Source organism: Xanthomonas sacchari (genome assembly GCF_040529065.1).
Taxonomy (GTDB): domain Bacteria; phylum Pseudomonadota; class Gammaproteobacteria; order Xanthomonadales; family Xanthomonadaceae; genus Xanthomonas_A; species Xanthomonas_A sacchari.
The window spans coordinates 4226483-4341825 of sequence record NZ_CP132343.1 but is presented as its reverse complement, the minus strand read 5'-3'; the positions used below and the strand labels follow the sequence as shown (position 1 = coordinate 4341825).

Sequence of the window (115343 nt, the reverse complement as noted above, 5' to 3'; positions counted from 1 at the left end):
GGTCGGCGAGGGGCCGGACAATTTCGGCGTGCGCTACCGGATCGAGGCCGCCGGCCTCGAACAGGCGATGGCGCAGGCGCTGGCGCTGTCGCCGATGCAGTGCGACGCCCTGGGCACCGCCGCGCGCGGCTTCTTCGAGACGCGCCGGCGCGAGTTCGGCGAGCGCCTGCGCGCGGCCGTGTCCGATCTGCTCGGGGAGGCGCCGCCGCCCGCCGCACCGGCCAGCCGCGGCGCCGATCGCGAACAGGTCAGGCCGGGTTAGGGAAGCGCCCCGGATCATCGCCGACCACCCCCACCCCGACGGCTTCCCTCCTTGATGTCCCAGCCCATCGCGCCACGCCATGCCGTTTCCGCGTTCTCGCGCCAGTCCCTGGCCGAGCGAGGCGCGGCGCTCGCGCTGCTGTGCCTGCCGGCGCTGGTGATCAGCATGCCCAGCGGCCTGCTGCCGTTCGGCCTGCTGCTGCTGGCGACCAGCCTGCTGGCATTGCCGCAGCTGCGCCAGGCGGTGGCGCCGATGCAGCCGTCGCTGCGCTGGCTGTGGATCCTGGCGCTGCTGGTGATCGGGCTGTCGCTGTGCTCGGTGCTGTACTTCGGCCAGCCGCTGAAGGACATCGACAACCGCACCCGCTTCCTGGTGCTGCCGTGGGCGGCACTGTGGACCTATGCGCTGCGGCCGCCGCAGCGCCTGCTGTGGTGGGGCGCGCTGCTCGGCATCCTCGCCGCCCTGGTGCTGGCCAGCGTGCAGGTACTGCAGGGCCAGCCGCGTGCCGAGGGCTGGACCAACGCCATCGTGCTGGCCGACGTAGTGCTGATGCTGATGGTGCTGGCGGTATTCTGCCGGCCGCGCGGCCAGTGGCCGTGGGCCGCCGCCGCGGTGGTGGCCGGCGGCATCGTCATCCTGCTCAGCGGTAGCCGCGGCGTGTGGCTGGGCGTGTTGCTGCTGCTGGTGGTCAGCGCGCTGTGCCTGCGCTGGCGCGACGGCGCGACCCGGCTGATGATCCTGGGCGCGTGCACCGGGCTGGCGGCGGTGCTGGTGCTGAGCGTGCCGGCGCTGACCAAGCAGACCCGCCTGGCCGAACTGCACCACGACGTGCAGCGCTACGAACGCGGCGACAGCGATTCCTCGGCCGGCGCGCGCATCGAACGCCTGCAGGTGGCGGCGGCGACCTTCGTCGAACACCCCGTGGTCGGGGTCGGCGTGGGCCGTTTCGACAACGCCATGCTGCGCCTGCCCGACTGCCGCAAGGGCTTTGTCGAACGCTGCCACCTGGGCCATGCGCACAACGACCTGGCCGAGTGGAGCGCGACCCAGGGCCTGCCCGGTACCGTGCTGATCCTGATGGTGTACGGGGTGCCGCTGTGGCTGCTGCTGCGCCTGTACCGGCGCCGGCCGCAGCCGCATTTCCACGGCGCGGCGGCGGCCGGGATCATGGTGGTGGTGGCCTACGTCCTGTGCGGCATGACCCAGTCGATGTTCGCGCACCAGGTGAGCACCGGTTTCTACGTCGCCCTGGTGGGCGTGCTGATCGGGCTGGCCGCGCGCGAGGCGGAGCCGGCATCGGGCGCTGAAGGCGCCACGCGAAGCCGGTAGACTGCCGATCCCGCATCGCCGGGCGGCACGGCGCCCGGCGCCGACCGCCGGCACCGCGCCTGACTTCCGGATACCGCGCGCCATGGCCGACGCTGCCGCCGCCACCCTGCCGCTGAGCCTGGTGGTGATGACCTACAACGAGGCCGCCAACATCGCGCGCTGCCTGGACAGCGTGCCGTTCGCCGCCGACAAGCTGGTGGTGGACTGCGGCAGCACCGACGACACCGTGGCGATCGCCCGCGCGCACGGCGCGCGCGTGGTCGAGCAGGCCTGGCTGGGCTTCGGCCCGCAGCGCAACTTCGCCTCCACCCAGGCCGCGCACGACTGGATCCTGGTACTGGATGCGGACGAGTTCCTGTCCGACGCGCTGCGCGCCGAATGCCAGGCGCGGCTGCCGCAACTGCTCGCCGAGGACCGCGTGGACGCGGTGTGGCTGCGCCGCAGCACCTGGTACATGGGCGCGCCGATGCGCTGGTACAAACCGATGGTCGGCGAGCGCCTGGCGCGGCTGTACCACCGCGGCCGCGCGCGCTGGAGCGATGCGCGGGTGCACGAATCGCTGCGCTTCGACGGCGCCAGCGCCGCGTTCGCACCGCCGTTCAACCATCTGCACAACCCGACCCTGGTGCACAAGCAACTCAAGGTGCTGCGCTACGCCGAACTCAAGGCGCTCGGCTGGCGCGACAAGCGCAAGCCGGTGAGAATGTGGCAGAGCCCGTTCGTGTTCGCCGGCGCCTTCCTCAAGGACTATCTGCTGCGGCTGGCCTTCCTCGACGGCTGGCGCGGCTTCGTGGTGGCGCAGACCGCGGCCAGCTACGCGCTGTACAAGCGCATGCGCTACTACGAGATGCAGATCAACCCGGCCTCGGTGGAGCAGGCGCGGGCGCAACTGCAACGGCACGATCTGGAGCACTGATGAGCAAGCACTATCTGCTATACGGGTCCGAGCGCTACGCGCTGGCGATCCTGCGCCCGCTGCAGGCGGCGATCCGCGCACGCGGCGACCAGGCGGCATGGTTCTTCGACGGTCCCGGCGCCGAGGATCTGAGCGCCGACGAGCGCCACCTGGCGACGGTGGAGGAGGTGCTGGCGTGGGATCCGTACGCGGTGATCACCTCCAGCAACGCGGTGCCGCATTTCTTCCCCGGGGTGAAGGTCGAGACCTTCCACGGCTTCGACGCCGGCAAGCCGCGGCACATCTACGTACGCGGCTTCTTCGACCTGTACTGCACCACCGGCCCGCGCGACACCGCCGCGTTCGGCGCGCTGGCACGCAAGCTCGGCCACTTCGCGGTCAAGGAGACCGGCTTCCCCAAGATCGATCCGTTCATGCGCGAGATCGGCGCGGAACTGGCGCCGGTCCGGCAGCCGCCAGTGATCCTGTACCACTCCACGTTCTCACCGTCGTGGAGCGCGGCCGGCATCCTCTACGACGAGGTCGCGCGGCTTTCGCGCAGCGGCGAATGGCGCTGGATCGTCACCTTCCATCCGAAGATGGACCCGGCGATGGTCGCGCGCTACCGCGCGCTGGAGAGCGAGTACCTGCGTTTCGCCGACAACGACAACATCCTGGAGCTGTTCCCGCAGGTGGACATGATGTGCTCGGACACCTCGTCCGCGCTCAACGAGTTCCTGCTCACCTACAAGCCGGTGGTGACCTTCAAGAACCGGCGTCCGGGGCCGCAGCTGATCGACATCGACGATCCGGCGCAGTTCGAACCGGCGATCCGCCGCGCGCTGCAGCGGCCGCCGGAACTGATGGCGGCGATCCGCGAATTCGCCGATGGCCTGCATCCCTACCGCGACGGCCAGTCCAGCGAGCGCGTGCTGCGCGCGATCGACGAGTTCGTCGCCGAGGGCGCGCGCAACCCGCGTCGCAAGCCGCTGAACCTGTGGCGCAAGCTGAAGATCCGCCGCCGCATCGGCTACTGGGGCCGAGGCGCGCGTCGCTGACGCGTATCGCTGCTGCACCCGTTCACCAGCGCAGCCGCCGCTGCGCCAGGGCTGCGCCCAGTTGCCGGTACAGCGCCCGTGCCTGCGCGTCCGGCAGCAGCCGCACGCGCAGCGGCGGTTCGCCGTGGCGGGCGCCGGCGGTGTCCAACCACAGCGTCGCGGTGCCGCACCAGCGGTCCAGCGGCGAACGGCTCAGGTGCAGCGTCTGCAACTTGTCCAGTTCGGCCAGCCGCCACCAGCGCCGCCACCAGCCACCGCGCACCGCCACGTAGCGCGCGTCCAGCGCATAGCCCATGCGCTGCGCCTGGCGCCAGGACTTGAACGCCGACCACGGCAGCCACAGCAGGCCCAATGCGGCCCAGGCGCCGAGCGTGGGCCACAGCCCGGCGCACAGCAGCGGCACCAGCAGCAGCGCCGGCAGCGACAGGCGCCACCAGTGGCGCGTGGCGATCCCGTGCCACTGTGCCGGCGGCCAGGCGACCTGCGGCAGCAGCCGCTGCAGCAGCGCATCGCAGGCGGCCGGGGTGGCCAGCGGCGCCAGTTCCGTCAGTGCGTGGTCGTGGCCGTGCCCATGGTGCGACTGGATCACCGCGGTGTCGATGTGCAGGCTGCGCCGCCGCAGCAACCGCTGCAGCACGCTCTCGTGCAGGGTCCAGGCCTGGATCCGGCGCCGCGCCACGCTGCTGCGCAAGCGCGTCAGCAGGCCGCGCTCCACGGTCAGCCGGCGTTCGCTCTCGCTCAGCCGGAAGCCGTGGTACTGCACGATGGCCAGCCCCATCGACAAGGCGCGCATCAGCAGCAACAGCGTCGCCAGCATCAGCGCGAAGGTCACCGCGCCGGCCATCCAGCCCAACTGCAGGTGCGTGGCGTAGCCGAACAGTTGCCGCCCGTAGTGCTCGATCGCGTTGGAGATCATGCGCTCGGGGAACAGGTGGTAGGTGGCACCGAACGCGGTGAGCAGCACCACCATGCCGCGGTTGGAGATCAGGCCCTGGCGCAGCACCTCGCTGGTGGGCAGGGACAGCAGCAGTTCGCTGTCCGGCACGGCGGGCGCGGCGCCCGCGTCGTCGCCGGCCTCGGCGCGCTCGCCGGCGGGCGCACGGTGGCGGATCTGCTGTTCCAGCGCCAGCGCCTGGTCCAGCCGCAGCACCCGCATCTGCGCCTCGGGCTTGGTGCCGCCGGCCGATTCCAGGCGCACCTCGGCCACGCCGAACAGCCGGTGCAGCAGCGACTGGTGCACCACCACGTTGTGGATGCGCGCGAACGGGATCTCGCGCAGGCTGCGTTCCAGCCAGCCGCTGCGGATGCTCAGGCTGTCGTGGCCGATGCGGTACTGATAGGTGAGATAGCGCAGCAGCGACACCGCCACCAGCCCGCTGCACACCGCCAGCATCACCAGGTGATCGGCGTGATCGCGATGGCCGTCGCGGCTGCCGAACACCAGCAGCGCCAGCAACGGCAGCAGGAAGTGCCTGAGGTGCTGCAGCAGCACGAACAGCCACGACCACGGATGCAGGCGCCGGACCGGCGTGGCGTGCTCGGTGTCGGCGAGGTCGCTCACAGCGCGTCGTCGTCGTGGTCGAGCTGGTGCGCCAGGCGTTCTCGCAGGCGCTGCGCGTCGGCCTGGTCCAGGCCGGGCACGGCGACCGCGGTGTGCCGGGTGCCGGCGGTGTGCACGACCAGGGTGGACAGGCGCAGCGCGCGTTCCAGCGGGCCGCGGCGCAGGTCCAGGTGCTGCACGCGCGAGATCGGCACGTGCGTCTCACTCTGCCACAGGCGTCCGCGGAACACGTCCAGGCCCTGGGCATTCAGCCGCCAGCGGATGCGCCGGTGGCGGACGAAGCCGACCCAGGCGCCGCACAGGCTGCCCACCGCCGCCGCCACGGCGCCCAGGGCCAGCGCATGCAGGCTGTGCAGGCTGAGGCCGACGATGCCGGCGGCAACCACCAGGCTCAGCCCGAGCATGCAGCCGCCGCCGAGCGCGGCCAGCCAGGCGCCGCGCAACGGCACCGGTTGCCAGTCGGCCGGCGGCCAGTCTGCGGGAGCCGGGGTGGCGGCGAAAGCGCTCGGCGCGGGCGCGGCGGGGGAGTCGTCCATGGGCGGCGGTGCGATCACGTCGGGGTCTCGGGGCGCGGGCGCGCGGCGTGGCCTGCGATCCTAACGCGGCGCTGGCGGGCGTGCGCTGTCCGCGGCGCGGTTTCCGTCCCGATCCGCGCAGGCGGTGGAAGGTGCCGAGCCGCGGCGGTGGGTTCAGCGCGCCGCGCGCAGCAGCGCGTCCACGTCCAGCGCGTGGCCGGCGCGGGCGGCCTTGGTGCGCAGGTAGCCTTCGTTCTCGGCGGTGATGGTGCCGGTGACCGGGATGCGCTCGGTCACCTCGATGCCGGCCGCGCGCAGGCGCTCGGCCTTGTTCGGGTTGTTGGTGAGCAGGCGCACGCGGCCGATGCCCAGTCCGCGCAGCATCGCCACGGCGCTGCCGTAGCGGCGCTCGTCGGCGCCGAAGCCCAGTTGCGCGTCGGCATCGATGGTGTCCAGGCCGTCGTGCTGGTAGCCGTAGGCGCGCATCTTGGTGGCGATGCCGGTGCCGCGGCCTTCCTGGTCCAGGTACAGCAGCACGCCGCCGCCCAGCGCCTTGAGCTTGGCCAAGCCGTGCCGCAGCTGGTCGCCGCAGTCGCACTTGAGCGAGCCGAACAGGTCGCCGGTGAGGCAGGAGGAATGCACGCGCAACGGGACCGGCGCGCTCAGGTCGGGCTGGCCGATCACGATCGCGACCTGGTCGCGCTGCGCCACGCCGCCGCGGAACACCACGAATTCGCCAGGGCCCAGGTCGCGCAGCGGCACCTGGGTGCGGGTGACCAGGGTGTAGCTGTCGGAGGCGGCGAGGGCGCAACCGTGCTCCAGGTCGTCCAGGCGCAGCGACTGGCAGCCCTGGAAGGCGCTGCTGTCCGCGCCCAGGTCGGCCGCGACCATCGCCGGCAGCAGCAGGCCCAGGCGCGCGATCTCGGCGGCGCCGGCATCCAGCGCGTCGCCGGGCTGCCACTGCGCCGGCACCGGGCCGTCGCGCAGGTAGGCCAGCGCCGCCAGCGCGTCGTAGGAGTGCCCGGCCAGGGCGATGCGCGCGCCCTGCGGCGCATCGAGGCCCAACACCTGCGCGCGCGGCGGCGTCACGAACAGGTAGTGCCGCTGCCCGGTGGCCTCGGCGAAGCCGAGGTAGGACGGTTCGGTGCTGCTGTCCAGCGCCATCACCGCACGGGTGCGGCCGTTGCCGTCGTCGAGCAGGACCGGGCGCCCGGCACGCAACTCCGATGCCGCGCGTTCGCTGCGGATCGCGGCAGGATCGCCGAAGGCGTGCGCGGAAGGGGCGGTGGGGCTGGTCATGCACGACTCCAGATGGGGGATCGGCGGCGCCGCTTCAAGGCTGCCGCATCCGGTCGCGGCGGCACCGGCGCGGCGCCGGCAGGCGCATGGCGCCCGGCGCCATTGTCGCGCGCTTTGCCTGTACCGCCAGCCCGCGGGCGATGGAACGCACTGTGCCCGCTCGTACTCCGCCGCCGATGCAACCGGATGCAGCGTTTCCGGCAATGCCGCCGGCGTTGGGCGGGTGTGCACACGCCGCCGGTTGCTTGCTACTGTGCGGCATCGCGTCCCTCCGGCCCCACGCCCGCATGCAACTCGTCGATTGCACCGAACCGCGCCACGCGATGGCGATCCTGGAGATCTTCAACGACGCCATCGTCAACTCCACCGCGCTGTACGACTACCGGCCGCGCCCGCCGGAGAGCATGGCGGCCTGGTTCGCGACCAAGCGCGCCGGCAACTTCCCGGTGCTGGGCCTGGAGGACGCCGACGGCACGCTGGTCGGCTTCGCCAGCTACGGCACCTTCCGCGCCTGGCCGGCGTTCAAGTACAGCGTCGAGCACTCGGTCTACGTGCACCGCGACCATCGCGGCCGCGGCGCGGGGCGGCGTTTGTTGCAGGCGCTGATCGAGACTGCGGAGGCGCGCGGCGTGCACGTGCTGGTCGGCGGCATCGACGCCAGCAATGCCGGCAGCATCGCCCTGCACGAGCAACTGGGCTTCGTGCACGCCGGAACGGTGCGCGAGGCCGGCTTCAAGTTCGGCCGCTGGCTGGACCTGGCGTTCTACCAGCGCATCCTCGCCGGGCCGGCGCAGCCGCACGACGATTAGTGCCGGCTCGGCACGGGTCGAGTGCCCTAGTGCGGATGGCGCTCGGTGGCGTAGGGATTGGGCTCGGCCGGGTCCGGGCGCAGGGTGTAGCGCTTGTAGGTCCACTGATACTGCGCCGGGTCGCGCCGCGCCACCCGCTCCACGCCCGCGTTGAGCGCGGTGGCCGCGCGCAGCGGGTCGGCATCGGCGATGTCCGGCGGCGCCGGCTGCACGTGCAGGGCGAACTCCAGGTCGTTGCCGACGCGCTCGCACCAGGCGAACAGCACGGTCGCGCCGGTGCGCTCGGCCAGGCGGTTGACCAGGGTCATGGTCAGCGCCGGCACGCCGAAGAACGGCGCGAACACGCCATCGCCGGCCTTGGGCTGCTGGTCGGGCAGGATGCCGACCGCGCCGCCGTCCTTGAGCGTCTTGAACAACTGCCGCACCGCTGGGCCCTCGGCGCGCACCTGGCGCACCCGTTCGCCGCTGCGCACCATTTGCAGGAAGGCATCGCCGACCGCCGACTCCGGCGCCTTGTAGACGATGGCGATGTCGCCGCGCGAGGCCAGCCACTGGTTGAGCAGCTCCCAATTGCCGAAATGCGGCGCGGCCACGATCACCCCGCGGCCGGTGGCCAGCGCCGCGTCGTACAGCTCCTGGCCGTGGCGCAGGCGCAGCCGCGCCAGGTTCTGTTCCGGCGGCCGGGTCCACAGCGTCAGGGTCTCGAACGCCTGCCGTGCGGTCGAGCGCAGCACGTCGCGCTGCAGGGCGACGCGCTCACTGGGCAGCAACTCCGGATAGGCCAGCTCCAGGTTGCGCCGGACCACCCGGCTCTCGCGCGCGTCCAGGCGCAGCCACAGCCCGGCCAGGCCGTCGGCCAGGCGGCGCAGCCACGGCCACGGCAGGCGCGCCACGGCGGCGGCGCAGCGATACAGCAGGGAAGCGAGCGTGGCGGGTTTCATCGGCCCAGTTTATCCGCTCGGCGCATCTGGCCTGCCCGACGGGTGTCGCGGATCGCGCCGCCTGCGTGCCTTATCGCTTTCTCAATCTCGCTCATTCGGCGATGATGCCGCACGATCGCAACCGTTCGTCGCGGCGCGGCCAATAACGAATCCCCAATCCCCAATCCCCGCCCTATGCTCTCGTTGATCCAACGCGTAACCCAGGCCTCGGTCAGCGTCGATGGCGAGGTCGTGGGCCAGATCGGGCCCGGCTTGCTGGCGCTGGTGGCGGTGGAGCCGGGCGACGACGAGGCCAGGATCCGGCGCATGGCCGAGCGCCTGCTCGGCTACCGGGTGTTCTCCGACGACAGCGGACGCATGAACCGGTCGCTGCGCGACACCGGCGGCGGCCTGCTGCTGGTCAGCCAGTTCACCCTGGCTGCCGATACCGGCTCGGGCATGCGGCCCAGTTTCACCACAGCGGCGCCGCCGGCCGAGGCTGAACGCGGCTTCAACCGATTGCTGGAGGTGTGCCGCGCGCAGCACCCGCCAGGGGTGGAAACCGGCCGCTTCGGTGCCCATATGATCGTCAGCCTGGTCAACGACGGCCCGGTCACTTTCCTGCTCCGGCCGTAGACGCCGGCGCGTTCCTGGCGGAGCCGTTCAGGCTCCTCGTCCGGCAAGCGGCGGTCCGGGCTGTTATAATGCTAGGTTCACTCATTCACCTACCTGCCGGTGGCGCGAGCACTCATGGCCAACGAACGTCCTGCCCAGCAATCCGACATCAAGCAACTGATCAGCAAGGGCCTGGAACAGGGCTATCTGACCTACGCGGAAGTCAACGACCATCTTCCCGACGATCTGGTCGACCCCGAACAGATCGAAGACATCATCGGCATGATCAACGGCATGGGCATCGATGTCCATGAAGTTGCGCCCGATGCCGAAACCCTGCTGCTCAACGACGGCAACACCGGCAACCGCGAAGTCGACGACACTGCGGCCGAAGAAGCCGCCGCGGCGCTGACCGCGCTCGACACCGAAGGCGGCCGTACCACCGACCCGGTGCGCATGTACATGCGCGAGATGGGCACAGTAGAACTGCTGACCCGTGAAGGCGAGATCGCCATCGCCAAGCGCATCGAGGAAGGCCTCGGCCAGGTGCAGGCCGCGCTGGGCGCGTTCCCGCTGGCGGTGGAGACCCTGCTCGAGGACTACGAACAGCACAAGGAAGGCAAGAAGCGACTGGCTGAGATCGTGGTCGGCTTCAACGACCTGATCGAGGAAGAGCCGGCCCCGCCGGTCGCGGTGTCCGACGACGACAGCGCCACCGATGCCGATGCCGACGAGGATGACGACGAGGACGTCGACACCGCCGAAGAGGACGCCGGCCCGACCGGTCCGGACCCGGCCGAGGTCGCGCGGCGCATGGAAGTGCTGGCCACCGAGTACGCCAAGTTCAAGAAGGCCCACGCCAAGAACGGCGCCGAGCACAAGCTGGTCACCAAGCTGCGCAACGACATCGCCGAGGTGTTCGTCACCCTGAAGCTGCCGCTGCCGCTGACCGACGTGCTGGTGCGCAAGCTGCGCGACACCATGGCCCAGGTCAAGGACCACGAGCGCCGCGTGCTGCACCTGGCCACCCACGTGGCACGCATGCCGCGCAAGGACTTCATCCGTTCCTGGGAAGGCAACCAGACCAACGTGGCCTGGGTCGACGACGCGCTCAAGCGCAAGCAGAAGTGGTCGTCGGCGCTGCGCGACGTCAAGGACCAGATCATTGCCGAGCAGGAAGCCACCGTGGCGGTCGAGCAGGCCACCTACCTGAGCCTGGCCGAGCTGAAGGAAATCAGCCGCGCCATGGCCTATGGCGAAGCCAAGGCGCGCAAGGCCAAGAAGGAAATGGTCGAGGCCAACCTGCGCCTGGTGATTTCCATCGCCAAGAAGTACACCAACCGCGGCCTGCAGTTCCTCGACCTGATCCAGGAAGGCAACATCGGCCTGATGAAGGCGGTGGACAAGTTCGAGTACCGCCGCGGCTACAAGTTCTCGACCTACGCCACCTGGTGGATCCGCCAGGCGATCACCCGCTCGATCGCCGACCAGGCGCGCACCATCCGCATCCCGGTGCACATGATCGAGACGATCAACAAGTTGAACCGCATTTCCCGGCAGATGCTCCAGCAGTACGGCCGCGAGGCCACCCCGGAGGAACTGGCCAAGGAAATGGACATGCCCGAGGACAAGATCCGCAAGGTGATGAAGATCGCCAAGGAGCCGATCTCGATGGAAACCCCGATCGGCGACGACGAGGATTCGCATCTGGGCGACTTCATCGAGGACACCAACGTGGAGTCCCCGATCGAGAACACCACCAACATCAACCTGTCGGAGACCGTGCGCGACGTGCTGGCCGGGCTGACCCCGCGGGAAGCCAAGGTGCTGCGCATGCGCTTCGGCATCGACATGAACACCGACCACACCCTCGAGGAAGTCGGCAAGCAGTTCGACGTGACCCGCGAGCGCATCCGCCAGATAGAGGCCAAGGCGCTGCGCAAGCTGCGTCACCCGAGCCGCTCGGAACAGCTGCGCAGCTTCCTCGATATCGACTGATCGAGCGCGGTTCGCGGCAACAAAAAAGCCCCGCCAGGTGCGGGGCTTTTTTGTGGGTGCAGATGCCGGATCGAACGGTGCGCCGCATCCTTGTAGGAGCGGCCTCAGCCGCGACCGGGCTTTACCGGGAACGCCTGGTCGCGGCTGAAGCCGCTCCTACAACGGGCAACAGGGGCGCAGGATCGCTGCGCCTCTGTGCCGGTCGCATCCGCTTACGCGAACGCCTGGCTGCCGCGCATCACCGCCAGCACGTCGTGGCAGGCGCCCATGGTGTGGTAGTCGGTCTTGCCGGCCGGACTCTTCTCGTCGCTGTAGCTGCGGTTGTCGCGGCTGAGGATGCGGAACCAGGCGCCGTAGCGGTGGTCGACCAGGTGCTCCCAGGAATATGCCCACAGCTTGTCGTAGGCGTTGCGATACGCGGCATCGCCGGTGGCGGCCAGCAGCCGCGAGGCCGCGGCGATGGCTTCGGCCTGCACCCAGAAGTACTTGTCGTCGTCGCAGAAGTAGGTCGGCGCCGCGGCCACGTCGGGCACGCCGACCACCGGCGCCTCTTCGGTGCCGGAGGCGAAGCCGTAGACGATGCCGCCATGCTGCGTGTCCCAGCCGTGCGCCAGGGCGGTGTCGAACAGGTGCCGCGCGGTCGGCAGCAGCCACGCCGGTGCGGTGCCGGTGGACGCCTGCAGGTGCCCGTGCAGCAGCACCAGCAGCTTGGACCACTCGACCTGGTGGCCGGGCTGGAAGCCCCACGGTCGGAACAGGTGCTTGGGGTTGTCGCGGTTGTAGTCCCAGTCCACCTGCCAGTCGGCGTCGTAGTGCTCCCACACCAGGCCGCCGGCCAGTGCCGCCTGGCGGCGGGTGATGTGGTCGGCCAGCAGCAGCGCGCGCTGCAGGTAGCGCGGCTCGGCGCTGGCCTCGTAGGCGGCGATCAGCGCTTCGCACAGGTGCATGTTGGCGTTCTGGCCGCGGTAGCTGGAGAACGTCCACTCCGGCGTGGCCTCGTCGCGGTACAGGCCGGCGGCGGCATCCCAGTAGCGGGTTTCCAGCAACTGCCAGGTCTCGTCCATCCACGCGTCGGTGTCCAGGCCGGCCTTCTTCGCGGTGGCGTAGGCCAGCAGCACGAAGGCGGCGCCGTAGGCGTGCTGGGTGCGGTCCTCGGCCACGCCGTCGCGCAGGGTCCACACGTAGCCGCCGCTGGCGGTATCGCGGTGCAGCTCGCGCAGGTAGCGCAGGCCGTGACGCGCGGCGTCCAGGTACTCGGCGGCCAGCGGCGAGTCGGCGAACTCGATCGCCGCCATCGCGTAGTTGAAGACGAAGCGGGTGCTGCTGACCAGGTGGCGATGGCCGGCGTCGTACACGCTGCCGTCGTCGCGGAAATAGTGGAAGAAACCGCCCGCCGGGTCGATCGCGCGCGGGTGGTAGAAGGCCATGGTGTCGGCGATGTGCGCGCGCAGGACGGCGGCGTCGGCGAAGTCGGGCAGGGGCGTGGCGGGCAGGTTCATGCGGTTGGCTGGCGAGCTGGGTGAGGGAAGGGAAGACAACGGCGCACGGCGGCAGCGTGTGCGCCGCCGTGCCGGGAACGGATCAGTGGATCAGTGCATCACGCGCGCGGTCGGCGCGGTGGTCGGCGCGGTCGCCGCCAGCTCCGCCGACAGGCGCGAACCGCGCAGGCCGTACCAGACGATGTAGGCGTAGCACAGCAGCGGGACCACGAAGGCATGCTGGATGCCGATCGCATCGGCCAGCAGGCCCTGCACCAGCGGCACGATGGCGCCGCCAACGATCGCCATGATCAGCAGGCTCGATGCCTTGCTGGTGAGCACGCCCAGGCGTTCGATGGCCACGGTGAAGATGGTCGGGAACATGACCGAATTGAACAGGCCGATCGCGATCACGCTCCACATCGCCACGTGGCCGGTGCTGACCATGGTCACGACCAGCAACAGTGCGGCGATGCCGGCAAACACCGCCAGCAGCTTGCGCGCGGGGATGAACTGCAGCAGCGCGGCGCCAGCGAAGCGGCCGACCATCGCGCCGAACCAGTAGTACGACAGATGGTGCGTGGCGTCGGCTTCGTTGAGGCCGCCGGTGGTGGGGCCGGAGATGTAGTTGATCAGGAAGCTGCCGATCGCCACTTCCGCGCCCACGTACATGAAGATCGCCACCACGCCCCACAACAGGTGCGGGTGGCGCAGCGCGTCGGCGAAGCGGTGATGCGACTCGGCGCCGCTATCCTTGTCCTCCCGCAGCGACGGCACCCGCATGACCAGCATGAACACCGCCAGCAGCAGCAGGCCGCCTGCCAGCATCAGGTAGGGGATTTCCACCGTACGCGCCTGTTCGATGCGGTAGGCGGACAACTGCGCGGGATTCATCGCCGCGATCTGGTCGGCGCCGAGCACCGCGCCGGCCAGGATCAGTGGGCCGATCAGCCACGGGAACACGGTGGTGCCCAGCGAGTTCAGCGCCTGGGCGAAGTTGAGTCGGCTCGGCGCCTTCTCCGGCGCGCCGATCAGGCTGATGTACGGATTGGCCGCCACCTGCAGCAGGGTGATGCCGCTGGCCAGCACGAATAGCGCGGTCAGGAACAGCGGGTAGGAGGGCAGGCGCGCGGCCGGGTAGAACATCGCCGCGCCGATCGCCGCCACCACCAGGCCGATGACGATGCTGGCCTTGTAGCCGGTCCGCGACACCACCGCGCCGGCCGGCACCGACATCAGGAAGTAGGCGCCGAAGAAAGTGAACTGGATCAGCATCGACTGCGCGTAGTTCATCTGGAACACGGCTTTCAGATGCGGGATCAACACGTCGTTGAGGCTGGTCAGGCCGCCCCAGGTGAAGAAGATCATGCTGACCACCGCGATGGCGGCGGTGTTGGACAGCGGGCGACGGCTCATGCAGCGACTCCGGGAACGGGCGAGAGGGCGATCCGGCTGCTGGCGCGCAGGCACAGCCGGGCGGGGGCGATGGTAAGCGCAGGCAGGGCCTGGCGGTGGCGCAGCGCGTCCAGCACCAGGCGCGCTGCCTGCATGCCGCGCTCGCGCGGGGCGACGGCGACGGTGGACAGCGGCGGGGTGGCGACGGCGGCCTCGGGAATGTCGTCGAAGCCGATCAGCGCGTAGTCGCGGCCGGCGATGCGACCACGTTCGGCCAGGCCGCTGGCCAGGCCCAGCGCGACCACGTCGTTGTAGCAGACCAGTGCGGTCGGCAGCGGGTCGCGCGCGCACAGCGCGCCGGCCTGGCGCGCCGCTTCCAGCCGGGTCGGCGCGCATTCGATCAGCCACGCCGGGTCGACCGCGATGCCGGCGGCGGCCAGCGCCTCGCGGTAGCCGGCGCGGCGCTCGGCGCAGGAACTGGACTGGCGGTGGCCGCCGAAGAAGGCGATGGCACGGTGGCCCTGCGCCAGCAGGTGTTCGGTGGCCAGGCGCGCGCCACGCCGGTTGTCCAGCGCCAGCAGCGGCCAGTCGCCGTCCAGCGCGCGGTTGAACAGCAGCACCGGCAGGCGCGGCCCCAGCAGCTGGCGCAGCCGCGCCGCGTCGGTGTTCTCGGTGGGCGAGAGGATCATCGCCGCGGGGTGGTGTTCGATCAGCGAGGCCAACACGGTCTGCTGGCGCTCCGGCGACTCGCCGGTGCTGCCCATCAGCATCACGTAGCCGGCCTCGGCCAGCGCCGCGTCCACGCCGCCGGCGAACTCGGCGAAGAACGGATTGGCCAGGTCGTTGACCACCAGCGCCACCGCATTGGACGCGCGGCCGCGCAGGCTGGCCGCGCCGCGGTGGTAGACGTAGCCCTGGCGGGCGATCTCCGCCGCCACCCGCGCGCGCGTGTCCGCATGCACCAGCGGGCTGTTGCGCAGCACCAGCGACACGGTCGCCCGCGACACGCCGCAGGCGGCGGCGATGTCGGACACGGTGACGCGTTTGTCGGCGAAAGACGGCGCCACGGCGCATTAGACCGGTTCAAAAGGTCGCTCATCCTGCGCTGTCGTCACCGGATCCGCATTTTGCAGTGCAGCAAGGCATTGCAGTGGCTTTGTGCTATCCGTTTGGATCGATTCGATACGGGGAGCCTGCCATGCGCAGCTCGAGGACGCTGGGCGGCGCTGCCGCGCTGCTGCTGGCCGCGCTGTGGCCGATCGCATCCGCCGTCGCAGCGGCGGGCGGTGACGCCGGCGAACGTGCGGTGGCCGCGGTGGACCCCTTCATCGGCACCGGCGGCGAGGGCCACACCTATCCCGGCGCCACGGTGCCGTTCGGCATGGTCCAGCTGAGCCCGGACACGCGCATCCAGCCGCGCAAGGACGCCTACGGCTGGGCGGCCGGCTACCGCTACGACGACCGCAGCCTGGTCGGCTTCTCGCATACGCACTTCTCCGGCACCGGCCATTCCGACCTGGGCGACGTGCTGTTGATGCCGATCAGCGGCGCGGTGCGGCTGGAGCGTGGCGACCCGGACACCCCCGGCAGCGGCTACAGCGCGCGCTTCCGCCACGACGACGAGCGCGCCGAACCGGGCTACTACGCGGTGACCCTGGACGATTACAAGGTGCACGCCGAACTCACCGCCAGCGCCCGCGTCGGCGTGCACCGCTACACCTATCCGGCCGGCCAGCCGGCGCACGTGCTGCTGGACCTGCGCACCAGCCTGTACGACTACCCGGGCAAGATCAGCTGGTCGCGGCTGCGCCTGCGCGCCGACGGCACCATCACCGGCTTCCGCGAGACCCGCGGCTGGGCGCCGGGGCGGCAGCTGTACTTCGCCCTGCGCTTCTCGCAGCCGCTGCGCGGCCATGCCTTCCACAACACCGAGCAGGACATCCCCTACAAGGGCTTCCCGCCGCCGGGCGACAACGACCCCACCCAGCGCGCGCAGATCGAAGGCCGGCAACTGGTGGGATCGTTCGACTTCGGCGACGCCCTGCGCGGGCCGCTGCTGGTCAAGGTGGCGATCTCGCCGGTCAGCGAGGACAGCGCCATCGCCAATCTCGACGCCGAAGTGCCGGGCTGGGATTTCGACGGCGTGCGCCGCGCGGCGCGTGCGCAATGGGCGCAGGCGCTGGGCGCGGTGGAGGTGGATGCGCCGCCCGCGCAGCGCACCCAGTTCTACACCGCGCTGTACCACACCCTGCTCGGCCCGACCATGTTCATGGACAGCGACGGCCGCTATCGCGGGCCGGACAACGCCGTGCACCAGGCGCAGGGCTACACCCACTATTCGACGTTCTCGCTGTGGGACACCTACCGCGCGCTGCATCCGCTGCTGACCATCGTGCAGCCGCCGCAACGCACCAACGACATCGTCAACTCGCTGCTCGCGCACCAGCGCGAAAGCCCCTACGGTGTGCTGCCGGTGTGGGCGTTCCACGGCCTGGAGACCTGGTGCATGATCGGCTACCACGCGGTGCCGGTGATCGCCGACGCGTACATGAAGGGCATCCGCGGCTACGACACCGACGCCGCGCTCAAGGCCATGGTGGCCAGCGCCAACTACGGCCCCTACGACGGCATCGCCCAATACCGCGAACTGGGCTACGTGCCGATCGACGAGGAAGGCGAGGCCGCTTCCAAGACCCTGGAATACGCCTTCGACGACTGGACCATCGCGCGCATGGCCAAGGAGATGGGCCGCAGTGAGATCGCCGCCGCCTTCGCCAAGCGCGCCGGCAACTGGCGTAACGCCTTCGACCCGGACACCGGCTTCATGCGCGCGCGCAAGCGCGACGGCAGCTTCCGCACTCCGTTCGATCCGGACGCCAGCGGCTACGGCACCGACTACACCGAAGGCAATGCCTGGCAGTACTCCTGGTACGTGCCGCAGGACGTGGCCGGCCTGGCGCGTGCGCACGGCGGCGACGACAAGCTGCTGGCGCGGCTGGACCAGGTGTTCGACGCCAAGGTCGATCCCAAGGTGTTCGCGCACATGGAGGACATCACCGGGCTGATCGGCTGGTATGCGCACGGCAACGAGCCCAGCCATCACGTCGCCTATCTGTATGCCTACGCCGGGCAGCCCTGGCGCACCCAGGCGCGGCTGCAGCAGATCATGCGCAGCCAGTACGCCGCGCGCCCGGACGGCCTGGCCGGCAACGACGACATGGGACAGATGTCGGCCTGGTACGTGTTCACCGCACTAGGCTTCTACCCGGTGGCGCCGGCCAGCAACCAGTACATCCTCGGCCGCCCGTTCCTGCCGCGCGCCACCCTCGCGCTGCCCAACGGCAAGCGCTTCACGGTGATCGCCGATGGTCTGGACGATGCGCATCCCTACGTCGGTGGCGTCACCCTCAACGGGCGTCCGTTGAACCGCGCGTTCCTGCGCCACGAGGAACTCATGGCCGGCGGCGAACTGCGCTTCACCCTGCAGGCCACGCCCGACACCGCGTGGGCGGCGGCTGGGGCCGAGCGCGCCTATTCGATGAGCGAGTGAAGGGCGCCTCTCATACCTGGGGTCTATGTCCTGTAGGAGCGGCTTCAGCCGCGATGCGGCGTTACCGGTAACGCCTGTCGCGGCTGAAGCCGCTCCTACGGGGCAAGCGGTATCCGGCGTGCTGGTGGCGCTCAGGTTCACGAAGGTTGAAACCGTATCGGTGCGCGGCTGAAGTCGGTTGTCTGCGACGCTCGCTGTAGACACGACACGCGCGCGCCAATCACGCGTGTCAGCGCCGCGTGAATGTTTGCTGCCTGTTGCGTCGCGCTTGGCGTCGCGCAGCGTGCGCCACTACGTCCCGCTACCCCGCGTCGCATCACATGCACGCGTATTTAATGTCATCCACACATTCCATTTGCGGCGTTCGTGGTCTTGTAGCGCGGCTGCATCGCATCGCGCGGACCGGGTGCGCCGGCACCGTCGCGATGACTGCAAGCGCGACCGCGTGCAGGCCTGTCCCATTCCGATGCCGTTGCCATGCGACGGCGCGATCGGCGCTGCCGGCAACGGCGCGCAGAGGCGACGTGTCCTTCTCATTCGTCGAACGGGATCTTCCGAATGCATGTCTGCCTGCTGTCCCCCTTTCCTCCTCACGATGCGGCCGTGCTGGACGCGGCCATGGCGGCGGCGCAGGCACAGGGCTGCGATCACATTGTCTTGCCCAATCCGTTCGCACAGGATGCGCAGGGCCGTCTTCACGACCCCGCAGCCGACGACGCGGTGGGCCAGACACAGTTGCGCCACTGGCTGCAGCGGGCCGAGCAGCATGGGCTGCGCGTGCTGCTGGACCTGCGCATCGACGAGATCGGCGGCGGCAGCCGCCTGCTGCAGGAACACCCACATTGGTTCCGCGCGCGCAGCTCGGCGCTGCCGGATCCGCGCGCCGAACGTGCCGCGCCGGATATTGCGGTGGGCCGCTTCGCCTCTGCGGAAGAAGGGGCGGGCCTGGCGCAGTGGTGGAGTGCGCGCCTGGTCGACTGGCTGCGCAGCGGCGTGGCCGGCTTCCGCGTGCTGCAGCCCGAGCGCATTCCGGCGCCGTTGTGGCGCACGCTGATCGACGGGGTCCACGCACAGGCGCCGCAGGCGCGGCTGCTGGCCTGGACGCCCGGGTTGGGCCTGGATGCCTTGCGTGGACTGGCCGGCGCCGGCTTCGATGCCGCGTTCTCCTCGCTGGCCTGGTGGGACGGCCGCGGCGACTGGTTCTTCGATGAGGACAGCGCCCTGCGTGCGCTGGCGCGTTGCGTGGTCGCCACCGTCGACGCCGAGACGGCCTCGGATACGCCACTGCCCTTGCCACGCGCGCAGCGGCAGCGCCTGGCCGCCGCGTTCGGTGGGGTCTGGGCGATCGCCGCGCAGGACACACCGACGGAACACGGGCAGCCAGCGTCTGCGCAGCACGGATCCTCCGAGAGCGATGCGTCCGCGCCGGCCGCATCGCTGCCCGACGCCACCGCGTCGCTGCGCCTGCGTCCGCTGCTGCGCGACGGCGCGCTCACCGCGGTGGCGGTGGAACCGCTGGACGCCGCGCCCTGGCTGGTGCTACTGAACAGCGACCGCGACCACCTGCTGCCGGTACCGGGGCCGGCGTTGCTGCGCCTGCTCGGCGACAGCGAAGGCCTGCTCAGCGACCATGGCGAGCCGATCCAGGGCGAGCAGGGCGGTACCCTGGAAGCGGGCGAGGTGCGCATCTACCGCAGCCTGCCGGCGCGCCCGGTGCTGACCGCCGCGCGCGCGCGCACACCGGCCGAGGTCGCCGCCGGCGAGGCGCGGGTGTGCATCGAGGCGGTGACGCCGTCGGTGGACGACGGGCGCTTCCCGGTCAAGCGCACCGTCGGCGACCGCGTGTGCGTGGAAGCCGATGCGTTCTGCGACGGCCACGATCGCATTGCCGTGGCGCTGTTGTGGCGCGCCGCCGATGCACGCACCTGGTCCAGCACGCCGATGCGCGCGCTCGGCAACGACCGCTGGCGCGGCGAGTTCCCGCTGCAACGCCTGGGCCGCTACGAGTTCCGCATCGAAGCCTGGCGCGATGTGTACGCCACCACCCACGCCGACCTGGAAAAGAAGCGTGCCGCCGGCACCCTGCTGCCGGTGGACGTGCAGGAAGCATTGGCCCAGGTCGAGGCCGCACGTGGCCGTAGCCGCGGCGCGCTGGCCACGCGGCTGAAGGCCATCGCCACCCGCATCGCCCGCACCGACGACCTGGCCGAGAAGGCGCAGTTGCTGCTCGAACCCGACACCGCCGACGCGATGGCGCGCGCCGACGCCAAGCCGTTCCGCACCGAATATCCGATGACCTTCCGGGTCGAGGCCGAACGCCGCGCCGCGCACTTCGCCAGCTGGTACGAACTGTTCCCGCGCTCGCAGAGCGGCGATCCGCAGCGCCACGGCACCTTCGACGACGTGATCGCGCGGCTGCCGCACATCCAGGCGATGGGCTTCGACGTGCTGTACATGCCGCCGATCCATCCTATCGGCGAGAAGAACCGCAAGGGCCGCAACAACGCGGTGACCGCCGAGCCGGGCGAACCCGGCAGCCCGTATGCGATCGGCTCGGCCGAAGGCGGGCATACCGAGGTGCATCCGGAGCTGGGCGGGCTCGACGGTTTTCGCCGCCTGCGCGCGGCCGCGGCCGAGCACGGCCTGGAGCTGGCCCTGGACTTCGCCATCCAGTGCGCGCCGGACCATCCGTGGCTGCGCGACCACCCGGACTGGTTCACCTGGCGCGCCGACGGTTCCATCCCGTACGCGGAGAACCCGCCGAAGAAATACCAGGACATCGTCAACGTCGACTTCTACGCCAGTGGCGCGGTGCCGGCGCTGTGGAACGCGCTGCGCGATGCGGTGCTGTTCTGGGTCAACGAAGGCGTCACCCTGTTCCGCGTCGACAACCCGCACACCAAGCCGTTCCCGTTCTGGGAATGGCTGATCGCCGAGGTGCGCGGGCGCCATCCGCAAGTGGTGTTCCTGTCCGAGGCCTTCACCCGGCCCAAGCCGATGTACCGGCTGGCCAAGGTCGGCTTTTCGCAGTCCTACACCTATTTCACCTGGCGCCAGCACAAGGCCGAACTGCAGGCCTACATCGAGGAACTCAACAGCGGCGCGCCCATCGAGTGCTTCCGCCCGCACTTCTTCGTCAATACGCCGGACATCAATCCGCTGTTCCTGCAGCACAGCGGGCGCAGCGGGCACCTGATCCGCGCCGCGCTGGCGACCACGCTGTCCGGGCTGTGGGGCATGTACCAGGGCTTCGAGCTGTGCGAGGCCACGCCGCTGCCGGGCAAGGAGGAATACCTCGACTCGGAGAAATACCAGTTGCGCGTGTGGCCCGAGCGCGCACCGGGCGACATCGTGGAGGAGATCACCCGCCTCAACCTGCTGCGCCGCCAGCATCCGGAACTGCAGTCGCACCTGGGCACGCGCTTCTACGTCGCGCACAACGAGCAGGTGCTGTACTTCGGTAAGTTCCTCGATGAAGCGCACTTGGCGCGCGGGCGCAGCCTGGTGCTGGTGGCGGTGAGCCTGGATCCGCATGCGGCGCAGAACGCGCAGATCGAAGTGCCGCTGTGGGAACTGGGCCTGCCCGACCACGCCAGCGTCGCCGTGCGCGACCTGTGGGACGGCCACGACTTCACCTGGTACGGCAAGACCCAACACATCCGCCTCGATCCGTCGCGGCCGTTCTCCCTGTGGCGCATCCGCGCCGGAGTTCCTGCATGAATGTCGCCGCGCCGTCGTCCCCCCAACTCGAGCCGCGCGCACCGGCCGGCGATGCGCGCTGGTACAAGGACGCGATCATCTACCAAGTGCACGTCAAGTCGTTCTTCGACTCCAACGACGACGGCATCGGCGACTTTCCCGGGCTGATCTCCAAGCTCGACTACATCGCCGACCTGGGCGTGGACACGATCTGGCTGCTGCCGTTCTACCCCAGCCCGCGCCGCGACGACGGCTACGACATCGCCGAGTACATGGCGGTGCATCCGGACTACGGCAGCATCGCCGACTTCCAGCGCTTCGTGGAGCAGGCGCACGCGCGCGGCATCCGCATCGTCACCGAGCTGGTGATCAACCACACCTCCGACCAGCATCCCTGGTTCCAGCGTGCGCGCATGGCCCCGGCCGGCTCGCCGGAGCGCGCGTTCTACGTGTGGTCTGACAGCGACCAGGACTACGCCGGCACCCGCATCATCTTCTGCGACACCGAGAAGTCCAACTGGACCTGGGACCCGGAAGCCGGCCAGTACTTCTGGCACCGCTTCTACTCGCACCAGCCGGACCTGAACTTCGACAACCCGGCCGTGCTGGAAGCGGTGCTGGAAGTGATGCGTTTCTGGCTGGACCTGGGCGTGGACGGCCTGCGCCTGGACGCGGTGCCTTACCTGATCGAACGCGAGGGCACCTCCAACGAGAACCTGCCCGAGACCCACGCCATCCTGCGCCGCATCCGCGCCACGCTCGATGCCGAATACCCCGACCGCATGCTGCTGGCCGAGGCCAACATGTGGCCGGAAGACACCCAGCAGTACTTCGGCGAGAACGCCGACGAATGCCACATGGCGTTCCACTTCCCGCTGATGCCGCGCATGTACATGGCGATCGCGCGCGAGGACCGCTTCCCGATCACCGACATCATGCGCCAGACCCCGGAGATCCCGGAGAGCTGCCAGTGGGCGATCTTCCTGCGCAACCACGACGAGCTGACCCTGGAGATGGTCACCGACTCCGAGCGCGACTACCTGTGGCAGACCTACGCCGCCGACCGCCGCGCGCGCATCAATCTCGGCATCCGCCGGCGCCTGGCGCCGCTGCTGGAGCGCGACCGCCGCCGCATCGAACTGATGACCTCGCTGCTGCTGACCATGCCCGGCACGCCGGTGCTGTACTACGGCGACGAGATCGGCATGGGCGACAACATCCATCTCGGCGACCGCGACGGCGTGCGCACGCCGATGCAATGGTCGATCGACCGCAACGGCGGCTTCTCGCGCGCCGATCCCGCGGCGCTGGTGCTGCCGCCGATCATGGACCCGCTGTACGGCTTCCAGGCGGTCAACGTGGAAGCACAGCAGCGCGACCAGTACTCGCTGCTGACCTGGACCCGCCGCGTGCTGTCGGTGCGCAAGCGCTACCGCGCCTTCGGCCGCGGCGCGCTGCGCTTCCTGTATCCGGGCAACCGCCGCCTGCTCGCCTACCTGCGCTGCCACGAGGACGAGACCGTGCTGTGCGTGGCCAACCTCTCGCACACGCTGCAGGCGGTGGAACTGGACCTGTCCGAGTTCGAGGGCCGGGTGCCGGTGGACATCCTCGGCGGCGGCAGCTTCCCGCCGATCGGGCGCCTGACCTATCTGCTCACCGTGCCGGCATTCGGGTTCTACGCCTTCCAACTGGTCGGCAACGCCACGCTGCCGGATTGGCACGTGCCGGCGCCGGTGCCGCTGCCGGACTACCAGACCCTGGTGCTGCGCAACGGAACCGACAGCGCCGGCCTGCAGGCGCATCTGCCGACGCTGGAGCGCGACATCCTGCCGGCCTGGCTATCCACGCGGCGCTGGTTCGCGGCCAAGGACCGCGCGCTGCGCAGCGTGCGCATCGCCCGGCGCACGCCGCTGTCCGGCGGCGACGGCCTGACCCTGCTGGAGATCGAGGCGGAGCTGGACGACGGCGCGCACGAGCGCTACATCCTGCCGCTGGGCATCGTCTGGGAGCGCGAGCAGCCCAGCGTACTGGCCGAACAGTTGGCGCTGGCACGCGTGCGTCATGGCCGCGAGGTCGGCTACCTGACCGATGCGTTCGCGCTGAAGCCTTTCACCCTGAGCATGCTCGCCGCGCTGCGCGACAAGGCGGAACTGCGCGTGGATGGCGAGGCCGGCACCGAGGCGACGGCGGAGCGCATCCGCTTCTGCCCGACACCGGCACTGCAGCGCGTGGACATCCCCGCCGATCCGGAAATCCGCTGGCTGTCGGCGGAGCAGAGCAACAGTTCGCTGATCGTCGGCGACGCGGCGGTGTTCAAGCTGCTGCGGCGCGTGTCGGCCGGCATCAATCCGGAGATCGAAATCGGCGAGCGCCTCACTGCGCTGGGCTATGCCAACGCCGCGCCGCTGCTGGGCCATGTCGCCCGCGTCGAGGCCGACGGCAGCGAGACCACGCTGGCGCTGCTGCAGGGCTTCGTGCGCAACCAGGGCGACGCCTGGCGCTGGACCCTGGATCATCTCGCACGCGGCGCCGAGGAATACGACGCCGCCCAGGACGATTCCGCGCGGCTGGAGAGCGTGGCCGGCTACGACGCCTTCGCCGCGCTGGTCGGCCGGCGCCTGGCCGAGCTGCACGCGGTGCTGGCGCAACCCACCGACGCGCCCGCCTTCGCGCCGCAGCCGGTGGACGCGGACGCCGCGCAGCAGGTGGTGGACGGCGTGGTGCACGAAGTGCAGGCCATGTGGGACACGTTGCTGGCGCACCGCGACGCCAACGACGACCCGGCCGAACACGCCGCGGTGGACAGCCTGCTGGCCGAGCGTGCGCGTTTGGATGCCTGGCTGCAGCAGGCGCCGTCGCTGTTGTCCGGTGCGCTGCTGACCCGCGTGCATGGCGATTTCCACCTCGGCCAGATCCTGGTCGCGTTCGACGACGTGGTGCTGATCGACTTCGAAGGCGAGCCGGCCAAGTCGCTGGACGAACGCCGCGCCAAGGCCAGCCCGCTGCACGACGTGGCCGGCTTCCTGCGCTCGCTGGACTACGCCAGCGAAGTGTCCGCACGCGGCGAGGAAGGCACCGCCGCACGTGTCGGCGCCGGCCTGGACACCGCGCAGGAGGCGTACCTGGCCGCGTTCCGCAGCCGCGCCAGCGCCGCGTTCCTGGCCGCCTACCGCGCCGTGCTCGATGCCAGCCCGCATCCGTGGGTGGCGCCGGCCGCGTTCGAGGCCACCACCTTGCTGTTCCTGATCGAGAAGGCCTGCTACGAAATTCGCTACGAGGCCGCCAACCGCCCGGCATGGATCATGGTGCCCATACAGGGACTGTTGCGCATACTCGACCGCTTTCCCGCGCCCCAGGAGTCGATTCGATGAGTGATGCCGTCCACGTCTGGGACGACGCGACGCAACGCGCCTTCGCCACCGCCCGCCACGGCGACCCGTTCGCCGTGCTGGGCGCGCATCGCCTCGGCGAGGCGCGGGTGCTGCGCAGCTACCAGCCGGGCGCCGATGCGGTGCTGGCGGTGCTGGAGGACGGCAGCGAAGTGCCGCTGCAGCAGGGGCCGGAAGGCTTCTTCCACGCCGAACTGCCGGGCGAGGGGCGCTACCGCCTGCGCATCCGCTGGCCCGGCGGCGAGCAGGACACCGCCGACGCCTACGCGTTCGGCCCGCAGCTCAGCGACTTCGACCTGCACCTGATTGCCGAAGGCCATCACCTGCACCTGGCCGACGCGCTGGGCGCGAACGTGGTCGAGGTCGACGGCGAACGCGGCACCCGCTTCGCGGTGTGGGCGCCCAACGCCTCGCGCGTGGCGGTGATCGGCGACTTCAACAGCTGGGACGCGCGCCGCCACCCGATGCGCCTGCGTCACCAGGCCGGCGTGTGGGAACTGTTCGTGCCGGGTGTCGGCCCCGGCGCGCGCTACAAGTTCGCCCTGCGCGGCCCGCGCGGCGAAGAACTACCGGCCAAGGCCGACCCGGTCGCGCGCCAGGCCGAACTGGCGCCCGGCACCGCCTCCATCGTCGCCGACCCCACGCCGTTCCAGTGGCGCGACGACGCCTGGATGGCCACGCGCGCGCGCCGCCACGCCCCGCAGGCGCCGATCAGCGTGTACGAAGTGCACGCCGGCTCGTGGATGCACGCCGCCAACGGCAGCATGCTCGACTGGGACGCACTGGCCGAGCGGCTGATTCCCTATGTGGCCGACATGGGCTTCACCCACATCGAACTGCTGCCGGTCACCGAGCATCCGTTCGGCGGCTCCTGGGGCTACCAGCCGCTGGGCCTGTTCGCGCCGACCGCGCGCTTCGGCAGTCCGGAAGGCTTCGCCCGCTTCGTCGATCGCTGCCACCGCGAGGACATCGGCGTCATCGTCGACTGGGTGCCGGCACATTTCCCCACCGACGCGCACGGCCTGGCCCATTTCGACGGCACTGCCCTGTACGAACACGCCGACCCGCGCGAAGGCTTCCACCGCGACTGGAACACGCTCATTTACAACCACGGCCGTCGCGAAGTTTCCGGCTTCCTGATCGCCAGCGCGCTGGAGTTCCTGCAGCGCTACCACGTCGACGGCCTGCGCGTGGACGCGGTCGCCTCCATGCTCTACCGCGACTACAGCCGCAACGCCGGCGAGTGGGTGCCCAACATCCACGGCGGCCGCGAGAACTACGAGAGCATCGCCTTCCTGCGCCGGCTCAACCAGGTGGTGGCCGAGCAGGCGCCCGGCGCCATGACCATCGCCGAAGAATCCACCGCCTGGCCCGGCGTCACCGCCGACCTCGCCCACGGTGGACTGGGTTTTAACTACAAGTGGAACATGGGCTGGATGCACGACAGCCTGCACTACATCGAACTGGACCCGATCTACCGCCGCTACCACCACGGCGAGATGACCTTCAGCATGGTCTACGCGTATTCCGAGCGTTTCATGCTGCCCATCTCCCACGACGAAGTGGTGCACGGCAAGCGGTCCCTGCTTGGCCGCATGCCCGGCGACGACTGGCAGCGCTTCGCCAACCTGCGCGCCTACCTCGGCTACATGTACACCCACCCCGGGCGCAAACTGCTGTTCATGGGCTGCGAGATCGCCCAGCCCACCGAGTGGAACCACGATGCCGCGCTGCCCTGGCACCTTCTCGACCAACCCAACCACCGGGGCATCCAGCGCCTGGTTCGCGACCTCAACCGCCTCTACGCCGAACACCCCGCACTGCACGCCCGCGACGACGAACCCGAAGGCTTCGCCTGGGTCATCGGCGACGACGCCGGCAACAGCCTGTTCGCCTACCTGCGCAAGGCCCGCAGCGGCGACACGCCGCTGCTGGTGGTGGCCAACCTCACCCCGCAGGTGCACCACGGCTACCGCATCGGCGTGCCCCGTGGCGGCCGCTGGCGCGAACTGCTCAACTCCGACAGCGAGATCTACGGCGGCAGCAACACGGGCAACGGCGGTAGCGTGCGTGCCGAGAACGTCGGGGCGCATGGGCATCCGGCGTCGCTGTCGCTGACCATCCCGCCGTTGGCGGTGTTGGTGCTGGGTGTGGAGGAGTAGGGCGAGAGACCAGAAGGGGCCGCGGCTAGAGGGAGCACGGCTAGAGGGCGGGAAGAGCCGGCTGTTCGGAGAGAAGCCGGCTGTTGTGGGAGGGACTTCAGTCCCGACGCTTTCCCGATTGACTGTCAGCCCCGAGCCGCAAGCACCCGAGATGCCAAGGATGCGCACCGATCACGTGCAGTCCTTGGCGCTCAGTTCGCTGAGGCCACAGGCCGAGAGCAATTCTCGGCCCCGTCTACCGCCCCGGGCAGACAGCCCACCACCCCGACCGGTAAACTCACGCCCGCCTCGGCGCCTTCCTCTGCACGCACGCCAGAGGCGCCAAGCCGGCGGCAACGCATCGCCCGCCCGCTCCGGACGCGTCCGGGCCTATAGCTCAACGGTTAGAGCAGAGGACTCATAATCCTTTGGTTCCAGGTTCGAATCCTGGTGGGCCCACCATCGTGCATGAAGGATCAGGTAAGCCTGTATTAGGCTGTAGTGTCGGTGGTGGCCGAGGCCAATACACGCTCGAACTCCCGCACCTCTTCGACGACAAACGCCAAGTGATGGCTGGTATCGTACGCGATCCACTTTCCGTGACCATTCTTCACAGGCAAGCCGTTGCTGCAATCGGCGATGGCCTGGTCGCCCCAGCTAAAGCCGGGCAGAAACTCTTGTGCGTTGGCGATTTCAGCCGCAACGGCCTGCATCTGCAATGCCCAACCTCCCGCAACCGAGTGGCCGCGCGAGACAAGGAACGCCTTGTCGCACGTGTATCGGATCTTTGCGTTGGCGTTAGGATTGCGAATGGCATCATTCGAGCCGGGACCGCGTACACCATAGTCCCCGAACACCAAGGGAGCACCGCTGAATTCAGTGCGGAGCGCCTGCCACAGCAGCATCTCCTTGCGGATTACCTTCGCAGTGCTGTCCTTCTTTTTGACCGCCAAGTCGACAGACTTGGGCATCGACGATCCTGCGGTGGCGATGTACCGGAATCCATACTCGCTGAGCAATTCCAGCACGCGCGCTGCATCGCTGGTGATTTCGATTAGCGGCTTACTCGTCAAGTCGCCAAGGTCAAGCAGTACGGCGCACTCCGCCGGACTCAGCTGCATGTCCTCCAGCATCTCCTGCATGCGCTCGTGGAAGATGTCCGGCTCTGCAGCATCCTCGACCGCACTGGCCTCGAGCCGGAGACAGACGTAGGGAGCGCCCGACAAATCAAGGCCGCGCATCGCAAGTTGATAGATCGGGTCGTCCCAACGGTCGTATCCCACCACCGGTGCCACCGTTACGCCCTGCCCCTTGAGGCTTGCATAGAGGTAGGAAAGCGCATGCTCGCCGGTTTCTACCGTGGCGTCAGGCGCCCAGTTGAAGGCATCGGCAAGCACCAAGTCGCCCTTCCAATATTTGGCAATGCTCTCAGCGACCTCGTCCAGGTAGTCCGCCTCCGGCGTGAAGCTGTTCTGGTACTTCTTAGCCTTCTGCCGGTTCTCACTGATGACGGGAACGTCGAAGAGTGGGTGGATGACCGCAGCGTGTGCTGCGTTGAGATGCTTTGATGCTTCGTACTCGCTCGTCAGAGACTTCAGAATCGGGAGATAAGTCGGAGCCATGTCACACCTCACTCGAAGAAGGAAAGAAAGACCGCACTTTCTGCTGACCAACCAAATCAGAGAATGCCGTGTAGTTACTGGATTCCTTTCGGAGTCTGCCGGCGACGATTGCTGGGTGTATCCGAAGCTCTCTTGCTAGCTTTTCGATCGTCTCCCTGCTTGGGGAAAGATACGCTTCGCTCCGGCGCCATATGACCCTCGGAATGAAAGCCTCGCGCGCTAGTCTGTTCGCCTCTGCCTCTCGCCTGTCTTCGGACGACGCATCCAAGTCGTCTAAGAAAGCCTCGTCGTTGCCAACGTGCTTCCAGACGTGCGCAACCTCGTGGACCAGTGTGAACCAGAAGTTGTCGAGTCTGTCATATCGCAGGGTCAACCCGACGATGGGAGTGCCGTCCACGTCCCTCAGCGCAGCGCCGTCGAGCTGAGTCCCCTTGAGGTGAGGTTCGATTACCACGGCGATGCCGTGACGTTCCAAGAACTCCACTGCCAGAAGTGGCCCTCGCTCCGACCAGCTCAGCTGGGCGAGCTCACGCAGGAAGCTCGCGGTCAGCTTCTCTGCCTCAAAGGGGCCTAACCTCGGCTTCAGGGCGCGCGCTCGCTGGATTACGCGAGCAAGCCACGCGTAGAGCGCATACCTAGTCGTGGGGGAGGCCGCTTCACCGACGATGCTACGGCGGAATGCGGCTGCCCCGAACTGGAGCCCAGCGTCCTCGATGAACCCCTTCACCATCTCTTCGATGCCGGTCTTCGCTTTCGCGGATAGGTCTGACAGCCACCCGCGACGTGCCATTTCCTTAAAGGGAAACTTTGACCAATCTATGTCCGCCTTGCCCGATGTAGCGTGATCTTCCGGAACCGACAGGCCAATCAGCGTCTCAGCCGAGATGCCGAGCCCAATGGAAAGCGCCCGGATCATCTGGACCGTAAGTGGACGCTTCCGACCCAGTACCTCGGATACACGGCTGCGCGTACCAAAATATGGAACGAGATCGGCTTGTTTAAGACCCTTTTCCTGCATCCGGAAGAGGATAGCGTCGACGGGGTCGGGGGCTTCAATCGGAAACTTGCTGTTCTCGTATGCCTCGATCAGAACGGTAAGGAGTTCAAGCCGGTCGCCATCCGTGGAACCAGCTGTGGGCTGGCGCGCCATGAGCTCCTGTACCTCCCTTAGGTAGGTGAGGTACTGCTCTTCGGTGCGGATAACCTTAGCAGTCATAGAGATTGTCGCTGTTATTCATCTCGAGGATCAGGGCTACGCCCTGTGCGAAAGCGACTTGGAGCCGCAGCCAATAACCGCTTGTTCCGATCGGGAAGAGGAAGTCGCCGCCGGGCCTCATTCGCGCGTTCGGAAACTGTTCGGTGAGGTCTTCTGGCCGCCGCCAGTGCGCGTGAGCTACCTCCGAGCACCAGCCGCGGAGCCAGCGATCGACATCTTTGGTCTCCCGTTTCAGCTTGTCGCGGCCAATAAGCTTCATATGAAATGTTCTCAATTTGGGAACATATTATCTGCAGCCATGGTGGGGGTCAAGTGTTCCCGTTATGGGAAATTACGACTTGGGCCGCCCTTTCCAGGCATCGGGGGGCGGGGTGACTTAATCTGCACAGAAAGCATGCGGGGCGGGCGGCAAGGTGCCAAACCTGGGCTTGTATGGCCTATGGCTGGAAGGCATCTGCTTCGCGATGGGTGGCAAGGTGCGGATCAATATGGCCAATGGCGCCCTGCTGATCACGGCCGCGGCGGTGTTGCCGCCTGCAGCGAAGAAGCGACGCAGGTGCGAGGTTGCACCGTAGCCGCTTGGTGTGGGGCATCGGCCGCCCGGGTGGGCAATGCGGACGTTGTGCGGCGATTGGCCGCCACAATCACCGCAGAAAGTGCGGTGATTGTGCCAAGGAGGGCGAGGCGCCCAGGCTTCGTTGCCGATGCGGTAGGCCGAGGACATCGCCTATAGGCTTCCAGCAAATTCCACCATTGGCAGGCGGGTCGTGCCACCGCGCCTGGCGCGTTCGCCAGCTCAGCCCGCCTCCGCGCCCACTGCGCCGCATCCCTATCGTGATGCATGTGCTCGACCTTCGGCATTGGGCGTCAGCGCAGGAGGGTCGCGCACACATCGGGCTGGCTTACCCAAATATCAGCTATTTGAACTCTATTTGTTTTTCAGGTATTTTGCTTTTAGCTGAATGACGGGTACCACCCCAATGCCGACACGCCACGTTCTGGTCACCGCGACGCAGCTTGGCGCGACGCTGCAGGCCGCACGCAAGGCCCAGGGACTGACCCAGGCTGCACTGGCCGGCCGGCTTGGCCTGAGCCAGTCGCGGGTGTCCCATCTGGAACTGAACGCCCACGCGTTGAGCGTCGAACAACTCTTGGCCTGGTGCGCGGCACTGGGGTTGGAGCTGACCATCGGCACCCGCGGCGATCCCGTCGCCGCCAGCGCGCAAGCGGAGTGGTGAGATGGGGCGTCGATCGCACAGCCGCAGCCTCTCTATCTGGACCAATGGTGTGCGCGTGGCGCGCTGGACGCTGCCTGCGCGCGGGGAGATGGAACTGCACTACGACGCGGACTGGGTTGGCGCCGACATCGGCCGGCCGCTGTCGCTGTCGCTTCCGTTCAACCTGCAGAACCAACCGCTCAAGGGCGAGAAGGTCTTCAACTACTTCGACAACCTGCTGCCGGACAGCGATGCGATCCGCCGGCGCGTGGCGCAGCGCTTCATGGTGCCATCCACCGATCCGTTCGATCTGCTGAGCGCGATCGGGCGCGACTGCGTGGGGGCGGTGCAGGTCCTGGGCGAGGACGAGGTGCCGCAGGATGTCGAACGTATTGACGGCGTCCCGCTGTCCGAAGAGGACATCGAACGGCACCTGATCGAAACCGTCTCGCCGCATGCCTTCGCCTCACACCGCGACGCGGATGCGGACTTCCGCATTTCCTTGGCTGGTGCGCAGGAGAAGACGGCCTTCCTGTGGTGGGAGGGGCAGTGGTACGCGCCGCGCGGCGCCACGCCGACCAGCCACATCTTCAAGCTGCCGATGGGCCTGGTGGGCGGGCGGCGGGCGGATTTCAGCAGCTCCGTCGACAACGAATGGCTGTGCCTGCGGCTGTTGAAGGCGTATGGCTTGAACGTGGCCGATGCGCGCATCGCCCGCTTCGGCCAGCAGCGGGTGCTGGTGGTGGAACGCTTCGACCGGCGCCTGGCGCCCAACGGGCAGTGGCTCATGCGCCTGCCGCAGGAAGACTTCTGCCAGGTCGAAGGCTGCTCGCCGCTGCGCAAGTACGAGAACGAAGGCGGTCCAGGGCTCAAGGCCTTGTTCGGCACGCTGCGCCAGTCGGTCGATGCCGAGGCCGACATGAAGACGGTGCTGGCGGCGCAGGTGCTGTTCTGGTTGCTGCGCGCGCCCGATGGTCATGCCAAGAATTTCAGTCTCCAGCTGCTGCCGCGTGGCCGCTTCCGGTTGACTCGGCTGTATGACGTGATGTCGGCCTATCCGGTATTGGGCGACGGCCCCCATCAATGGTCGCCCTACGACATCACATTGGCCATGGCCTTGCTCGGCAAGAACAAGCATTACGCGATGCACAGCATCCAGCGCCGACACTTCAGCAGTACGGCGCAGCGGGTCGGCTATGCGTCGACGGCCGAGCTGCTTATCGAGGAGATCCTGGCGCGCACGCCGGCCGCTATCGCCGAGGTGCGGGCGGACCTGCCGCAGGACATTTCGCCACGCGTTGTGGATGCGATCCTGGGTGGGCTCGAACAGGCGGCGCTCGTGCTTGAAGGGATGCCCGCTAGCTAACGCGGGGCCATCGCGATCCGCGCAGCAGTGTGGCGCAGGGGGGAAGCCGCGCCGCGAAGCGGCGTCGGCTTGAATGCACTGTTTGCCCGACTATCGGCAAGTTTCAGGGCCAAAGCTGATGGTGCTGCAGCGCGACGCGTTGCCCTTGTCGTCGCGACGCATCGTGCTGCCGAAGAAGTCCGTCGCGCCGCGAACCACATTGCCCTAGTCGCTACGGGTCGTGGTATTGCCGTAGGAGTCCGTGCTGCTGCGCGTCACGCTTCCGTCGTCGCCGCGGCAGGTCTTGTTGCCGTAGGAGTCCGTGGAGCAGCGAACTGTGTTGCCCCGGTCGTCACGGGTCGTGGTATTGCCGTAGGAGTCTGTGCTGCTGCGCGTCACGCTTCCGTCGTCGCCGCGGCAGGTTTTGTTGCCGTACGAATCCGAAGAGCAGCGAATCACGTTGCCCTGGTCGTCACGGGTTGTGGTATTGCCGTAGGAATCTTTGCTGGTGCGCGTCACGCTTCCGTCGTCGCCGCGGCACGTTGTGTTGCCGTACGAGTCCGTCGAGCAGCGTGTTGTGTCGGCAAGTGCGCTCGACGTTGCCAGAAGTCCAGCCAAAAGTGCGAGTGTGGTCATCTTCATTTGAAACCCCCTGAGTGTGTGAGCGATCCAGCGCTTGCCAGTGTAGCGGTTGAAGACGGTCAGGCAGATTGCTCTGCCGTCTCCCATCGCTCCTCGTCGCGGGACGGTTCAGCGTCAATCTTCTTCGCATTCAACGTGGCGCAGTGGCGCCAGAGCGCGTGTCCATCGCAGACGAACTGTTGCGCAGCAGCATGCAACCCCATAACAGGCGTGTTACATCTAGCCGTGTTGGATCGATCCAAAGCCGTTGATGCGCATCCTTGGGGGAGACGGTGGGTAGGGATCGCGTGCGACGAGTTTGTTGACGCCTGCTCTCCAGTCCGCATGCATCTGCGGTCGTGAAGCTGTGCTGGATGCCGACTCAAGCGGCAATCCCCCGGGTCGATCCGGTCCACGTTGCGCGCCTTCGCTGTGCGCCGTTGCCACCGGAAGTGCGTGACGCCACGCGTCGCGGCACAACCGACCGAGAGAGTTGGGAAGCCTGCCATGCCAATCCATCCGCGCTTTGCGCACCTGTCTGAATCGTCTTGCGGGTGGGTGGCGTCGCTCGTTGCCTCGGCGTTGCTGTGCGCGGGAACTGGCGCGGCACGCGCGGCCGATGCCGATTTTGCGTCTTCGTTCGAGCGGGGCGAACCTGCGCCAGCTTCGGCGGCGCAGTCCGGCACAGCAGGCGTGAGCGTCGCCATCGGCAACGGCCCCGAACAGCCCTACGCGGTTAAGGCCGGCATGGGTTACACCGGGCTGCATGCGCTGCACTATCGCGCCAATGCGGCCGGGCGCGCACAACTGTTTGCGGTGGATCTGCCGGTGGAGCCGGACACGGTGCTGTCGTGGATGGTGCTGCCGGAGATCGTCGACGGCGAGACGGTGGCGTCGACCGGCGTGGCGGTGGATCTGCTGTTCGACGATGGGCGCCGCTTATCCGACCTGGGCGTGGAGGATCAGCATGGTGCGTTGGTCAGTGCGGCGGGGCAGGCGGCGTCGAAGACGCTGTATCCGCAGCAGTGGGCGCTCAAACAGGTGCGGCTGGGCGAGGTTGCGGCGTTGCGCGGCAAGCGCATCCGCGCGATCGAGCTGCAGGTACAGCCGGGGTCCGGCAAGGTGGCGTCGGGCTGGATCGACGATGTCGCGGTGCGCCGTGAACCCGCGCCGCAGGCGGCGCGGCGTCCCAGCGACGAGGTGGTGACCACGCGCGGGACGCAGTCCAACGGCACGTTCTCGCGCGGCAACAACATCCCGGCCACGGCAATGCCGCATGGCTTCAACTTCTGGGTGCCGGCGACCGATGCGGGGACGCTGAGCTGGCTGTACCGCTGGAACGAGCAGAACGGCGACGACAACCGGCCGCGGCTGCAGGCCCTGTCGATCAGCCACGAGCCCAGCCCGTGGATGGGCGATCGCCAGACCTTCCAGGTGATGCCCTCGTCCACGCGCGGGGTGCCGGAGGCGGATCGCACCAAGCGCGCGTTGTCGTTCAGCCACGACCACGAGGAGGCGCGCCCGCATCTGTACCGGGTGGATTTCGACAACGGCATCCGCGCGGAGCTGGCGCCGAGCGAGCGGGCGGCGATCTTCCGCTTCCGCTTTCCCGAGGGTGGCGATGCCAACCTGCTGTTCGACAATGTCGACGCGCGCGGCGGGCTGACCCTGGACGCGGCGACGCAGACGCTGCGTGGCTACTCCGACACGCGCAGCGGCCTGTCCAACGGCGCCACGCGCCTGTTCGTGTATGCGCGCTTCGACCGTCCGTGGACCGCCAGCGGCAGGATCGCCACGGGGCGGCCGACCGGCTACGTGAAGTTCGCGCCGGGCGCGGATCGCACGGTGGTGATGCGCATCGCGACCTCGCTGATCTCGGTGGAGCAGGCGCAGCGCAATCTGCAGCAGGAGATCGGCGACGCCGGGTTCGAGGCGGTGCAGTCGCGTGCGCAGGATGCCTGGGACGCGCTGCTGGGCCGTGTGCAGGTGCAAGGCGCCAGCCATGACCAGCGGGTCACGGTGTACTCCAACCTGTACCGGCTGTTCCTGTACCCCAACATCGCCCACGAGAACGTCGGCGACGCGGCGCATCCGGATTGGCGGCATGCCGACCAGAACAGCTGGTCCAAGGACAACACGGGAGGCGATGCCGAGCGCACCGCGGCGCCGATCGTGCCGGGCAAGGTCTACGTCAACAACGGCTTCTGGGACACCTTCCGCACCAGTTGGCCGGCGTATGCCTTGTTCGCGCCGGAACAGGCCGGGGCGATGATCGATGGCTTCCTGCAGCAGTACCGCGACGGTGGCTGGGTGGCACGCTGGTCCTCGCCGGGCTATGCGGACCTGATGGTCGGCACCAGTTCCGACGTGGCCTTTGCCGATGCCTGGCTGAAGGGCGTGCGCGGGTTCGATCCGCACGAGGCCTACACTGCTGCGCTGCGCAATGCCACGGTGGTGCCGCCGGTGTCTAATGTCGGCCGCAAGGGCCTGGCCCGTTCGATGTACCGCGGCTACGCGGCCAACGACGTGCACGAGGGGCTGTCGTGGACGCTGGAGGGCGCGCTCAACGATTTCGGCCTGGCACAGATGGCGCAGGCGCTGGCGGAAGGGGAACAGGAACCGCAGCAGGCGCAGCGCTACCGCGAGGAAGCCGAGTATTTCCAGGCGCGCGCCACCGACTACGTGTATCTGTTCGATCCCGCTACGCGCTTCTTCCGTGGGCGCACGCCGGCCGGCCAGTGGAGCACCCCTGCGTCCAAGTTCGATCCGCGCGTGTGGGGCGGCGACTACACCGAGGCCAATGCCTGGACCTTCGCCTTCACCACGCCGCACGACGCCACCGGCCTGGCCACGCTGCTGGGCGGCGAGGACGCCATGGCCGCGCGCTTGGACGAGCTCTTCGCCAAGGCCGAGACCGCGGACAAGCGCTTTGCTGGCAGCTACCGCGGCGTCATCCACGAGATGACCGAGGCACGCGACGTGCGCATGGGCATGTACGCGCACAGCAACCAGCCCTCGCACCACCTGCCGTGGATGTACGTGCCGGCGGGGCAGCCGTGGAAGACCCAGCGCCTCACCCGCGAGGTGCTGCGTCGGCTGTACCTGGGCAGCGAGATCGGCCAGGGCTATCCGGGCGACGAGGACAACGGCGAGATGTCGGCGTGGTACCTGTTCGCCATGCTCGGGCTGTATCCGCTGCGGATGGGCGCGCCGGAGTACGTGATCGGCTCGCCGGCGTTCCCGCGCGCCGAGGTCGATCTCGGCAACGGTCGCAAGCTGGTGGTGATCGCGCGCAACAACAGTGCGCGCAACGTGTACGTGCAGTCGCTCACGCTCAACGGCAAGCCGTGGAAAAAGGCCTGGCTGCGCCACCAGGACATCGCCGACGGCGCCACCCTGGAGTTCGTGATGGGTGCGACGCCCTCGCGCTGGGGCAGTGGTGCCGACGCGCTGCCGCCGTCGCTGACGCCGCCGGGCAGTGCGCCGCGCGGGCTGGAGGATGTGGCGTCGCAGGCCGTGGCGGTGTCGTTGCAAGGACAACCCAAGGCCACGGTCTTGATCGACGACGATGCGACCACGGCGCTGTCGCTGCCGGCCGGGCGCAGTGTGGACCTGCGCTTCGACACGCCGATGCATGCCACGTACTACACGCTGACCAGCGGCGATGCCGCGGTGTCCGGCCTGGCGTGGACGCTGGAAGGGCGCAACGGCGATGGCGCGTGGACCACGCTGGACCAGCGGCGCACGCAAGCATTCACTTGGCCGCGACAGCTGCGGCCGTTCCGCATCGCCACGCCAGGTGCGTACAGCGCGTACCGCCTGCGCCTGGACGCGGGCGAAGGCGCGGCGCTGGGCGAGATCGAGCTGCTGCAGCCGGTGACACGGCAGGCCATGCCATGAACACGCGACAGCGCCGCGCCTGCGCACCACGTATCGCTCACTGCAGCACTCGTCGAATGCATTAGCGCTGTTGCGCGGCAGCATGCGCTGCGCGAGGCGCTGTGATACTTAGTTTTCCAACGGATTAGAACGATCCAATTAAACGGGGTCGTCGCGAGGGGAGGGGCCGCACGACCGGCATGCCGCGATGGCGCCGGATGTTTTCACTAAAACGACGCACGCATGTTCGCTCGGTCTGGATCGAGCGGGACCCATGCGTGCCGCAAGCCGATCAATCTTTGGGAGAGGATGATTGACATGAATTGCAAGCCACATGCACGCCACCGCAGCGCCTTGTCTGCGGGTATCGCCATCGCGCTGCTCGCCAGCGCTGCCTCCACCACCGCCTTCGCCCAGCAGGCCGACGGCACGCCGGCCCCCACGGGGCAGGCCGAGGTCAAGGCCACCGACCTGGACGCGGTGACGGTGACCGGCTACCGCTACGCGATCGAGAAGAGCCTGGAGCAGAAGCGCAACGCCAACGCCGTGGTCGATGTGATCACCGCCGAGGACGTGGGTAAGTTCCCCGACAAGAACGTGGCCGATGCGCTGCAGCGTGTGCCCGGCGTGGTCATCACCCGCGACGGTGGTGAGGGCAAGAACGTCAGCGTGCGCGGCCTGTCCTCGGAGCTGGTGCTGACCGAATTGAACGGCAACTACATCGCCACCGCCGAGTCCAACGGCGACCCGACGCGCTCGTTCAACTACACGCTGCTGCCGTCGAACCTGCTCGGCAGCGCCGAGCTGTACAAGACGCCGGAAGCGCGCATCGACGAAGGCGGCATCGGTGGCACCGTGATCCTGCAGACGCGGCGCCCGCTGGAGCTGGAGCCCAATTCGGGCTTCCTGTCTGCCGAAGGCGTGTGGTCGGACAGCAGCAAGAAGACCGACGGCCAGTTCTCCGGCTCGTACTCGTGGCACGACCAGGACAACCGCTTCGGCGTGTTCGTCGGCTACACGCAGCAGAAACGCACCGCGCGCACGCTTAACGCCAGCACCGAGAGCTGGCAGTGGTACGGCCGCGACGAAGGCGGTCCGGCGGTCGACGTCAACGGCAATCCGTCTGACTTCAACGCCAACTGGTGGGGCGGCACCGGCTTCTGGGACCAGAACGGCAAATACTACACCCGCTTCATGATGCCCACGGCCGTCAGCCTGGACGTCAAGCAGGAGGAGCGCGAGCGCAAGGGCGGCCAGCTGACCTTCCAGTTCAAGCCCACCGACGATCTCACCCTGACCGCGAACTACTTCCGCTTCGACCTGTCGCAGAACTCGCAGACCAATACGGTCAAGATTCCCGAGTGGAACATCGCCCGCTACTACGGCGACGGCAACTGGCGCGGCGGCCGCCTGCTCGACGGGCTGCAGTTCGACCCCAGCGGCACCATCGTCACCGGCGCCAACTACAGTCTGCATCCGGGCAAGGCCTACTACTGCAGCGAGGCGCAGGCCGCTGCCGCCGGCCTGCCGCCGGGCGGTTGGGGCTCGGACGACTGCACGGTGCCCACGCCGCAGATCACCGGCAGCTACAACATCGAGAAGTCGCTGTCGCAGACGGTGGACCTGGGCGGCGAGTGGCGCGGCGAGAAGGTGGACGTGTCGTTCAAGGCCGGCCGCACCTGGGCCAAGGGCGGGCCGGAACTGCAGTTCTCGCTGCCGATCAAGCCGCGCCGCCAGAACGCCGACGGCAGTTGGACCAACGGCAACTTCGCCAGCGCCTGGGACCTGACTGGAACGCCGACCATGACCTTCTCGCCGGAGCTGATGCAGAACCTGCGCGACGGCATCCTGCAGGTCGACCTGGGCTCGACCGGCTCGTCCTGGACCCGCAACACCAACCAGCAGCAATACGCGCAGATCGATACCACCTGGCATATCGACGGCGAGTTCTTCGACTCGCTGCAGTTCGGCCTCAAGCGCCGCGACGGCGGCATCCACCGCAATACCGGCAACAACTACTGGGTGTGCCCGGGCACCGACCCGAGCGACTACAACAACCGCTACTGGAACGGGCGCTGCAACGCCCTGGCCACGCAGTTCTCGCCGGACCTGCTGTTCTCGCTGGACAACCTGGCCGGCGGGGTCAACTCCAGTGCGTTCCCGGCGATCAACTTCCCCGGCTACATCGGCTACTTGAACCAGACTTACGGCGCGATGCAGACCCGCAACGAAGACAACTTCGTCTACAACGTCGACGAGAAGATCTACTCGACCTACCTGCAGCTCAACTTCCACACCGAGCGCCTGCGCGGCAACGTCGGCGTGCGGGTGGCGCGCACCGGTCAGCATGCCGATTCCACCGACAAGGTGACCGCCTACAACGACTACTTCTTCGATGGTGCCGACGGCAATCCGCTGGCCTGCCAGCAGGGCGCGGCCATGCCTGCGGGCGCGCCGGCCGATACCTACTGCGGTACCGAAGGCTACTGGCGGCTGTCCGACACCCAGCAGCGCACCGAGTCGTTCGTGGTCAGTGCGCTGGACCGCAAGTACACCGACGTGCTGCCGAGCTTCAACCTGGCCTACGACCTGACCGAGAACCTGCTGCTGCGCGCGGCGGCGTCGAAGGTGATCGCGCGGCCCAGCTACAACGCCATCGCCGCGCCCGGCAGCCTGGAGTACTACAGCCCCGAATACGTGGCCGACCGGCGCCTGACCGGCGGCGCCAGCGAGCAGGGCTGGTACGGCTCGGGCAGCAACAAGAAGCTGGAGCCGTACAAGGCCAACCAGTTCGACCTCGGGCTGGAGTGGTACTTCCAGCCGGGCTCGGTGGCGGGCGTGGGGCTGTTCCGCAAGAACGTGGAGAACTTCTCGGTCGATGTGATCAGCGACGTCAACATGCTGATCAACGGCCAGACGGTCACGGTGCAGAACTACAGCACCAAGGCCGGCGGCCAGGACGCGGTCTCGCAGGGCGTGGAACTGTACGCGCAGCACACGTTGCCGTCCGGCCTCGGCGTGCAGTTCAACTACACCTACAACGATGCCAGCAAGGCCGCGGTGCGGCTGGAGGACGGCACCGAGGTCGGCAAGACCTCGATGCCGGGCAGCGCCAAGAACCAGACCAACCTCACCGTGTTCTACGAGACCGACCGGCTGCTGCTGCGCGCCTCGTACAACCGTCGCGGCGAACTGGTGCAGGGCCTGGTCAACGGCTTGAACGTGTACGAGGAGCCGTACTACCAGATCGATCTCAACGCGGCGTACAACATCACCCCGGCGCTCAGCCTCACCGCGTCGGTGCTCAACCTGACCAAGCAGGAGTCGCGCCAGCATCTGGGTGACGACACCCGGGCGCGCTTCTACACCGGCGGCTACGCCGGGCGGCTGGCGTACCTGGGGCTGACCTACAAGTTCTAAGCTAGCGCGTGTCGTGCCCATGCCTGCCGCGCGGCGGACGGCATGGGCGCGACGGCCCGGCGATGGCCGGGCCACCGTTTTCGCCGTCCACGACCGCGCCGTCGCGCCGGTCGCGGTCGATCACCACAGGACCCATCGCATGACGCGTTCCCCGTTGCCTTCCCTGCTGCGCACGCTCGCCCTGTCCTTGCTGCTGGTGACGCCGGCACTGGCCGCCGCGCCGCGGCTCAGTGCCGAGGTCAACACCTTCATCGGCAGCAAGGACGACGGCAACACCTTCCCCGGTGCGTCCGCCCCGTTCGGGATGATCCAGGTCAGCCCGATCGGCGCGCACTACGCCGGCTGGCGCTACGACGATCCGCAGATCCGCGGCTTCGGCCATTCCTTCCTGTCCGGTGCTGGCTGCTGGGAGCAGGGCGGCCAGGTCTCGGTGCTGCCGGTGACCGGGCGTATCGGTCCCGGCGGCGCGTTCGATACGGGCGACCCGAAGGCGTTCGACCACACCCGCTATGGCGCGCACTACCAGCACGACGGCGAGCGCGGCCAGGCCGGCTACTACAAGGTGCGGCTGACCGATTACGGCGGCATCGATGCCGAAGCCACCGCGCTGACCCGCGCCGCGGCCGAGCGCTACACCTTCAGCACCTCGGGGGAGGGCCACGTGCTGGTCAATATCGGCCAGGCCAACGCCCGCCACACGGTCACGGGTAGCACCCTGACCGTGGTCGGCGACCGCGTCGTGGAAGGCAAGCTGGTGACGCAGAGTTTCTGCGGCGGCCACCAGTACACCACCTGGTTCCGCCTGGAGTTCGATCGCCCGTTCAAGGCGTTCGGCACCTGGGGCGAGGCCGGCGGCGTGCCGGGCTCGCGCCATGGCATGGAGGGCGAGGGCAAGCCCAGCGGCGCATGGCTCACCTTCGACCTGAGCAAGGGCCGCGCGGTGACCGCCATCTCGGCGATCTCGCACGTGGACGCCGAGGGCGCGCGCAACAACCTGCGCCGCGAAGGCATGGCCAATGGCCGCCTGCTCGGCTTCGATGCGATGCGCGCCCGCGCGCAGCAGGCCTGGGACAAGGAACTGGCCAGCGTGCGCGTGCAGGGCGCCAGCGGCGACGACCGCGTGGTGTTCTACACCGCGCTGTATCACGCGCTGCTGCAGCCGCTGACCGGCAGCGACGCCGATGGCCGTTACCGCGGCTACGACGACGGCATCCACCACGCCGACGGCTGGACCTATCACGAGTTCTTCTCGCTGTGGGACACCTATCGCGCGCAGAACCAGTTGCTGGCGTTGCTGCGGCCGCAGCGCGCCGCCGACATCGGCCGCTCGATCCTGGCGATCAATGCACAAGGTGGCTGGCTGCCGCGCTGGGGCTATGCCAACTTCGAGACCAACGTGATGACCGGCGATCCGGTCACGCCGTTCCTGGTCGATCTGTGGCGCTTCGGCGCGCTGCAGGGGCGCGAGGCCGAGGCCTATACCGCTCTGCGCCGCAATGCGTTCGAGATGCCGCCGTTGAATTCGCGCCACGCCGGGCGTTCCGGTAATGCCAACTACCTGGCGCAGGGCTTCGTGCAGTACGACCGCGCGTTCCCGTCCAAGGGCATGGATGTCGACCCGCACCACGGCGGCTCGGCCACGCTGGAGTACGCACTGGCCGATTGCGCGCTGTCGACCATGGCCGGTGCGCTGGGGCATGCCGAGGACGCGGCGGTGCTGAACCGCCGCGGGCGCAACTGGCGTTCGATCTGGGATCCGTCGGTGCGCGATACGCAGACCGGCTTCACCGGCTTCCCGCGGCCGCGCACCGAGGACGGGGCGTGGTACACGCCGCCGGACGGGCATTACGACCCGCGCTCGCAGCACGGCTTCCACGAGGGCACGGCCTGGCAGTACCAGTGGCTGGTGCAGCAGGACGTGCCGGGCCTGGTGGAGGCGATGCACGGGCCGGAGCAGACCGCGCGGCGCCTGGATACCTTCTTCGCCTACGACGCGCTGCTGGCCGACCCGGCCGGCGCGGCGCGCAAGGAATGGGTGATGGGGCCGTACAGCTACTACAGCCAGTTCCGCTACAACCCCAACAACGAGCCGGACCTGCATGCGCCGTGGATGTACACGCTGATCGGCCAGCCGTGGAAGACCAGCACCGTGCTGCATGCGGCGCAGACGCTGTTCACCAACGCGCCCAACGGCGTGACCGGCAATGACGACCTGGGCACGATGTCGGCGTGGTACCTCTTCAGCGTGATCGGCCTGTACCCGGCGGTGCCCGGCACCGGGCAGTTCCTGCTGCATGCGCCGCGCTTCTCGCGCATCGAACTGGACGTGGGGCCGGGCCGCACGCTGCGCATTGATGCGCCGCAGGCCGGTGATGGCAAGCTGCGCTACGTCGGTGGCGTGTCGCTGGATGGCCGCGCGCACGCGCCCGTGTGGCTGGACTGGGCGCAGTTGCGCCAGGGCGTGCGTCTGCGCTTCGACCTGCGCGACGCGCCGCAGCCGCAGGGCTGGGGCACGCAGCCGCAGGACCTGCCGGTGTCGCCGTGCGCGGCGCCGGCCACCCCCACCGCCAGCCTGGGCTGGCGCTGAGTCCATGCCGTCGCGCGGCAGCGACGCGCAGCCGATGGTTTAGGCTGCGCGTCTCGTCCGAAAGGAATCGATCCGATGCGCCAGAAGCGTCCATCCCGAACTGCATCCGCAGGCGGTGCCAAGGCCGCCAAGACCGTCTCGCGCAAGGCGGCACCGGGCGCGACGAAGCCGGCCGCAAAGGCCACGAAGAGCGCACCGGCCGCCGCCGCACGCGACCGCCAGCGGGTGGTGACCGTCACCGATATCGCCGATGCGGTCGGTGTCTCGCGCGCGACCGTGTCGCTGGTGCTGCGCGGCAGTCCGCTGGTGCATGCCGACACCCGTGCGCGCGTGGAAGCGGAGCTGAAGCGGCAACGCTACGTCTACAACCGCGGCGCCGCCAATCTGCGCCGGCGCACCTCGACCTGCGTGGCCTTGGTCATCAACGACCTGGCCAATCCGTTCTTCGCCGAGTTCGCCGCCGGCGTGGACGAGGCGCTGGGCGAGCAGGGCTACGTGACCCTGCTCGGCAGCACCGGCGAATCGCCCGCGCGGCAGCAGGCGGTGCTGGGCTCGCTGATGGAGCACACGCCCGCCGGCGTGATTCTGTCGCCGGCCGAGGGCAGTGACGCCGCCGAACTGCACACGGTGCTGGACGCACGCGCGAACGTGCTGCTGTTCAATCGCGAGCTTGCCGGCGCAGACGACTGGGGCTTCCTCGGCCTGGACAACCAGCGCGGCGCGCAACTGGCCACCGAGCACCTGATCGCGCTCGGCCACCGCCGCATCGCCTTCTACGGCGGCCATGCCGATTCCAGTTCTTGCCGGCAGCGTCGCGCCGGCCACGCGCAGGCGATGCGGCAGGCCAGGCTGCCGGTCGACCCGACCTGGCTGATCGAGTCCGCGCCCAATCGCCTGGACGCGGCGGCGCGCCACGGCGAACTGTTCGCCCACGACGCACCGCCCACGGCAGCGGTCTGCTACAACGACACCGTCGCGCTGGGCCTGATGCTGGGCCTGCTCGCGCGCGGCATCCGTCCGGGCAAGGACTTCGCGATCACCGGCTTCGACGACATCCCGGAGGCTGCGGTGAGCACGCCCGCGCTGACCACGCTCGCCGCGCAACCACGCGCCCGTGGCCGCCAGGCGGCGCAGCTGGTGCTGGAGCGGCTGGACGCGGCCGTACCGCCGCGCAGGACGATCGTGCCGGTGCACCTGTCGGTGCGCGAGAGCAGCGGCGCGCCGGTCGCGCGCACGCGCACCTAGCGCGGCGAACGCGGCGGCGCCCGCCGCGACGATGTGCGATGGCACTCGGCGCGCGCAGTGCCATCGCGACGCTCTCTAGACAGAGGCGGGCAGATAGTGGGTTGCACCCTCACAGCGGCGCGTCCCGCGGGTTCGTGCTGAGCGAGCGCTTCGCCCCCTTCTTCCTTTCGTCGAGAGCCGTCTCATGCATCTGCAGACTGCACCGCGCCGTTCCGTGGTGGCCAACGCCTTCTACGGCCTGCTCAATCCCATTCCGTTCGGCTGCTTCGTCGCCGCGCTGATCTTCGACATCGTCTATGCCCGCAGCGGCGTGATCCTGTGGACCAAGGCGGCGGCCTGGCTGATCGCGATCGGCCTGGTCATCGCCATCGTGCCGCGCCTGATCAACCTGGTGCAGGTCTGGATCACCGCGCGGCGCTCGGTGCTGCCGGTGGAACGGCTCGACTTCTGGCTGAACCTGCTCGCCATCGTCGCGGCCATCTTCAATTCCTTCGTGCATAGCCGCGACGCGTATGCGGTAGTCCCGACCGGGCTCTGGCTTTCGATCGTCACGGTCGCGCTGTTGGCGATCGGGCATGTGCTCATCGCCATCCACACCACGTCGCGCGAGGGTTACGTCCATGGCTAAGCGCCTGAGCCTGTCCGTTTTCGCGCTGAGTTGCGCCATGGCCCTGGCTGCCTGCGGCGGCAAGGCCGCGCTCGAGCCCACCCAGCAGGCGGGCAACGCGCCGCCGTTGCCGCAGCCGCGCAACTTCCTGCTGCCGCCGATGCAGGTTCCCGAGGGTGTGGGCTGGAAGGAGGGGCAGGCGCCCACCGTGGCAGCGGGCCTGAAGATCGAGAAGATCGCCGGCGGCCTGAAACATCCGCGCCAGCTGTACGTGCTGCCCAACGACGACGTGCTGGTGGTGGAGGCCAATTCGCCGGGGATGGAGCCCGTCACCACGCCCAAGCAACTGATCGCGGGGCTGGTGCAGAGCCGCTCCGGCAAGAGTGCCAAGGGCGGCAACCGCATCACCCTGCTGCGCAGGACCGCGGACGGTAGGTGGGAGCAGCATGCGTTCCTGAAGGGGCTGCATTCGCCGTTCGGGGTGCAGCTGATCGGCGATGCGCTGTATGTCGCCAACACCGACAACATCATGAAGTTCCCCTACGTCGCCGGCCAGACCGAGATCACCGCACCCGGCACGCTGTTCGCCGATCTCCCCGGCACGATCGAGCACCATTGGACCAAGGCGCTGCTGGCCAGCCCCGACGGGCGCAAGCTGTACGTCGGCGTCGGCTCCAACAGCAACATCGGCGAAAACGGGCTGGATGTGGAATACCGCCGCGCCGCCGTCCTGGAAGTGGACGTGGCCTCGGCCAGCAGCCGCATCTTCGCCTCGGGCATCCGCAATCCGACCGGGCTGCAGTGGGAGCCGCGCACCGGCAAGCTGTGGGCGATCGCCAACGAGCGCGACGAGATCGGCGCCGACCTGGTGCCCGACTACCTGACCTCGGTGCAGGACGGCGGCTTCTACGGCTGGCCGTACAGCTACTACGGGCAGAACGTGGATGTGCGGGTCAAGGATCAGCGCCCGGACCTGGTGGCCAAGGCGATCAAGCCGGATTACGCGCTGGGCTCGCATGTGGCCGCGCTCGGCCTGTGGTTCTCCCGCGGCGATACGCTGCCCGCGAAGTACCGCGAGGGTGCGTTCGTGGCCGAGCACGGCAGCTGGAACCGCTCGCCGCTCAGCGGCTACCAGGTGGTGTACGTGCCGTTCCAGCAGGGCCGGCCGGTCGGCCCGCCGCAGACCGTGGTCAGCGGCTTCCACTCGCAGGACGAGTCGCAGCTGTTCGGCGCCCCGGTCGGCCTGGCGCAGGACAAGGACGGCGCGCTGCTGATCGCCGACGATGTCGGCAACAGCGTCTGGCGCGTGCGCTTCTGACCGGTCGCACGACGCCAACCATCGGTATGTGGTGGCGTCGTCTGTACGCGATGCCGCCTCGCCGCGGTGCGGTATGTGGATCGCCCGGGGGCGCGGCTGGATGGCGGAACAGCACGGACATGGGGATTACAGCCGCACGTCCACCGGCTCGCTTTCCAGCGCCAGCACGCCGAACACGCATTCGTGCACGCGGTAGAGCGGTTCCTGCGCGACGAAACGCTGCAACGCTTCCAGGCCCAGCGCGAACTCGCGGATGGCGAGCGACTGCTTGGTGCGCAGACCACGCTGGCGTAGTCGATCGAGGTTCTGTGGTTCGGTGTATTCGGGCCCGTAGATGATGCGCAGATACTCGCGGCTGCGGCACTTGATCGCCGGTTGCACCAGTCCGCGCTTGCTGCGCGCCAGGCCTTCGACCGGCTTGATGACCATGCCTTCGCCGCCCTGTGCGGTCAGCGCCCCCCACCAAGCGATGGCGTCGGCCACGCTGGCCTCGTCGGCCAAGTCGACGAATACGTGCCGTGTCAGCCGCACCAGCGGTTCGACATCGGCCAGGCGACGGGCGATGTCCAGGTGCCAGCGGTGGTCGCGCTCCAGGCCGACCACGCCTTCGCAGGCCAGCACGTGGAACGGCGCGATCTTCAGATCCTCCAGGCCGTTCACTGCCCAGCAGTAGCGGCGGTAGGCGTCGACGAAGCGGCTGGCGTCGCCGTGGCGCGCCTGCGCCTGCTGCTGCCAGGACTGCACGTCGAGGCCACGCGCGGCGGCCGCGTCCAGCCAGGTGCGGGCGGTGGCAAGCGCCGCGGTGGCGGCGGCGCCGGTCGGTGCGTACTGCTCGCGCAGCAGTTCCTGGGCCTTGGCCGACCACGGCAGCAGTTCCGCATCGAGCACGATCCAGTCGGTATTCAGTTCCTCCCATAGGCCTGTGCGCTGCAGTGCCGCGTCGAGGCGGTCGAGCAGGGCGTTTTCCAGTTCGCGCTCGCCGAAGAAGCGGCGGCCGGTGCGGGTGTAGACGACGCCACGGCCGTCGTCGCCGATGCCGAAACGGCGCTGCGCGACACCGGCATCGCGGCACAGCACCACGACCGCACGCGAGCCCATGTGCTTCTCTTCGCACACCAGCGTGGCGATGCCTTCCTGGCGATAGAAGTCGAGCGCTTCCTGCGGGCGTTCGAGCAGGTCGCCGGACTTGGCGGTCTCCGGCGGCGCCATGGTCGGCGGCAGGTACACCAGCCAGCGCGGATCGATGGCGAAGCGGCTCATCACCTCCAGCGCGGCGATGCTGTTCTCCTCGCGGATGGTGACGCTGCGGAAGGCGCGGGTGTCGATCACACGCTTGCCGGCCACATCGTCCAGGTCGAGCAGCAAGGCCTCACGCGGCGTGGTGGCCGTGGCGATTGTGTCCTCTGCCGGAAGCAGTGGCTTGACCGGCGCGTAGTACTCGCGCGCGGCCGCGACCGATACCAGTTCCTTCTCCGGATAGCGCAACGCGGTGAGTTTGCCGCCGAACACGCAGCCGGTGTCGAGGCAGATGGTGCGGTTGACCCATTCCGGCTCCGGCGTCGGTGTGTGGCCGTACACCACCATCGCCGGGCCGCGGTAGTCGCGCGCCCAGTCGGAACGGACCGGCAGGCCGAACGCGTCGATCTCGCCGGTGGTCTCCCCGTACAGCGCGAACTCGCGCACGCGTTGCGAGGTACGGCCCTGCAGTTCCTGCTTGAGACCGGCGTGGGCGACCACCAGCTTGCCGTCGTCGAGCACGTAGTGGCTGACCAGCTTGTCGATGAAGGCGGCGACCTCGCGGCTGAACTCTTCCGGCTCGGCCTGCAGTTGCTCCAGCGTCTCGGCCAGGCCGTGGCTGATGCGCACGTCGCGTCCGGCGAGCTTGCGCTGCAGCTTCACGTCGTGATTGCCCGGTACGCACAACGCGGTGCCGTTGCCGACCATGTGCATGACCAGGCGCAGCACGCCGGGCGAATCCGGGCCGCGGTCGACCAGGTCGCCGACGAAGACCGCCTTGCGTCCTTCCGGCGCGGCGACCTCGGGTGCCTCGCGGGTGCCGCCGACGGTGTAGCCCAGGCGGCCGAGCAGGGCGACCAGTTCGTCGCGGCAACCGTGCACGTCGCCGATCAGGTCGAACGGCCCGTGCTCCTCGCGGCGGTCGTTCCAGACCTTGATGCGTTCGATCGCGGCTGCCGCCACGTCCTCCACCGAGCGCAGCACGCTGACGTGGCGGAAGCCCTCGCGCTCCAGACCGCGCAGGCCCTTGCGCAGCGCCTGCTGCTGGTTGCGGATGACGTGTGGGCCGAAGTTGCGGTCCGGGCGTGCGCTGTTGCGCTCCTGGCACACGCGCTCGGGCAGGTCGAACACGATGGCGCAGGGCAGGACATGGAACTCGCGCGCCAGTTCGACCAGGCGCTTGCGGTCTTCCGGACGCACGTTTGTCGCGTCGACGACGGTCAGGCGGCCGGCGGCCAGGCGCTTGCGCGCGATGAAGTAGAGCACCTCGAAGGCGTCGCCGGTGGCGGTCTGGTCGTTCTCATCGTCGGCGACCAGGCCGCGGCAGACGTCGGAAGAGATCACCTCGGTCGGCAGGAAGTGGGTGCGGGCGAAGGTGGACTTGCCGCTGCCTGACGGGCCAATCAGGGCAACCAGGCTGAGCTTGGGAATGCGTATCGTCATGAGGGTGCCGAAAGGGGTCAGGCCACGTCGCGGGTGAACACCGCCATCTGGGTCGGCGGGCCGACCTCCGGATCGTCCGGGCCGATGGGGGCATGGCGCACGCTGTAGCCATTGCGCTGCGCCACGCCGTCGGCCCAGGCGCGGAATTCCGCACGCGTCCACTCGAAGCGGTGGTCGGGGTGGCGGAAACGCCCGGCGGGCAGGGTCGGGAAGCGCACGTTGTACTCGCTGTTCGGCGTGGTGATCACCACCGCCGGCGGCCTGCCGAAACCGAACAGGGCGCGCTCGAACGCGGGCAGGCGCGGCGCGTCCATGTGTTCGATCACCTCGATCGCGCAGGCCGCATCGAAGCCCTCGATGCGCCGATCGCGGTATGTCAGCGCGCCGTGGGCCAGGGTGATGCGCTGACGCTGCAGCGGCGGCAGACGTTCCAGGTGCAGCCGATCGGCGGCATGATCCAGCGAGCGCAGCGACACGTCGATGCCGAGCAGGTGCTCGATCTGTGGCTCCTTGAGCAACAGGCCGAGCAGGCGGCCTTCGCCACAGCCCAGGTCGACCACCCGCCGCGCGCCGAGGGTGCGCAGCGCCTCGACCACGGCCTGCATGCGCTGGTCGTTGAGGCTGAGCGGACGTTCGATCGCGTCCTCGGCCGCTTCCTTGCGCTCTTCCTGCGCGTCGATCGCCTCCTCTTCATCGTCCAGCAGGCGCGCCAGCGCCGCACGCACCAACGGCTTGTGGCGGCGCAGGTAGCGGCCGACGATCGCCTCGCGTTGCGGGTGCGCGGACAGCCAGGTACCGCCCTTGTCGAGCAGCTTGTCGATTTCGTCGTGGCCGACGTAGTAGTGCTTGTCGCCGTCGACGGCCGGCAGCAGCACGTACAGGTGGGTCAGCAGGTCCTGCAGGCGTACGGTTCCGGCGAGCTGCAGGCGGACGTACGGGCTGTCGCCCCACTCGGGAAAGCGCGGATCCAGCGGCAGGCGCTCGACCGTCACCGTATAGCCAAGCGGCTCGAACCAGGCATGCAGCACCTGTTCGCTGCCGCGACACCGCAGCACCGGGATCTCTGCTTCCAGCGCAATGGCCGTGTCCGCCAGTGCCTGGCGGCTCTTGCTGGTGCCGGCCATGGCGGTGCCGAACACGCGCTTGAGCGCGACCGAGAGGAACGAACTGGCGACATACGGGCGGTCGTTGACGTACTGCGACAGGCTGCCTTCGGCCTCGCCGCGCCCGCGCACCAGCCCGACCGGGTCGATGTCGAGCATCAGCACCGCGGTGCAGCGCGTGTCGTCGGCCTGGGGGTAGAACACCCGGGCGGTACCGAACGGCAGGTCGACCTCGTGGGCACGCTCGGGATGCTTGATCAGCAGGTAACCGAGATCGGTGGCGGGCTGGGTGGTGGTGGAGAGGGACAGCAGCACGGTGATGGCTTCGTGAGAAAGGCCGTGAGTCTAACGTGGTGCCACTGCCGCTGTGCCGCGACTGTGCGCGGGTGGGCGGGCGACCGCTGGCGCGGCACGGCGCGTGTGATGGGGGGCATGGGGTGCGCCGCGGGCGCCCCGGCTGCGCCTGCAGGCCGAGCGCGGATGCGGGTGTCGGCACCCGTCGCCGCGCCGCGACGCTGCCTTGCTCCGAGCCGCGTTGAACCAGGCATGGCGATGCCTTGGCAGCGCGGCGCTCAGCCCAAGCGAATCCAGTCCAGTGCCAGCAGCATGTCGATCGCCGCTGCCGCCGCCTGTTGCGCGTGTTCCGATGGCTCGATTGCATGTGCGTCATTCAGACGGGCAAGAAGCTGCTCGGCCTCGCGCAACTGCCCGGGATGCGCCAGCTGGAGGCGGCGTGCGGCCTGGAACACCGTCATGATGTCCTCGGCGTGGTCGGTGTTCCTGATCCGCGCGAACAGCTCCACCGCCTTGCCGATCTCGGCATCGTAGGGCGCGTACGCCGCTGCGAACCGGGCGTGCTCCCGGAGGTACTGGGGCGACGCGCGCAGTGCCATCGTCCGCCCCTGCGGCTGCTCCTGCAGCCAGTTGCGGTTGGCCAGGTCGGTCAGGATGGACCGGACGTCGCCCTGGCGCGGCCCACGGCCGGCATTGCCGAACGCCAGCCCGGTCGGCACGTCCAGTTCGGTCATGGCCCAGCAGAGCGTCTGGAATAGCGTACGCCCGATCGGCCGCGCCTCCGATCGGGCCTGCAGCCGCCGCAGCACTTCCATGATCGCGATCCAGCCGGGCTGGGGCGCGACCCGCGCGCCTGTGCCCTCGGCCGACCCATGCGCAGGCTGCGACAGGAAGGCGGGCTCGAGCTGCGCCAGCGGCGTGCCGTACGGCGCATAGACCTCGATCTCGACCGGCAGGTGCGCGAGTCTGCGGTAGATCAGCGGACCCACCTCGCTCCAGGCCAGGCCGCCATTGCCGCAGCCCAGCGGCGGCAGGGCGAGGCTGCGCACGTCCCATTCGCGCAGATGCGCTACGAGGTAGTCGAGTCCCGCTGTGATGTCCTGCAGCCGCGATGGCGAGCGCCAATGGCGCTTGGTGGGGAAGTTGAGAATGCGCAGGCCGCTGGCATCCTGATAGAGATACGGTTCGCCGATACGCACGCGGCCTTCCCGGCAGCGCGCTGCGTAGTCTTCGAACATGGCCGGGTAGCGCCGCTTGAATTCCTGCGCGATGCCCTTGCCCATGATGCCGGCGCAATTGACCGCATTCGCGTAGACCTGGGCGTGGCTGGTGAACAGGTCGCCGATACGTGCCTTGAACATGCTGCGATCCATCGATGAAGGAATTCCCGCGGCGGTGCTGATCGGTCGCCCGCAATGGGCAGGTCGCACTGCATGTGCGGTGCGGCGACATGCATGGCCTGGCCCAGGACAGGCCGACGCGGCCGCGGTGATGACGCGTCAGCGCGTGTGCGCAAGCAGTGTCATGCAGCGAAAAGGCGGCCATGGCGGCAGCAGGAAGCGCGCGAGCATGCGGCGGCGGCGTCTCATGTCTTGAGATTGGCGAACTCGGAGACACGGCGCGGGTTGCATGCGCCGACGCAGGTCCTCCCATCGATGGCGGCGATCATCGACCGTAGGAGCGGCTTCAGCCGCGATGGTTTACCGGTGATGCCTCGTCGCGGCTGAAGCCGCTCCTACGGCTAAGTCTCTGCGCCGACTGTGCGATGGATGGCTTGTTCGCCATACATGAATCGTATACGATACATATATACTTCAAGCGGAAGCCACCATGGGCATCGTCAACATCGATGACGACCTGCACGACCAACTGCGCCGCGCCTGCACGGTGACCAGCCGGTCGATCAATGCGCAGGCCAATTTCTGGATCAAGGTCGGCATGCTGTGCGAGATGAACCCGGAGCTGTCGTTCCAGGACATCGTGGCGCGCGAACTGCGTGCGGCGGGGGTGCGGCCGCAGGCGGTGACACCGGGGCGGACGTGATCAAGCAGCCGGACGAGCTGGCGCGGCTGGCCGAGTCCGGGCGCCTGTTGGCGCAGGTGTTCGCGCGGCTGGACGGGATGTCGCTGCTGGGCCGAAGCACGCTGGAACTCAACGACCTCGTAGAGCGGATGATCGTGGACGAGCTGGGTGCGCGGCCGGCGAGCAAGGGCCAGTACGGGTTCCCGTTCGTGCTCAATGCCTCCATCGACGACGTGGTCTGCCACGGTGTGCCGTCGGCCGACGCGGTGCTGCGCAACGGGCAGATCGTCAATCTGGATATCACCCTGGAGAAGCACGGCTATATCGCCGACTCCAGTACCACTTACCTGGTGGGCGAGGTGGCCTATCCGGCACGGCGCCTGGTGCAGGCCGCGTACCAGGCGATGTGGAAAGGCATCGCTGCGGTGCGTCCCGGCGCGCGGCTGGGCGACATCGGCCACGCCATTGCGCGGCATGCGCGTGCGCACGGCTACACCGTGGTCAAGGAGTATTGCGGCCACGGCATCGGCCGCGCCATGCACGAGGAACCGCAGATCCTGCACTACGGGCATGCCGGCACCGGCCTGGAGTTGCGTGAGGGCATGGTGTTCACCATCGAGCCGATGCTCAACCAGGGGCGCGCGGCGATCCGCTCGCAGCCGGAGCAATGGCCGGTGCACACGCGCGACGGCAAGCTCTCGGCGCAGTTCGAGCACACCGTGGCGGTCACCGCCAGCGGCGTGCAGGTCCTGACATTGCGGCCGGGGGAAGTGCCGTTGTGCCGGGTGGGGTGAGGACGGCGATCGGTAGGGTGGTGCGGGTGCGCGCGATGCTGCGCAACGCTGGGGGACGATCTCCGTATCGTGCTTGGTCGCGTCGCGGCTGAAGCCGCTCCTACACGGGGCTGCGGCGAGCTGGTCGGGTGCACTGTGGGAGGGACTTCAGTCCCGACGCATTGCGCCATCGAAAAGCACGCCACTTCGCGCGTCGCGGCTGAGGCCGCTCCCACCATGCCAGCGACAGCGCCCGTCTAACTTTCGGCCTACGCACCGCCGCCGCGCCGCGCACGCCAGCGCGCCACGCGCTCCTGCAGCCCCACCACGCAGACGAAGAACGCCGGCACGAAGAAGATCGCAAGCACCGTGCCGCTGACCATGCCGCCGAACACGCCGGTGCCGATGGCGTGCTGGGTCTCGGCGCTGGCGCCGCTGGCCAGCATCAGCGGCACCACGCCCAGGGCGAAGGCCAGCGAGGTCATCAGGATCGGGCGCAGGCGCAGGCGTGCGGCGTTGGTCGCGGCCTCCACCAGGCCCTGGCCATCGCGGTGCAGCTGCCGGGCGAACTCGACGATGAGGATGGCGTTCTTCGCCGACAGGCCGATGATGGTGATCAGGCCGACCTTGAAGAACACGTCGTTTGGCAGGCCGCGCAGCATGACCGCGGCCACCGCGCCGAGCAGGCCCAGCGGCACCACCAGCATCACCGACAGCGGGATCGACCAGCTCTCGTACAGCGCCGCCAGCACCAGGAACACCACCAGCGCCGACAGCAGCATCAGCAGCGGCGCCTGCGCGGCCGATTGCCGCTCCTGCAGCGATTGCCCGGTCCAGGCCACGGCGAAACCCGGCGGCAGTTGCGCGGCCAGCCGTTCCATCTCGGCCATGGCCGCGCCGCTGGACACGCCGGGTGCGGCGCCGCCGGCGATGCGCACGGCCGGGAAGCCCTGGAAGCGCATCAACTGCTGCGGGGCGTCGGTCCAGCTGGCGCGCACCACTTCGCGCAGCGGCACCATGCCGCCGCTGTCGCTGCGCACGCGCAGGTCCAGCACGTCGTCCAACTGCATGCGCGACGCGGCGTCGGCCTGCAGGATCACCTGCTGCATGCGCCCGGTGTTGGGGAAATCGTTGACATACAGCGAGCCCATCGCCGCCGACAGCGTGTTGCTGACCGCGGCGAACGACAGGCCCATGGCCTCGGCCTGCTGGCGGTCGATGTCCAACTGGATGCTCTTGCCCGGCGGCAGGCCGTCGGCATAGACGTCGCTGACCACGTCGCTGCGCGCGGCCAGCTCCAGCAATTGCGCCTGTGCGGCCATCAGCGCCGCCTCGCCGCGGTTGCCGCGGTCCTGCAGGTACACGGTGAAGCCGGAGGAGGTGCCGAGTTCGTCGATGGCCGGCGGCAGCAGGCTCATCACTGTGCCTTCGGGCAGCGTCGCCATCGCCTGTTGCGCGCGCTCGGCTTCGTCGCGCGCGCTGGCGCCGTCGCGCTGGTCCCAATCCTTGAGCATGGTGAAGGCCATGGCCGCGTTGCTGCCCGAGCCGGAGAAGCTGAAACCCAGGATCACCAGGTTGGACGCCAACGCCGGGCGGGTGGCGACGTGCCGCTCGAACGCCTTGACCACGTCCAGGGTGCGCTCGCTGGTGGCGCCGGTGGGCAACTGGATCGATGTCATGAAGTAGCCCTGGTCCTCTTCGGGCAGGAACGCCGAGGGCAGCACGCGCATCGCCAGGACCAGCGCCACGCACAGCGCCGCGAACACCGCCATCACCCGCCCGCCGCGGCGCAGCAGCCAGGTCACGCGCGCGGCGTAGCCGCCAGCCAGGCGCTCGAAGCCACGGTTGAACGCGCCGAAGAAGCCGCGCCTGGTGTGATGGCCGGATACGACCGGACGCAACAGGGTGGCGCACAGCGCAGGCGTCAGGGTCAGTGCCAGGAACGCGGAGAACAGGATCGACACCGCCATCGCCAGGGTGAACTGCTGGTAGATCACGCCCACCGAACCGCTGGCGAAGGCCATGGGGATGAACACCGCGGTCAGCACCAGGGTGATACCGACCACCGCGCCGCTGATCTCGCGCATCGCCTTGGTGGTGGCCTGCCGCGGCGGCAGGCCTTCGCTGGCCATGATCCGCTCGACGTTCTCCACCACCACGATGGCGTCGTCGACGATGATGCCGATCGCCAGCACCATGCCGAACATGGTCAGCACGTTGATCGAGAAGCCAGCCAGCAGCATCACCGCGAAGGTGCCGAGCAGCGCGATCGGCGCGACGATCGCCGGGATCAGCGTGTAGCGCACGTTCTGCAGAAACACGTACATCACCAGGAACACCAGCACCATCGCCTCGAGCAGGGTCTTGAGCACCTGCTGGATGGACAGCTTGACGAATGGGGCGGTGTCGAACGGGATCGAGTAGGCCATGCCGGCCGGCATGCTCGCGGCCAGTTCCGCCAGCCGCGCCTTCACCGCCTGCGCGGTGCGCAGCGCATTGGCACCGGGCGAAAGCTGGATCGCCGCGCTGGTGGCGGCCGCGCCGTTCTCGCGGTTGGAGAAGCCGTAGGACTGCGCGCCCAGTTCCACCCGCGCCACGTCGCCCAGGGTCACCCGTGCGCCGCCGCTGTCGGCGCGCAGCACGATGGCGGCGAACTGCGCGGGCGTGGTCAGTTGCCCGGCCACGGTCAGCGGCACGGTCAGGCGTTGCCCGTGCACGGCCGGCTCGTCGCCGAGGCGGCCGGGGGCGATCTGCGCGTTCTGCTGCTCGATCGCCTGCGCCAGCTCGGTCATGGTCAGGCCGTAGGCGATCAGCTTGTCCGGATCCACCCACACGCGCATGGCCTGCTCGGCACCGAACAGCTGCACGCGGCCAACGCCGTCGATGCGCCGCAGCTCCTGCACGATGTTGCGGGCCAGGTAGTCGTTGAGCGCCACTTCGTCGTAGCGGCCGTCCGGCGAGGTCAGGCCGACCAGCATCAGGAAGCCGGAGGCGGCCGATTCCACCTGCAGGCCGTTCTGCCGCACCGCCTGCGGCAGCCGCGGCTCCACCGCCTTGAGGCGGTTCTGCACGTCCACCTGCGCCAGCTCCGGGTCGGTGCCGGGCTTGAAGGTGGCGGTGATCTGCGCGCTGCCGGCGCTGTCCACCGAGGACTCGAAGTACAGCAGGTTCTTGACCCCGGACAGTTCGCGCTCGATCAGGCTCACCACCGAGTCGTTGAGCGTCTGTGGCGTGGCGCCGGGGTAGACGGCCATCAGCGATACCGACGGCGGCGCCACCGACGGATAGCGGGCCACCGGCAACTGGCCGATGGCCAGCGTGCCGAACAGCACGATGAACAGCGCGATCACCCAGGCGAAGACCGGGCGTTCGATGAAGAACTGCGGCATGGCGGCGTCCCCGGCTCAGTCCGTGCCCGCGGTCGCGACCGCCGGCGGCTGCCATGCGCGTGCATGCACCCGTGCACCGGCGCTGAGCCGGTCGATGCCCTCGACCACCACCCGCTGCCCGGCCTGCAGGCCGGCGACGACGCGGTAGTGGCCCTGCACCAGCTCACCCAGTTGCACCGTTGCGCTGCGCACGCGCGCGTCGGCGTCCAGCACCCACACCTGCGCGCGCCTGCCGACATGGGTAACCGCCTGCTGCGGCACGCGCAGCGCCTGTGCGTAATGCGCACGCGGCACCCGCGCCCGCACGTACATGCCCGGCAACAGGCGCCGCTGCGGGTTGTCGACGAGGATGCGCAGCAGCACATCGCCGGTGCCGGCATCGACGTTGATGCCGGAGAACAGCACGCGCCCGCTCAGCCCCGAGGGCGTGCCGTTACGGTCGAGGATCTGCGCCGGCAGGCCGTCGCCGGCGGCGGCCTGCGCGCGCGCGGCCGGGTCCAGCGGATCCTGGTCGGCGGCGGACTGGCGCACGTCGACGTAGACCTGGTCGATCTGCTGGATCACCGCCATCGGCGCGCTGTCGCTGGGCGAGACCAGCGCGCCCTCGGTGAGCAGCGCCTGGTCGATGCGGCCGGCGATCGGCGCATCGACGGTGGCGAAGGCCAGGTCCAGGCGCCGCCGTGCCAGCGTCGCCTGCGCCTCGGCCACCGCCGCGGCGGCCTGCGCGCGCTGCGAGGCGGCATCGTCGTACATCTGCCGGCTGACCATGCTGGATTCCAGCAGCCGCTGCAGCCGGGCGTGCTGCACATCGGCCAGCACCTGTGCGGCCTGGGCGCGGTGCAGCGCGGCCGCCGCCGTGTCCATCTCGGCCTTGAACGGCGCCGGATTGATCTGGAACAGCGCATCGCCACGGCGCACGTCGGCGCCCTGCTCGAAGAAGCGGCGCTGCACGATGCCGCCGACCTGTGGGCGGATCTGCGCGCTGCGCACCGCGGCCACGCGTCCGGGCAGATCCACGCTCACCGTCATCGGCGCCGGTTGCAGGGTCACCGCGGTGACCTGCACCGGCGCGGCCACCACCTGCGGCTGTGCGCCGCCGCCGCAGCCCGCCAGGGCCAACGCCAGCGCTCCGCCGAGTCCCAGAGTCCGTCCCTGTTGCTGCATGCCCATACTTCGTGCCTCGCCGCTGCCGCCGCGGATGCGGCGGACGCCTAAGCCGCGCATGGTCGCGGCCGCGGGTTGCGCGGCGTTCGATGCGATGTGGAGATATGATGGAGATCCGCCCGTTCGGGCCGACGCGCCTTCGCTGCCACCATGTCCGTTTCCTCTCCGGGCGCCGCCGTGCCCGCGTCCGCGCCGCTGGTCCTGATCGCCGAAGACGAGAGCGAGATCGCCGAGATCCTCAGCGCCTACCTGGCGCGCAGCGGGTTGCGCAGCGCCCACGCCGCCGATGGCCGCGCCGCGCTGGACCTGCACCTGGCGCTGGACCCGGACCTGATCCTGCTCGACGTGCAACTGCCGGCGGCGGACGGCTGGAAGGTGCTGGCCGAACTGCGCCACCGCGGCGAGACCCCGGTGATCATGCTCACCGCGCTGGACCAGGACATCGACAAGCTGATGGGCCTGCGTCTGGGCGCCGACGACTACGTGGTCAAGCCGTTCAATCCGGCCGAGGTGGTGGCGCGGGTGCAGGCGGTGCTGCGGCGCATCCGCGGCAATGGCACCGAGGAGGCGCGCAGCCTGCGCGTGGGCGCCTTCCATGTCGATCTCGACCAGCACGCAGCCAGCGTGCGCGTGGGCGAGCAGCGGCACGCGCTGGACCTCACGCTCACCGAGTTCAAGCTGCTGGTGCGGCTGATGCGCGCGCCGAAGCGGGTGTTCAGCCGCGCCGAACTGCTCGACGCCTGCCTGCCGGAAGGCGACACACAAGAGCGCACCATCGACAGCCACATCAGCAAGCTGCGCAAGAAGCTGGAGGCGCTGGGCGTGCAGGGCACGCCGGCCAGTGTGCGCGGCGTCGGCTACCGGTTCGGAACCGGCGCGTGAGTCGCGCCCCCGGCCTGCGTCGCCAGGTGATCCTGTCGCTGGGTGCGCTGGCGCTGTGGATCATCCTGCTGTCGGTGGTCGGCTCCTACGTGTTCTATGCGCTGGCGGCGGCGTACAAGCCGGACAGCATCTCCGACACCTGGGTGCCCTCGCGCGTGGAGATGCTGTGGATCGGCGCCACCGCGGCGTTGGCCGTGGCGATCGCGGTGGCGGTGGCGGTGCGGCTCTCGCGGCGCATCCTCACGCCGTTGAATTCGGTGGCGCACAGCCTGCGCGAAGTGGCCCAGGGCAATTTGAGCGCGCGCGCGAGCATGGATGCGCATGCGCTGGGCGAGACCGCGCAGCTGGTGCGCGACTTCAACGCCATGGCCGATCGCCTGCAGGCGATGACCCGCGAACGCGCGTTCTGGAATGCCGCCGTCGCCCACGAACTGCGCACGCCGGTGACGATCCTGCGCGGGCGCCTGCAGGGCCTGGCCGAGGGCGTGTTCGCGCCGGACTTGGCGGCCTTCGAGAGCCTGCTGCGGCAGGTGGAAGGCCTGAACCGGCTGATCGAGGACCTGCGCGTGCTGAGCCTCACCGACAGCGGTCACCTGGAGTTGCAGCCGGCGCCGACCGATCTGGTCCAGGAAGTGGCGGCGGTACTGCATGCGTTCGACGCCAGCCTGGCCGCGCGCGGGCTTGTGCTGGAGCCAGCGCTGGCGCTGCGCACGCCGGTGCTGTGCGATGCGGTGCGCATCCGCCAGGCACTGATGGCCTTGCTGGAGAACGCGCAGCACTATGCCGAGCCGGGCCCGCTGCGGGTGGGCGTGCAGGCCGACGCGGGCCAGTGCGTGCTGTTCGTGGAAGACAGCGGCCCCGGCGTCGCGCCGGAGATCGCCGCGCGGGTGTTCGATGCCTTCCGCCGCGGCGATCCCTCGCGCTCGCGCAAGAGCGGCGGCAGCGGCCTGGGCCTGGCGGTGGTCAAGGCCATCGCCGTGGCGCATGGCGGCGATGCGCTGTGTCTGCCGGCCGGCAGCGGGACGCGGTTCGAGGTGCGCTGGCCGCTGGCGTCGGCGGAGGCCGCGCCGCGCTAGGCGCGTCGCTTCAAGTGGACGGCGCGTCGCCCGGCACGCGCGCCGCGCGCCCCGGCAACATGCGGGTCAGTACATCGTCGCGCCGTACCCAGTGATGGAACAGTGCGGCGGCCACGTGCAGCAGCACCACCACCCACGCGATCCATTTGCCGATGAAGTGGTGGACTACGTCGATCGGTGCTTCGAACGCCTCCCAGCTGAGGTGCCAGGTGCGGCTGATCCAGGCGAACAGCGCGGTCTCGTTGAAGCCGGGAATGCGGAACAGGCCGACATCGGTCGGCGCGCCGGTGCCGATATAGCCGGTCAGCGGCATCACGATCAGCAGCGCGTACAGGCCCCAGTGCGCCAGGTGCGCGAGCCGGTGTTCCAGCGCCCAACCCGGCGGATCGTCCGGCTGCACGTCCAGCCAGCGCCACAGCAGCCGCGGCAGCACCAGGAATCCCACCAGCAGGCCCAGCACCCAGTGGATGTTGAGCACCGGCAGCGAGGCGTCGGAGCTGTCGTCCATGAACCAGATGACGTAGTACACCACCGCATATGCGCCGATGAAGGCGGCCGCGGTGGTCCAGTGGAACAGCTTGGCGAGGGCGCCGAAGCGCTGTGCGGTGTTGCGCCAATGCATGTGCGTGGTCCGGTACGGGGGCGAGGTAGGGCGTTGCGCGCTCAGCGGGTACGCAGGCTGTCGAGCAGCCGGTCCAGCGCGTGGAGCGCGTCGGTCAGCCGTGCGTGCAGGTCGGCGTCAGGCTCGGCGATCCAGAACGCCGCCTCGGTGATCGCGCCGTAGAGCATGCGTGCCATCACCCCGGCATGCAGTGGTACCACCGTGCCGGCGGCGATCAACGCGTCCAGCGCGTCCTGCAGCGCGGCGATACCTACCGACTGCGCCGCAGGCGGCACGTCGCCGAACACGGCGCGCGCGTCCTGCAGGATGATCCGGCGGATCTCCGGTTCCAGCGCCAGTTCCAGGTAGGTGCGGCAGCGGCGGCGGAAGCCGTCCCACGGCGTCGGCGCGGCATCGGACACCGCCTGCAGGCGCAGTCCGACTTCGACCTCGATCTGCTCGATGACCGCGATGAGCAGGCCGTCCTTGCTGCCGAAGTGGTGATACAGCGCGCCGCGGGTGAAGCCGGCCTCGGCGGTCAACACGTCCATCGAGGTATGCGCGAAGCCGTGTGTGGCGAACGCCTGCCGGGCCGCGGCCAGCAGGCTGGCGCGGGTGGTCTCGATCATCTCGCGGCGGCTGCGGCGCTGGTGCATCGGGGAATCTCATTCACATACGAGGTGTACGTTATTTGCGTACACGGCGTATGTCAATGCGTTTGGTTGGGTTTGCGCTGGATGGCCGGGCGCTCTGGACGCTCGCCGCCGGCACCTGTTGCACCTTCAAGGCGTGTGGTGCGGGTGGCTTTGCCTATTCGCCGCCAACGCCGCCGAGAGGCATCCAGCCGTTACAGCGCAGACGCCGTGGCGTGTGAGTGCGATGGGGTGCAATGGGTGCTGTCGGCGGTGCCGCGAAGGCTGCAGTAAAGGGCGCCGATCGGATCGGTCAGGATCGACCGGCGCATCCAGTTGTCGTTCTCACGCGATGCGCGGGGAGTGGACGTCGCTCACGCACTACCCAAGGCCTTCACTGCGTCTGTGGTCTGGTGACCACTGCGCAACCGAATTGGAGTGTCGAATGGACACCACGCTGATGCCCTGGGTCGCCGGACTGTTCGTCCTGCTCATCGCCGCGATGCTGTATCTGGTAACCCGCGCCAAGAAGAACCGCAACCGTCCGGCGCAGGATCACGCCGCCACCAAGAGCGACGTGGACAGCGCATCCAAGCGTTAGCGCGTCGTGGCAGGCGTGGCGGCGGTCACCGCCTGCATTCCGGTCAGGCATCCATGTCGATCGGTGCGAAGCGCGGGCGGTGCACGCCGTCCACTTCCACCTGCCCAATAAACATCTGATACGGCCGCACCCACAACTCGCCTTCGCCGTACAGCGGCCGGTACAGCACCAGCGGTTCCAGCGTCTCGCTGCTGCGGACCACGCCCAGCACCTCGTATTTGCCGCCCTTGAAGTGGCGGTAGCGGCCCAGGGCAATGGAAGGCAGCGGGCTGAGGTCGCGCATGACGGAGTTCTGTTGGGCGGGGGAGCGCGAGTGTAGCTGGCTACGTCTGCGCGCTCTCGGCGTCGCGAGGGCGAATTGCGCGGACCGCGACGGTTCGCCGCTTCGTCTGGCCCACGGAAAGCATCTCTCGTAGGAGCGGCTTCAGCCGCGACGGGCGTTCCCGATCATGCCCGTCGCGGCTGAAGCCGCTCCTACAGGGTGGCTCCCAGACAATCAGACAACCGGCGCTCGGGAGACCCCGTCCATCGTCGCCAGTACGCTGCACGTCGGCGCGTGCGCAGCGCCCATGTTTCGCATCACCTGCAAGCAGATGATCGGCGCGTCGTTGTGCGCCCGGCCCGCGATGTCATTGCCAAGGATGTCGGGTGGACGATGTCCGCCGCTGTACGCCGTGTGCAGGTTGATCGAGCGCGCGCAAAGGTTATGGCGCCAAATCGGCGAAGTCGAACGCCTGCCCGGGCTCGGCCGCGACGAAATCCGCTGCGGCGATGCCTGCCAAGTGCAGTGCGGCGGCCAGCGCTTCGCGCGGCTCATCACGGCCCTCGTCGGTGAGCTGGAAGGTGCCCCAATGAATGCCGAGCGCGCGCCGCGCGCCGGTGTCGCGGAAGATCCGCACCGCTTCGGTGGGATCGATGTGCTGCGGCGCCATGAACCAGCGCGGCGCGTAGGCGCCGATCGGGATCAGCGCCACGTCGGGTGCGCCGTGACGGTCGCGGATCTCGCGGAAAATGGCGCCATCGCCATAGCCGGTGTCTCCCGCGAACCACACCGATCCCCGCGCCGTCTCGATGAAGAAGCCGGACCACAGCGCCATCCTGCGGTCGGCGATGCCGCGGCTGGACCAATGGTTGGCGCGGGTCAGCGTCGCCGTCGCGCCCCCGCCGATCGGCAGCCGGTCGTGCCAGTCGCCGGTGGCGATGCGCGCATCGGGCACGCGCTTGCGCAGCAGGACGTCGTTGCCCAGCGGCATCACGAACAGCGGCTGGTGCGCATCGTGCAGCTTGCGCAAGGTCGCCAGGTCGAAGTGGTCGTAGTGGTTGTGGCTCAGCAGCACCGCGTCGATGGGTGGCAGATCCGCGAAACGGATGCCCGGCTCCGTCACCCGCTTGGGGCCGGCGATCTGCGAAGGGCTGGCTCGCTGTGACCACACCGGGTCGGTGAGCAGGTTGAGGCCGCCGGCCTGGATCAGCAGCGTGGCGTGGCCGACCATGGTGATGCGCAGACCGTCGTGCCGCGGCGCAGGCACGGCGAGTGTCACCGCGACCTGCGCGGGCCAGCGCACCGCGCCCATGGCGGCCTTCCAGCGCAGGACCTTGCTCAGCGCGTTGTCGATGGTGGGCTGGCCGGGGTTGAAGAAGCGTACGCCATCGAAATGGTCGCTGACGGGGCCACGGTAATAAGGGTTGGCCATTGAGGCGCGATCCGGATGACGCAAGGGGAGGGAAGGTTACCCGTCAGCGGCGTAAGCGTGCGTGCGCGCCTGCCTCGGCTGCCGCGCTATGGTCCCGGCCGGTGCCACGTGCGGCTTCACTTCGGCGTGCCCAGCCCACCCATGTTGAGCATCACCCGCAACCCGATCACCAGCGCGTCGTCCGGCGCACGGCGCGCCGCGGGATTGCCAAGGATGTCGGGATGGACGATGTACTGCACGTTCGGCACCAGGAACAGCGGCGTCTGCGCGATGCGGTAGCTGTAGTTGAGTTCGAACATGAGTTCGTTGCGCGCGATGTCCGGGGCGGCGCCGCGCTTGCGCAGCACGTCGTTCATGTAGCCCTGCTGGTCCGCACTGAAGCGGTAGTAGTGCGCGATCGCGCCGATGCCGTCGCCGGGCCGCGCCGCGAACGGGCCGCTGTAGTACAGGCCGGCGGTGACCTGCAGGTCGTACACCTGGTGCTTGTCGAACGGTGCGGCGATGTTACCGAAGGCGACCAGCATGCGCTTGCTTGCCATGCCCTGCGGCCGGTACAGCGCGCGTTCGCCGAGCGCGTACGCGCCCCAGCGCCCACCGTCGTACAGGCGCGCAGGGCCGCCGACCAGCCCGCGCAGGCCGCCGGCCTGGTTGTAGCGCAGGTCGCTGTAGTCGGCCGAGTTGTACCAGAGGCCGGCGAGGTAGCGCGGTGCGCCCTTGCCCAGTGCGGGATCGGGTTCGTAGCCGACCTCGAGCGTGCCCAGCACGCCGGTGCTGTCGGCGGTGCTCCAGTCCAGGCCGTGGTTGTTCTTGCGCTGCGGGTTCAGTTCGAATGCGCCCACCGAGACATAGGTGGCCTCTGGCTTGTAGCGCAGCTTCGCGCCCCAGTTCACGTAGGGAAAACCGACGAAACCGCCATCGGCCTGGCTCAGCTGGAACGGGCAGTCCGAAGCGCTGACGAAGCGGCAGCCGTAGCGGCTGCGCGCGAATTGCCAGGTGGTGTTCATGCGCCCGGCGACCAGTTGCCAGCGCCCGTCGGCGAAGGTCTGTTCCCAGGTCAGTTGTGCCAGTTGCGCCTGCTGCTGCGGATACCAGTAGCCCTGCACCTTGACGCCGTTGCCGATCTGCCGCTGCGACAGGCTGTCGCCGTAGTACCAGGCGCCGGTGGCGTGCAGCGTGGCACCGGGAATGCCGAATAGGCGCTGCAGATCCAGGTCGGCACCGGCAACCACGCCGCCGGCATTGCGGTCGCCGCGCGACAGGCCGCCGTCGACGTTGCGCGCGTAGTCGTTGGACCAGACCAGGCGCGGGGCGATGCCGTGGTCGTCGAGCCATTGCGCGGTGTCGGCGGCAATGGCGGTGGCCGGCAGGGCGGCGGCAGCCGCCAGCAACGAGACGCAGGAAAGAGAACGGGACATGGGACGCTCCACGGACAAGACGAAGCACTCGCCGGACGGCGCGGTGGGTGCGCGGCGACGCGGCAGTGCGCGAAGGGAAGACACCTTCCGGTCGTGGAGCCGCAGCACGGCGTCGCGTCCGTCAGCGACGGGCACGCCTGTGTGCAGACCTGTGGGGGGACCGGCAAAGAAACGCGAGGGCAGACCGGAACGCGTTGCGCGGCGCCGAGGCGCACGCCATCGCCGCAGCCATGGGCCGCGCAACTGCGCGGCCCATCGAGCTGGAGGCAACCCGTGCGGGTCAGCCCACCTTGCCCAGGCCGGCGGCGGCCATCGCCGCGGCGATCTCCTTGTCGGCGCCCTCGGCCAGCGGCAGCAGCGGCGAACGCACCGTGGCGTGGTCGAGCAGGCCGCGCGCGACCAGCGCCCACTTCAGCGCCACCGAGCCTTCCATGTGCGAGCCGCGGTGATAGACGCTCTTGGTCACCGGCAGCAAACGGTCGTGCAGTGCGCGCGCCTTGGCGTAGTCCTTGGCCTTGCCGGCGGCGATCATCTCCAGCAGCGGCTCCGGGGCGATGCAGCCGTAGCCCACCAATGCGCCATCCACGTCGAACATGGTGTGCAGCAGATACTCATCGTGGCAGGTCAGCACCGGCACGTGCGGGCGCTCCTTGCGGAACACCGGGATCTCGGTGTCCCAGCGCTTCATGTTGCGCACGCCGTTCTTCATCGCGACCACGCCGGGCAGCGCGGCGATCTCCAGCAGCGTCTCCAGGTCGTAGGTGGCCTTGGTCGCGTCCGGGTACTGGAACAGGATCATCGGCAGTCCGCTGGCCTCGTGGATGGCCTTGTAGCGGTCCTGCGGCGCGCCCTTCTGATAGCCGAAGCGCAGCCAGCCGTGCGACGGATAGATCAGTCCCGCGGAGGCGCCGGCGGCGACCGCGCGCTTGGCTTCGTCGGCGGCGACGCGCGTGCCTTCCAGGGTGATGCCGGCGATGATCGGGATGCGGCCGTCGACCGCGTCGCGGAACGCGGTGATCACCTTGGCCTGTTCGTCGCGTTCCAGGAACGTGCCTTCGCCGGCGTGGCCAAGCACGGTCAGGCCCTTGACCCCGTCGATGCCGCCGAGCCAGGCGCCGATGCGCTTGATCGCGGGATAGTCGACGGCGCCGTCGCGGGTGAACGGGGTGACCGGGGCGGGGACAAGGCCTTTCAGGTCGAGAGTGCTCATGCGGATTTCCTCTTCTTCGGATCAACGGGGGATGGAATCGAACGCGGGGTTCGACGGGGGTGGGACGGAGGCGATGCGCGATGCGCCGGCGGCGGTGCCGGCGCTGCGCTCAGGGAGACAGCTGCTCCAGCGATTTGCCCTTGGTTTCCAGGGCGAAGCGCCAGGTCACGACGGCGCCGGCCAGCAGCACGGCGGCGAAGGCGGCGAACACGTAGCGGATGCCGAGCCCGGCGATCACTGCGCCGACCAGCAGCGGTCCGCAGGCCGAGCCCAGGCGCAGCCAGGCGCTGCCCAGTCCGGTGCCGATGGCGCGGATGCGGGTGGGGTAGAGCTCGGCCGAATACAGGTACAGCGAGAAGGTGATGGTCTGCACCGCGGCATAGCCCAGCGCCGCGAACACCAGCACCTGCGGCGCCGAGGTGCCGCCGAGTGCCGCCAGCGCCAGCAGCGGGATGCCGCCGGCCACGAACGCCAGCCCATACCAGCGCTTGCGTCCGACCTTGTCGATCGACAGCGCGCAGGCCACGGCGGCGGCGACGCCGGCCAGCGAGGTGAAGAAGCCATAGGCGATGCTCTGCTGCAGCGACAGCCCGAAGTGCGTGCGGTACAGCGTCGGCAGCCAGGTGATGATGCCGTTGGCCACCAGGTAGGAGCAGAACCACAGGCTCCAGATCACCAGCGTGCGCTTGCGATAGACGCTGCCGAACAGCTCGCGCCAGTCCGAGCGCTGCGCCTTGGGCAGCGCAGTGCGGTCGAACGCTGGCGCCGGCAACGGGCCATGCTGGCGCTCGGCGCTGCGCTCGAGTTCGGCCACGATCGCGTCGGCCTTGGTGTAGCGGCCCTTGGAGGCCAGCCAGCGCGGCGATTCGAACATGAAGAAGCGCAGCGGGATCATGATCGCCGCCGGGATCAGCCCGACCATGAACATCGCCTTCCAGCCATAGGCCGGCACCAGGAAGTAGCCGATACCGCCGGCGGCGACCAGGCCGAGCAGGAACATCACCTCGTACAGCAGGAAGAAGCGGCCGCGCTTCTTCGAACCGATCAGTTCGTTGATGTAGGCGCTGGCCACCGGCACCTCGCCGCCGGTGCCGATGCCCTGGACGAAGCGGAACGCGATCATCGCCGCGGCGCTGCCGGCGAACAGGCAGGCCACGTCCATCGACACGAACAGCAGGATGGTGAACAGCAGCACGTGCAGGCGGCCGATGCGCTCGGCCAGCCAGCCGAAGAACACCGAGCCCAGCAGTTGGCCCAGGTAGCCGGCCGACAGGATCGCGCCGATCTGCGCCGGCGACAGCTGCCACTCCTTGGTCAGCACCGGCATCGCGTAGGCGATGGCGATCACCGTGTAGCCGTCGAAGAACGTCGCGGCGCCGACGATGTTGCGCGCCCACCACACCTTGCGGGTGATCGGCAGGCGTTCGAGGCGTGCGCCGATCTCCGCCTGCGCCTCGGCGATGGACGGCGCGTGGGCGGTGGTCGTGGCGGTGGTGGCAGGGGCAGGGGTGGACATGAGCATCGTGGCTGCCTTTCGCAGGACAAGGGGCGCCTGGCGCGGGCGCCGAAGCGTCCACGAGGCGAGACGGACAGGGAGAGCCGGGCGGCGCCCGGGCGGATCAGGTGCTGGGCGCGGTCACGGCAACGCTCCCGCTGGCCTGGATCGCGAAGGCGATGTCCTTGGCGGCCAGCAACGTGGGCTGCAGGGCGGTGTCGAGCAGTTCGGCGTGGCTGGTGCGCACCGACGGCGCGGCGACGCTGATCGCGCCGAGCGGATAGTCGTCCGCATCCAGCACCGGCACCGCCAGCACGCGCAGGCCTTCAGTCAGCATCGACTCCAGGATCACGTAGCGGTCGCGGCGGATGCAGTCGAAGGTGTGCCGCATCGTGGCGATCTCCGGGGTCTGCGGACCCTCCACGTCGACCCCGGTCACCCGCGTCACCTCCGCCGGCGCCAGGTGCGCCAGCATCGCCAGGCCGATCGCGGTGCGGGTGCTGGGCACCGTGGTGCCGATGCGGATGTCCACGCCGAGGCGGGTGATGCCGGCACGGACGCGTTCGATGTAGAGCACGTCGGGGCCTTGCAGCACCGCGAAGCTGGCCGCCTCGTTGACGTCGCTGACGAGGGTGCGCAGCAGCGGCCGCACCACGCTGCGCAGGTCGCGGCGGGCGATGGCATGGAAGCCGAGGTCGAGCACCTTCAGAGTCAGGCGGAAGCGGCGGCTCTCCGGCACGCGATGCACGTAGCCCAGTTCGACCAGGGTGTTGAGCATGCGGAAGGTGGTGCCGGGATCGAGCCGGGCCAGGGCCGCGATCTGGCTCAGCGACAGTTCCTCGTGCTCGGACGAGAACGCCTCGAGCACGCGAAAGCCCTTGGCCAGCGACTGCACCGTGCTGCGCAGCTTCTTGTCCCCGGCCTCGTCGCCGTCGTCTGGCGCGGCGCTAGCCGCGCGCTGGGAAATCGTCTTGATCATCTGCAGTTCCTGGAGAACCCGGGAAGCGCCAGCTTGCTCGACCCGCCCGGTGATGTCGCTTGACAAGTGAATTTCGGATTGCGAAAATTATTTCGTAATTTCAAGCCAAGATTCCGCCTGGGTGCTCGATGCGTCAAGTTGCGGCGCAACATGCGTGGGCGGTTCGCCCTGCGTGTCGACGATGCGTGGTTTCGAAATCTGCGAAAGCCGAGTCATCGCCTGCTGGAGTTGCGTAGGCGCGAGGCCATGCCGCGCCATCGCGCGATGTCCATGCCTGGGGCGGCGCCTGTCGCGAGGCACGTGGCGTCGCGTCTGTATCGCCAGGTAGACGAACGCGGCCGTGCGTGGCGATGTCAGCCCTGCTGGCAGACATCGAGACGATCGCGCCGATACCGTGATGCATGGCTCGAACGACCCGACAGACGCCGCCCCCGCCGGCGCAGACATGGTGGCAAGGACTCTCGTTCAAGCACACCGCGGCCGAGGTGTCGGCGGTGCTGGTGGTGATCGGCGCGACCTACGGTTTCGTGCAGTACGTGGAGGTCAAGCCGCTGCAGCGGCAGTTGGCCGAGGCGAAGGCCGCGGCCTGCAAGTCGGAGGCGGCCGCGTCGTCGGCGATCATGACGCTGCTGCCAGGCGAGAGTCGCACGCTCTTCGACGGTGCGCTGACCGTTGCCAACCTCACGCCAGCACAGGACGACGCCAAGGTGCGGCTGCGCATCGCGCCGTTGGGTGCGGCCACGGTCGACAAGCTCCAGCCGGCCCCAGGAGACCGCTTCCTGGTGCAGGCGCCGGGCCGTGGTCGCTATGCGGTCTACCTGCGTTCCAGCAGCGCGCAGTTCGTGGAACTGTCGATCCTGCGGCAACCGTGACCCGTGCGCTGACGCCGGCACGCCATTCAAGAAATCCCACGCATGGCCGCCATTGCGGATAGAGAAGCCGTTTCGTCGGAACGGCCGCCGCTCGGGGGAACGCGCATGCTGTCCTTGCCACGCCTGCTGGGTCGCCACCTGGCCAAGTTCCTGTCCAAGCCGCGCCGCCACGGCTCGCAGCTGCCGACCAGCCCGCCGCAGCTGTTGCGCGCCACGCTGCGCAAGGGCGACGTGCTGCTGGTCGAGGGCAACAGCCGCTTCTCCACCGCCATCAAGTACCTGAGCCAGTCCACCTGGTCGCATGCGGCGCTGTACATCGGCGACCACGTGGCCGCGGTTCCCGGCGAGGAAGCGCCGCTGTTCTGCGATGTCGACATCAATGTCGGCGTGCGCCTGGTGGGACTGAGCGAGTTCGCCGGCCTGCATACGCGCATCTGCCGCCCGGTCGGGTTGAGCGCGCAGGAGATCGAGACCGTGGTGGAGTACATGGTCACGCGGGTCGGCAACAGCTACGACCTGAAGAACATCTTCGACCTGGCGCGCTACCTGATCCGCACGCCGCCGCTGCCGTCGTCGGTGAAGCGCCGCTTCCTGGAGCTGGGAAGCGGCGAGCCGACCCGGGCGATCTGTTCGACGCTGCTCGCGCAGGCCTTCGGCGCAATCCGCTATCCGATCCTGCCGGAGATCGACCGTGCGTCGCCGGCGGACGCCGATGCCGCGGAGGACGCGGAAGTCCTGCATCCGCGCCACCACAGCCTCACCCTGCCGCGCGATTTCGACGTCTCGCCATACTTCAACGTGGTCAAGCCGCGCTTGCAGCACGGTTTCGATTTCCATCGCCTGGTGTGGGAGCCGTATGCCGCCACACCGCATGCGGCCGCGACGCCGCTCGATGCGGCGATGGCCTGACGGGGAGCGTCTCCAGCGCAGAACTGTGGTGCGTGTTCATCTTGCGCCACCCGCTGCGGTTCAAGTTCACTTGCCTGCGGGCCGATACCAGAGTCCGTTTTTAGGGTTTTTCCTGACACCATGAATCCCATCCAGTTCGTTCGTCGCCATATCGCCAACCTGCCCATGGCACGCAAGTTCGTCGTGCTGTGTACGTTGATCGCGCTCGGTGTGGTGCTGCTGGCGGTTGCGGCGGCGCGTCTGCAATATCTCAACCTGATCGATGCGCGCAAGCAGACCGTGAAGACGCAGGTCGACATGGGCCTGAGCGTGATGCAGCACTACGCCGACCTGGCCAAGCGTGGCGAGATGACCGAGGCGCAGGCGCAGGCGGCGGCCAAGGGCGCGCTCGCCGACATGAAGACCAACCGCGGCGTGGACTACTTCTTCATCGTCGATCCGCAGATGCGCATCGTCATGCATCCCAAGCGCGCGGTCGGCACCGACATGAGCGGCTACAAGAGCGACGCCGGCGAGTACGTCTATCGCGATATCCAGACCGCGGTGCGCAGCGGCGACGGTTTCAGCTACTACACCGCACCCAAGCCCGGCAAGAAAGAGCAACTGCCGAAGATCAGCTACGCCGCGCTGTACCCGCAATGGAACTGGGTGCTGGTGATGGGCGTGTACGCCGAAGACATCCAGGCCGAGGCGATGGGCTTCACCAGGATCCTCACCGTGATCGGCGCGGCGCTGGTGGCGCTGGTGGTGGGCCTGTGCTGGCTGATCGCCGGCGCCATCGTCGCGCCGTTGCGCGGTGCCACGCGGACCGCCGAGGCGATCGCCTCCGGCCGCTTCGACAATCCGATCAAGGTGGAGTCGCGCGACGAGACCGGGCAGTTGATGACCAGCATGCAACAGATGCAGACGCAGCTGCAGCGCTTCAACGGCGAGATGCAGACCCTGGTGCGGCTGCAGCAGGGCGAGGACATCAGCCATCGCATGCCGGAAGACTTCCCGGGTGACTACGGCACGCTGGCGCACGGCATGAACACGGCGCTGTTCGAACACCTGGACGCCATCGTCGAGGCGATGGCGATCATGGACGAGTACGGTCGCGGCGACCTGCGCCGCGACATGCGCCGGCTGCCTGGGCAGCGCGCGGCGCTGCACGAGGCGCTGGACGTGGTCAAGGCGAACCTGTCGGCGGTCAACGGCGACATCGCGCGCCTGGCCGATGCGGCCGCGCGCGGCGACTTCAGCGCCCGCGGCGACGAGGCGCGCTACGAGTTCGCGTTCAAGGAAATGGTGGAGGCGCTGAACCGGCTGATGCGTCAGGCCGACAGCGGCCTGGCCGACGTCGGCCGGATCATGGGCGCGATCGCCGATGGCGACCTGTCGCAGCGTGTGGACGTGCGCTACGAAGGCGCGTTCGGCACCCTCGCCGACGCCGCCAACCGCACCGCCGAGCAACTGACCGGCATCGTGCAGGGCATCCAGCGCGCGGTCGGCTCGATCAACACCGCCGCCAGCGAGATCGCCAGCGGCAACAGCGACCTGTCGGTGCGCACCGAGCAGCAGGCGGCCAGCCTGGAAGAGACCGCCGCCTCGATGGAGGAACTGACCTCCACCGTAAGGCAGAACGCCGACAGCGCTCGCCAGGCCAACCAACTGGTGCTGAGCACCGGCGAGGTGGCCGAGAACGGCGGTCGCGCGGTCGAGGAAGTGGTGGCGACCATGGCCTCGATCAGCGCCGCGTCGGCGCGTATCGCCGACATCATCGGCGTGATCGACGGCATCGCATTCCAGACCAACATCCTGGCGCTCAACGCCGCGGTGGAAGCGGCACGCGCCGGCGAACAGGGCCGCGGCTTCGCGGTCGTCGCCTCGGAAGTGCGCTCGCTGGCGCAGCGTTCGGCAGCCGCGGCCAAGGAGATCAAGACCCTGATCTCCGACTCGGTCCAGGAAGTGGAACAGGGCTCGACCCTGGTCAACCGCGCCGGCACCACCATGACCGAGGTGGTCGCCTCGGTGAAGCGGGTCACCGACATCATGGCCGAGATTTCCGCGGCCAGCGCCGAGCAGAGCGCGGGCATCGACCAGGTCAGCAAGACGGTGATGCAGCTGGACGAGGGTACCCAGCAGAACGCGGCACTCGTGGAAGAAGCCAGCGCGGCGGCCAAGAGCATGGAAGACCAGGCGGCGGAACTGGCGCGCGCGGTGGCGGTGTTCCGCCTCGCCGGCGGCGCCGCCATCAGCGCGGCACCGGCCCGCGTGACGAAGCCGCAGCCGGCCAGGCCGCCGGTGCGTGCCGCCGTTGCCGCCTCCAAGCCCAAGCCGGTGGCCCCCGTGCGGCAGCCGGCGACCAAGCCACGCCCGATCCAGGGCGTGCCGGCGGACAGCGCGGAGTGGGAAGAGTTCTGAGCCAGTGCGGCGTGGTGGCATCCGCCGCCACGCCGTGTTCGTCTGGTCTTTGCGGGAGCGGCTGCGGTCGCGACGGGCTTTCCAGGGAAGGCTTCGTCGCGACCGACGTCGCTCCCATATTGCTTTCCGGGGTGCTGGCGAACGCGCGATGACATTGTCGTAGGAGCGGCTCCAGCCGCGACCGGGGCGTGCCCAGGAATCCTGGTCGCGGCTGAAGCCGCTCCTACAAGTGACGGCACCGCCTGGCAGTAGAGACGCGTCCGCTAGCTTCTTCATCCACTCTTTGCCCGTCGCTACCTATGGTCGCAGCGACGGCGCGCCGGCATCGCGGCGCGTGGAGGAGAGCCGATTGCATGTTCTGGAAACGCAATAGCCTGTCGATCGTATTGCTGGCGCTGAGCCTGCTGTTCATGGCCGGCCAGGCGCTCAGTGGCCACCAGGCCTACAACGAGGAACTGCGCCAGCAGGGGCTGGCGGCCTTGCCGATGTGGGAGTACCTGCACAGCGGGCATTTCATCGGCGCGCTGTTCGAGAACTGGGAGAGCGAGTTCCTGCAGATGGGCATGTACGTGGTGCTGACGGTGAAGCTGCGCCAATGGGGCTCGGCCGAGTCACGGCCGCTGGCGCCTGCCGAGGAAGACGACGCCGTCGCGCCCGGCCCGGTGCCGTGGCCGGTGCGCGCTGGCGGCATCTGGCTGGCGCTGTACGAGCGCTCGCTGGCGCTGGCCTTCGGTGCCCTGTTCCTGCTCAGTTTTGTCCTGCATGCGCTGGGCAGTTGGCGCCACGAGGTAGCCGAACAGGCGATGCAGCATCGGCCGCCGCCCTCCTTCTGGGAACACGTCAGCGGCGCGCAGTTCTGGTTCGAATCGATGCAGAACTGGCAGAGCGAGTTCCTGGCCGTGTTCGCGCTGGTGGTCCTGACCATCTGGTTGCGGCAAAAGGACTCTCCGCAATCCAAGCCGGTGCATGCGCCGCATCGGCAGACCGGCGACTGAACGGGGCTGCCGCGAAGCAGCCCATGGCCCAGACACACGAACGCCGCGATGCTTGCGTATCGCGGCGTTCGTGTGAGGGGACCTGCAATGGTGCGTCAGCGCGCCACGCTGCCCTTGGTCGAGCCGGCACCGGGGCCGGCGCCCAGGTCGGCGCCCGTGGTCGGGTCGCTGTCCGGTTGCGACAGCGTACGCGCCGCCAGCGCCTGCAGCGCGCTCTGTTCCAGTTCGCTCAGGCCCACGCTGGGCATGCCGCTGCCGCCATCCACGGCCACCTGGCGATTGCGGTCGGCAATGGATTCCCACTGGCTGCCGCTGTTCCAGGGACCGTGCATGTCGCCATCGCCTTGCGACATGTCGTAGTAGCGGTCGGTGAAGGCCGGATCGCCCGGCAGCTTGCCCGGCGGGAAGTTCGGTTCGATCGAGTACAGCGCTTTCTCGAAGGACTTCTGGTGCGCCACTTCGCGGGTCATCAGGAAGGTCAGCGCATCGACGATGCCGGGATCGTCGGTCACGTTGATCAGCCGCTCGTACACGATCTTGGCGCGGGCTTCGGCGGCGATGTTGGAACGCAGGTCGGCGGTGGGTTCGCCGATGCTGTCCACATAGGCCGCGCTCCACGGCACGCCGCTGGAATTGACCAGGGCCGGACCGCCGCCATAGAGGATCTGCTGAGTCTGGCTGGTGTTGTTATTGCGGGTGAGGTTGCGCATGTCCTCGGCTTCGGCCATGCCTTCGGACAGCACCGCCTTCGGACCCTGGTTGAGCATGGCGATGATCGAGCCGATGATTTCCAGGTGGCTCAGTTCTTCGGTGGCGATGTCGTACAGCAGATCCTTGCGGCCGGGGTCGACCTCGCCGATGGCCTGGGTGAAATAGCGCATGGCCGCAGCCAGTTCGCCCTGCGGGCCGCCGAATTGCTCCAGCATCAGCGAGGCCAGCGCCGGGTCGGGCTGCGCCACGCGCACCGTGTACATCAGCCGCTTGTTGTGCATGAACATGAAAACTCTCCTGGAGTGCCGCCCGAACGTCGCGACGACGCAGTGGCGCGGCCGGTGGCCGCGCGTGGGGGATAGGCGTCTGGGACGCCGCGGCCCGCCTTTGCCTCAGCGGACCGCGGCTGGGGCGGTCAGGCCGCCTTGCGCTTGCGCGCTGCTTCTTCGTTTCCGCCCTGTTCGGCGAGCAGGGTCAGCTTCTCGTCGGTGGACTTCTCTTCGTTGAGCGTTTCCAGCAGCAGGGTCAGCGCATCGTCCATGCCCAGTTGCTTGGCCATGGCGGCGAGCGTGCCGTAGGACGCGATCTCGTAATGCTCGACCTTCTGCGCGCCGCCGATCAGCGCGGCATCGCGCACCGGGCCAGCCTCGATCGAGTCGATCACTTCCTTGCCTTCTTCCACCAGGCCTTCCATGGCGGCGCACTTGATCCGCTTCAGGCGCAGATTGCCTTTTTCGACAATCTGGTCGATGCGCTCGATCTGGCCCTGGGTTTCTTCCAGATGCGCCTCGAACGCTGCACGCAGCGCCGGATTGGTGGCGGCGCGCGCCAGGCGCGGCAGTGCCTTGGTCAGCTGCTTCTCGGCGCTGTAGATGTCCGACAGCTCGTGGATGAACAATTCGTCGATGGTCTTGACGGCCATTGGGAGTCTCCGGTCGGTGATGGATGGTGGTGCTGCTGTGGGGGAATGCGCGCGCGTCTGTCGTGTACGACGGCGCTCAGTGCTTGGCGGTTTCGCCTTCGGTGCGCTCGCGCTTCAGGAACGCCAGGATCGTGGCTTCCTGGTGTTCGATCAGCCATTCGGCCATGGCGATTTCCTGGTCGAGGATGGCGGCGCAGATGTCGGCGATCTCGGTCTGCCCGGCTTCCTTGGCGGCGATGACCAGCGCACGGTAGCTGGCGATCTCCATGTGCTCGAAGGCATAGCTCACACCCAGGCTCTTGGCCACTTCATCGCTCATCATCGAGTTGCCGGCGGCGTGCACCGACGCCATCACACTGGCGACCGTGCCCTTGATCGTGGGGATCGAGCCACCGAGGATCTCGATGCAACGCTTGACCTTGTCGGACTGATCGCGGGTTTCGTTGACATGCTGCTCGATGCGCGCCTTCAGCTGCGGGTAGTGCTCCAGGCGGCCGGCGGTGGCGGTGAGCATGGTGTTGGCCTCCTGCTCCATCGCATAGGCGTCCTGCAGCCACTTCAACAAGCGTTCGGTGTTGCTTCGGGTCATGGATATCGCTCCAGATGGTGTGCGCGACGTACATGGATCGCATCGCGCGTCCGTGTGTTTTTCCCCTGTGCGATCAACCTAAACCCGCCGCCGTTAGAGCAGTTGCAGCGCAGAGTGAATGCCATGCGAGATGCGGCGTGAGGAGCTGTACACGTTGGCGATACGCGTGATGCGCGGCTGCTGCGTGTCTTTCGCGCTCGCGCTCTCGTAGGAGCGGCTTCAGCCGCGACAGGCTTCCCAATGCCTGTCGCGGCTGAAGCCGCTCCTACAGAGGGGAGTGCGCTGGAACTGTGGCCTGCTACCGAGACAGCAGCAGGCGCGATGCGTGTACTTGCGTGAGGATCACCGCGACAACATCAGGGGAAAGCATCTCGCGGCCAGAGCCGCTCCTGCAGCACCGCCAGCCCGCAGCGCTCTTCCCATTCCCAATTCCCCACTCCCGATTCCCGGCCCTACAACGTCACCGCTCCGCCCGAAATCGTCAGCAACGTGCCCGAGGTATAGCTCGAGGTATCCGCGGCCAACAGTACATACGCCGAAGCCAGTTCCGCCGGCTGACCAGGACGGCCGAACGGGGTCTGCTCGCCGAACGTGCGCACCGACTCCTCGTCCATGCCGGTCGGAATGAATGGGGTCCAGATGGGGCCCGGCAGCACCGCGTTGACGCGGATCTTCTTCTCGGCGAGCAGGCCGGCCAGGCCGATGGTCAGGTTGGCCAGCGCACCCTTGGTGGCCGAGTACGGCAGGATGTTGGGTGTGGGCTTCTTCGAATTGACCGAGGCGGTGTTGATGATCGATCCGCCCTCGGGCATGTGCGGCAGTGCCAGCCGCACCAGGTGGAACGGTGCGTGCACGTTGGTGGCGAAGGTCTTCTCCCACTCGTCGAGGGTGATCTCGTCGAAACTGTGGAAGTAGCGCTGGTAGGCGGCGTTGTTGACCAGCACGTCGATGCCGCCGAAGGCCTCGGCCACGGTCTTGATCAAGGTTTCGGCCTGTGCGCGGTCGCTGATGTCGCACGGATGCAGCAGCACGCGCACGCCTGCGTCCTCGACCAGCTTGGCGATGCGCTCGGCATCGTCCTGCTCGTCGGGCAGATAGGCGATGGCGACGTCGGCACCTTCGCGCGCATAGGCGATCGCCACCGCCGCGCCGATGCCGCTGTCGCCGCCGGTGATCAGGGTGCGCTTGCCCTGCAGCAGGCCATGGCCGACGTAGCTGTCTTCGCCGTGATCCGGTTTCGGATCCATGGCCTGGGTCTTGCCGGGAAAGGATTGCTGCTGGGCCTTGAAAGGCGGCGAAGGGTAATTGGGAACGGCCATGTGCGTACCTCGTTGGGGGAGTGTCCAACGAGGGTGGGCGGGCATCGGTAAAGCCGGGGCCAAGGCCATGTGCGCGGCATGTCACGACGCCGGCCCATGCACGCGCCGGACAGCGCGCTGCGGCAGCGGCCGCCGCCGCACTGCGAACTCAGCTGGCGGCGAGCGTGCGCGCGCCGACGATGATCATGCGCAGCATCGCGGTGATCTGCCGGATCAGTTCCGGATCCTTCTCCGGCGGCAGGTCCATCGCGGTGGCGCCCATCGCGAACACCAGCCGGGTGATCGCCTTGGACACCAGCGCCGGCTCGTGCAGCGGCGCGCCTTCCAGCGCGGCCAGGCGGATCAGGTCCACGCGCAGTTCGTCCTCGAAATAGTTCAGCTCGCGATCGACCGCGTGCTTGAACGCGTCCGAACCGACCGTGCCCTCGCGTAACAGGACGTGCAGCAGCTTGTCGTCGGCGCGCAACTGTTCCATGAAAGTCTCCACGGAACTGAGGATGATGCTGCGGCGGTTGCCGGCGGCGCGCTGCCGCGCCTGGCCGATGATGGTGCGCAGCGAGCTGCCGGCCAGGTCGATCAGCGCCACCGCCAGTTCGTCCATGTCGCGGAACTGGCGGTAGAAGCTGTTGGGGGCGATGCCGGCCTCGCGGGTCACCTCGCGCAGGCTCAGCGTGGACACGCTGCGGTGCGGCCCGATCAGCTTGAGCGCGGCGGCCAGCAGGTCCTCGCGCGAGATGGCGCCCTTGCGGGCGTTCGGCGTGTCCGCGGACGGGGGAGGGGAGAGCGTCGTCATGGGCAGACCGGGCCAGGCAATGAGGGATGATAGCGCCTTCAATGAATGCACAAGTGTATAGACATCTGTCTCTGCGCCTGTATAGTGGACACCCATGAACGCTGCCCGCCGTCCCGCCAAGCTCCGCCCTGCCGCCCGCGCCCTGCGCGCCTGGGTCAAGCCGGACGTGTTCGATTTCTGGTCCACCCGCCTGCACCCGCTGTGGACCTGGCAGCGCCCGCGCGCCCGGCTGGTGCAACGCGAGGCCGCCAGCAGCGATGCAGTGACTCTGGTGCTGCAGCCCAACCGCCACTGGCACGGCCTGCGTGCCGGCCAGCACGTGGAGCTGGGGGTGGAAATCGACGGCCGCCGCTTGCTGCGCAGCTACAGCCCCACGCCGCTGCCGGGCGGGCGCCTGGCGATCACGGTCAAGACCGTCGACGGCGGCCGGGTCAGCCAGTACCTGGCCGGCGCCGCGCGCATCGGCGAGGTGTTCGAGCTCGGCCAGGCCTATGGCGAGATGGTGCTGCCGACCGCGCCGCACGGCCGTTGGCTGCTGCTGGCCGCCGGCAGCGGCATCACCCCGATGCGTGCGCTGCTGCGGCAACTGGCCGATGCCGGCATGCCGGCCGACGTCGACCTGCTGTACTGGGCGCGACGCCACGACCAGGTCTGCTTCCGCGAGGAACTGCAGGCGCTGGCTGCCGCACATCCGCGTTTCCGCCTGCAGTTGGCCATCACCGGCGAGGGCGAAACGCCGGCGCCGCGCGTGGACACGCTGCCGCTGGAGGCCCTGGGCGACCTGGGGCAGGCGCAGGTGCTGGCCTGTGGCCCGGGCGGCTTCGTGCAGGCCGCGCGTGCGCGCCTGCAGCACCAGGTGGCGCGCTTCCAGGCCGAGGCGTTCAGCCCGCCGCCGGCGCCTGCCGATGTCGAGCAGGGCACCGTGGCGGTGACCCTGGCGCGCAGTGGCTGCGTGCTGCAGCTGCCACGCGGCCAGTCGCTGCTCGCCGCGCTGGAGGCCGAAGGCCTGCGGCCCAAGCACGGCTGCCGCATGGGCATCTGCAACAGCTGCGCCTGCGGCAAGCAGGCCGGCATCACCCGTGATCTGCTCAGCGGCGCCCACGCCGCCGAACCCGGTTCGCTGAAGCTGTGCGTCAACAGCGCCAGCAGCGACCTGACCCTGGACCTCTGAAGGACTTCCCCATGGCGGCTCCCCGCAACCGCGCACTCACCCCGGCCGAACTGCAGGCCTTCGGCGACGAACTGGACGCGCTGCGCACGCGCACCCTGGCCGACCTGGGCGCGCGCGATGCGCGCTATATCCGCCGCATCGTCGCCGCGGTGCGCTACACCGGCGTGGCCGGCCGCGCGCTGCTGTTCCTCGGCGCCTTCGTGCACAGCGTGCTGGTGCCGGCGTGGATCGCCGGCGTGCTGCTGCTGACCCTGTCCAAGATCCTGGAGAACATGGAACTGGGCCACAACGTGATGCACGGCCAGTACGACTGGATGGGCGATGCGCACCTGAACGGCAACACCTACGAGTGGGACATCGTCGCCACCGGCGACAACTGGCGCAAGACGCACAACTTCAAGCACCACACCTACACCAACGTGCGCGGCATGGACGACGACATCGGCTATGGCCTGCTGCGCATCTTCCCCGAGCAGCGCTGGCGCCCGTTCTACCTGGCGCAGCCGTTCATCGCGGTGGTGTTCGCGCTGCTGTTCGAATGGGGCGTGGCGATCCAGGATCTGCGCCTGGGCCGCTGGCTGGCCGGCAAGATGAAGCGCGGCGAGCTGCGCCGCAGCTTCCTGCCGGTGGGGCGCAAGATGGGGCGGCAGATCTTCAAGGACTACATCCTGTTCCCGGCCCTGGCCGGCCCGTTCTTCCTGACGGTGCTGCTGGGCAACCTGGCCGCCAACGTGCTGCGCAGCATCTGGACCTTCGTGATCATCTTCTGCGGCCACTTCACCGCCGACGCCGAGACTTTCCCTAAGGAGTCGATCAAGAACGAGTCGCGTGGGCACTGGTACCTGCGGCAGCTGCGCGGTTCCTCCAACCTGGCCGGCGGCAAGCTGCTGAACGTGCTGTCGGGCAACCTCAGCCACCAGATCGAGCACCACTTCTTCCCGGACGTGCCGGCCAACCGCTACGCAGCGCTGGCGGTGCAGGTGCGCGAGATCTGCGCGCGCTACGGCCAGCACTACAACACCGGCTCGCTGCCCAAGCAGTTCGGCCAGGTGGTGTGGCGGATCCTGCGCCACGCCTTCCCGAGCCGGCCACGCCCGGTGCGCGCGCTGCAGGCGGCGACGCAACAGGCCGGCTGAGCGCCGCGCGAGGGACAGCAAGAAAGGCGGGGGCAACCCCGCCTTTTTCGTTGGCTCGGCACTGGCGCGGTGTGCACGTCTCGCTCACGGCGCGCTTCAGATCATCCTGGGCGCCTGCACATGCCGGGCACGGCGTTGCAGGCATCTCCCGTTGCGCGAGGGCCTGCGATGAAACCTGCCAAGCTGTTCAATGTCGTCGCCAAGAAGGCGTCCTATGCGGCCGGCACGCCATGGACGTTCTGCATCGCCGTGGCGATCGTGCTGATCTGGGGCATCAGCGGGCCGGTGTTCGGCTTCAACGACACCTGGCAACTGGTCATCAACACCGGCACTACCATCATCACCTTCCTGATGGTGTTCCTGATCCAGCACACCCAGAACGCCGACACCGCGGCGATGCAGATCAAGCTCGACGAGCTGATCCGGGTCAGTGCCAAGGCCAACAACGAGTTGCTGGATCTGGAAGAACTGGACGAGAAACGGCTGGAAGAGATCCGCAAGCAATACGAGGAACTGGCGCGCAAGGCCAGTGAGGAACTGCGTGCGCGCAATTCGCACCACGGCGATGGCCGCGAGACCCACGATCGCCCCAAAGGTTGAGCTGACGTCCACGTCCCTGCGAACGGCGGAAGCAGCGTGTCGGCGGTGAGCGCGCGACACGCCGCTGTGCGTTGCAGGGATCAGGCCGGCACGGCGCCGCCCGGATCGTCCGGGGCCGCAGTCGCCGAGGCACGCTCGGCGCCCTGCAGGGTGTCGCCGTGCGGGGGCGTGGCCCGGCCGTCATCCAGTTCGGCTGGTGGCATAGGCGAGGCCGTGTCGGCCACGGTGGTGTGGGCGTTGCGGCGATAGGCGCGGATGGCGGCATAGGCCGTGCCGGCCAGCGCGAGTTTCCAGAGTAGACCGGACATCGCAGGGCTCCAGTGCGGAAGGAGCGGCCAGCGTCGGTCAGCGCGGGTGGCGCAGACGTGCAGGTCGCGTGCGTGCGGCGTGGTCGCGCCGGTCGGCATCCTGGTCGCTGCTCGCGCGGCCTTCATCGCAGCTTGCATGTCGGCTAACGCATGTCGGCCTAGCGTAAGCCGCTCACACGCTTCTGCAGGAGACGTCGTCATGGCCCAGCGCAACGCACCTCCCACCGGCACGCACGATGTCCGCCAGGCTGCCTACCGCGGCACGCAAGGCGATGTGTCGTCCGACAGCGGCGTGCCGCGCGGTCGCGACCGCGACGTGCCGTCGCAGCCCATGCCATCGCCGCACGCACGGACACCGCAGGACCACGGCGAGGACCGCAGCGGGCGCAGCCAGCCCAACCTCGGCCAGGCCGGCACCTACGGCGCCACCGGCGAGCATGCCGGCGGCGCACACGGCAAGGCGGCCACGCCCGGCGGCTATCACGAGGACGATGGCGATGCGGCACACGACGCTGCCGCTGCACGCGGCGAAGACTAGCCGCACCGTGCGCTGAACGTACGTTCTGCAGGCGCGGGCGTGTGCCGGCCGCGCCACGCGTCGGTAACGCGCGCGGTGCGACCATGCCGCTTCCCACCCGGAGATAAGCGCGTATGTCCAAGCAGACCATGGCCCGCCTGCTCGCCGAAACCCTGCACAGTGCGGGCGTGGAGCGGATCTGGGGCGTCACCGGCGACAGCCTCAACGGCCTGACCGACGCGCTGCGGCAGATGGACAGCATCGAGTGGATGCACGTGCGCCATGAGGAAGTGGCCGCCTTCGCCGCTGGCGCCGAAGCCGCAGTCAGCGGCAAGCTGGCGGTGTGTGCCGGCAGCTGCGGGCCCGGCAACCTGCACCTGATCAACGGCCTGTTCGATTGTCACCGCAGCCATCAGCCGGTGCTGGCCATCGCCGCGCACATCCCGTCCTCGGAAATCGGCCTGAGCTATTTCCAGGAAACCCACCCGCAGGAATTGTTCCGCGAGTGCAGCCACTACGTCGAACTGGTGACCAATCCGGCGCAGATGCCGGAAGTGCTGCAGCGGGCGATGCGTACGGCGATCCTGCGCCGCGGCGTGGCGGTAGTGGTCATTCCCGGCGACGTGGCGCTGCAGGAGATGCCCAAGGGCACGCCGACGACGTGGCCGGCGCTGGCCACCCCGCGCATCCTGCCGGCCGACGCCGACGTGGCCAAGCTGGCCGATCTGCTGCAGGCGAGCAAGGCCACCACCTTGCTGTGCGGCAGCGGTTGCGCCGGCGCGCACGACGAGGTGGTGGCGCTGGCCGACGCGCTTGGCGCACCGATCGTGCACGCGCTGCGCGGCAAGGAACACGTGGAGTGGGACAACCCGTTCGACGTCGGCATGACCGGCCTGATCGGCTTCAGTTCCGGCTACCAGGCCATGCTCAATTGCGACACCCTCCTGATGCTCGGTACCGATTTCCCCTACCGGCAGTTCTATCCCAAGGACGCCACCATCGTGCAGGTCGACAACGACCCGGCCGCGCTGGGGCGGCGCACGCCGTTGCAACTGGGCATCGCCGCCGACGTGCGCGAGACCATCGCCGCGCTGCTGCCGCGGCTGCAGCGGCGCGAGGATCGCGGGTTCCTGGAGAAGTCGCTGGCCCACTACCGCAAGGCGCGCGAGGGCCTGGACGATCTGGCGGTGGCCTCGGCGCCCGGCGAGCCGCTGCATCCGCAGTTCGTCACCCGCATGGTGGATGCGCTGGCCGACGCCGATGCCATCTTCACCTGCGACGTCGGCACGCCGACGGTGTGGGCGGCGCGCTATCTGACCATGAACGGCCAGCGCCGCCTGCTCGGCTCGTTCAACCACGGCTCCATGGCCAACGCGATGCCGCAGGCATTGGGCGCACAGGCGCAGTTCCCGCGCCGGCAGGTGATCTCGCTGTCCGGCGATGGTGGTTTCACCATGCTGATGGGCGATTTCATCACCCTGGCCCAGCTCGGCCTGCCGATGAAGGTGGTGGTCTACAACAACGGCTCGCTGGGCTTCGTGGCGATGGAAATGAAGTCGGCCGGCTACCTTGACACCGGCACCGACCTGAGCAATCCCGACTTCGCCGCGATGAGCAACGCCATGGGCATTCTGGGCTTGCGCGTGGACGAATCGGCGCAACTGGAACCGGCGTTGCGCGAAGCCTTCGCGCATCCCGGCCCGGCGCTGGTGGACGTGCGCGTGGCCAGCCAGGAGCTGGCGATCCCGCCGGCGATCAAGCTGGAACAGGCCAAGGGCATGGGCCTGTACCTGCTGCGCGCGGTGATGAGCGGACGCGGCGACGAGGTGCTGGAACTGGTCAAGACCAATCTGCGCTGAGCGCGGCCCACACCGCGGCCCGCGGCGGTCGTTCGCCACGTCGGGTCGCGGGACCGCGACGACCCGGCTACGATCGCCGCGGTTCGCCCCGCCTCTTCCGTTGCGCCCAAGGTAGGCCATGCCCCGTTCGCTGCTGCGGCAACTGCTGTTGATCTGGATCGTCATCGTCGCCGCCTGCGTCGGCATGGCGGTGGTGCTGGTCGGGCTGTACCGGCACAGCGAGGGCGTGCGCGCGGAACGTGCGCAGACCGGGTTGCGCGAGGTGTGCACGCGCATGGTGCAGCGCTACAACGGCGCCAGCGCCGCTGCCCACGGCAGCGACGGCACCGGCCTGGCGGCGGTGGTGTCGCAGTTGGTGCTGGCCGATGCGGCCGGCGTGGAAGGCGGCTTCTGGGACCGCCAGCGCGGCTTCCTGGCTTACGCCTACCCGACCTACGATGGGACCGAGCACAAGACCGACGTGCCCTCGGCCGAGCGCAACGTCATCGTCGCCACCGTGCAGCGCGGGGTGGAGGCGCAACACACGGTCGACTACCGCCGCGACGGGCAGCGCGAGAGCCTGCTGATCGCGGCCTGCCCGCTGGACCGTAATGCCGCGGCCTGGGCCATGACCCGCGTGGCTTCCAGCGACGCCGCGGCCAGCCTGCCGCTGGCGCTGGGGATGGCGCTGATCCTGGCGCTGGTGGTGGTGTCGGCGCTGGCGCTGGGCTGGGTGGTGCGGCGCTGGAGCCAGCGCCTGCAGGGCATCCAGCAGGCCCTGGCGACGCCGGCCGAGGTGCCGCAGATCCCGAAGACCGGCGCGCCGGAGCTGGACCGGCTCGGTGCCGCGGTCACCGACTACGCGCAGCGCAACGCGCAGGCGTTGGCCGAGACCCGCCGGCTCGGCGAGGAACTGTCGCGGCACGAACGCCTGGCCGCGCTGGGGCGCATGACCGCGACCGTGGCGCACGAAATCCGCAACCCCATCGCGACCCTGCGCCTGGCGCTGGAGAACCAGATCGCCGCGCACGCGGATGGTGCCGACGACGCCCAGGCGCAGTTGATGCTGGCGCAGATCCAGCGCCTGGACGGGGTGGTGGAAAGCCTGCTCGGCATGGTCCAGCCGATCCGCCTGCACCGGCAGACGGTGGCGCTGCAGCCGTGGCTGCAGGCGCTGCTGGATCCGGCCGACTGGGACGGGCAGACGCCGCCGATCGCGCTGCGCCTGCAGGCGGCGCCGGCGCAGTGGATGCTGGATCCGCAGCAGGCCGCGCGCGCCCTGCACAACCTGCTGCGCAATGCGCTGCAGCACGCCACGCCTGGCACCGAGGTGATCCTGGCCGCCCAGGCCGAGAACGACCTGCTGCACCTGCGCGTGCGCAACCAGGGCGAGCCGGTGCCGGCGCCGGTGGCCGCGCACCTGTTCGAACCGTTCGCCAGCGGCCGCAGCGACGGCAACGGCCTGGGCCTGGCGCTGGTGCGCGAGATCGCCCGCGCCCATGGCGGCGAGGCGCACTACACGCATCGCGACGGCATCACCGAGTTCAGCCTGGAGCTGCCATGGCGCGCATCCTGATCATCGACGACGATCTGGCGTTCCTCAGCACCCTGCAGGCGACGCTGCGCTCGTTCGGCCACGAGGTGGTGGCCGTGGCCGACCCGCGCGAGGGCCTGGCGCGCCTGGGCGAGGGCGGCCTCGACCTGGCCTTCGTCGATTTCCGCATGCCCGGCATGGACGGCATCGCGCTGATGCGCGCACGCCAGGACGACGCGCAGGCCATGCGCGTGCCGCTGGTGATGCTCACCGCGCATGCGTCCAGCGGCAATACCATCGAGGCGATGAAGCTCGGCGCCTTCGATCACCTGGTCAAGCCGGTGGGCCGCGCCGATATCGCCGAGGTGGTCGAGCGCGCCCTGCGCAGCCGCGGCGACGACATGCCGGATGCCGCACCGGCCCTGCCCGCGGAGGAGGACGACGCGCTGCTCGGCCACAGCGCGGCGATGCGCACCGTGCACAAGCGCATCGGCCTGGCCGCCGCCTCCGACCTGCCGGTGCTGATCACCGGCGAGACCGGCACCGGCAAGGAACTGGCGGCGCGCGCGCTGCACCGTGCCAGCACCCGTGCTGCGCAGCCGTTCGTGGCGATCAATTGCGCGGCGATTCCCGCCGAGCTGATGGAGAGCGAACTGTTCGGTTACCGCAAGGGCGCGTTCTCCGGCGCGGTGAGCGACCGCAACGGCCTGATCCGCGACGCCGATGGCGGCACCCTGTTCCTCGACGAGATCGGCGACATGCCATTGCCGATGCAGGCCAAGCTGCTGCGTTTCCTGCAGGAAGGCGAGGTGTCGCCGTTGGGCGGGCGCGGCGCGCAGAAAGTGGACGTGCGGGTGATCGCCGCTACCCACCGCGACCTGCTGCAGGCGGTGGACGCCGGGCGCTTCCGCAGCGACCTGCGCTACCGGCTCAACGTGGTGCCGATCGAACTGCCGCCGCTGCGCGAGCGCGGCGACGACATCCTGCTGCTCGCCCAGCACTTCCTCGCCGCCGGCAGCAGCGCCCCGCAGACCCTGTCGACTGCAGCGCAGGCGCGTCTGCGCGCCTATCCCTGGCCGGGCAACGTGCGCGAACTGCGCAACGCCATGCAGCGCTGCCAGGTGCTGGTGCGCGCGCCGGTGGTGGAGGCGCACGACCTGGACGAGCTGCTGGCCCAGCCCGCCGAGACGCCCACGACGCTGGACACCGAGGCGCTGACCCTGCCGCAGGCGATCGCGCAACTGGAACGGCAGATGATCCAGGCCGCGCTGACCCAGGCCCACGGCAACCGCGCCGAGGCCGCGCGCCGGCTCGGCATCCATCGCCAGCTCCTGTATCGCAAGCTCGACGAGTACGGGCTGTAGGCGACGCGCTGGCGCGCGCCGCCGGGATTGGGGATTGGGGATTGGGGATTGGTCGAAGCGAGTGCCGCACATGATGTCTTGCGCTTTTACGAATCCCCAATCCCGACTCCCCAATCCCCTTCCATCCACATCTGTCCGCAAAGCGGACAGGTGTGGATGGAACGGAGACACCATCGACGCCGTGTCAGCGACAGATCCATTTTAAAATCAATGGCTTAAAAGTTGGCACGGCCTCTGCATTATCCCTCCTGCGAGCGGCGCCCCTGCCGCTCAGGAGGAACTCCCATGATCCGTCGTAGCGCACTCGCTCTGTCCCTGGTGCTGGCCACCGCCGCTGCCGCTGCCACCGCGCAGGTGCCGGCGCCCCCCGCACCTCCCGCTCCGCCGGCGCCCGGTAGCGTTCCGTCGCCGCCGCCGCCGCCCGCGGCGTCCGTCGCCGCCACGCCGGTGCGCGTGGACGGCACCGTCGAGCGGTTCATCCTCAACCCCAATGGCGACGTCGATGGCCTGTGGCTGATGGACGGCACCCAGGTCAGCTTCCCGCCGCACCTGTCGGCCGACCTGCAGGCCGCGGTGCGCCGCGGCGATGCGGTGTCGGTGCAGGGCTACCGCCTGGGCAGCCTGCCGCTGCTGCAGGCCAGCACCATCACCGCGCGCCGTAGCGGCAAGCAGGTGGTCGACCGTCCGCCGAACCCGATGACGCCGCCGCCGGCCCCTCCAGCGCCGCCGTCCCTGACCCCGCTGCAGGCCGATGGTCGCATCGAGCGTCTGGTCTACGGCCCGCGCGGCGACACCGCCGGCGTGCTGCTGAGCGACGGCACCGTGGTGCGCATGCCGCCGCCGGCCGCCCAGCAGTACAGCGAACTGCTGCGGCCCGGCGCGCGCCTGAGCGTCAACGGCTTCGGCGTGCTGACCCAGGTCGGCCGCTCGGTGGAGGCCACTCAGGTTGGCCGTGATCGCAATTCGCTGCAGGCGGTGTTCGCGCCGCCGGCCCCGCCTGCGCCGCCGGCCGCCCCGCCGCCGCCGGCCCAGCCCGGTGCACCGGGTGCGCCGGCCACTCCCCCGCCGCCGCCGGCTCCGCGTTGATCCGGGCGCTGCTGCATCGCGCCTGACCCCTGCGCCCGCCGTTCGCGGCGGGCGCTGCCGGCCCCCGCCGGCATCCCCCTTTGTTCGTCTGGAGAATGCAATGCATTGGGTCGATCCCGATTCCCTGCCGGAAACCCGTGGCACGCTCGCGCGCTTCCTGCTCAACCCCAAGGCCGACGTCGACGGCCTGCTGTTCGACGACGGCACCGAAGTGCACACCCCGCCGCACCTGTCGGCGCAATTGCTGAAGGCGCTGCGTCCGGGCGCCGGCCTCGGCGTGCGCGGACTCAAGCCGCGCGGCGCCGATGTACTGGTGGCGCTGGCGGTGGATCCGGACGGTGCCGAGCGCATCGTCGACGAGGGCCCGCATGCCGCGCCGCATAAGCCCAAGCCCAAGCCGCCGGCCAAGCCCACGTCCGCGCAGGACGCGGTGCACCACACCGGCACCATCGCGCGGCTGTTGCACGGCCCGCACGGGCAGGTGCATGGCGCGCTGCTGGAGGACGGGCTGATCGTGCGCTTCCCGCCCCACGCGGTGCCGGAATCGGCGCGCTGGCTGGCCGCCGGCAAGCCGTTGGCGGCGCAGGGCGAACTGCTTGAGTCCGCGCATGGCCAGGTGCTGCATGCGCAGGCGCTGGGCGCCAGCGCGGCGACGCTGCAGCCGTTGCCGCCGAAACCGAAGACGCCCAAGCCTCATCACAAGCCGTTGCACGCGCATGCGGATGATGCTGCGCCGAAGCATGGGCCCAAGGCGAAACCGAAGCCTAAACCCAAGCCGAAGTCCCACTAAGTGCCGCGTCGTCGCGGCGGTGCGCCCCTGGCCACCGCCGCGGCTGTGTTCCCACCGCTCCTCCAGGACACCGTCATGCCGCCCGTCGCGCCTGCGCAGCACCACGTTTTCCTGTCCCTGTCGCCGCGCTCGTCGGCGGTGGACCCATGAGCGGCGCCGAGAAGCGCCCGCGCCCGCGCGGCACGCGCGCGCTGGAAGCGCTCAACTTCACCATGGCCGACGTGCAGGACGGGCTCGGCCCGTTCCTGAGCGTGTTCCTGCAATCCAAGGGCTGGTCGCTGGGCGCGATCGGCTCGGTGATGACCGCCGGCGGCATCGTCGGCATGCTCGCCACCACGCCGGGCGGTGCGCTGGTCGATGCGACCAAGCGCAAGCGCAGCATCGTGGTGGTCGGCTGCAGCATGATCCTGCTGGCCTCGGCGCTGTTGTGGTGGTCGCCGACCCTGCCGGGCGTCATCGCCGCGCAGGTGATGACCGCGCTCGCCGCCGCCGCGCTGGGGCCGGCGCTGTCCGGCATCACCCTGGGCCTGGTACGCCAGGCCGGCTTCGATCACCAGATCGCGCGCAACCAGGTCGGCAGCCATGCCGGCAACGTGGTGGCCGCGGCGCTGGCCGGTTTGCTCGGCTGGAAATTCGGTTTCGGCGCGGTGTTCGTGCTGACCGGCTGCTTCGGCGTGCTGGCCATCGTCTCGGTGTTGATGATCCCGCGCGATGCGATCGATCACCGCGCCGCCCGCGGCATGGCCGATGCCGAGGACGACAATGGCGCCCACGTCAGCGGCTGGTCGGTGCTGCTGACCTGCAAGCCCTTGCTGGTGCTGGCCGCAGCGCTGGCGCTGTTTCACCTCGGCAATGCGGCGATGCTGCCGCTGTACGGCATGGCCGTGGTGGCCGCGCACCAGGGCGACCCGAACGCGCTGACCGCTACCACCATCATCGTCGCCCAGGCCACCATGGTGCTGGCCTCGCTGCTGGCGATGCGGCTGATCCGCGTGCGCGGGCATTGGTGGGTGTTGCTGCTGACCTTCCTGGCGCTGCCGCTGCGCGGGCTGATCGCCGCCAGCTTCATTCACACCTGGGGCGTGTTCCCGGTGCAGATCCTCGACGGCGTCGGCGCCGGCCTGCAGAGCGTGGCGGTGCCGGCGCTGGTGGCGCACCTGCTGCAGGGCACCGGCCGGGTCAACGTGGGGCAGGGTGCGGTGATGACGATGCAGGGCGTCGGCGCAGCGCTGAGCCCGGCGCTGGGCGGCTGGATCGCGCAGGGGTTCGGCTATCGCGCCGCATTCCTGCTGCTGGGCGGCATCTCGCTGCTGTCGCTGGCGTTGTGGGTGGGGATGCGCAAGCACCTGGTGACGGCGAAGCGCGACCGCGCAGCCGACGAACCGGTGCCGCCGCTGCCGGCCTAGTTCTCAGCCCGGCGCGACACCGGGTACCACCTCGCAGGCGATCCCGGCGGCGGCCAACTGCGCTGCGAGCGCCGCGTGTGGCGCTTGCCGGAACGCGTCGCCCGGCAGCAGGCTGACCACGCGCTGCCCGGCGTGCGCCCGTTCGATCAGCAGCGCCAGATGCGCGGCTGGATCGTCCGGCAGCGGCTGGCGGCTGGCATCGCGACGCGCCAGGCTCAGCACCGCCGCGCTGACATCTGCACCCACCAGCAGTAGATCCGCCTGGTTGAGCGCGCGCAGCGCCTTCAGCGTCAGCGCACCGGGGTCGCCGTTGCCGGTGCCGACCAGCCACACGCTGCCTTGCCGCGGTATGTCGTCGCTGCGGTTGAGGCTGTCGGCGAAGGCCTGCTCGGCGGCCTCGCGCTGGCCGCTCTGCAGCAACGTCTGCACCGGCCCCTCCAGTACCTGCTCGAACCAGCGCCGGCGCTGCGGCAGGTCCGGCAGATGCGCGCGGATCGCGGCGCGGTGGCGCGCGAACAACTGCGCCAGTTCGGCGTAGGAATGGTCCAGTTCGGTTTCCCAACGCTCGCGCAGGCGCCGCGCCAGCATCGGCGCCGCGCCGCTGGAGGAGATCGCGATCAGCAGCGGGTCGCGATCGATGATCGCCGGCACCTGAAACGTCGACAGCGCGGCGTCGTCGACCACGTTGACCCACTTGCGCCGCGCCCCGGCCTGTTCGGCCAGTTGCCGGTTGAACGCATCGTCGTCGGTGGCCGCCACCACCAGCCAGGCGGCGTCCAGCCACTGCGGGTCGAAGGCGCCATCGGCGCGCTGCAGCCGGCCCTGCGCCAGCCACTGCGCCACGGTGGGGTTGAGCGCATGCGCGTACACCAGCACGTCGGCACCGGCGTGCAGCAACGCCTCGATCTTGCGCATCGCCACCTCGCCACCGCCCACCACCAGCACACGGCGCCCGGCCAGGTCGGCGAACAGGGGATACAGCGGCATGCGGACTCCTTTGGGGACGAGATGGGCCAGGTCGCGAAGCAGCGCGTGCGGCGGGCCGCATTCGACTGCAACAACGTCCTGTCGGCCAACGATACCGAAGGACGGTCCGTGGTAGCTATTCGGCGAACGAGCGCCATCGCGCTCTGCCATCCTGCAGTCTGCAACGCTGATGCCGCCACCAAGCGCCTAGCCGCACGTCGCCGCGCAGCCAAGGTGCAGACGCTGGCGTATGATCCGCGCTCGTCGCCCTCCCGAACCGGCATCATGGATCGAGCCCGTCCGCCGCTTGTCTGGCCCCGCCTCTCGGTGTGGGTTCTCTTCATCGTGTCGCTGTGGGCCGCGGCGCCCGCGCTGGCGCAGACCGCGCGCAAGCCCTCGGCCTACGAGCAGCGCCCAGGTCGCGACGTCGTGGCGCAGCCGGCGACGGGACCCGATTCCCTGCCACGCCTGGAGAGCCGCGCGCAGTTTCTGCAACTCGCGCGGGTCTACAACGCCGGCACTGCGCTGGAACTGCCGCATCTGCTGTTCGTGATCGACCGCCAGCAGGGCGGGCGTGTCTATTACCTCAACACGCCGCGCTTCGCGCTGCACGAGCAGTTCGTGCGCCAGCGCCTGGCGCCGCGCATGGGCAAGGCGGCGCTGAAGGCGCAGTACCGCGATCCGCAGCGACGCTTCCTGTTCGGCACCCTGAGCTGGCAGCAGGATATGCCGGGCTATACCTACGAATTCTGGGAGGGCGATCTTCTCACCGCGGCGCTGCTGCAGCAGACCGACGCCGCCTTGCGCGCCTCGTTCTACGACACGCTGCGGTTCAAGACCAACTCCACGCAGCACGAACAGGTGGCCAAGTCCGCCGGGCTGGCCTTCGTGACCCAGGAGGCGCTGCTGCGCGAGCAGCGCTTCCTGCCGTTGAACACCGGCCACGCCGAAGGACGGCTGCGCATCGTGCGGTCGGATGCGCAATTCCGTGCACTGACCCCGCGCGACATTCCGGTACTGGACGAGGTGCCGATCGCGCTGGCGCCGGTCGCGGGCCTGGTCACGCAGCGCCCGTCCACGCTGCTGTCGCACGTCAACCTGCTGGCCAAGGGCTGGGGCATTCCCAACGTGTACGTGCGCGATGCGCAGGCGGCGCTGCGCCAGTACGACGGGCGCTGGGTGCAACTGGACGTCACCCACAACGACTACCGGGTGACGCCGCTTGCAGGTCCGCCGGCAGCCACGTCGTCCACGGCCCCGCGCGCGGCGTCACGCGCGCTGCCGCGCCCCGACCTGAGCGTGGCCGCGCTCCAGCCGCTGGCGGCGTTGCGCGCTCACGACAGCCGCATCTGCGGGACCAAGGCGGCCAATCTCGGCACGTTGAAGGCGGTGTTGCCGCCGGCCGCGCGCGTGCCGGACGGCTTCTGCATTCCGTTCGCGTTCTATCAGGCGACGCTGCAGCGTCTGCAGGTCGATCAGCGCCTGCGCGACCTGCAGCGCCGCCCCAGCTTCGCCACCGACGCCGACGTGCGCCGCGCCGCGCTGGCGACCCTGCGTGCCGAGATCGCCGACGCCACGCCCGATCCCGCCTTCGTGCGTGCGCTGGAGGCGCAGTGGCGCGAACAACTGCGCGGTGCCGGTGTGTTCGTGCGCAGCTCGTCCAACTCCGAGGATCTGCCCGGCTTCAGCGGCGCCGGCCTGTACACCACCGTGCCCAACGTCACCCGCGCCGATGCATTGGCCAAGGCGGTGCAGACGGTATGGGCGTCGGTGTACAACTTCGAGGCCTACGAAGCGCGCGCCGCCGCCGGCCTGCCGCAGGACGCGGTGGCCATGGCAGTGCTGGTGCAGTTGGCCGCCCCGTCCGACAGCTCCGGGGTGATGATCACCCGCGACCCGTTCGATGCCGCGCGCCGTCATGTCACCTATATTTCGGCCAAGCGCGGCCTCGGTATCCGCGTGGTCGAGGGCAAGCGCCAGGCCGAACAGGTGATGTATTCGAGCTGGTCAAAGGCGGTGCAGGTGCTGAGCCGCTCGGCCGAGGACACCCAGCTCGTGGCCAATGCCGCCGGCGGCGTCCGCGAGGTGCCGATCGTCGGCACCCGGCAGGTGCTGACCGATGCCCTCATCGCGCGATTGGCCAGGGTCGGCGCGATGACCAAGCAGGCGCTGGGCGGCGCAGACCAGGACATCGAGTGGGCCGTGGTCGGCGACGAGGTGGTGATCCTGCAGTCGCGGCCGTATGTGGAGCGGGGTGGGCGTCAGTGAACCCCCCTCAGTGGCTGCCGGAGGCGTTATCGGTGCGGCTGCTTGCGGTGGGCAGCTGCGCGGCACGGCGGTATCTGAGTTCCATCGATCTCTGGTCGCGGCTGAAACCGCTCCTACGGATGACAGCTCGCAACGTCCGCCTTCTGTAGGAGCGGACCCGCAGCGCCCGGCAGATCGCCGGGCGCTCCCATCAGCTCACGCCGTCGGCGCATCCGCATTGCGGTGATGCGCCGGGCTGGACTTGCTGTCGCGCTCGGCGGCCAGCAGGGTCAGCGAGCGGCCGAGGCCGTGCCATTGCGAACCGCCGGGCAGGCCGTGTTCGCCGTTGCGCTCGGCGGTGTCGATCAGCACGCGCCAGTGTTCGCCTTCGACCAGCGGCAGGGTGAACGGCACGTCCTCGACCGCGCCGTTGACGATCATCAGCAGGGTCACGTTCGAGGCGGCCTGGCGCAGGCCGCTGGACGGGGCGCGGCCGTCCAGGCGCATCATCAGCGCGCGGGCGTGCGGATCGTGCCAGGAGGCCTCGGTCATCTCCTCGCCGTCCGGGGCCAGCCAGGTCACGTCCTTGATGCCCAGTTCCTCGTCGTAGGCGCCGTCGAAGAAGCGGGCGCGGTGCAGCAGCGGGTAGTGCGCGCGCAGGTGGGTCAAGCGCGAGACGAAGGCGCTGAGCTGGTGCGCGCGTGGGCCGGTTTCCCAGTTCAGCCAGGTCAGTTCGTTGTCCTGGCAGTAGGTGTTGTTGTTGCCGCCCTTACTGCGGCCGAACTCGTCGCCGGCCAGCAGCATCGGCGTGCCCTGCGACAGCAGCAGGGTGGCCAGCATGTTGCGCATCTGCCGCAGGCGCAGGGCGTTGATCTGCTCGTCGTCGGTCTCGCCTTCCACGCCGTAGTTGGCGGAAATGTTGTTGTCCGAGCCGTCGCGGTTGTGCTCGCCGTTGGCTTCGTTGTGCTTGTGGGAATAGCTGACCAGGTCGTGCAGGGTGAAGCCGTCGTGCGCGGTGACGAAGTTGACCGAGGCGGTCGGGCGGCGACCGCGATGATTGAACAGGTCGGCCGAGCCGGTCAGGCGCGTGGCCAGTTCGGCCAGCTGGCCTTCGTCGCCGCGCCAGAACGCGCGCACGTTGTCGCGGAACTTGTCGTTCCACTCCGACCAGCCCGGCGGGAAGCCGCCGACCTGGTAGCCGCCGGGGCCGACGTCCCACGGCTCGGCGATCAGCTTGACCTGGCTCAGCAGCGGGTCCTGGCGGCAGGCGTCGAGGAAGCCGCCCTTGGGATCGAAGCCGTGGTGCTCGCGGCCGAGGATGGTGGCCAGGTCGAAGCGGAACCCGTCCACGTGCATCTCCGACACCCAGTAGCGCAGCGAGTCGTTGACCATGCGCAGCGCGCCGGCGTTGGTCAGGTCGAAGGTGTTCCCGGTGCCGGTGTCGTTGATGTAGAAGCGGCGGTCCTCGGCCAGGCGGTAGTAGCTGGCGTTGTCGATGCCCTTGAACGAGAGCGTCGGCCCCAGTTCGTTGCCTTCGGCGGTGTGGTTGTAGACCACGTCCAGGATCACTTCCAGCCCGGCGCTGTGCAGCCGCGCCACCATCTGCTTGAACTCGGACACGGTGCGCGTGGCCATGTAGCGCGGGTGCGGGGCGAAGAAGCCGATGGTGTTGTAGCCCCAGTAATTGCGCAGGCCCTGCTTGAGCAGATATTCGTCGTCGACGAAGGCGTGCACCGGCAGCAGCTCCACCGCGGTCATGCCCAGGCGCTTGATGTGCTCGACCACCTCGTCCACCTTCAGCCCGGAGAAGGTGCCGCGCCAGGCCTCGGGCACGGACGGGTGGCGCATGGTGGTGCCGCGCAGGTGGGTCTCGTAGATCACCGTGCTGTCCCACGGCGTCTGCGGGCGTTGGTCCTTGCCCCAGGTGAAGGCCGGATCGATCACCGCGCACTTGGGCATGTAGGCGGCGCTGTCGCGGCGGTCGAAGCTGAGGTCGGCATCCTTGTGGCCGATGGTGTAGCCGAACAGGGCCGGCGCCCATTTCAATTCGCCGACCAGTTGCTTGGCGTAGGGATCGAGCAGCAGCTTGTTGGGATTGAAGCGATGTCCGGCATCGGGCGCGTACGGACCGTACACGCGGTAGCCGTAGAGCTGGCCCGGGCGCGCGTCGGGCAGGTAGCCGTGCCAGATCTCGTCGGTGTACTCGGGCAGGGCGATGCGTTCGATCTCGCGGCCGCGATCGTCGAACAGGCACAACTCCACCTTGGTGGCGTGCGCCGAGTACAGGGCGAAGTTCACCCCCAGGCCGTCCCAGGTGGCGCCCAGCGGATACGGCAGGCCCTCGCGGATACGCGAACGGCGGGTGAGCTTGCGCACGGGCATGAAGGATCCTTAGGAAGAAGTGCTGCCGTTGCCGGCGCTGCGCCGCGGTGCCGGCGGCGGCAGCGCTTCGTCGTCGGCCTCGGCGGCCGCTTCCGCGGCCACCAGGCGCTCGGCCATGGCCCAGTGGCGGGCGGCGTGGCCGTCGGGTCGCCCTTCGGCTTCCCAGATTTCGTGTGCGAGTTGGCGGATGCGGCGTTGGCGTGTTTCTGCGTCCATGGCTTCTTGCGGGATCAGGGGGAGGCGACCAGCACGGCGATCGGAAATTCGGCAAACAGGGCCGACACCGGAACGGCCGACGTGGCGTCGACGGTAGCACTGGCCAGCACCGGGCGATACTGTGCCTGCGGCAGTGTCAGAACCGTGTCACGCCAGTCCAGTTGCGGCCGCAGCGGCGCGTCCGGGCGCAGCGCCTGCGCGGCCGCACTCAGCCGCGGCACCACTACCACCAGCGAGGTGCCCTCGTGCTCGCGCACGAAGCCGAGCACGTGCGGCGCCTGTGCGCCCTGCGCCTGCAGCGGCGTGTAGCTGCCGTGGGCGAACAGCGCCGGATGCGCGCGCCGCAGCTGCAGCAGCTGCGCGGTCAGCCAGGCCTTGACGTGGCCGCTGTGCCAGTCCTGCAGCAGCGCGTCCGCTGCGGTGGCGTCGCCCAGCCAGGCCTGGCGCAGCGCGTAGTCCACCGGGCGGCGGTTGTCCGGATCCACCAGCGACAGATCCCAGCCTTCGCTGCCCTGGTACAGGTCGGGCACGCCGGGCAGGGTCAGGCGCAGGGCGGTCTGCACCAGGCTGTTGAGCGCGCCGGCCGGGGCCAGCGCCGCGGCCGCCTGCGCCAGCGCCTCGCGCAGCGCGGCACCGGCCGGCTGCAGCAGCGCGGCGTCGAGCAGGGCGCGCGCATTGCGTTCGTAGTCTTCGTCCGGCCAGGTCCAGTGGGTGCGCAGCTTGGCTTCGCGCGCGGCCTTGAGCTGCCAGGCGCCGATGCGCTCGGCGTAGTCGCGCAGGCCGTCGGCGTCGTCCACCGCCAGTTCCAGCGGCCACGCCGCCACCAGCATCTGCCACAGCATCAGCAGGTCGCCCGGAAGCGGCGCGGCGCTGCCGGCCGGCAGCAGGTCGGCCGACAGCGCCTGGAACCGCGCCACCTGCGCCTCCCACCACGGCGCCTGCGCGCTGAGCACGGCCAGGCGCATGCGCACGTCTTCGCCACGCTTGTGGTCGTGGGTGGCGGTGGCCAGCAGCGCGCGCGGATAACGCTGCGCGCGCACGGCGTTGGCCGCGTGGAACGCCTCCGGCGTCATCGCGAACACATCCGGCTCGCTGCCCACCTCGTTGCGCGAGAGCAGCACGCCGTGGCGGTAGAAGGAGGTGTCCTCCACCGACTTGGCGTTGAGCGGCGCAGACAATTGCTCCAGGCGCCGGCGCACAATCCGCCGCAGCGCCACCTGCGCCTTGCCGGTGCCGCGGCCATCGCGGCTCCAGCGCTCGATCGCATCGATCGCCGCGCACACCCGCGGCTCGGCGCCGGCACGCGCACGCTGCGCGGCCTGGGCCAGGCGCGCAGCGTCGTCGTCGTCCAGGCCATCGGGTCCGGCATAGGTGCGGTACACCTCGAAGTGCCGCAACAAGGCCATCAGCCCGCGCGCCAGCATCTGCGGGCTGAACTCGCGGGTCAGCGGATCCAGGTGCGCGGCGGCGCCCAGCGCCTGCACGGTGCGCACGAACTCGGCCTGCAGCGAGCCCTGCAGGATCTCGTCGCGCGCGGCGCGCTGTTCCTGGCCGAAGTCGCCGCTGCGCCCGCTCCAGCGCCGCCACAGCGCGGTCAGCGGTTCGGCGCCGGCCGGGTCGTGCAGCACCGCGGCGACCTGGTCCATGAAGTCGTAGCCGGTGGTGCCGTCGCAGGGCCAGTCGCTGCGCAACTGCTCGTGCGGCGCCAGGATCTTTTCCAGGTACAGGGCGATGCCGCCCGGGGCGATGCCACGGCGGCGGCCGGCGCGGTCCAGTTGCGTGCGCAGCCGCTGCACGTAGCCGGTGGGGTCGGCCAGGCCATCGACATGGTCAACCCGCACGCCATCGAGATGGCCCTCGGCGACCAGCCGCAGCGGCAGCTCGTGGACCGCGGCGAACACGTCGTTCTGCTCCACGCGCAACGCCGCCAGCGAGGTGATGTCGAAGAAGCGGCGGTAGTTGAGCATGTCGTTGCCGACCCGCCACCAGGCCAGGCGATAGCACTGGCGTTCGATCAGCCGGTGCAGGGCGTCGTCGCCCAGCCGCGCGGCGTCGTTGAGCCGGGCCGCCCAGGCCGGGCGCGCGCTGGCCGGTTCCTGGGCGATGGCACCGTCCAGGCGGATCGGGAAGCGCTGGTCGTGGTGCAGCAGGACCACGCTGCCGTCCTCGCCGACCTGCAGTTGCAGCGCGCCTTCGCTGAGCGCCTGCGCATAGGGGCGGTCCAGCACCGGCAACCATAGCTTGCCGTCGCGCCCGGGCGCGCGCCAGTCGATGTCGAACCAGCCTGCATGACGGCTGCGCCGGCCATGCGTGAGCACGTCCCACCACCACGGATTGCTCGGGTGGGTGGCCATGTGGTTGGGCACGATGTCCAGGATCAGGCCCATGCCGTGGCTGCGCGCCCGCTCGGACAGGTGCAGCAGCGCCGGCTCGCCGCCGAGCTCGGGATTGACCTGGCGCGGGTCGGTGACGTCGTAGCCGTGGGTGGAACCGGGCACCGCGGTGCCGATCGGCGACAGGTACAGGTGGCTGATGCCCAGCCCCGCGTAGCACGGCACCTGCGCGGCGGCATCGAGCAGGGTGAAACCGGCATGCAACTGCAGGCGGGCGGTGGCCCGCAGGGGAATCATGCGCATGCGTCGGCTCCTTGCGCGGCGGTGGCGGTGGTCTGGCGGGTCTGGGCGAAGGCGTCCAGGCGCGTGGCGAGGGTGGCGGCGGATGCGGCGGCATCGGGTGCGGGCAGGCGCCGGCGCCAGTTCGGGTGGCCGTCGACGGTGCCGGGCAGGTTGGGTTGCTGGTCCAGGCCCAGCGCGTCCTCGGCCGGCAGCAGGGCCAGCGGCGAGGGCGTGGCGGCGACGAAGCGCAGCGCGCCCAGTTCCGGGTCGGCGGCCTCGGCGGGCGGCAGCGCCGCGGCGACCGCCTGGTCCATGCGCGCGACGTCGTCGGTGCGTGCCTGGTGGTCGGCATGTTGCTGCGCGGCGTCGCTCAACTGCAGGCGCCGGCGCCAGTCGATATCCTCGCCGCGGCGCCAGCCGCGCAGGGTCGGCAGGTCGTGGGTGGTGGTGGTGGCGAGCGCGTCGGGGCGCCACTGCGCCGGCGGCAGGAACGCGCCATTGCGGTCGCGGGTGAACAGCAGCACGTCGATGCCCATCACCCCGCGGCGCGACAGTTCGGCGCGGATGCCGTCCGGCACCACGCCCAGATCCTCGCCGATCACGATCGCGCGGTGCCGCCAGGATTCCAGCGCCAGCAGGCGCAGCAGATCGTGCAGTGGATAGCGCAGGTACACGCCCGTGGACGAAGGCGCGCCGCGCGGAATCACCCACAGCCGCAGCAGGCCGAGGATGTGATCGATGCGCACGCCGCCGCGATCGCGCATCACCGCGCGCAGCAGTTCGATGAACGGCGCAAAGCCGCTGGCGCGCAGCGCGGTCGGTGCGTAGCCGCAGATGCCCCAGGCCTGGCCGTCGCCGTTGAACGCGTCCGGCGGCGCGCCCAGTTCCAGCCCCTGCAGCACCGCCTGCGGCCACGCCGCGGCCTCGGCGCCCTGCGCGTCGAAGCCCACCGCCAGGTCGGCGATCAGGCCGATGCCCATGCCGTCGGCGCGCGCCTGGCGCTGCACGTCGGCCCAGCTGCGTGCGGCCAGCCACTGCGCGAACCGGTGCAGACCCGGATCGGCATCACCGAAGTCCTGCGCGGCGAACGCGGCATGCGCATGCAGGGCGCTGCCACCGTCGCGTTCGAATGCGGCCAGGTCGGCGTGCAGCGCCGCGTCGGCCTGGCCGAAATCGGCGTGCAACTGCCGCAGCCACTGCCACTTCAACGCCGCCGAGGCCGGCCAGTCGATCAGCGGCCGCGCCTGCGCCTCGGCGAAGGTCTGCGCCAGCCCAGCCGCGTCCAGCGCGCGCTGTGCGGCGTCGGCGCCCAGCACGCGCGCCGGCGCTGCCTGCAGCGGATCGAGGAAGCGGCGGTCGCTTGGCGAATACGGGCTGTAATGCGCGCCGACCGGACGCGCCGCGTGCACCGGGCTCAGCGCGATGGCGTCGCCGCCGGCCGCGGCGATGCGCGTGGCCCAGGCGGCGGTGCCGGCGGCGTCGCCGATGCCGGCGTCATAGCCGCCCAGTGCCGAATACACCTGCAGCGACAGGCCCCAGCGCCGCGGCTGTGTTGCGCCGATCGCATCGGCGACGCCGTAGCAGCGCGGTGGCGCCACCGCCAGAGTGGTGCGGCGGTCGCCGTGCTGCAGGGTCCAGTAGCCGGCGGCCTCGGGTGCGACGAGGCGGCCCTGCGCGTCGCAGTGGCCGTGCAGCGTCTGCCCGTCCTCGCTGTCGAGCCGATACGCCGCACCGGCCGCGGCGCCGACCTCGACCGGCGCGCCGGCGTCGGCGGTCAGCAGCGGCGGCAGTGCCGCATCGGCCTGCAGCCGGCGCAGGCTGTCGCGGCAGGCGGCGGCGTCGCGCGCGTCCAGGTCGAGCGCGCCGAGCACATGGCGCAGGGTGTCGTTGGCGACCGTGCGCGGCGTGTCGCTGGCGTCGATCCAGTCGACCAGCAGGCCCGCGGCGTCGGCCAGGGTGTGCAGGGAGTTGTCGGTCATGGGCAGGGCGAACCGGGCAGCAGGGCGGAGGAAGCGGTATCCGCCGCGATCCCGCCCGCGCGCGCCGACAGCGCGTGCGCGGCGGTGGGCAGCGAACGAGGTGGCCAGCGTGCCGGGGACGCTGTCGCGATGGCGTCGCGACAGCGGGCGCTCATGCGGCGTTGCCGGGCCGGTAGCGCGCGACGAAGGCGTTGGGCGGCAACTGCGCGGCGTCGCCGCCAGCGTTCTCCGCGTGCACGGTGCTGCCGGGCAGGTCCAGCGCCACCGACGCATCGCCGAAGTTGGCTGCCACGTGCCATTCGCCGTCGCCCAGGCGCCAGCCCGCCGCGATCGCCTTCGGACCGATCACCCGTGCCCCCAGCGCGCTGGACTGGGCGAGGGCGGGCACCAGGTGCTGGCGGCGCAAGGCCATCAACGCGGCGAACCAGTCGCGCCAGCGCGCACCGTCGCCGTGGGTGGCGTCGCTGATGTCGGCGATGGACGCCTGGAAGGTGCCCGGTGCGTTGGGATCGGGAATGGTGGCGCGCTGTTCCGGGTCGGCGAAGGCGGCGAAGTGCGCGAACTCGCGGCGGCGGCCCTCGCGCACCGCCTCGTCCAGCGGCGGCGCGAAATCGGTGAAGAACTGGAACGGGGTCCGGCTGCCCCACGGCTCGCCCATGAAGAACAGCGGGATCATCGGGGTCAGCGCGGTCAGCGCCAGCGCCGCGCGCAGCGCCGGTTCGCTCACCTGGGTGATCAGCCGGTCGCCGCGCGCGCGGTTGCCGATCTGGTCGTGGTTCTGCGCAAAGATCACGAACTTGTGCGGCGGCAGGTGGCCGCTGGGCTCGCCGCGCGCGTGGCCGCGGTGGTCGGCCTGTCCCTGGAAGGCGAAGCCTTCGCCGAGCACCCGCGCCAGGTGCTGCGCCGGCGCGTCGGCAAAGCCGGCGTAGTAGCCCTCGTGTTCGCCGGTCAGCAGCACGTGCAGGCTGTTGTGGAAGTCATCGTCCCACTGCGCGCTGTAGCCGCGTTCCAGCACGTCGGCCTGGTTGGCCTCGTTCTCCAGCACCAGGTGCACGTGGCGCCCGTCGGCGACGCTGGCCATGATCGCCTCGCGCAGGGTGTCGAGGAAGGCGTTGGGCACGATCGCGTGCACCGCATCCAGGCGCAGGCCGTCGAAGTGGTATTCGTGCAGCCACATCAGCGCGTTGTCGATGAAGTAGCGCTGCACCGGCGGCAGGCGGAAATCGATCGCCGCGCCCCACGGCGTGGGCGCGTCCTCGCGGAAGAAGGTCGAGGCGTACTGGCCCAGGTAATTGCCGTCCGGACCGAAGTGGTTGTAGACCACGTCCAGGAACACGCTCAGGCCCAGGCCGTGGGCTTCGTCGATCAGTGCCTTGAGTTCGTCGGGATGGCCGTATGCCGAGGCCGGCGCGTACGGCAGCACGCCGTCGTAGCCCCAGTTGTGGCGGCCGGGGAATTCGGCCAGCGGCATCAGTTCGATCGCGGTCACGCCGAGCGCGGCCAGCGTCGGCAACTGCGCGCGCAGCCCGGCGTAGCCGCCGCAGGTGCCCACGTGCAGCTCGTAGAACACGGTCTCGGCCCAGGGCCGGCCGCGCCAGTCGCCGTGGCGCCAGGCATGGCCGTCGGTGGCCAGCACCGCGCTGGGGCCATGCACACCGTCGGGCTGCCAGCGCGAGGCCGGGTCCGGCACCGGCGTGCCGCCGTCGATGGCATAGCGGTAGCGGGTGCCGGGCGCGCAGGCGAGGGTGGCGGCGAAGTAGCCGTCGCCGATCGCCTCTAGCGGCTGCCGCCGATCGTCGCCGAACACCAGCTCCACGCGCTCGGCATCCGGCGCCCACAGCGCGAAGGCGACCTCGCCGTTGGCGCCTGGCCAGGCGCCGGGGCGCAGGACCGCGCGCGGGGCGGCGGAGGAATCGGTCGAGACAGCGGTGGTGGCCATGGTCAAAGGTCCGGTTGCAGCCAAAGGGTGGACAGCGGCGGCAGCGTCAGCGCCAACGCCTGCGCATGCCCGTGCATCGGCTGCGGCAGGGTCGACAGCACGCCGCCGTTGCCCTGGTTGGAGCCGCCGTAGTAGCCGCTGTCGCTGTTGAGAAGCTCGCGCCAGCGTCCGCTACGCGGCACCCCCACGCGGTAGTCGTGGTGTACGTTCGGCGTGAAGTTGCTGACCGCCAGCAACGGTGGCGCGTCGCCGTCGCGGTCGTGGCGGACGAAGGCGAAGACGCTGTTGCGGTGGTCGTCGGCGATGCTCCATTCGAAGCCGTCGCTGCTGCGGTCGCTGCGGTACAGCGCCGGCAGCGCACGCAACTGCCGGTTGAGGTCGGCGACCAGCCGGGCAATGCCGCGGTGCTCGGGCTGCTGCGCCTGCGCCCAGTCCAGCGGCCGGTCGTGGTCCCAGTCCTGCCATTGCCCGAACTCGCAGCCCATGAACAGCAACTTGCGCCCGGGATGCGCCCACATGAAGGCCAGGTAGGCGCGCAGGTTGGCGAAGCGTTGCCAGGCGTCGCCGGGCATGCGCGCCAGCAGCGAGCCCTTGCCGCGCGCCACCTCGTCGTGCGACAGCGGCAGCACGAAGTGCTCGGAGAACGCATACACCAGGCCGAAGCTCATCTCGCTGTGGTGGTGTTGCCGGTACAGCGGATCGCGCTGCAGGTAGCGCAGCGTGTCGTGCGCCCAGCCCATGTTCCACTTGTGGCTGAAGCCCAGCCCGCCCTGCTGCGTGGGCGCGGTGGCGCCCGGCCAGGCGGTGGATTCCTCGGCGATGGTGCGCACGCCGGGGAAGCGCTGCGCGATCTCGTCGTTGAGCCGGCGCAGGAAGGCGATCGCCTCCAGGTTCTCGCGGCCGCCGTGGGCGTTGGGGATCCACTCGCCGGCGTTGCGGCCGTAGTCGCGGTACAGCATCGCCGCCACCGCATCCACGCGCAGGCCGTCGACGTGGAAGCGCTCGATCCACTCCAGCGCGCTGCCGATCAGGTAGGCCACCACTTCCGGGCGGCCGTAGTTGTAGACCAGCGTATTCCACTCGCGATGCACGCCTTCGCGCGGGTCGGCATGTTCGTACAAGGCGCTGCCGTCGAAGCGCTGCAGGCCGTGCGCATCGTCGGGGAAGTGCGCGCCGACCCAGTCCAGCAGCACGCCGATGCCGGCCTGGTGGCAGGCATCGACGAAGCGCGCGAAGCCCTCGGCGTCGCCATGGCGCGCGGTGGGCGCGTACAGGCCCAGCGGCTGGTAGCCCCAGGAGCCGCCGAACGGATACTCGGCGATCGGCAGCAGTTCGATGTGGGTGAAGCCGAGCCCGCGCACGTAGGGAATCAGTTCCGCGGCCAGCGCGTCCCAGTGCAGCGGCTGGCCGTGGCGGTCGTGGCGCCAGGAGCCGGCGTGCAGTTCGTAGATACTCAGCGGCTGCGCGCTGCCGGCCTGGGCCTCGCGTTGCGCCAGCCAGGCCGCATCGCTCCAGACGTGGCTGTCGGCGTACGGCACCACCGAGGCGGTGGACGGCGCCGGCGCGCTGCCGCGCGCCACCGGATCGGCCTTGCGCGGCAGCACGCTGCCGTCGGCGGCCTGCAGCTCGTATTGATAATGCTCGCCGCCGTGCAGCCCGGGCACGAACAGTTCCCAGACCCCGGCCTCGGGATGCGGGCGCAGCGGATGCCGGCGCGCGTCCCAGCCGTTGAAGTCGCCGACCAGCGCCACGCGCCTGGCCTGCGGCGCCCACACCGCGAAGCGCACACCCTCGACCTCGCCGACGCGGGCGTGATGGGCGCCCAGTGCGGTACGCAGCGCGGCGCCGTCGCCGGCGGCCAGGTCCTGCAACCAGGCCGGATCGAGCAGCGGCCCGAAGGCATAGGGGTCGTCGCATTCCTGCACCGCGTCCGGCCACACGATGCGCAGCCGGTAGGGCATGGGCTGCTTCAGTTCGCCTTCGAACAGGCCGTCGGCCTGCGGGTGGGCGCGCATTCGCGCGATCAGCTTGCCCTGCGCGTCGAGCAGGCCCAGCGCCTCGGCGCCGTGCGCCAGCACGCGCACCTGCACTGTGCCGTCGGCCTGTGGATGCGGCCCCAGCCAGGCAAAGGCGTCGACGGCCTCGCCGCGGACCAGCGCCTGCAGCGCAAGGCCGTCGCCGTCGTCTTCTGTGTCCGCCGCCGGGTCCCGGCCGGAGGCCGGGTCCACGGCGTGTTCCCGATCGCTCATGCGCTCGCCAATGCGCTCGCGCTGGCCGCGGCGGTGGTCGCCTGCAGCGGCACGCCGCCAGCTGCCGGCTGCGCTCCGGCGGTGCGCTCGTACAGCGCCATGTACTTGCGGCCGGCCAGTTCCCAGCCGCTGGGCCGCAGCATCGCCGCGCGGCGCATCGCCTGCAGCAGGCCCGGCAGGCGGAAGGTGCGGAACACCCGCTGCAGGCAACGGCGCAGGCCGTCGGCCGAGGCTTCCTCGAACAGGAAGCCGGTGACGCCGTCGTCCACGGTGTCGATCAGGCCGCCGGTGGCGTGGGCGATCGGCAGGCTGCCGAAACGCTGCGCGTACATCTGGCTGAGGCCGCATGGCTCGAAGCGCGAGGGCATCAGCAGGAAGTCGGAGCCGGCGAACATGCGCCGCGCCAGCCGCTCCTCGAAGCCGATGTGCGCGCCGACGTGGCCGGGATAGCGCCGTGCCAGCGCCGCCACCGCCTGTTCGATCTGCGGCTCGCCGCCGCCGATGATCACGATCTGGCCGCCGGCGGCGACGATCTGCGGCGCCACCTCGCAGATCAGGTCCAGGCCCTTCTGGTGCACCAGCCGCGAGACCACCGCGAACAGCGGGCCATCGCTGTCGAGCAGGCCGAACGCCTGGCGCACCTGCGCCGCGTTCTCGCGCTTGCCCTGGATCTGGCCGACGCCAAAGTGGGCCGGCAGGTGCGCGTCGGTGCGCGGATCCCAGCTGGCGTCGATGCCGTTGACGATGCCGCTCAGGCGGCCGCTGGCGGCGCGCCGCGCCAGCAGCGCGTCCAGGCCGCAGCCCTGCGCCGGGCCGGTGATCTGCGCGGCATAGCTGACGCTGACCGTGTTGACGTGGTCGGCGTGGACGATGCCCGCGCGCAGGAACGACATCTGCCCGTAGAACTCCAGGTCCTGCAGGCCCTCGGCGGGGATGCCCAGGGCGCCGGCCATGGCGTACGGGAACAGGCCCTGGTAGGCCAGGTTGTGGATGGTCAGCAGGCACGGCGTGCGGCCGCCGGACCAGCGCACGTAGGCGGCGGCCAGCGCGCACGGCCAGTCGTTCAGGTGCAGCAGCTCCGGCGTCCAGTCCAGCCCGGCCTGGCCGCCAGCGATCTGCGCGGCAGCGTGGGACAGGGTGGCGAAGCGCAGCGCGTTGTCTTCCCAGTCGCGGCCTTCGCTGGACACGTAGGGCGAACCCTGGCGCTCGAACAGCTGCGGGCACAGCAGCACGTAGACGCACAGGCCGTCCGGGCGCTCGGCCCGGCCCAGCGCGCAATCCGGCAGTCCCGCGTGCGCGGCGATGCGGCCGACGATCTCCAGCGGGCCGGTCGTGCGCAGGACCGCCGGATACCCGGGAATCAGCACGCGGATGTCGCAGCTGCCGCGCAAAGCGCGCGGCAGGGCTGCGGCGACGTCGCCCAGGCCACCAGCCTTCACGAAATCGGCCATTTCCGAGGTCACGAACAGGCTGGTGCGGCGCGGCGCCGGGTTCAGCTTGACGGTCACCTCGGCATTGCGCACGAAGCGGCCGCGCGCATCGCGGTAGCGGCGGCGCGGCGCGTGCAGCACCGGATGGGTATCGCGTTGTCTCTCGGTCAGGTCGGCGGGGGTGGGGGGCGACATGGCGGTTCCGTCTGGGAAGGGGGAGGACGGGGCACACGGAAAGCGACTGCCGCCGCGCGTCCTGGCGGGCGCGCGACGTGAAGCAAGGAAAGAGGCACAGCAGCGTCGAAACGGGACAGCGATGTTGCAATGCGATAATGCAGGAGCAAAGTACGAATGGCGCGATAAAAGAGGCGTGAAGTGCGCGCTTGTCTACGGCGAAATGAAGAACGCGGCGCATAGTCGATGTCGCCGAACGGCAGATGCCGCAAGCGCTGGATCGCGGCATCGGCGCCTATGAATCGTTTAGCTTCCAGTGCCGCCCGTGTGTCGTGCTTCGGTGCGACCGGGGGTCACCTCCGTTGTGCGAGCTTCATGCGATCTATGGTGCAGTGTGCTCATGACAGTCCTGAAACCGCAGATGCGCCGCGAGCTGGACGGCTTCGTCCTCGACGCCTTGCTGCGTCCGTGCGCCGACGGCGTGCTCGAACCGCAGATCCGGATCACCGGTGACGACGGGGTGGTGCGCGGCCGGCACGCGTTCGACGGGGTGTACTTCCGCGATGCGCACGCCGGCGCCTATTTCGTCGCCGAGCGCCTGGCGGCGATCCGTTCGGCGCGGTACGGAAAGCTGGTGTTCGCCTGATCCGCACGCCGGGCTTGTGCTGCGTGCGTCGCGGCCAAGTACACTGGCAAGCGTTCCGCTCAGTGTTCGGTCTGCAGCCGGTCCAACGCCGCCAGCAAATCGGTGCGGCGATACGGCTTGGGCAGGAAGCCGGTCCGCGCCGGCAGCATCCCCGGCTCGGGCATATGCATGCCGGAGGTCAGCAAGGCGGGAGTGGCGACGCCGCGGCGGCGCAATTGGCGCACCATGCTCAGGCCGTCGCAGCGGGGCATCTGCACGTCGCTGAAGATCAGCGCCACGTCGGGGTGCCGTGCCAGCACCTCCAGCGCCTCCTGCGCGGTCGCCGCCGACAGGACCCGGTAGCCGTCGGCAGCGAGCATGGCGGCGGCCAATTCCCGGATCGTCTGGTCGTCCTCCACCAGAAGAATGGCGGTGGAGACGGATGTCGCGCGCATAATGCCGTTATCGCCCCGTGATTCATCCCTGTCAGATTCACGATTCGGCAGTGAAGCGCTGGTGACGTCCTGTGAATCCCGATATTCTCGACCTTACTTACTGCGAGACGCAGCTTGACCACGCACGCCCACTATCGGCAGATCGTCGAGCTCTCCCACGACTGCATCAAGGAAGTCGGTCGCGACGGGATCGTGCGCTCGATCAATCCCCACGGCCTTGTGCTGCTCGGGGTGTCCGACCCCGCCGACATCGTTGGCCACCCTTGGGCAGAGCTCTGGCCCGAGGACATGCGTTCGCTCACCCAGGCCGCCTTCGCCGCGGCGCTGGATAACGAGCAGCGTGAATTCTGGGCCGAACGCCCGTCGCTGGATGGACGGCGGCGCTGGTGGCACGTGATGGTCAGTCCGCAGGCCAACGCCTCGGCGCGGGTCGAGAGCGTGCTGGTGATCAGCCGCGACGTGACCCAGCAGTACCAGGTCGAACAGGCCCTGCGCGCGCTGGGCGATCTGGCGCCGGTCGATGCCGAGGAGGTGCCGCTGGGAGCGGCCGATGCCGCCGCGCTGGGCCGCCACTGGCAGGCCGAGCAGTCGCAGTTGCGCGGGCAACTGGACATCGCCCTGGCCGCGCAGCGCGTGGCCGAGCGTGCGATGACCCAGGCGCAGAAGGGCGAGGCGGTCGGGCAGATGCTGGCCGGCGTGGTGCACGACTTCAACAACATGCTGCATACCGCGATGACCTCGGTGAGCATGGTGGCCGACCACCCGCAGCGCCTGCAGCCGGACCAGCGCCGCCTGCTCGGCATCGCCAGCGAGGCGTTGCAGCATGGCGCGGGCATGACCCGGCGCCTGCTCGGTTTCGCCCGCGCGCATCCGGTCAAGCCGGCCTGGCTGGATCTGAACGCGTTGGTGACGCACATGCAGCCGCTGCTGGCGCAGGCGCTGGGCGGCGAGATGCGCCTGCAACTGCTTGCATGCACCGAGGTGGCGACGACCTATGCCGACCGCAGCGCGGTCGAGCAGGCGGTGATGAACCTGGCCCTGAACGCGCGCGACGCCAGTCGCCCCGGCGACGTGGTGACGATCCGCTGCGGTGCGCTGGAGGTGCCGCCCTCGCGTGCGGCGGCGATGCGCCAGCCCGGCCGCTACGTGACCCTGGCGGTCGGCGACCAGGGCGAAGGCATGTCCGAGGAGGTCAAGTCGCGCCTGTTCGAGGCGTACTTCACCACCAAGCCCGAGGGCAAGGGTACCGGCCTGGGGTTGGCGCAGGTCTACGGCCTGGTGCGCCAGGCGGGTGGCTTCGTCGACGTGGAATCGGAACTTGGCCGCGGCACCACCATCACCCTGGCGTTTCCGTTCGTGGCGCAGCCGCCTGGCGACGAGGGCGATGACGAGGGCGCGCCAGGGGCGCCGCCGACGACGGCTGGCTAACCCCATTACCCTGCCGCACGCGCCGGCAGCCGCTCGCTGACGTGCACCGCAAACGCCTCGCGCAGCAGCCGCAACGCCCGTTGCTGGCGCCCGCCGTCCAGCGCCGCGCAACACGAGGGCGGCACCTGCACCTGGAAATCGCGCATGCGCGCATCGATCGCGGTGGCCAGCACGCAGGCATCGGTGGCGATGCCGGTGACCAGCAGGTGGGTGGTCTGCAGCCGCGCCAGCAGCAGCGACAGGGCCGAGCCGAGGAAGGCGGAGTGCTTGGGCTTGAGCACGTAGTAGTCCTGCGGGCGCGGCGCCAGGCAGGCGGCGATGCGCGCGCCGCGCTGCTTCGGGTCGGCGCACAACGTCCACAGGCCTTCGAAATCGGTGCGCCAGTCGGCGAAGTTGTCGTTGGCGAACAGCACCGGCCAGCCGCGGCGATGGAAGCGTCCACGGACCTGGGCGATGCGCTCGGCCACCGGCAGCGCCGCAGCGGCCAGGCGCGCGCCGCCGGGGAAATCGAAGCGGCTGATCATGTCCACGATCAGCAACGCCGGTTGGCCGGGCTGCGTCGGTGCCGGCGCGGCCGTCGATGGCCGTTGCGGGTCGTCAGGGGTGTCAGTGCGTCGCCGGGCCGGGTGCCGCATGCGCCGATCCTCCATTGCCGGACAGGGCTTCATGGTCGGCGCGCGCGGTGAAACCAGGGTGAGCGCGAGTGAAGGCGTGGCTGAACGGACGGGCGGGCAGCGCCGCCACGGCGCCAATGGCCGCCTTCGCGAAAGCTTACTATTTAAGGTTTACATTGACGGGCGTCTTTGCCCGTCGACAGGAGAGCACGTGGTAGCAACTGGCGTACATGACAAGGCGCGCGTGGCCGCAGCGGCATTCGCCGCGCAGGCCGCCCGCGGCACTTCCCGATGGCGCTGCGGCGCCGGATGCGATCGGCGGATCGCATGAGCGCGGTCGCCCCCACACTGGCCGTGCCCGTCGATCCGCCCCTGGATGCCGGCCAGGCGGTTCTGCCGCCCGAAGCGCCGCTGGACATGCCGCTGCAGTCGCTGCAGGAAGGCAAGCTGCGCAACAAGCGCCTGCCCAGCACCCCGATGGGAATCGGCTGGCGACGCTTCTACGTGTTCGGCACCACCGCGGCGATGACCGCCTACGCCAGCTGGCTGATCTGCAAGGTGCTGCTGATCGGCGGCGTGAGCGTGCTCGAAGCCTGCCTGATGGTGCTGTTCATCCCGTTGTTCGCCTGGATCGCGCTGTCCTTCGTCAGCGCCCTCGCCGGATTCTTCACCTTGGTGTTCGGCAAGGGCCGCAAGCTCGGCATCGACCCCGACGCGCCGCTGCCGGTCGTGCGCAACCGCACTGCGCTGCTGATGCCCACCTACAACGAGGACCCGCACCGGCTGATGGCCGGCCTGCAGGCGATCTACGAATCGGTGGAGGCCACCGGCCAGATCGAGCGCTTCGATTTCTTCATTCTCAGCGACACCACGCGCACGGCGATCGGCGCGGAGGAAGAAAAGGTGTACGCCGAGCTGGTGGAGCGCGTCGGCGGCCATGGCCGCCTGTTCTACCGGCGCCGCGCCAGCAATGCCGGGCGCAAGGCCGGCAATATCGCCGACTGGGTGCGCCGCTTCGGCGGTGCCTATCCGCAGATGCTGATCCTGGACGCCGACAGCCTGATGACCGGCGACAGCATCGTGCGACTGGCCGCCGGCATGGAGGCCAACCCCGATGTCGGCCTGATCCAGACCCTGCCGGAAGTGGTCAACGGCAACACGCTGTTCGCGCGCATGCAGCAGTTCGGCGGCCGCGTCTACGGCCCGGTGATCGCGTTCGGCGTGGCCTGGTGGCACGGTTCGGAAAGCAACTACTGGGGCCACAACGCGATGATCCGCACCGAGGCCTTCGCCGCGCAGGCCGGCTTGCCGTCGCTGCCCGGGCGCAAGCCGTTCTGCGGCCACGTGCTCAGCCACGATTTCGTCGAGGCGGCGCTGATGCGCCGCGGCGGCTGGGCCATGCACATGGTGCCGTACCTGCAGGGCAGCTACGAGGAAGGCCCGCCGACGCTGACCGACCTGCTGGTGCGCGACCGCCGCTGGTGCCAGGGCAACCTGCAGCACTCCAAGGTGGTGCGCGCGCGCGGCCTGCACTGGGTCAGCCGCATGCACATGCTGATCGGCATCGGCCATTACTTCACCGCGCCGATGTGGGGCATGCTGATGCTGATCGGCATCGCCATTCCGCTGCAGAACGGCGGGTTCGACCTGGTCGCCTCGGTGATCTCGCCGTTCTCGCCGGCGCGCTACTGGCACCAGCAGGATTCCACGCGGGTGGCCTGGGTGTTCGCGGTGACCATGTTCGTGCTGCTGGCGCCCAAGGTGATGGGCTACTTCGCGATGCTGCTCAAGCCCGGCGAACGCCGTGGCTGCGGTGGCGGGGTGCGCGCCTTCGTGAGCATGCTGCTGGAAACGCTGCTGGCCGCGCTGATGGCGCCGGTGGTGATGTACGTGCAGTCGCGTGGCGTGGCCGAGGTGCTGGCCGGCAAGGACTCGGGCTGGGACGCGCAGCAGCGCGACGACGGCCGCATTTCGTGGTCGGCGCTGTTGCGCAGCTACGGCGGACTGAGCGCGTTCGGCCTGTTGATGGGCGGCATGGCCTACGCCGTGTCGCCGTCGCTGGCGGCATGGATGGCGCCGGTGGTGATCGGCATGGCGCTGGCGGTGCCGGTGGTGGCGATCAGCTCCTCGCGCGCCGCCGGCCTGTGGCTGCGCAAGTTGCGCATCCTCGCCATTCCCGAAGAGTCGCAGCCGCCGGCGGTGCTACTGCGCGCCGCCGAACTGCGTCGCGAGGCGGCCGCACGCCGGGCCGAGGCCGAGGCGCAGGCCGCGGGCTGAGGCCGGCATACTATCCGGCCTCATTCATCGGGAACCGACATGCTGGAGACAGTGGAACACGAGACCGGCGCCGCGCCGACCTGGACCGTCCTGTGGCTGCACGGCCTGGGCGCCGACGGCAACGACTTCGCGCCGCTGGTGCCGGAGCTGGTGCGGCCGCACTGGCCGGCCATACGTTTCGTGTTCCCGCACGCCCCGGTGCGGCCGGTGACGATCAACAACGGCGTGCGCATGCGCGCCTGGTACGACATCGTCAGCATGGATTTCTCCAATCGCGCCGACAGCGCCGGCGTCGCCGAATCGGTGGCCCAGGTCGAGGCGCTGATCGCGCGCGAGGACGCGCGCGGCGTGCCGGCCGAGCGCCTGCTGCTGGCCGGCTTTTCCCAGGGTGGGGCCATCACCCTGGCCGCCGGCCTGCGCCGCGAGCGGCCGCTGGCCGGCCTGATCGGCCTGTCCACCTATCTGCCGGAACTGGAGAGCGTGGCCCGCTGGCACGCCCCGGCGGCCCTGCGGCAACCGCTGTTCATGGCCCACGGCCAGGGCGATCCGGTGATCCCGCAGCCCTACGCCGAGCGCACCGCGCAGACCCTGCAGGCGCTGGGCATGCCGGTGCAGTGGCGACGCTACCCGATGGCGCATCAGGTCTGCGCCGAGGAAATCGCCGACCTGGGCGACTGGATGGACGCCTGCGTCACCGGCAACTGAGGACGCCGGCCGCGTGGCGGCGTGGTGCGATACCCGTGGCGGGCGCCCTGAACCGGGGCTAGTATCGGCCGCAGCGCACGCCAGTCGAGTGAGGGAGACCTGGGTGAAGGTGCTGATCGCCGACGACGAACCCCTGGCGCGCGAACGCCTGCGCACGCTGCTGGCCGCGCATGCCGGCGTGGAAGTGGTAGCCGAAGCCGACAACGGCATGGACGCGCTGCACGCCTGCGCCGCGGCGCGACCGGACCTGGTGCTGCTGGACATCGCCATGCCTGGGCTCGACGGCCTGGAGGCCGCACGCCACCTGGCCACCTTCGAGCCACGCCCGGCGGTGGTGTTCTGCACCGCCTACGACGCGCATGCGCTGTCGGCGTTCGAGGCGGCGGCGATCGACTACCTGATGAAGCCGGTGCGCGCCGAGCGCCTGGCCGCGGCCCTGCAGCGCGCCCGCACCTTCATGGCCGGCCGCGTCAACGGCGATGCCGCCGCGCCAGCGCCGCAGCGGCGCACCCACTTGTGCGCGCGCCTGCGCGGCAGCCTGCGGCTGATCCCGGTCGACGACATCCACTACCTGCAGGCCGAGGAAAAGTACGTGGTGGTGCACCACGCCCGCGGCGAGGACCTGATCGAGGAATCGCTGCGCGCGCTGGAGGAGGAATTCGCCGAACGCTTCGTGCGCATCCACCGCAACTGCCTGGTCGCGCGCCACGAACTGGTGGAACTGCGCCGGCTCGGCGAAGGCCAGGTACAGGCGGTGCTGCGCCATGGCAAGCAGCCGCTGGAGGTCAGCCGGCGCTGCGTGGCGCAGCTGCGCAAGGAGATCCACCAGCGCTGATGCCGCCCGGACCGCGCGCGTGCAGCGGCGGACCGCGGCTTTCCGCGATAATGCGCGCATGAAGATCCTGCGCATCGCTACCCGCAAGAGCCCGCTCGCCCTGTGGCAGAGCGAGCATGTCGCCGACTGCCTGCGCCGCGCGCACCCGCACCTGGACGTGGTGCTGGTGCCGATGAGCACCCGCGGCGACGAAGTCCTGGACCGCTCGCTGGCGGCGATCGGCGGCAAGGGCCTGTTCCTGAAGGAGCTGGAGCTGGCGATGCTGCGTGGCGAGGCCGATTGCGCGGTGCATTCGCTCAAGGACGTGCCGATGGACCTGGACCGGCCGTTCGTGCTGCCGGCGATCCTGCCGCGCGCCGATCCGGCCGATGCGCTGATCTCCAACCTCTACGCCTCGCTGGACGCGCTGCCGCTGGGCGCGCGCGTCGGCACCTCCTCGCTGCGGCGGCAGGCGCAACTGCGCGCGCGGCGCCCGGACCTGGAACTGCTGGATCTGCGCGGCAACGTCAACACGCGCCTGGCCAAGCTCGACAACGGCGGCTACGACGGCATCGTGCTGGCCTGCGCCGGCCTGCAGCGGCTGGGCCTGGAGGGGCGCATCACCCAGCGCCTGCAGGCGCCGGACTGGTTGCCGGCGCCCGCGCAGGGCGCGATCGCGGTGGAATGCCGCGAGGACGCCAGCGCCGCGCTGGCGCTGTTCGCCGCGCTGGACGACGCGCCGACCCGTCGCTGCGTGGAGGCGGAGCGGGCGATGAACCGCGCCCTGCACGGCAGCTGTCACGTGCCGGTGGCGGCATTTGCGCAATGGCGCGGCGAGGACCTGCTGCTGCAGGGCCTGGTCGGCGGCGTCGCCGACGGGCGCCTGGTGCGCGCGGAGCTGCAGCGCAGCGCCCAGGATCCGGAGGCGCTGGGCCAGGCCGTGGCCGAGGCCCTGCTCGGCGCCGGCGCGCGCGAACTGCTGGATGTCGATCTGCCGGCCTGAGGGCGCCCCGCCCCGCGCAATCGCCCGTAGGAGCGGCTTCGGCCGCGATGGGCGTTACCGGGAAGGCCTGTCGCGGCTGAAGCCGCTCCTACGCGCGCTGCAAGCCAGCGAGCACCGTCGGCAGGTTGTTGAGGCCCCAATGCTCGACATAGCGGCCGTTCTCGACCCGGACGATGTCGATCACCTCGATGCTGACCGTCTTTCCCGTCGGCTCCACCCCGAACAGCGTCCCGGTGTGCCTGCCCGACACGGTCTTGCGGGTCGTCACCTTGTCGCCCTCGGCGACCTGGTCGTGGATCGTCACCGTCAATCCGGCCAGCGCGGGCCGGAGAATGTCATGGAAGGTGCTCCACATGCTCTCGCTTCCTGCAGGAGCGCCGGGCGGAGCGGAGCGATTGACGAACCCCGGCGCCATCAGCGCCTCGAATGCGGCGCGATCACCGCCTTCGATCACCTCTTTGTTGAAGCGGCGAACCACTGTCTTTGGATCGGATACGGTCATCACAGCCTCCGTTTCGGACACCGCGATACAGCGGTACTGGGCATCCTAACGGTCGCGGGGGCGGCGCTGCTTCCCGACGGCGCATCCTTCAAAAGGACGCGACCGGTGAACTCCACATTGGGCAAGGGTGTTCACATGTCCTGCAGGGCTGGCAGATCGAGTAACGGACCGTCACGCCTTGCGGAATGGGCGAAACCGCGCGGCGACCGGCACCGCCCTTTCGCCGAACCAGGCATCCCTGCCTCTACCAATCCCCAATCCCGACTCCCGAATCCCGCTCACTTGAACTTGTAGACCAGGTTCATCGTGGCCAGGGTATCGGTCTTCTTCTTGTCGTCGCTGACGTCGCTGTTGTAGCGCGCCTGCCAGCCGGCCTTCAGCGCCAGGCGCTCGTTCATGCTGACCGAGATGCCCAGGTCGTTCTGCGCGAAGGTGTTGTACGCGCCGGATTCGACCAGCAGGGTGTTGCCCAGTTCGGTATTGCTGGTCAGGCCGTACTTGAAGTCGACCAGGCCGCGGCCGATCAGGCCGGTCTCGGTGCGGTTCTCGACCACGTCGTGGGCGCGGCGCACGCCGGGACCGATCTGCACGTCGATGCTGCGGCGGTCGCCGTCCATGATCCGGGTGCCGTAGCCGATGCCGATCGTCGCCAGGCGGTCGTAGGTGGCGAAGTCGTCGCGCTCGTAGCGCAGCGAGGCGGTCAGCTGGCGGTGCTCGCCGAGCTGCAGCGCGCTGCCGGCGCTGCCGGTGTAGCGGTTGGAGGTGGTCTGGCGCTTGCGCGTGGTGGTGCCGTCGGGATTGGTGTCGACGTACTCGGCGCTGGCGTGCAGGGCGAGCAGGTCCAGGCTGTGGATCCAGTCGCCGTCCACGTACTGTCCCTTCAGGCGGCCGTTGAGGCTTTCGTTGCTGCTGTTGCCGTGCGAGGACGCGAAGCCCAGTTCGCCTGATCCGCTCCACGGCGAACTGGCCGGGTCCGTGGCTGTCGGTGAGGTGGCGACGTCGGCGGCCCAGGCCGGGGACGTGCTCAGCAGCAACATGGCGATGGCGGATACGAGGGTGGCGCGGCGGGACATGGCTTCTCCGGGAATGAGGACGCAGCCTTCGGCTAACGAAATGGAAACGATTTCATCATACCGGATCCACATGACACCCTGGCCGGCCGGGGACGCCGGCTTCATCGGCGGTTCGGGCGCTACGTCGGCCGCCATGCCGGCAGGCGTTTTCCGCCCGCGACTCAGACATAATCGGGACCATGGACCGCTACGAACGCATCAACGCACTGCACCGCCTGCTCAAGTCCGCGCGCTACCCGGTGACGGTGGCGCGGCTGCAGGACGAACTGGGCTGCTCCCGCGCCACCGTCTACCGCGATCTGGCCTTCCTGCGCGATGCGCTGATGGCGCCGGTGGAGGGCGACGGCGAGGCCGGCTTCCGCTACGAATCCGGCGAGAGCGACCGTTT

The 115343-nt window shown here is 69.5% G+C and carries 88 protein-coding genes and 1 tRNA gene (2 of these 89 running past the window's edge); 47 read left to right on the top strand and 42 right to left on the bottom strand.

What is annotated here, in order from left to right:
* The 4 genes from RAB71_RS18415 to RAB71_RS18400 form a co-directional block, all read left to right on the top strand.
* Nucleotides 1–262, top strand: the end of a protein-coding gene (locus tag RAB71_RS18415) for a glycosyltransferase (protein ID WP_029561793.1). The gene continues 773 nt to the left of window position 1, outside the view; the window shows 262 of its 1035 coding nt (coding positions 774–1035); its start codon lies beyond the left edge, outside the window; the stop codon is at nucleotides 260–262.
* 54 nt (nucleotides 263–316) lie between these two features.
* On the top strand, nucleotides 317–1591 hold the full coding sequence (locus RAB71_RS18410; RefSeq protein WP_010340694.1) for an O-antigen ligase: 1275 nt from the start codon (nucleotides 317–319) through the stop codon (nucleotides 1589–1591).
* 82 nt (nucleotides 1592–1673) lie between these two features.
* Nucleotides 1674–2507 (top strand): glycosyltransferase family 2 protein, encoded by an 834-nt coding sequence (locus RAB71_RS18405; protein WP_010340695.1) that lies wholly within the window; start codon nucleotides 1674–1676, stop codon nucleotides 2505–2507.
* Nucleotides 2507–3544, top strand: a complete 1038-nt coding sequence (locus RAB71_RS18400; protein ID WP_010340696.1) for a CDP-glycerol glycerophosphotransferase family protein — start codon at nucleotides 2507–2509, stop codon at nucleotides 3542–3544. The genes RAB71_RS18405 and RAB71_RS18400 overlap by 1 nt, the downstream gene beginning before the upstream one ends.
* Nucleotides 3545–3566: 22 nt before the next feature.
* On the opposite strand, the gene RAB71_RS18395 is transcribed toward RAB71_RS18400, so the two are convergent.
* The 3 genes from RAB71_RS18395 to ribA form a co-directional block, all read right to left on the bottom strand.
* Nucleotides 3567–5105, bottom strand: coding sequence for a PH domain-containing protein (locus RAB71_RS18395; RefSeq protein WP_041500538.1), 1539 nt, complete (start codon nucleotides 5103–5105; stop codon nucleotides 3567–3569).
* Nucleotides 5102–5641 carry a PH domain-containing protein gene (locus RAB71_RS18390; RefSeq protein ID WP_040900815.1) on the bottom strand — a complete coding sequence of 180 codons (540 nt, stop codon included), beginning with the start codon at nucleotides 5639–5641 and terminating at the stop codon, nucleotides 5102–5104. The genes RAB71_RS18395 and RAB71_RS18390 overlap by 4 nt, the downstream gene beginning before the upstream one ends.
* Before the next feature lie 153 nt (nucleotides 5642–5794).
* Entirely contained in the window at nucleotides 5795–6919 is a 1125-nt protein-coding gene (gene ribA / locus RAB71_RS18385; RefSeq protein WP_010340700.1) for a GTP cyclohydrolase II RibA, read from the bottom strand.
* Between the two features lie 287 nt (nucleotides 6920–7206).
* On the opposite strand from ribA, the gene RAB71_RS18380 reads away from it, so the two are divergent.
* Nucleotides 7207–7728 carry a GNAT family N-acetyltransferase gene (locus RAB71_RS18380; RefSeq protein WP_010340701.1) on the top strand — a complete coding sequence of 174 codons (522 nt, stop codon included), beginning with the start codon at nucleotides 7207–7209 and terminating at the stop codon, nucleotides 7726–7728.
* Between the two features lie 26 nt (nucleotides 7729–7754).
* Here RAB71_RS18380 and RAB71_RS18375 read toward each other — a convergent pair whose 3' ends face one another.
* Nucleotides 7755–8669: a lauroyl acyltransferase gene (locus tag RAB71_RS18375; protein ID WP_010340702.1), complete on the bottom strand. Its 915-nt coding sequence runs from the start codon at nucleotides 8667–8669 to the stop codon at nucleotides 7755–7757.
* Nucleotides 8670–8843: 174 nt separating this feature from the next.
* On the opposite strand from RAB71_RS18375, the gene dtd reads away from it, so the two are divergent.
* Together dtd and rpoD are read left to right on the top strand one after the other, a co-directional pair.
* Nucleotides 8844–9284 carry a D-aminoacyl-tRNA deacylase gene (gene dtd, locus RAB71_RS18370; RefSeq protein WP_010340703.1) on the top strand — a complete coding sequence of 147 codons (441 nt, stop codon included), beginning with the start codon at nucleotides 8844–8846 and terminating at the stop codon, nucleotides 9282–9284.
* Nucleotides 9285–9398: 114 nt separating this feature from the next.
* Nucleotides 9399–11261, top strand: a complete 1863-nt coding sequence (gene rpoD / locus RAB71_RS18365) for an RNA polymerase sigma factor RpoD (RefSeq protein WP_010340704.1) — start codon at nucleotides 9399–9401, stop codon at nucleotides 11259–11261.
* Nucleotides 11262–11473: 212 nt separating this feature from the next.
* On the opposite strand, the gene RAB71_RS18360 is transcribed toward rpoD, so the two are convergent.
* From RAB71_RS18360 to RAB71_RS18350, 3 genes are all read right to left on the bottom strand, one after another.
* Entirely contained in the window at nucleotides 11474–12760 is a 1287-nt protein-coding gene (locus RAB71_RS18360) for an AGE family epimerase/isomerase (RefSeq protein WP_010340705.1), read from the bottom strand.
* A gap of 90 nt (nucleotides 12761–12850) precedes the next feature.
* The gene (locus RAB71_RS18355) at nucleotides 12851–14155 is read right to left on the bottom strand and encodes a sugar MFS transporter (RefSeq protein WP_010340707.1); all 1305 of its coding nucleotides are present in this window, start codon (nucleotides 14153–14155) and stop codon (nucleotides 12851–12853) included.
* Complete coding sequence (locus RAB71_RS18350) at nucleotides 14152–15201, bottom strand: LacI family DNA-binding transcriptional regulator (RefSeq protein WP_010340708.1); 1050 nt, start codon at nucleotides 15199–15201, stop codon at nucleotides 14152–14154. The genes RAB71_RS18355 and RAB71_RS18350 overlap by 4 nt, the downstream gene beginning before the upstream one ends.
* 131 nt (nucleotides 15202–15332) lie before the next feature.
* Here RAB71_RS18350 and RAB71_RS18345 point away from each other — a divergent pair, with 131 nt between their 5' ends.
* The 5 genes from RAB71_RS18345 (at nucleotide 15333) to RAB71_RS18325 (ending at nucleotide 27375) form a co-directional block, all read left to right on the top strand.
* On the top strand, nucleotides 15333–17684 hold the full coding sequence (locus RAB71_RS18345) for a GH92 family glycosyl hydrolase (protein ID WP_010340710.1): 2352 nt from the start codon (nucleotides 15333–15335) through the stop codon (nucleotides 17682–17684).
* Nucleotides 17685–18302: 618 nt separating this feature from the next.
* Complete coding sequence (locus RAB71_RS18340) at nucleotides 18303–21404, top strand: maltotransferase domain-containing protein (RefSeq protein WP_234006671.1); 3102 nt, start codon at nucleotides 18303–18305, stop codon at nucleotides 21402–21404.
* Nucleotides 21401–24754 (top strand): maltose alpha-D-glucosyltransferase, encoded by a 3354-nt coding sequence (gene treS / locus RAB71_RS18335; protein ID WP_010340712.1) that lies wholly within the window; start codon nucleotides 21401–21403, stop codon nucleotides 24752–24754. Before RAB71_RS18340 ends, treS begins: the two co-directional genes overlap by 4 nt.
* A complete protein-coding gene (glgB, locus tag RAB71_RS18330; protein WP_010340713.1) occupies nucleotides 24751–26934 on the top strand; it encodes a 1,4-alpha-glucan branching protein GlgB in 2184 nt (727 codons plus the stop codon). The genes treS and glgB (RAB71_RS18330) overlap by 4 nt, the downstream gene beginning before the upstream one ends.
* A gap of 365 nt (nucleotides 26935–27299) precedes the next feature.
* Nucleotides 27300–27375, top strand: a tRNA-Ile gene (locus RAB71_RS18325).
* A gap of 29 nt (nucleotides 27376–27404) precedes the next feature.
* Here the strand turns inward: RAB71_RS18325 and RAB71_RS18320 are convergent.
* From RAB71_RS18320 to RAB71_RS18310, 3 genes are read right to left on the bottom strand one after another with little or no spacing between them, the layout of a single operon-like run.
* Nucleotides 27405–28535 carry a beta family protein gene (locus RAB71_RS18320; RefSeq protein ID WP_010340714.1) on the bottom strand — a complete coding sequence of 377 codons (1131 nt, stop codon included), beginning with the start codon at nucleotides 28533–28535 and terminating at the stop codon, nucleotides 27405–27407.
* Nucleotide 28536: 1 nt separating this feature from the next.
* The gene (locus RAB71_RS18315; protein WP_010340716.1) at nucleotides 28537–29751 is read right to left on the bottom strand and encodes an ImmA/IrrE family metallo-endopeptidase; all 1215 of its coding nucleotides are present in this window, start codon (nucleotides 29749–29751) and stop codon (nucleotides 28537–28539) included.
* Nucleotides 29741–30010: a type II toxin-antitoxin system HigB family toxin gene (locus RAB71_RS18310; RefSeq protein WP_010340717.1), complete on the bottom strand. Its 270-nt coding sequence runs from the start codon at nucleotides 30008–30010 to the stop codon at nucleotides 29741–29743. Before RAB71_RS18310 ends, RAB71_RS18315 begins: the two co-directional genes overlap by 11 nt.
* A gap of 721 nt (nucleotides 30011–30731) precedes the next feature.
* Between RAB71_RS18310 and RAB71_RS18305 the strand changes: the two genes are divergently transcribed.
* Entirely contained in the window at nucleotides 30732–30989 is a 258-nt protein-coding gene (locus RAB71_RS18305; RefSeq protein ID WP_010340719.1) for a helix-turn-helix domain-containing protein, read from the top strand.
* A 1-nt stretch (nucleotide 30990) separates the two neighbouring features.
* Nucleotides 30991–32334, top strand: coding sequence for a type II toxin-antitoxin system HipA family toxin (locus tag RAB71_RS18300; RefSeq protein ID WP_029561796.1), 1344 nt, complete (start codon nucleotides 30991–30993; stop codon nucleotides 32332–32334).
* Between the two features lie 204 nt (nucleotides 32335–32538).
* Here RAB71_RS18300 and RAB71_RS18295 read toward each other — a convergent pair whose 3' ends face one another.
* The gene (locus tag RAB71_RS18295; protein WP_138985715.1) at nucleotides 32539–32955 is read right to left on the bottom strand and encodes a hypothetical protein; all 417 of its coding nucleotides are present in this window, start codon (nucleotides 32953–32955) and stop codon (nucleotides 32539–32541) included.
* A 486-nt stretch (nucleotides 32956–33441) separates the two neighbouring features.
* On the opposite strand from RAB71_RS18295, the gene RAB71_RS18290 reads away from it, so the two are divergent.
* From RAB71_RS18290 to RAB71_RS18265, 6 genes are all read left to right on the top strand, one after another.
* Nucleotides 33442–36834, top strand: a complete 3393-nt coding sequence (locus tag RAB71_RS18290; protein ID WP_029561797.1) for a GH92 family glycosyl hydrolase — start codon at nucleotides 33442–33444, stop codon at nucleotides 36832–36834.
* Between the two features lie 297 nt (nucleotides 36835–37131).
* Complete coding sequence (locus tag RAB71_RS18285; RefSeq protein ID WP_010340723.1) at nucleotides 37132–40233, top strand: TonB-dependent receptor; 3102 nt, start codon at nucleotides 37132–37134, stop codon at nucleotides 40231–40233.
* A gap of 139 nt (nucleotides 40234–40372) precedes the next feature.
* Complete coding sequence (locus RAB71_RS18280) at nucleotides 40373–42820, top strand: GH92 family glycosyl hydrolase (RefSeq protein WP_010340724.1); 2448 nt, start codon at nucleotides 40373–40375, stop codon at nucleotides 42818–42820.
* Between the two features lie 75 nt (nucleotides 42821–42895).
* Entirely contained in the window at nucleotides 42896–44065 is a 1170-nt protein-coding gene (locus RAB71_RS18275; RefSeq protein WP_010340725.1) for a LacI family DNA-binding transcriptional regulator, read from the top strand.
* Nucleotides 44066–44249: 184 nt separating this feature from the next.
* The gene (locus RAB71_RS18270; protein WP_010340726.1) at nucleotides 44250–44693 is read left to right on the top strand and encodes a DUF2231 domain-containing protein; all 444 of its coding nucleotides are present in this window, start codon (nucleotides 44250–44252) and stop codon (nucleotides 44691–44693) included.
* On the top strand, nucleotides 44686–45990 hold the full coding sequence (locus RAB71_RS18265) for a sorbosone dehydrogenase family protein (protein ID WP_029561799.1): 1305 nt from the start codon (nucleotides 44686–44688) through the stop codon (nucleotides 45988–45990). The genes RAB71_RS18270 and RAB71_RS18265 overlap by 8 nt, the downstream gene beginning before the upstream one ends.
* Nucleotides 45991–46116: 126 nt before the next feature.
* Here the strand turns inward: RAB71_RS18265 and RAB71_RS18260 are convergent, their stop codons facing one another.
* The 3 genes from RAB71_RS18260 to RAB71_RS18250 form a co-directional block, all read right to left on the bottom strand.
* Nucleotides 46117–48669, bottom strand: coding sequence for a polynucleotide kinase-phosphatase (locus RAB71_RS18260; protein WP_010340728.1), 2553 nt, complete (start codon nucleotides 48667–48669; stop codon nucleotides 46117–46119).
* Between the two features lie 17 nt (nucleotides 48670–48686).
* Entirely contained in the window at nucleotides 48687–50087 is a 1401-nt protein-coding gene (locus RAB71_RS18255; protein WP_010340729.1) for a 3' terminal RNA ribose 2'-O-methyltransferase Hen1, read from the bottom strand.
* A gap of 257 nt (nucleotides 50088–50344) precedes the next feature.
* Complete coding sequence (locus RAB71_RS18250; RefSeq protein WP_234006611.1) at nucleotides 50345–51427, bottom strand: macro domain-containing protein; 1083 nt, start codon at nucleotides 51425–51427, stop codon at nucleotides 50345–50347.
* A 469-nt stretch (nucleotides 51428–51896) separates the two neighbouring features.
* Here RAB71_RS18250 and RAB71_RS18245 point away from each other — a divergent pair, with 469 nt between their 5' ends.
* Nucleotides 51897–52109, top strand: a complete 213-nt coding sequence (locus tag RAB71_RS18245; protein WP_010340731.1) for a ParD-like family protein — start codon at nucleotides 51897–51899, stop codon at nucleotides 52107–52109.
* Nucleotides 52106–52882: a type I methionyl aminopeptidase gene (gene map, locus RAB71_RS18240; protein ID WP_010340732.1), complete on the top strand. Its 777-nt coding sequence runs from the start codon at nucleotides 52106–52108 to the stop codon at nucleotides 52880–52882. The genes RAB71_RS18245 and map overlap by 4 nt, the downstream gene beginning before the upstream one ends.
* Before the next feature lie 248 nt (nucleotides 52883–53130).
* Here map and RAB71_RS18235 read toward each other — a convergent pair whose 3' ends face one another.
* Together RAB71_RS18235 and RAB71_RS18230 are read right to left on the bottom strand one after the other, a co-directional pair.
* Entirely contained in the window at nucleotides 53131–56250 is a 3120-nt protein-coding gene (locus RAB71_RS18235; protein WP_010340733.1) for an efflux RND transporter permease subunit, read from the bottom strand.
* Between the two features lie 15 nt (nucleotides 56251–56265).
* The gene (locus RAB71_RS18230; protein ID WP_029561800.1) at nucleotides 56266–57414 is read right to left on the bottom strand and encodes an efflux RND transporter periplasmic adaptor subunit; all 1149 of its coding nucleotides are present in this window, start codon (nucleotides 57412–57414) and stop codon (nucleotides 56266–56268) included.
* Between the two features lie 150 nt (nucleotides 57415–57564).
* Here RAB71_RS18230 and RAB71_RS18225 point away from each other — a divergent pair, with 150 nt between their 5' ends.
* Both RAB71_RS18225 and RAB71_RS18220 read left to right on the top strand, forming a co-directional pair.
* The gene (locus tag RAB71_RS18225; RefSeq protein ID WP_050946527.1) at nucleotides 57565–58296 is read left to right on the top strand and encodes a response regulator; all 732 of its coding nucleotides are present in this window, start codon (nucleotides 57565–57567) and stop codon (nucleotides 58294–58296) included.
* Nucleotides 58293–59372: an ATP-binding protein gene (locus RAB71_RS18220; RefSeq protein ID WP_010340736.1), complete on the top strand. Its 1080-nt coding sequence runs from the start codon at nucleotides 58293–58295 to the stop codon at nucleotides 59370–59372. The genes RAB71_RS18225 and RAB71_RS18220 overlap by 4 nt, the downstream gene beginning before the upstream one ends.
* 10 nt (nucleotides 59373–59382) lie before the next feature.
* On the opposite strand, the gene RAB71_RS18215 is transcribed toward RAB71_RS18220, so the two are convergent.
* Nucleotides 59383–59994 carry a cytochrome b gene (locus RAB71_RS18215; RefSeq protein ID WP_010340737.1) on the bottom strand — a complete coding sequence of 204 codons (612 nt, stop codon included), beginning with the start codon at nucleotides 59992–59994 and terminating at the stop codon, nucleotides 59383–59385.
* Nucleotides 59995–60035: 41 nt separating this feature from the next.
* Nucleotides 60036–60629 carry a TetR/AcrR family transcriptional regulator gene (locus tag RAB71_RS18210; RefSeq protein WP_010340738.1) on the bottom strand — a complete coding sequence of 198 codons (594 nt, stop codon included), beginning with the start codon at nucleotides 60627–60629 and terminating at the stop codon, nucleotides 60036–60038.
* Between the two features lie 421 nt (nucleotides 60630–61050).
* Between RAB71_RS18210 and RAB71_RS18205 the strand changes: the two genes are divergently transcribed.
* Nucleotides 61051–61206 carry a hypothetical protein gene (locus RAB71_RS18205; RefSeq protein WP_019796750.1) on the top strand — a complete coding sequence of 52 codons (156 nt, stop codon included), beginning with the start codon at nucleotides 61051–61053 and terminating at the stop codon, nucleotides 61204–61206.
* A gap of 43 nt (nucleotides 61207–61249) precedes the next feature.
* Here RAB71_RS18205 and RAB71_RS18200 read toward each other — a convergent pair whose 3' ends face one another.
* The 6 genes from RAB71_RS18200 to RAB71_RS18175 form a co-directional block, all read right to left on the bottom strand.
* Complete coding sequence (locus RAB71_RS18200) at nucleotides 61250–61489, bottom strand: DUF1653 domain-containing protein (protein WP_010340739.1); 240 nt, start codon at nucleotides 61487–61489, stop codon at nucleotides 61250–61252.
* A gap of 421 nt (nucleotides 61490–61910) precedes the next feature.
* Complete coding sequence (locus RAB71_RS18195) at nucleotides 61911–62900, bottom strand: MBL fold metallo-hydrolase (protein WP_010340740.1); 990 nt, start codon at nucleotides 62898–62900, stop codon at nucleotides 61911–61913.
* A gap of 116 nt (nucleotides 62901–63016) precedes the next feature.
* On the bottom strand, nucleotides 63017–64315 hold the full coding sequence (locus tag RAB71_RS18190) for a carbohydrate porin (protein ID WP_081481890.1): 1299 nt from the start codon (nucleotides 64313–64315) through the stop codon (nucleotides 63017–63019).
* Between the two features lie 280 nt (nucleotides 64316–64595).
* On the bottom strand, nucleotides 64596–65525 hold the full coding sequence (locus tag RAB71_RS18185) for a dihydrodipicolinate synthase family protein (protein WP_010340742.1): 930 nt from the start codon (nucleotides 65523–65525) through the stop codon (nucleotides 64596–64598).
* A gap of 109 nt (nucleotides 65526–65634) precedes the next feature.
* Nucleotides 65635–67041: an MFS transporter gene (locus RAB71_RS18180; RefSeq protein ID WP_234006610.1), complete on the bottom strand. Its 1407-nt coding sequence runs from the start codon at nucleotides 67039–67041 to the stop codon at nucleotides 65635–65637.
* Nucleotides 67042–67144: 103 nt separating this feature from the next.
* On the bottom strand, nucleotides 67145–67999 hold the full coding sequence (locus RAB71_RS18175; RefSeq protein ID WP_010340745.1) for an IclR family transcriptional regulator: 855 nt from the start codon (nucleotides 67997–67999) through the stop codon (nucleotides 67145–67147).
* Nucleotides 68000–68400: 401 nt separating this feature from the next.
* Between RAB71_RS18175 and RAB71_RS18170 the strand changes: the two genes are divergently transcribed.
* From RAB71_RS18170 to RAB71_RS18155, 4 genes are all read left to right on the top strand, one after another.
* The gene (locus RAB71_RS18170) at nucleotides 68401–68871 is read left to right on the top strand and encodes a hypothetical protein (protein WP_040900837.1); all 471 of its coding nucleotides are present in this window, start codon (nucleotides 68401–68403) and stop codon (nucleotides 68869–68871) included.
* A 105-nt stretch (nucleotides 68872–68976) separates the two neighbouring features.
* A complete protein-coding gene (locus RAB71_RS18165) occupies nucleotides 68977–69780 on the top strand; it encodes a YiiX/YebB-like N1pC/P60 family cysteine hydrolase (RefSeq protein ID WP_010340748.1) in 804 nt (267 codons plus the stop codon).
* Between the two features lie 120 nt (nucleotides 69781–69900).
* The gene (locus tag RAB71_RS18160) at nucleotides 69901–72183 is read left to right on the top strand and encodes a methyl-accepting chemotaxis protein (protein ID WP_010340749.1); all 2283 of its coding nucleotides are present in this window, start codon (nucleotides 69901–69903) and stop codon (nucleotides 72181–72183) included.
* Nucleotides 72184–72536: 353 nt separating this feature from the next.
* On the top strand, nucleotides 72537–73178 hold the full coding sequence (locus RAB71_RS18155; protein WP_010340750.1) for a DUF6766 family protein: 642 nt from the start codon (nucleotides 72537–72539) through the stop codon (nucleotides 73176–73178).
* 95 nt (nucleotides 73179–73273) lie between these two features.
* On the opposite strand, the gene RAB71_RS18150 is transcribed toward RAB71_RS18155, so the two are convergent.
* The 5 genes from RAB71_RS18150 to fabR all read right to left on the bottom strand — a co-directional run bounded on the left by RAB71_RS18150 (nucleotide 73274) and on the right by fabR (nucleotide 77512).
* Nucleotides 73274–74176, bottom strand: a complete 903-nt coding sequence (locus RAB71_RS18150) for a manganese catalase family protein (protein WP_010340751.1) — start codon at nucleotides 74174–74176, stop codon at nucleotides 73274–73276.
* 128 nt (nucleotides 74177–74304) lie between these two features.
* Nucleotides 74305–74811 carry a ferritin-like domain-containing protein gene (locus tag RAB71_RS18145; protein WP_010340752.1) on the bottom strand — a complete coding sequence of 169 codons (507 nt, stop codon included), beginning with the start codon at nucleotides 74809–74811 and terminating at the stop codon, nucleotides 74305–74307.
* A gap of 76 nt (nucleotides 74812–74887) precedes the next feature.
* Nucleotides 74888–75400 (bottom strand): ferritin-like domain-containing protein, encoded by a 513-nt coding sequence (locus tag RAB71_RS18140; RefSeq protein ID WP_010340753.1) that lies wholly within the window; start codon nucleotides 75398–75400, stop codon nucleotides 74888–74890.
* A 452-nt stretch (nucleotides 75401–75852) separates the two neighbouring features.
* On the bottom strand, nucleotides 75853–76719 hold the full coding sequence (locus RAB71_RS18135) for an SDR family oxidoreductase (protein WP_010343633.1): 867 nt from the start codon (nucleotides 76717–76719) through the stop codon (nucleotides 75853–75855).
* A 148-nt stretch (nucleotides 76720–76867) separates the two neighbouring features.
* Complete coding sequence (gene fabR, locus RAB71_RS18130; RefSeq protein WP_010343631.1) at nucleotides 76868–77512, bottom strand: HTH-type transcriptional repressor FabR; 645 nt, start codon at nucleotides 77510–77512, stop codon at nucleotides 76868–76870.
* A gap of 94 nt (nucleotides 77513–77606) precedes the next feature.
* Between fabR and RAB71_RS18125 the strand changes: the two genes are divergently transcribed.
* The 3 genes from RAB71_RS18125 (at nucleotide 77607) to RAB71_RS18115 (ending at nucleotide 80419) form a co-directional block, all read left to right on the top strand.
* On the top strand, nucleotides 77607–78683 hold the full coding sequence (locus tag RAB71_RS18125) for a ferredoxin reductase (RefSeq protein ID WP_010343630.1): 1077 nt from the start codon (nucleotides 77607–77609) through the stop codon (nucleotides 78681–78683).
* 11 nt (nucleotides 78684–78694) lie between these two features.
* Nucleotides 78695–79819: an acyl-CoA desaturase gene (locus RAB71_RS18120; protein WP_010343629.1), complete on the top strand. Its 1125-nt coding sequence runs from the start codon at nucleotides 78695–78697 to the stop codon at nucleotides 79817–79819.
* 168 nt (nucleotides 79820–79987) lie between these two features.
* The gene (locus RAB71_RS18115; protein ID WP_010343628.1) at nucleotides 79988–80419 is read left to right on the top strand and encodes a low affinity iron permease family protein; all 432 of its coding nucleotides are present in this window, start codon (nucleotides 79988–79990) and stop codon (nucleotides 80417–80419) included.
* 80 nt (nucleotides 80420–80499) lie between these two features.
* Here the strand turns inward: RAB71_RS18115 and RAB71_RS18110 are convergent, their stop codons facing one another.
* Nucleotides 80500–80727: a hypothetical protein gene (locus tag RAB71_RS18110; protein ID WP_010343627.1), complete on the bottom strand. Its 228-nt coding sequence runs from the start codon at nucleotides 80725–80727 to the stop codon at nucleotides 80500–80502.
* Between the two features lie 199 nt (nucleotides 80728–80926).
* Here RAB71_RS18110 and RAB71_RS18105 point away from each other — a divergent pair, with 199 nt between their 5' ends.
* The 7 genes from RAB71_RS18105 to RAB71_RS18075 all read left to right on the top strand — a co-directional run bounded on the left by RAB71_RS18105 (nucleotide 80927) and on the right by RAB71_RS18075 (nucleotide 89262).
* Nucleotides 80927–81265, top strand: coding sequence for a hypothetical protein (locus tag RAB71_RS18105; protein ID WP_010343626.1), 339 nt, complete (start codon nucleotides 80927–80929; stop codon nucleotides 81263–81265).
* A 128-nt stretch (nucleotides 81266–81393) separates the two neighbouring features.
* On the top strand, nucleotides 81394–83103 hold the full coding sequence (poxB, locus tag RAB71_RS18100; protein ID WP_029562184.1) for a ubiquinone-dependent pyruvate dehydrogenase: 1710 nt from the start codon (nucleotides 81394–81396) through the stop codon (nucleotides 83101–83103).
* Between the two features lie 118 nt (nucleotides 83104–83221).
* On the top strand, nucleotides 83222–84658 hold the full coding sequence (locus RAB71_RS18095) for a HAMP domain-containing sensor histidine kinase (RefSeq protein ID WP_010343624.1): 1437 nt from the start codon (nucleotides 83222–83224) through the stop codon (nucleotides 84656–84658).
* Nucleotides 84643–85980, top strand: coding sequence for a sigma-54 dependent transcriptional regulator (locus tag RAB71_RS18090; protein WP_010343623.1), 1338 nt, complete (start codon nucleotides 84643–84645; stop codon nucleotides 85978–85980). Before RAB71_RS18095 ends, RAB71_RS18090 begins: the two co-directional genes overlap by 16 nt.
* Before the next feature lie 285 nt (nucleotides 85981–86265).
* Nucleotides 86266–87066 carry a hypothetical protein gene (locus RAB71_RS18085; protein ID WP_104609529.1) on the top strand — a complete coding sequence of 267 codons (801 nt, stop codon included), beginning with the start codon at nucleotides 86266–86268 and terminating at the stop codon, nucleotides 87064–87066.
* Nucleotides 87067–87166: 100 nt separating this feature from the next.
* Nucleotides 87167–87856: a hypothetical protein gene (locus tag RAB71_RS18080; protein WP_010341046.1), complete on the top strand. Its 690-nt coding sequence runs from the start codon at nucleotides 87167–87169 to the stop codon at nucleotides 87854–87856.
* Nucleotides 87857–88002: 146 nt separating this feature from the next.
* Nucleotides 88003–89262, top strand: a complete 1260-nt coding sequence (locus RAB71_RS18075) for an MFS transporter (RefSeq protein WP_010341047.1) — start codon at nucleotides 88003–88005, stop codon at nucleotides 89260–89262.
* A gap of 3 nt (nucleotides 89263–89265) precedes the next feature.
* On the opposite strand, the gene RAB71_RS18070 is transcribed toward RAB71_RS18075, so the two are convergent.
* Nucleotides 89266–90249 carry an NAD(P)-dependent oxidoreductase gene (locus RAB71_RS18070; RefSeq protein WP_010341048.1) on the bottom strand — a complete coding sequence of 328 codons (984 nt, stop codon included), beginning with the start codon at nucleotides 90247–90249 and terminating at the stop codon, nucleotides 89266–89268.
* Between the two features lie 306 nt (nucleotides 90250–90555).
* Between RAB71_RS18070 and RAB71_RS18065 the strand changes: the two genes are divergently transcribed.
* On the top strand, nucleotides 90556–92496 hold the full coding sequence (locus RAB71_RS18065; RefSeq protein WP_010341049.1) for a PEP/pyruvate-binding domain-containing protein: 1941 nt from the start codon (nucleotides 90556–90558) through the stop codon (nucleotides 92494–92496).
* Nucleotides 92497–92691: 195 nt separating this feature from the next.
* Here RAB71_RS18065 and glgX read toward each other — a convergent pair whose 3' ends face one another.
* The 7 genes from glgX to glgA form a co-directional block, all read right to left on the bottom strand.
* Nucleotides 92692–94857, bottom strand: a complete 2166-nt coding sequence (gene glgX / locus RAB71_RS18060; protein ID WP_010341050.1) for a glycogen debranching protein GlgX — start codon at nucleotides 94855–94857, stop codon at nucleotides 92692–92694.
* Nucleotides 94858–94866: 9 nt separating this feature from the next.
* A complete protein-coding gene (locus RAB71_RS18055; protein WP_010341051.1) occupies nucleotides 94867–95073 on the bottom strand; it encodes a DUF2934 domain-containing protein in 207 nt (68 codons plus the stop codon).
* Nucleotides 95074–95087: 14 nt separating this feature from the next.
* Nucleotides 95088–97703 carry a malto-oligosyltrehalose synthase gene (gene treY, locus RAB71_RS18050; RefSeq protein ID WP_104609528.1) on the bottom strand — a complete coding sequence of 872 codons (2616 nt, stop codon included), beginning with the start codon at nucleotides 97701–97703 and terminating at the stop codon, nucleotides 95088–95090.
* Nucleotides 97700–99667 (bottom strand): 4-alpha-glucanotransferase, encoded by a 1968-nt coding sequence (locus RAB71_RS18045; protein ID WP_104609527.1) that lies wholly within the window; start codon nucleotides 99665–99667, stop codon nucleotides 97700–97702. Before RAB71_RS18045 ends, treY begins: the two co-directional genes overlap by 4 nt.
* A gap of 151 nt (nucleotides 99668–99818) precedes the next feature.
* Entirely contained in the window at nucleotides 99819–101606 is a 1788-nt protein-coding gene (gene treZ / locus RAB71_RS18040; protein ID WP_010341056.1) for a malto-oligosyltrehalose trehalohydrolase, read from the bottom strand.
* A 2-nt stretch (nucleotides 101607–101608) separates the two neighbouring features.
* The gene (glgB, locus tag RAB71_RS18035; protein ID WP_316685579.1) at nucleotides 101609–103771 is read right to left on the bottom strand and encodes a 1,4-alpha-glucan branching protein GlgB; all 2163 of its coding nucleotides are present in this window, start codon (nucleotides 103769–103771) and stop codon (nucleotides 101609–101611) included.
* An 80-nt stretch (nucleotides 103772–103851) separates the two neighbouring features.
* Entirely contained in the window at nucleotides 103852–105480 is a 1629-nt protein-coding gene (glgA, locus tag RAB71_RS18030; protein ID WP_010341058.1) for a glycogen synthase GlgA, read from the bottom strand.
* 379 nt (nucleotides 105481–105859) lie between these two features.
* Between glgA and RAB71_RS18025 the strand changes: the two genes are divergently transcribed.
* On the top strand, nucleotides 105860–106105 hold the full coding sequence (locus tag RAB71_RS18025; RefSeq protein ID WP_019802396.1) for a hypothetical protein: 246 nt from the start codon (nucleotides 105860–105862) through the stop codon (nucleotides 106103–106105).
* 59 nt (nucleotides 106106–106164) lie between these two features.
* Here RAB71_RS18025 and RAB71_RS18020 read toward each other — a convergent pair whose 3' ends face one another.
* A complete protein-coding gene (locus RAB71_RS18020; RefSeq protein ID WP_010341060.1) occupies nucleotides 106165–106539 on the bottom strand; it encodes a response regulator in 375 nt (124 codons plus the stop codon).
* A 114-nt stretch (nucleotides 106540–106653) separates the two neighbouring features.
* On the opposite strand from RAB71_RS18020, the gene RAB71_RS18015 reads away from it, so the two are divergent.
* A complete protein-coding gene (locus RAB71_RS18015; RefSeq protein ID WP_010341061.1) occupies nucleotides 106654–107967 on the top strand; it encodes a nitrogen regulation protein NR(II) in 1314 nt (437 codons plus the stop codon).
* Nucleotides 107968–107972: 5 nt separating this feature from the next.
* On the opposite strand, the gene RAB71_RS18010 is transcribed toward RAB71_RS18015, so the two are convergent.
* A complete protein-coding gene (locus tag RAB71_RS18010) occupies nucleotides 107973–108602 on the bottom strand; it encodes a cysteine hydrolase family protein (protein WP_234006603.1) in 630 nt (209 codons plus the stop codon).
* A 306-nt stretch (nucleotides 108603–108908) separates the two neighbouring features.
* Here RAB71_RS18010 and mdoH point away from each other — a divergent pair, with 306 nt between their 5' ends.
* The 4 genes from mdoH (at nucleotide 108909) to hemC (ending at nucleotide 113380) form a co-directional block, all read left to right on the top strand.
* Nucleotides 108909–110858: a glucans biosynthesis glucosyltransferase MdoH gene (gene mdoH, locus RAB71_RS18005; RefSeq protein WP_040901005.1), complete on the top strand. Its 1950-nt coding sequence runs from the start codon at nucleotides 108909–108911 to the stop codon at nucleotides 110856–110858.
* A gap of 39 nt (nucleotides 110859–110897) precedes the next feature.
* On the top strand, nucleotides 110898–111563 hold the full coding sequence (locus RAB71_RS18000; protein WP_010341064.1) for an alpha/beta hydrolase: 666 nt from the start codon (nucleotides 110898–110900) through the stop codon (nucleotides 111561–111563).
* An 88-nt stretch (nucleotides 111564–111651) separates the two neighbouring features.
* The gene (locus RAB71_RS17995; RefSeq protein ID WP_010341065.1) at nucleotides 111652–112398 is read left to right on the top strand and encodes a LytTR family DNA-binding domain-containing protein; all 747 of its coding nucleotides are present in this window, start codon (nucleotides 111652–111654) and stop codon (nucleotides 112396–112398) included.
* Nucleotides 112399–112456: 58 nt separating this feature from the next.
* Nucleotides 112457–113380 carry a hydroxymethylbilane synthase gene (hemC, locus tag RAB71_RS17990; RefSeq protein ID WP_010341066.1) on the top strand — a complete coding sequence of 308 codons (924 nt, stop codon included), beginning with the start codon at nucleotides 112457–112459 and terminating at the stop codon, nucleotides 113378–113380.
* 88 nt (nucleotides 113381–113468) lie between these two features.
* Here the strand turns inward: hemC and RAB71_RS17985 are convergent, their stop codons facing one another.
* Together RAB71_RS17985 and RAB71_RS17980 are read right to left on the bottom strand one after the other, a co-directional pair.
* On the bottom strand, nucleotides 113469–113882 hold the full coding sequence (locus RAB71_RS17985) for an ester cyclase (RefSeq protein ID WP_029561845.1): 414 nt from the start codon (nucleotides 113880–113882) through the stop codon (nucleotides 113469–113471).
* A 278-nt stretch (nucleotides 113883–114160) separates the two neighbouring features.
* Nucleotides 114161–114955 carry a YdiY family protein gene (locus RAB71_RS17980; protein WP_010341068.1) on the bottom strand — a complete coding sequence of 265 codons (795 nt, stop codon included), beginning with the start codon at nucleotides 114953–114955 and terminating at the stop codon, nucleotides 114161–114163.
* A 179-nt stretch (nucleotides 114956–115134) separates the two neighbouring features.
* Here RAB71_RS17980 and RAB71_RS17975 point away from each other — a divergent pair, with 179 nt between their 5' ends.
* On the top strand, nucleotides 115135–115343 hold the beginning of the coding sequence (locus tag RAB71_RS17975) for a YafY family protein (RefSeq protein WP_010341069.1). The gene runs 763 nt beyond the window's last position; only the first 209 of its 972 coding nucleotides appear in the window; it begins with the start codon at nucleotides 115135–115137; its stop codon lies beyond the right edge, outside the window.

What these genes read in the sequence shown, in the direction of transcription:
- RAB71_RS18320 (WP_010340714.1), bottom strand. Translation starts at nt 28,535, where the DNA reads ATGGCTCCGACTTATCTCCCGATTCTGAAGTCTCTGACGAGCGAGTAC.
- RAB71_RS18020 (WP_010341060.1), bottom strand. Translation starts at nt 106,539, where the DNA reads ATGCGCGCGACATCCGTCTCCACCGCCATTCTTCTGGTGGAGGACGAC.
- RAB71_RS18265 (WP_029561799.1), top strand. Translation starts at nt 44,686, where the DNA reads ATGGCTAAGCGCCTGAGCCTGTCCGTTTTCGCGCTGAGTTGCGCCATG.
- RAB71_RS18405 (WP_010340695.1), top strand. Translation starts at nt 1,674, where the DNA reads ATGGCCGACGCTGCCGCCGCCACCCTGCCGCTGAGCCTGGTGGTGATG.
- dtd (WP_010340703.1), top strand. Translation starts at nt 8,844, where the DNA reads ATGCTCTCGTTGATCCAACGCGTAACCCAGGCCTCGGTCAGCGTCGAT.
- RAB71_RS18305 (WP_010340719.1), top strand. Translation starts at nt 30,732, where the DNA reads ATGCCGACACGCCACGTTCTGGTCACCGCGACGCAGCTTGGCGCGACG.
- RAB71_RS18085 (WP_104609529.1), top strand. Translation starts at nt 86,266, where the DNA reads ATGATCCGTCGTAGCGCACTCGCTCTGTCCCTGGTGCTGGCCACCGCC.
- RAB71_RS18270 (WP_010340726.1), top strand. Translation starts at nt 44,250, where the DNA reads ATGCATCTGCAGACTGCACCGCGCCGTTCCGTGGTGGCCAACGCCTTC.
- RAB71_RS18115 (WP_010343628.1), top strand. Translation starts at nt 79,988, where the DNA reads ATGAAACCTGCCAAGCTGTTCAATGTCGTCGCCAAGAAGGCGTCCTAT.
- treY (WP_104609528.1), bottom strand. Translation starts at nt 97,703, where the DNA reads ATGATTCCCCTGCGGGCCACCGCCCGCCTGCAGTTGCATGCCGGTTTC.
- RAB71_RS18345 (WP_010340710.1), top strand. Translation starts at nt 15,333, where the DNA reads ATGCGCAGCTCGAGGACGCTGGGCGGCGCTGCCGCGCTGCTGCTGGCC.
- RAB71_RS18295 (WP_138985715.1), bottom strand. Translation starts at nt 32,955, where the DNA reads ATGAAGATGACCACACTCGCACTTTTGGCTGGACTTCTGGCAACGTCG.
- RAB71_RS18135 (WP_010343633.1), bottom strand. Translation starts at nt 76,719, where the DNA reads ATGGCCGTTCCCAATTACCCTTCGCCGCCTTTCAAGGCCCAGCAGCAA.
- RAB71_RS18145 (WP_010340752.1), bottom strand. Translation starts at nt 74,811, where the DNA reads ATGGCCGTCAAGACCATCGACGAATTGTTCATCCACGAGCTGTCGGAC.
- rpoD (WP_010340704.1), top strand. Translation starts at nt 9,399, where the DNA reads ATGGCCAACGAACGTCCTGCCCAGCAATCCGACATCAAGCAACTGATC.
- treS (WP_010340712.1), top strand. Translation starts at nt 21,401, where the DNA reads ATGAATGTCGCCGCGCCGTCGTCCCCCCAACTCGAGCCGCGCGCACCG.
- RAB71_RS18110 (WP_010343627.1), bottom strand. Translation starts at nt 80,727, where the DNA reads ATGTCCGGTCTACTCTGGAAACTCGCGCTGGCCGGCACGGCCTATGCC.
- RAB71_RS18410 (WP_010340694.1), top strand. Translation starts at nt 317, where the DNA reads ATGTCCCAGCCCATCGCGCCACGCCATGCCGTTTCCGCGTTCTCGCGC.
- RAB71_RS18340 (WP_234006671.1), top strand. Translation starts at nt 18,303, where the DNA reads ATGGCGGCGGCGCAGGCACAGGGCTGCGATCACATTGTCTTGCCCAAT.
- RAB71_RS18300 (WP_029561796.1), top strand. Translation starts at nt 30,991, where the DNA reads ATGGGGCGTCGATCGCACAGCCGCAGCCTCTCTATCTGGACCAATGGT.
- glgA (WP_010341058.1), bottom strand. Translation starts at nt 105,480, where the DNA reads ATGTCGCCCCCCACCCCCGCCGACCTGACCGAGAGACAACGCGATACC.
- RAB71_RS18230 (WP_029561800.1), bottom strand. Translation starts at nt 57,414, where the DNA reads ATGCAGCAACAGGGACGGACTCTGGGACTCGGCGGAGCGCTGGCGTTG.
- RAB71_RS18185 (WP_010340742.1), bottom strand. Translation starts at nt 65,525, where the DNA reads ATGAGCACTCTCGACCTGAAAGGCCTTGTCCCCGCCCCGGTCACCCCG.
- RAB71_RS18355 (WP_010340707.1), bottom strand. Translation starts at nt 14,155, where the DNA reads ATGAGCCGTCGCCCGCTGTCCAACACCGCCGCCATCGCGGTGGTCAGC.
- RAB71_RS18310 (WP_010340717.1), bottom strand. Translation starts at nt 30,010, where the DNA reads ATGAAGCTTATTGGCCGCGACAAGCTGAAACGGGAGACCAAAGATGTC.
- RAB71_RS18360 (WP_010340705.1), bottom strand. Translation starts at nt 12,760, where the DNA reads ATGAACCTGCCCGCCACGCCCCTGCCCGACTTCGCCGACGCCGCCGTC.
- RAB71_RS18290 (WP_029561797.1), top strand. Translation starts at nt 33,442, where the DNA reads ATGCCAATCCATCCGCGCTTTGCGCACCTGTCTGAATCGTCTTGCGGG.
- RAB71_RS18095 (WP_010343624.1), top strand. Translation starts at nt 83,222, where the DNA reads ATGCCCCGTTCGCTGCTGCGGCAACTGCTGTTGATCTGGATCGTCATC.
- poxB (WP_029562184.1), top strand. Translation starts at nt 81,394, where the DNA reads ATGGCCCGCCTGCTCGCCGAAACCCTGCACAGTGCGGGCGTGGAGCGG.
- RAB71_RS18080 (WP_010341046.1), top strand. Translation starts at nt 87,167, where the DNA reads ATGCATTGGGTCGATCCCGATTCCCTGCCGGAAACCCGTGGCACGCTC.
- RAB71_RS17980 (WP_010341068.1), bottom strand. Translation starts at nt 114,955, where the DNA reads ATGTCCCGCCGCGCCACCCTCGTATCCGCCATCGCCATGTTGCTGCTG.
- hemC (WP_010341066.1), top strand. Translation starts at nt 112,457, where the DNA reads ATGAAGATCCTGCGCATCGCTACCCGCAAGAGCCCGCTCGCCCTGTGG.
- treZ (WP_010341056.1), bottom strand. Translation starts at nt 101,606, where the DNA reads ATGGCCACCACCGCTGTCTCGACCGATTCCTCCGCCGCCCCGCGCGCG.
- RAB71_RS18125 (WP_010343630.1), top strand. Translation starts at nt 77,607, where the DNA reads ATGAACGCTGCCCGCCGTCCCGCCAAGCTCCGCCCTGCCGCCCGCGCC.
- RAB71_RS18105 (WP_010343626.1), top strand. Translation starts at nt 80,927, where the DNA reads ATGGCCCAGCGCAACGCACCTCCCACCGGCACGCACGATGTCCGCCAG.
- RAB71_RS18090 (WP_010343623.1), top strand. Translation starts at nt 84,643, where the DNA reads ATGGCGCGCATCCTGATCATCGACGACGATCTGGCGTTCCTCAGCACC.
- RAB71_RS18225 (WP_050946527.1), top strand. Translation starts at nt 57,565, where the DNA reads ATGTCCGTTTCCTCTCCGGGCGCCGCCGTGCCCGCGTCCGCGCCGCTG.
- ribA (WP_010340700.1), bottom strand. Translation starts at nt 6,919, where the DNA reads ATGACCAGCCCCACCGCCCCTTCCGCGCACGCCTTCGGCGATCCTGCC.
- RAB71_RS18000 (WP_010341064.1), top strand. Translation starts at nt 110,898, where the DNA reads ATGCTGGAGACAGTGGAACACGAGACCGGCGCCGCGCCGACCTGGACC.
- RAB71_RS18120 (WP_010343629.1), top strand. Translation starts at nt 78,695, where the DNA reads ATGGCGGCTCCCCGCAACCGCGCACTCACCCCGGCCGAACTGCAGGCC.
- RAB71_RS17985 (WP_029561845.1), bottom strand. Translation starts at nt 113,882, where the DNA reads ATGACCGTATCCGATCCAAAGACAGTGGTTCGCCGCTTCAACAAAGAG.
- RAB71_RS18200 (WP_010340739.1), bottom strand. Translation starts at nt 61,489, where the DNA reads ATGCGCGACCTCAGCCCGCTGCCTTCCATTGCCCTGGGCCGCTACCGC.
- RAB71_RS18045 (WP_104609527.1), bottom strand. Translation starts at nt 99,667, where the DNA reads ATGACCGACAACTCCCTGCACACCCTGGCCGACGCCGCGGGCCTGCTG.
- RAB71_RS18235 (WP_010340733.1), bottom strand. Translation starts at nt 56,250, where the DNA reads ATGCCGCAGTTCTTCATCGAACGCCCGGTCTTCGCCTGGGTGATCGCG.
- RAB71_RS18400 (WP_010340696.1), top strand. Translation starts at nt 2,507, where the DNA reads ATGAGCAAGCACTATCTGCTATACGGGTCCGAGCGCTACGCGCTGGCG.
- RAB71_RS18375 (WP_010340702.1), bottom strand. Translation starts at nt 8,669, where the DNA reads ATGAAACCCGCCACGCTCGCTTCCCTGCTGTATCGCTGCGCCGCCGCC.
- RAB71_RS18280 (WP_010340724.1), top strand. Translation starts at nt 40,373, where the DNA reads ATGACGCGTTCCCCGTTGCCTTCCCTGCTGCGCACGCTCGCCCTGTCC.
- RAB71_RS18205 (WP_019796750.1), top strand. Translation starts at nt 61,051, where the DNA reads ATGGACACCACGCTGATGCCCTGGGTCGCCGGACTGTTCGTCCTGCTC.
- RAB71_RS18315 (WP_010340716.1), bottom strand. Translation starts at nt 29,751, where the DNA reads ATGACTGCTAAGGTTATCCGCACCGAAGAGCAGTACCTCACCTACCTA.
- RAB71_RS18260 (WP_010340728.1), bottom strand. Translation starts at nt 48,669, where the DNA reads ATGACGATACGCATTCCCAAGCTCAGCCTGGTTGCCCTGATTGGCCCG.
- RAB71_RS18210 (WP_010340738.1), bottom strand. Translation starts at nt 60,629, where the DNA reads ATGCACCAGCGCCGCAGCCGCCGCGAGATGATCGAGACCACCCGCGCC.
- RAB71_RS18055 (WP_010341051.1), bottom strand. Translation starts at nt 95,073, where the DNA reads ATGGACGCAGAAACACGCCAACGCCGCATCCGCCAACTCGCACACGAA.
- mdoH (WP_040901005.1), top strand. Translation starts at nt 108,909, where the DNA reads ATGAGCGCGGTCGCCCCCACACTGGCCGTGCCCGTCGATCCGCCCCTG.
- RAB71_RS18285 (WP_010340723.1), top strand. Translation starts at nt 37,132, where the DNA reads ATGAATTGCAAGCCACATGCACGCCACCGCAGCGCCTTGTCTGCGGGT.
- fabR (WP_010343631.1), bottom strand. Translation starts at nt 77,512, where the DNA reads ATGACGACGCTCTCCCCTCCCCCGTCCGCGGACACGCCGAACGCCCGC.
- RAB71_RS18155 (WP_010340750.1), top strand. Translation starts at nt 72,537, where the DNA reads ATGTTCTGGAAACGCAATAGCCTGTCGATCGTATTGCTGGCGCTGAGC.
- RAB71_RS18215 (WP_010340737.1), bottom strand. Translation starts at nt 59,994, where the DNA reads ATGCATTGGCGCAACACCGCACAGCGCTTCGGCGCCCTCGCCAAGCTG.
- RAB71_RS18025 (WP_019802396.1), top strand. Translation starts at nt 105,860, where the DNA reads ATGACAGTCCTGAAACCGCAGATGCGCCGCGAGCTGGACGGCTTCGTC.
- RAB71_RS18075 (WP_010341047.1), top strand. Translation starts at nt 88,003, where the DNA reads ATGAGCGGCGCCGAGAAGCGCCCGCGCCCGCGCGGCACGCGCGCGCTG.
- RAB71_RS18195 (WP_010340740.1), bottom strand. Translation starts at nt 62,900, where the DNA reads ATGGCCAACCCTTATTACCGTGGCCCCGTCAGCGACCATTTCGATGGC.
- glgB (WP_010340713.1), top strand. Translation starts at nt 24,751, where the DNA reads ATGAGTGATGCCGTCCACGTCTGGGACGACGCGACGCAACGCGCCTTC.
- RAB71_RS18190 (WP_081481890.1), bottom strand. Translation starts at nt 64,315, where the DNA reads ATGTCCCGTTCTCTTTCCTGCGTCTCGTTGCTGGCGGCTGCCGCCGCC.
- RAB71_RS18245 (WP_010340731.1), top strand. Translation starts at nt 51,897, where the DNA reads ATGGGCATCGTCAACATCGATGACGACCTGCACGACCAACTGCGCCGC.
- RAB71_RS18140 (WP_010340753.1), bottom strand. Translation starts at nt 75,400, where the DNA reads ATGACCCGAAGCAACACCGAACGCTTGTTGAAGTGGCTGCAGGACGCC.
- RAB71_RS18170 (WP_040900837.1), top strand. Translation starts at nt 68,401, where the DNA reads ATGGCTCGAACGACCCGACAGACGCCGCCCCCGCCGGCGCAGACATGG.
- RAB71_RS18390 (WP_040900815.1), bottom strand. Translation starts at nt 5,641, where the DNA reads ATGGACGACTCCCCCGCCGCGCCCGCGCCGAGCGCTTTCGCCGCCACC.
- RAB71_RS18070 (WP_010341048.1), bottom strand. Translation starts at nt 90,249, where the DNA reads ATGCCGCTGTATCCCCTGTTCGCCGACCTGGCCGGGCGCCGTGTGCTG.
- glgX (WP_010341050.1), bottom strand. Translation starts at nt 94,857, where the DNA reads ATGCCCGTGCGCAAGCTCACCCGCCGTTCGCGTATCCGCGAGGGCCTG.
- RAB71_RS18150 (WP_010340751.1), bottom strand. Translation starts at nt 74,176, where the DNA reads ATGTTCATGCACAACAAGCGGCTGATGTACACGGTGCGCGTGGCGCAG.
- RAB71_RS18160 (WP_010340749.1), top strand. Translation starts at nt 69,901, where the DNA reads ATGAATCCCATCCAGTTCGTTCGTCGCCATATCGCCAACCTGCCCATG.
- RAB71_RS18275 (WP_010340725.1), top strand. Translation starts at nt 42,896, where the DNA reads ATGCGCCAGAAGCGTCCATCCCGAACTGCATCCGCAGGCGGTGCCAAG.
- RAB71_RS18180 (WP_234006610.1), bottom strand. Translation starts at nt 67,041, where the DNA reads ATGTCCACCCCTGCCCCTGCCACCACCGCCACGACCACCGCCCACGCG.
- RAB71_RS18010 (WP_234006603.1), bottom strand. Translation starts at nt 108,602, where the DNA reads ATGCGGCACCCGGCCCGGCGACGCACTGACACCCCTGACGACCCGCAA.
- RAB71_RS18380 (WP_010340701.1), top strand. Translation starts at nt 7,207, where the DNA reads ATGCAACTCGTCGATTGCACCGAACCGCGCCACGCGATGGCGATCCTG.
- RAB71_RS18165 (WP_010340748.1), top strand. Translation starts at nt 68,977, where the DNA reads ATGCTGTCCTTGCCACGCCTGCTGGGTCGCCACCTGGCCAAGTTCCTG.
- RAB71_RS18175 (WP_010340745.1), bottom strand. Translation starts at nt 67,999, where the DNA reads ATGATCAAGACGATTTCCCAGCGCGCGGCTAGCGCCGCGCCAGACGAC.
- RAB71_RS18250 (WP_234006611.1), bottom strand. Translation starts at nt 51,427, where the DNA reads ATGTTCAAGGCACGTATCGGCGACCTGTTCACCAGCCACGCCCAGGTC.